76 protein-coding genes (2 of these 76 only partly in view) are annotated in these 115,343 nt (G+C 44.8%); 12 read left to right on the forward strand and 64 right to left on the reverse strand.

The annotated features are described in order from the left end of the window. The 10 genes from NYE72_RS22560 to NYE72_RS22605 all read right to left on the reverse strand — a co-directional run. Window positions 1-30 carry the 5' end (the start) of an MATE family efflux transporter gene (locus tag NYE72_RS22560; protein ID WP_076100504.1) on the reverse strand. 1,353 nt of this gene lie to the left of the window's left edge, so only the first 30 of its 1,383 coding nucleotides appear in the window; its start codon is at window positions 28-30; its stop codon lies off the left edge, out of view. An 18-nt stretch (window positions 31-48) separates the two neighbouring features. Beyond that, window positions 49-480, reverse strand: a complete 432-nt coding sequence (locus NYE72_RS22565) for a MarR family transcriptional regulator (protein WP_076142261.1) — start codon at window positions 478-480, stop codon at window positions 49-51. A gap of 155 nt (window positions 481-635) precedes the next feature. Next, window positions 636-3,566, reverse strand: a complete 2,931-nt coding sequence (locus NYE72_RS22570; RefSeq protein ID WP_339210433.1) for an insulinase family protein — start codon at window positions 3,564-3,566, stop codon at window positions 636-638. 71 nt (window positions 3,567-3,637) lie between these two features. Further along, window positions 3,638-5,779: an S-layer homology domain-containing protein gene (locus NYE72_RS22575; protein WP_339210435.1), complete on the reverse strand. Its 2,142-nt coding sequence runs from the start codon at window positions 5,777-5,779 to the stop codon at window positions 3,638-3,640. 167 nt (window positions 5,780-5,946) lie between these two features. Next, on the reverse strand, window positions 5,947-7,752 hold the full coding sequence (locus tag NYE72_RS22580; RefSeq protein ID WP_038572671.1) for a glycoside hydrolase family 20 zincin-like fold domain-containing protein: 1,806 nt from the start codon (window positions 7,750-7,752) through the stop codon (window positions 5,947-5,949). Continuing rightward, window positions 7,740-8,939: an amidohydrolase family protein gene (locus NYE72_RS22585; RefSeq protein ID WP_038572673.1), complete on the reverse strand. Its 1,200-nt coding sequence runs from the start codon at window positions 8,937-8,939 to the stop codon at window positions 7,740-7,742. Before NYE72_RS22585 ends, NYE72_RS22580 begins: the two co-directional genes overlap by 13 nt. Then, window positions 8,936-9,712 carry a glucosamine-6-phosphate deaminase gene (locus tag NYE72_RS22590; protein WP_076272194.1) on the reverse strand — a complete coding sequence of 259 codons (777 nt, stop codon included), beginning with the start codon at window positions 9,710-9,712 and terminating at the stop codon, window positions 8,936-8,938. The genes NYE72_RS22585 and NYE72_RS22590 overlap by 4 nt, the downstream gene beginning before the upstream one ends. Window positions 9,713-9,758: 46 nt before the next feature. After that, window positions 9,759-11,321, reverse strand: coding sequence for an extracellular solute-binding protein (locus tag NYE72_RS22595; RefSeq protein ID WP_339210436.1), 1,563 nt, complete (start codon window positions 11,319-11,321; stop codon window positions 9,759-9,761). Window positions 11,322-11,365: 44 nt separating this feature from the next. Then, window positions 11,366-12,235: a carbohydrate ABC transporter permease gene (locus NYE72_RS22600; RefSeq protein WP_036683160.1), complete on the reverse strand. Its 870-nt coding sequence runs from the start codon at window positions 12,233-12,235 to the stop codon at window positions 11,366-11,368. A gap of 15 nt (window positions 12,236-12,250) precedes the next feature. Next, the gene (locus NYE72_RS22605) at window positions 12,251-13,222 is read right to left on the reverse strand and encodes an ABC transporter permease subunit (protein ID WP_081382599.1); all 972 of its coding nucleotides are present in this window, start codon (window positions 13,220-13,222) and stop codon (window positions 12,251-12,253) included. Window positions 13,223-13,485: 263 nt separating this feature from the next. On the opposite strand from NYE72_RS22605, the gene NYE72_RS22610 reads away from it, so the two are divergent. Further along, window positions 13,486-15,774, forward strand: coding sequence for an AraC family transcriptional regulator (locus NYE72_RS22610; protein ID WP_076275124.1), 2,289 nt, complete (start codon window positions 13,486-13,488; stop codon window positions 15,772-15,774). A 75-nt stretch (window positions 15,775-15,849) separates the two neighbouring features. Here the strand turns inward: NYE72_RS22610 and NYE72_RS22615 are convergent, their stop codons facing one another. The 5 genes from NYE72_RS22615 to NYE72_RS22635 form a co-directional block, all read right to left on the reverse strand. Next, entirely contained in the window at window positions 15,850-17,853 is a 2,004-nt protein-coding gene (locus NYE72_RS22615; protein WP_339210438.1) for a beta-galactosidase, read from the reverse strand. A gap of 26 nt (window positions 17,854-17,879) precedes the next feature. Then, window positions 17,880-19,304: a family 43 glycosylhydrolase gene (locus NYE72_RS22620; RefSeq protein ID WP_076100982.1), complete on the reverse strand. Its 1,425-nt coding sequence runs from the start codon at window positions 19,302-19,304 to the stop codon at window positions 17,880-17,882. 86 nt (window positions 19,305-19,390) lie between these two features. Beyond that, complete coding sequence (locus tag NYE72_RS22625) at window positions 19,391-21,064, reverse strand: hypothetical protein (protein ID WP_076100980.1); 1,674 nt, start codon at window positions 21,062-21,064, stop codon at window positions 19,391-19,393. Window positions 21,065-21,105: 41 nt separating this feature from the next. Next, window positions 21,106-21,981, reverse strand: coding sequence for a carbohydrate ABC transporter permease (locus tag NYE72_RS22630; protein ID WP_036683169.1), 876 nt, complete (start codon window positions 21,979-21,981; stop codon window positions 21,106-21,108). 36 nt (window positions 21,982-22,017) lie between these two features. Next, a complete protein-coding gene (locus NYE72_RS22635) occupies window positions 22,018-22,902 on the reverse strand; it encodes an ABC transporter permease subunit (protein WP_036683235.1) in 885 nt (294 codons plus the stop codon). Between the two features lie 300 nt (window positions 22,903-23,202). Here NYE72_RS22635 and NYE72_RS22640 point away from each other — a divergent pair, with 300 nt between their 5' ends. From NYE72_RS22640 to NYE72_RS22650, 3 genes are all read left to right on the forward strand, one after another. Next, on the forward strand, window positions 23,203-24,933 hold the full coding sequence (locus tag NYE72_RS22640; protein ID WP_339210440.1) for a histidine kinase: 1,731 nt from the start codon (window positions 23,203-23,205) through the stop codon (window positions 24,931-24,933). Further along, the gene (locus NYE72_RS22645; RefSeq protein ID WP_339210442.1) at window positions 24,914-26,269 is read left to right on the forward strand and encodes a response regulator; all 1,356 of its coding nucleotides are present in this window, start codon (window positions 24,914-24,916) and stop codon (window positions 26,267-26,269) included. Before NYE72_RS22640 ends, NYE72_RS22645 begins: the two co-directional genes overlap by 20 nt. A 75-nt stretch (window positions 26,270-26,344) precedes the next feature. Further along, window positions 26,345-27,223, forward strand: a complete 879-nt coding sequence (locus NYE72_RS22650) for an AraC family transcriptional regulator (protein WP_339210444.1) — start codon at window positions 26,345-26,347, stop codon at window positions 27,221-27,223. 1,234 nt (window positions 27,224-28,457) lie between these two features. Here NYE72_RS22650 and NYE72_RS22655 read toward each other — a convergent pair. From NYE72_RS22655 to NYE72_RS22665, 3 genes are all read right to left on the reverse strand, one after another. Continuing rightward, window positions 28,458-30,016, reverse strand: a protein-coding gene (locus tag NYE72_RS22655) for an IS3 family transposase (RefSeq protein ID WP_094903917.1) whose coding sequence is annotated in 2 segments (ribosomal slippage) — window positions 28,458-29,383 and window positions 29,383-30,016 — 1,560 coding nt in all. Because the reading frame shifts where the segments join, the coding sequence is not laid out codon by codon here. A 91-nt stretch (window positions 30,017-30,107) separates the two neighbouring features. Beyond that, window positions 30,108-32,297, reverse strand: a complete 2,190-nt coding sequence (locus NYE72_RS22660) for an alpha-galactosidase (protein WP_038572691.1) — start codon at window positions 32,295-32,297, stop codon at window positions 30,108-30,110. Between the two features lie 235 nt (window positions 32,298-32,532). Next, window positions 32,533-34,998, reverse strand: coding sequence for a glycoside hydrolase family 2 protein (locus NYE72_RS22665; RefSeq protein ID WP_038572693.1), 2,466 nt, complete (start codon window positions 34,996-34,998; stop codon window positions 32,533-32,535). Window positions 34,999-35,132: 134 nt separating this feature from the next. Between NYE72_RS22665 and NYE72_RS22670 the strand changes: the two genes are divergently transcribed. Then, entirely contained in the window at window positions 35,133-35,984 is an 852-nt protein-coding gene (locus NYE72_RS22670) for a helix-turn-helix domain-containing protein (RefSeq protein ID WP_038572695.1), read from the forward strand. 69 nt (window positions 35,985-36,053) lie between these two features. Here the strand turns inward: NYE72_RS22670 and NYE72_RS22675 are convergent, their stop codons facing one another. From NYE72_RS22675 to NYE72_RS22685, 3 genes are all read right to left on the reverse strand, one after another. Beyond that, entirely contained in the window at window positions 36,054-37,667 is a 1,614-nt protein-coding gene (locus tag NYE72_RS22675) for an extracellular solute-binding protein (RefSeq protein WP_038574721.1), read from the reverse strand. A gap of 107 nt (window positions 37,668-37,774) precedes the next feature. After that, window positions 37,775-38,665 (reverse strand): carbohydrate ABC transporter permease, encoded by an 891-nt coding sequence (locus NYE72_RS22680; RefSeq protein ID WP_038572696.1) that lies wholly within the window; start codon window positions 38,663-38,665, stop codon window positions 37,775-37,777. A gap of 26 nt (window positions 38,666-38,691) precedes the next feature. Next, on the reverse strand, window positions 38,692-39,648 hold the full coding sequence (locus tag NYE72_RS22685) for an ABC transporter permease subunit (RefSeq protein ID WP_051491272.1): 957 nt from the start codon (window positions 39,646-39,648) through the stop codon (window positions 38,692-38,694). Window positions 39,649-39,906: 258 nt separating this feature from the next. Between NYE72_RS22685 and NYE72_RS22690 the strand changes: the two genes are divergently transcribed. Then, the gene (locus tag NYE72_RS22690) at window positions 39,907-41,631 is read left to right on the forward strand and encodes a sensor histidine kinase (RefSeq protein WP_339210446.1); all 1,725 of its coding nucleotides are present in this window, start codon (window positions 39,907-39,909) and stop codon (window positions 41,629-41,631) included. A 1,559-nt stretch (window positions 41,632-43,190) separates the two neighbouring features. Here the strand turns inward: NYE72_RS22690 and NYE72_RS22695 are convergent. The 4 genes from NYE72_RS22695 to NYE72_RS22710 all read right to left on the reverse strand — a co-directional run bounded on the left by NYE72_RS22695 (window position 43,191) and on the right by NYE72_RS22710 (window position 52,598). Then, a complete protein-coding gene (locus tag NYE72_RS22695; protein WP_339210447.1) occupies window positions 43,191-45,677 on the reverse strand; it encodes an S-layer homology domain-containing protein in 2,487 nt (828 codons plus the stop codon). A gap of 105 nt (window positions 45,678-45,782) precedes the next feature. Beyond that, window positions 45,783-48,110, reverse strand: a complete 2,328-nt coding sequence (locus tag NYE72_RS22700) for a carbohydrate-binding protein (RefSeq protein WP_339210449.1) — start codon at window positions 48,108-48,110, stop codon at window positions 45,783-45,785. Between the two features lie 382 nt (window positions 48,111-48,492). Continuing rightward, window positions 48,493-50,034 carry a response regulator gene (locus NYE72_RS22705; RefSeq protein WP_076297205.1) on the reverse strand — a complete coding sequence of 514 codons (1,542 nt, stop codon included), beginning with the start codon at window positions 50,032-50,034 and terminating at the stop codon, window positions 48,493-48,495. Between the two features lie 242 nt (window positions 50,035-50,276). Then, window positions 50,277-52,598 (reverse strand): glycoside hydrolase N-terminal domain-containing protein, encoded by a 2,322-nt coding sequence (locus NYE72_RS22710; RefSeq protein WP_076224922.1) that lies wholly within the window; start codon window positions 52,596-52,598, stop codon window positions 50,277-50,279. 211 nt (window positions 52,599-52,809) lie between these two features. On the opposite strand from NYE72_RS22710, the gene NYE72_RS22715 reads away from it, so the two are divergent. After that, window positions 52,810-53,679, forward strand: coding sequence for an AraC family transcriptional regulator (locus NYE72_RS22715; RefSeq protein ID WP_038572706.1), 870 nt, complete (start codon window positions 52,810-52,812; stop codon window positions 53,677-53,679). 53 nt (window positions 53,680-53,732) lie between these two features. Here NYE72_RS22715 and NYE72_RS22720 read toward each other — a convergent pair whose 3' ends face one another. From NYE72_RS22720 to NYE72_RS22760, 9 genes are all read right to left on the reverse strand, one after another. Beyond that, window positions 53,733-55,787, reverse strand: a complete 2,055-nt coding sequence (locus tag NYE72_RS22720; protein WP_339210451.1) for an alpha-galactosidase — start codon at window positions 55,785-55,787, stop codon at window positions 53,733-53,735. A 248-nt stretch (window positions 55,788-56,035) separates the two neighbouring features. Next, complete coding sequence (locus NYE72_RS22725; protein WP_076224925.1) at window positions 56,036-58,420, reverse strand: glycoside hydrolase family 95 protein; 2,385 nt, start codon at window positions 58,418-58,420, stop codon at window positions 56,036-56,038. A gap of 185 nt (window positions 58,421-58,605) precedes the next feature. Next, a complete protein-coding gene (locus NYE72_RS22730) occupies window positions 58,606-58,872 on the reverse strand; it encodes a hypothetical protein (RefSeq protein ID WP_036683261.1) in 267 nt (88 codons plus the stop codon). Between the two features lie 65 nt (window positions 58,873-58,937). Further along, window positions 58,938-60,071: an SGNH/GDSL hydrolase family protein gene (locus NYE72_RS22735; protein ID WP_339210453.1), complete on the reverse strand. Its 1,134-nt coding sequence runs from the start codon at window positions 60,069-60,071 to the stop codon at window positions 58,938-58,940. Window positions 60,072-60,168: 97 nt separating this feature from the next. After that, window positions 60,169-61,794: an extracellular solute-binding protein gene (locus NYE72_RS22740; RefSeq protein ID WP_052097525.1), complete on the reverse strand. Its 1,626-nt coding sequence runs from the start codon at window positions 61,792-61,794 to the stop codon at window positions 60,169-60,171. Between the two features lie 137 nt (window positions 61,795-61,931). After that, window positions 61,932-62,834 (reverse strand): carbohydrate ABC transporter permease, encoded by a 903-nt coding sequence (locus tag NYE72_RS22745; RefSeq protein WP_036683268.1) that lies wholly within the window; start codon window positions 62,832-62,834, stop codon window positions 61,932-61,934. Window positions 62,835-62,849: 15 nt separating this feature from the next. Then, the gene (locus tag NYE72_RS22750; protein WP_244886372.1) at window positions 62,850-63,782 is read right to left on the reverse strand and encodes an ABC transporter permease subunit; all 933 of its coding nucleotides are present in this window, start codon (window positions 63,780-63,782) and stop codon (window positions 62,850-62,852) included. A gap of 272 nt (window positions 63,783-64,054) precedes the next feature. Next, a complete protein-coding gene (locus NYE72_RS22755) occupies window positions 64,055-66,265 on the reverse strand; it encodes a helix-turn-helix domain-containing protein (RefSeq protein WP_339210455.1) in 2,211 nt (736 codons plus the stop codon). A 365-nt stretch (window positions 66,266-66,630) separates the two neighbouring features. Next, the gene (locus NYE72_RS22760; RefSeq protein WP_339212108.1) at window positions 66,631-70,575 is read right to left on the reverse strand and encodes a X2-like carbohydrate binding domain-containing protein; all 3,945 of its coding nucleotides are present in this window, start codon (window positions 70,573-70,575) and stop codon (window positions 66,631-66,633) included. A gap of 363 nt (window positions 70,576-70,938) precedes the next feature. On the opposite strand from NYE72_RS22760, the gene NYE72_RS22765 reads away from it, so the two are divergent. Then, window positions 70,939-71,781 carry a DNA-binding protein gene (locus tag NYE72_RS22765; RefSeq protein WP_141118619.1) on the forward strand — a complete coding sequence of 281 codons (843 nt, stop codon included), beginning with the start codon at window positions 70,939-70,941 and terminating at the stop codon, window positions 71,779-71,781. Between the two features lie 22 nt (window positions 71,782-71,803). Then, window positions 71,804-72,832 (forward strand): hypothetical protein, encoded by a 1,029-nt coding sequence (locus tag NYE72_RS22770; protein WP_339210456.1) that lies wholly within the window; start codon window positions 71,804-71,806, stop codon window positions 72,830-72,832. Between the two features lie 440 nt (window positions 72,833-73,272). Here the strand turns inward: NYE72_RS22770 and NYE72_RS22775 are convergent, their stop codons facing one another. Further along, a complete protein-coding gene (locus NYE72_RS22775) occupies window positions 73,273-74,883 on the reverse strand; it encodes a mannitol dehydrogenase family protein (RefSeq protein ID WP_076225241.1) in 1,611 nt (536 codons plus the stop codon). Continuing rightward, window positions 74,884-75,960 (reverse strand): mannonate dehydratase, encoded by a 1,077-nt coding sequence (uxuA, locus tag NYE72_RS22780; protein WP_038572722.1) that lies wholly within the window; start codon window positions 75,958-75,960, stop codon window positions 74,884-74,886. 219 nt (window positions 75,961-76,179) lie between these two features. Here uxuA and NYE72_RS22785 point away from each other — a divergent pair, with 219 nt between their 5' ends. Continuing rightward, on the forward strand, window positions 76,180-76,833 hold the full coding sequence (locus NYE72_RS22785) for a GntR family transcriptional regulator (RefSeq protein ID WP_036683283.1): 654 nt from the start codon (window positions 76,180-76,182) through the stop codon (window positions 76,831-76,833). Between the two features lie 158 nt (window positions 76,834-76,991). Here NYE72_RS22785 and ascB read toward each other — a convergent pair whose 3' ends face one another. The 10 genes from ascB to NYE72_RS22835 all read right to left on the reverse strand — a co-directional run bounded on the left by ascB (window position 76,992) and on the right by NYE72_RS22835 (window position 88,331). Further along, window positions 76,992-78,452: a 6-phospho-beta-glucosidase gene (gene ascB, locus NYE72_RS22790; protein ID WP_339210460.1), complete on the reverse strand. Its 1,461-nt coding sequence runs from the start codon at window positions 78,450-78,452 to the stop codon at window positions 76,992-76,994. Window positions 78,453-78,470: 18 nt separating this feature from the next. After that, window positions 78,471-79,769: a PTS transporter subunit EIIC gene (locus NYE72_RS22795; RefSeq protein ID WP_036683289.1), complete on the reverse strand. Its 1,299-nt coding sequence runs from the start codon at window positions 79,767-79,769 to the stop codon at window positions 78,471-78,473. A gap of 3 nt (window positions 79,770-79,772) precedes the next feature. Next, window positions 79,773-80,078: a PTS sugar transporter subunit IIB gene (locus NYE72_RS22800; protein ID WP_036683292.1), complete on the reverse strand. Its 306-nt coding sequence runs from the start codon at window positions 80,076-80,078 to the stop codon at window positions 79,773-79,775. A 1-nt stretch (window position 80,079) separates the two neighbouring features. After that, window positions 80,080-80,418, reverse strand: coding sequence for a PTS lactose/cellobiose transporter subunit IIA (locus NYE72_RS22805; protein WP_038572728.1), 339 nt, complete (start codon window positions 80,416-80,418; stop codon window positions 80,080-80,082). A gap of 29 nt (window positions 80,419-80,447) precedes the next feature. After that, window positions 80,448-82,370 carry a BglG family transcription antiterminator gene (locus tag NYE72_RS22810; RefSeq protein WP_339210463.1) on the reverse strand — a complete coding sequence of 641 codons (1,923 nt, stop codon included), beginning with the start codon at window positions 82,368-82,370 and terminating at the stop codon, window positions 80,448-80,450. A gap of 393 nt (window positions 82,371-82,763) precedes the next feature. Then, window positions 82,764-84,194, reverse strand: coding sequence for a YfcC family protein (locus tag NYE72_RS22815; RefSeq protein WP_339210465.1), 1,431 nt, complete (start codon window positions 84,192-84,194; stop codon window positions 82,764-82,766). A 2-nt stretch (window positions 84,195-84,196) separates the two neighbouring features. Further along, complete coding sequence (locus tag NYE72_RS22820; protein ID WP_339210468.1) at window positions 84,197-85,777, reverse strand: amidohydrolase family protein; 1,581 nt, start codon at window positions 85,775-85,777, stop codon at window positions 84,197-84,199. A 90-nt stretch (window positions 85,778-85,867) separates the two neighbouring features. Beyond that, window positions 85,868-86,581 (reverse strand): GntR family transcriptional regulator, encoded by a 714-nt coding sequence (locus tag NYE72_RS22825; RefSeq protein ID WP_339210471.1) that lies wholly within the window; start codon window positions 86,579-86,581, stop codon window positions 85,868-85,870. Between the two features lie 97 nt (window positions 86,582-86,678). Beyond that, the gene (locus NYE72_RS22830; protein ID WP_076272235.1) at window positions 86,679-87,491 is read right to left on the reverse strand and encodes a fructoselysine 6-kinase; all 813 of its coding nucleotides are present in this window, start codon (window positions 87,489-87,491) and stop codon (window positions 86,679-86,681) included. Between the two features lie 15 nt (window positions 87,492-87,506). After that, window positions 87,507-88,331, reverse strand: coding sequence for an SIS domain-containing protein (locus tag NYE72_RS22835; protein WP_339210474.1), 825 nt, complete (start codon window positions 88,329-88,331; stop codon window positions 87,507-87,509). 82 nt (window positions 88,332-88,413) lie between these two features. Here NYE72_RS22835 and NYE72_RS22840 point away from each other — a divergent pair, with 82 nt between their 5' ends. Beyond that, window positions 88,414-88,743: a hypothetical protein gene (locus NYE72_RS22840; RefSeq protein WP_339210476.1), complete on the forward strand. Its 330-nt coding sequence runs from the start codon at window positions 88,414-88,416 to the stop codon at window positions 88,741-88,743. 315 nt (window positions 88,744-89,058) lie between these two features. Here the strand turns inward: NYE72_RS22840 and NYE72_RS22845 are convergent, their stop codons facing one another. From NYE72_RS22845 to NYE72_RS22905, 13 genes are all read right to left on the reverse strand, one after another. After that, window positions 89,059-89,805, reverse strand: a complete 747-nt coding sequence (locus NYE72_RS22845; RefSeq protein WP_339210478.1) for a phospholipase D-like domain-containing protein — start codon at window positions 89,803-89,805, stop codon at window positions 89,059-89,061. Between the two features lie 265 nt (window positions 89,806-90,070). Next, on the reverse strand, window positions 90,071-91,825 hold the full coding sequence (locus NYE72_RS22850; RefSeq protein WP_339210480.1) for an ATP-dependent helicase: 1,755 nt from the start codon (window positions 91,823-91,825) through the stop codon (window positions 90,071-90,073). After that, the gene (locus NYE72_RS22855) at window positions 91,822-93,930 is read right to left on the reverse strand and encodes an AAA family ATPase (protein WP_339210482.1); all 2,109 of its coding nucleotides are present in this window, start codon (window positions 93,928-93,930) and stop codon (window positions 91,822-91,824) included. The genes NYE72_RS22850 and NYE72_RS22855 overlap by 4 nt, the downstream gene beginning before the upstream one ends. Window positions 93,931-94,134: 204 nt before the next feature. Continuing rightward, complete coding sequence (locus NYE72_RS22860; RefSeq protein ID WP_339210484.1) at window positions 94,135-94,977, reverse strand: hypothetical protein; 843 nt, start codon at window positions 94,975-94,977, stop codon at window positions 94,135-94,137. A gap of 56 nt (window positions 94,978-95,033) precedes the next feature. Next, window positions 95,034-95,198: a hypothetical protein gene (locus tag NYE72_RS22865; RefSeq protein WP_339210486.1), complete on the reverse strand. Its 165-nt coding sequence runs from the start codon at window positions 95,196-95,198 to the stop codon at window positions 95,034-95,036. Window positions 95,199-95,262: 64 nt separating this feature from the next. Further along, window positions 95,263-95,424 (reverse strand): hypothetical protein, encoded by a 162-nt coding sequence (locus tag NYE72_RS22870; RefSeq protein WP_339210488.1) that lies wholly within the window; start codon window positions 95,422-95,424, stop codon window positions 95,263-95,265. A 276-nt stretch (window positions 95,425-95,700) separates the two neighbouring features. Next, a complete protein-coding gene (locus tag NYE72_RS22875) occupies window positions 95,701-96,261 on the reverse strand; it encodes a hypothetical protein (protein WP_339210490.1) in 561 nt (186 codons plus the stop codon). Window positions 96,262-96,343: 82 nt separating this feature from the next. Continuing rightward, window positions 96,344-97,219, reverse strand: a complete 876-nt coding sequence (locus tag NYE72_RS22880; protein ID WP_339210492.1) for an ATP-binding protein — start codon at window positions 97,217-97,219, stop codon at window positions 96,344-96,346. Window positions 97,220-97,319: 100 nt separating this feature from the next. Continuing rightward, on the reverse strand, window positions 97,320-98,402 hold the full coding sequence (locus NYE72_RS22885; RefSeq protein WP_339210494.1) for a hypothetical protein: 1,083 nt from the start codon (window positions 98,400-98,402) through the stop codon (window positions 97,320-97,322). Between the two features lie 820 nt (window positions 98,403-99,222). Further along, complete coding sequence (locus NYE72_RS22890) at window positions 99,223-99,465, reverse strand: hypothetical protein (RefSeq protein WP_339210496.1); 243 nt, start codon at window positions 99,463-99,465, stop codon at window positions 99,223-99,225. A 115-nt stretch (window positions 99,466-99,580) separates the two neighbouring features. Next, complete coding sequence (locus tag NYE72_RS22895; RefSeq protein WP_339210498.1) at window positions 99,581-100,978, reverse strand: glycosyl hydrolase; 1,398 nt, start codon at window positions 100,976-100,978, stop codon at window positions 99,581-99,583. A 161-nt stretch (window positions 100,979-101,139) separates the two neighbouring features. Continuing rightward, window positions 101,140-105,747 carry a glycosyl hydrolase gene (locus NYE72_RS22900; RefSeq protein ID WP_339210500.1) on the reverse strand — a complete coding sequence of 1,536 codons (4,608 nt, stop codon included), beginning with the start codon at window positions 105,745-105,747 and terminating at the stop codon, window positions 101,140-101,142. A gap of 599 nt (window positions 105,748-106,346) precedes the next feature. Further along, window positions 106,347-107,660, reverse strand: coding sequence for an extracellular solute-binding protein (locus NYE72_RS22905; RefSeq protein WP_339210501.1), 1,314 nt, complete (start codon window positions 107,658-107,660; stop codon window positions 106,347-106,349). Window positions 107,661-108,241: 581 nt separating this feature from the next. Here NYE72_RS22905 and NYE72_RS22910 point away from each other — a divergent pair. After that, the gene (locus tag NYE72_RS22910; protein ID WP_339210504.1) at window positions 108,242-109,489 is read left to right on the forward strand and encodes a prolyl oligopeptidase family serine peptidase; all 1,248 of its coding nucleotides are present in this window, start codon (window positions 108,242-108,244) and stop codon (window positions 109,487-109,489) included. Window positions 109,490-110,355: 866 nt separating this feature from the next. Here the strand turns inward: NYE72_RS22910 and NYE72_RS22915 are convergent. From NYE72_RS22915 to NYE72_RS22935, 5 genes are all read right to left on the reverse strand, one after another. Continuing rightward, window positions 110,356-111,639 (reverse strand): hypothetical protein, encoded by a 1,284-nt coding sequence (locus tag NYE72_RS22915; protein ID WP_339210505.1) that lies wholly within the window; start codon window positions 111,637-111,639, stop codon window positions 110,356-110,358. 123 nt (window positions 111,640-111,762) lie between these two features. Beyond that, window positions 111,763-112,935 (reverse strand): glycosidase, encoded by a 1,173-nt coding sequence (locus NYE72_RS22920; RefSeq protein ID WP_339210507.1) that lies wholly within the window; start codon window positions 112,933-112,935, stop codon window positions 111,763-111,765. After that, the gene (locus NYE72_RS22925) at window positions 112,922-114,127 is read right to left on the reverse strand and encodes an AGE family epimerase/isomerase (protein WP_339210509.1); all 1,206 of its coding nucleotides are present in this window, start codon (window positions 114,125-114,127) and stop codon (window positions 112,922-112,924) included. The genes NYE72_RS22920 and NYE72_RS22925 overlap by 14 nt, the downstream gene beginning before the upstream one ends. A gap of 19 nt (window positions 114,128-114,146) precedes the next feature. Next, complete coding sequence (locus NYE72_RS22930; protein WP_339210511.1) at window positions 114,147-114,980, reverse strand: carbohydrate ABC transporter permease; 834 nt, start codon at window positions 114,978-114,980, stop codon at window positions 114,147-114,149. Then, a protein-coding gene (locus NYE72_RS22935) for a sugar ABC transporter permease (protein WP_339210513.1) crosses the window boundary here: on the reverse strand, window positions 114,977-115,343 show its end. Its footprint extends 542 nt past the window's final position; 367 of the gene's 909 nt are visible here — the last part of the coding sequence; its start codon lies off the right edge, out of view; it ends in the stop codon at window positions 114,977-114,979. Before NYE72_RS22935 ends, NYE72_RS22930 begins: the two co-directional genes overlap by 4 nt.

Raw genomic sequence — 115,343 nt, forward strand, 5'->3', positions numbered from 1 at the left:
ATAATATTGATTTGAGAACTCATTTGTCATAAGTGAACCTCCGAACGTTTATAAACTTGAACTAACTTTTTGAAGTAAAGACTTTAGGGTTGCAGTTTCTTCCGGACTAAGCGTCTTAGTAATGCTTGCTTCTACCTCAGAGAAAATCTCATTGAACTCTTCCACTAAAAGAGCACCTTTTTCCAATACAAAAATACTCTTTTGACGTTCATCATTTTCAGGAGTGACACGCTGGATATACCCTTTCTTCTCCAACCCCTGAAGCATACTGGTGATGCTCGCCCCCTTCCTGTTAAAGACCTCCGCTAAATCCTTCTGAATAACCCCTTCTGCTTGATTCTCAAAAATATAGCCGATCATGCGGCCTTGTTGTGAATTCAGACCTAACTCATTTAACCTGGTGTCAGCTGTACCTTTTATTTTCATCCCAATCTCTCGTATTAAATTAGAAAATGGTGTGTCTACAACGGGTTTGTTCATTGTTATTTCCTCCTCTTTTGAATTAGTTAGAACTCTAAGTAACATCATTATCATAATAGATAGAACTCTAACTGTCAAGGTTCTAACTAAATACAAAAAACTCCTCTCCAGCACTTGTCGGCAGACAGGTACTGAAGAGGAGTTTATAGAGAGAATTACATCACAAGTTCTTCTAGGTTTCCGAATAAGCCTTTTGTTGATTTCAGCTTGGATTCATTGCCGACAACAGTGAAATAATTTTGTTCCGTCACAGCCTTAAGCAAATCGGTGTACTGTCTGATGTCTTCCGGTGTGGTCGACAAGATTTCATCCCGTTCCTGCTGCAGCTCGGCCCCGGTTACCTGCTCAAAATAATGCCGGTCCGCCCGCCGTCCCTGAGCGCTTGGGCTCAGCGGCTGGTCCAGCATGGACAGGGTGCCGATAATTGCTTTGGTCATCTCGTCGGCATCCGCTTCATATCCTTCGGTGAATCGGTACGCCTGATCATAAACCTCCAGCGTCTCCTGCAAATTGGGATCACGGTAGGAAGTGAACATCAATATCCCATCTCTGCGCAGCATCAGGCTTCCGCCATAAGCTCCGCCCTTCACGCGCACGGCATTCCACAGATAGGTGAGGCTCATGATTTTTTTGAGCACCTGCATTTTGCCGGAATACGTAAATCCCAGCTTGTTGAAGTCGTAGCCTTTAACCACATATTGCACCTGGCTGGAAGACATAAAACCTTCATTATCCGCATGGCCCTGCGCTGTAATCTTAGGTTTATTCACCACTGGCCGATCCTGAATATCCAGCTTCGCTACATTAGCGGCGAATTCTTCATACAAATCAGGGGTACCCGTCACGCTGATGATCAAATTCTGTTTATTGAATAAAACCGTACAGATATCCTTCAGCGTGTCTGCCACCTCAGCTCCCTGCTGATCGATCTTCTCGGCAAGCTCACGGATAAAGCGGTAATAGGCCACGCCACCCTGTTGTTCCTGATACGCTCCCATGTCCGAAAAATAAGACATCAGGCGGCTGGCCGCGATTTCATTGCCTTTTTGGTTCAGAACCGATTCCATCTGCGAAGCTTCCCGGCGCACGATTTCCTGTAGCTTCGTCAGGTTATCGAGCGCGCTGGTATAGAGCAGCTCGCGCAGCAGATCCAGCGATTCGCCAATATGCCCCGCCATCACCTTAACCTGCGCAGTGAATTTAGGCTGATAACTGGCTCCAGTATCTTTTGCAGCGCCAAAGATCTCATTTTTGAAATGAATGCCTCCGGTTTTGATCCCAATTTCACTAGTGAGCTCTTCAATGCTGTAAGAAGCTGTCTCCATTTGGCCCAATACCTCTGCCAGCAGTACAAGATAAGGAATTTGCTCAGGAGCCACAACACTCGTATCCCAATAAAACTTGCAGTACGCAATCTTTTGAGTAGATACGTCATGGTGGATCAGCTTTAGACCCTCAAGGTTATATTCATGGGATGGCACCTGAGGTTCAGCACTGCGGTTAATGTCCTGTAGAGATAAACTCGGCAGCTTCTGCAAATCCTCGGCTGCATCTGCACGACCTTGCCGCGCCAGAAGATGCTGTGTACTCTGCACAAGCTGCTCCAGCTGGTCTGGTTGCTGTGATAATTTGTATTCACTTAATTGACGCTGGGTGCTCGCTTCCTTGTCGGCTGCAATCGTCTTGGACGGGTTCAGCACCACCAGACTGCAATGATCACTATTCAGTAAGTAGACCTCAATCAGCTTCTCAAAATAACGATCCGTTATTTTTTCCCGAATGGTAGTGAATACCTCTTCATAAAGCATATGAGTAGACGGCTGACCGTCATAGAGCCAGGACTTCATCACTTCGATATTGTAAGTAAGTCCCTTTGGATATCGGCTAAAGTCCGCTTCCCGCAGTTCAAATTCCTTGCTGTTGACCGCCGCCAGCACCAGCTTCTCATCCAGCCCGTTCTTAACCAAGCTGCTTAATGTGGTCTTCACCAGCTCCACGAAGGCATCTTTGGCGGAGGCGTTCGAATGTGTCAGGGTAATGCCAAGCAGCGGCTGAACCATACTGTCGGAATAAAAAGCAAAGGCATCTTTACCCAGACCGCTTTCCAGCAGGGCTTGCTTAAGCGGAGCTGCGTTGCTGTCCATCAGCATGCTTTTCAAAATATCAAAAGCCAGATTCAGTTCCCGATCCGTAGAGGTTCCAATTACATAGTTCAGACTCAAATAAGTTTTGTCGTCGGCCGTTTCTGCTTCCAGAATCGGATAATCCGCTACCAGCTCCGTCATTCCGGTAGGCTGTTGTAGGGGAATGGTGGTATCAAAGCTGTTCTTTTCATAACGGCTAAGGTATTCCTGGTCTATAAATTGCAGCTTCTCTTCAATAGAGACGTCTCCGTACAGATAAAAATAACTGTTGGACGGATGATAATAGTTGCTGTGCGCCTTAAGGAATTGCTCATACGTAAGCGCAGGAATCTCCTGCGGATCTCCACCTGAAGAATGGCGGTAAATCGTGTCTGGATACAACGACTTTTTGATCCTGTCCATCAGTACCGTAAACGGCGAGGAATAGGAACCCTTCATCTCGTTGTAAACCACGCCTTTATAGATCAACTCGTCTTCTGTTTGCTGAAGCTCGTAATGCCAGCCCTCTTGCTCAAAAATCTCCTTTTGCTTATAAATATTCGGCTGAAAGACACTATCCAGGTAGACCTCCATCAGATTGGAGAAATCCTGCTCATTCCGGCTCGCCACCGGATACATCGTCTTATCCCCAAACGTAAATGCGTTCAGGAATGTCTGCATCGAGCCCTTTAGCAATTCTACAAAAGGTTCCTTCACCGGATATTTCTCCGAACCACATAATACAGAATGCTCCAAAATATGAAAGACCCCTGTACTATCTTCAGGAGGGGTCCTGAAGCTCACGCTGAATACCTTGTTGTCATCCTGATTCTGCACGAAAAGCAGCCTGGCGCCGCTCTTCAGATGTTCCATCGTGAATACGGCGGAATCGATCTCCCGGATAAATTCCTCATTAACGACCTGAAATCCATAATATATGTTGCCTGTGATCAAGCGGCTCATAGATTTGCCTCCTCTGCACTGGATGTGATAACTCTATCTGAAGCTTATCATATCCCTGGACGTTTATTCCATTAATAGAAGGCTTCCGGGATTAATTTCTGCAGTCTGACTAAAATTGCCGCTGCCTGCTCACGCACCAGAATCTGCTTAGGATCGAAACGGCTCCCGCTGCCGGTCATTACTTCATGTTCATTCACGGCCTGAATCGCCTGGCGGCTCGCCTCTGACAAACTGGAAGTATCGGCAAACTTCACACGGTCCGGGCTGCCGTACGTAGACAACCGGGCAGCTTTGGTTACCATATCCGCCGCTTCTTCCCGCGTAATACCGCGGTCCGGTTCGAACTTGCCGGCTGAAGAGCTGATAATGCCCAGCTCCTCAGCCTTGGCGATGGTACCGCTGTACCATTTGTCCGCCGGAACATCCTTAAAGCTAGAAGTGGCCTTGGCATCGGGGAACTCATGCAATAGCCGCAACAGCAGGGTCAGAAATTCAGCCCGGGTCAGCTTCTGCTTAGGAGCCAGCACATTTCCGCTGGCACTCACGCCCTGAATATATCCGCTGCTGAGCGCTGTTGCGATATCCAAACGTGCCCAAGATGCGACTTTATTGGCATCCGTAAAGCTCGCCAATTCCGGTGAAGAGACATGCAGCGCAAACGTCCGTTTGGAAAGTGCTGGAGCGGCATCTTTACGGTATTTGGTGACTTGCACAGGATAGACACCGGGCTTCATGCCGGCAAAAGACACCTTTCCCGTGCTGTCAGCCACTACGCTTTTTCCTTGAAGTGTCACAGTAGCGCCGAAAGCCGGAAGACCGCCCAGCTGACCGTTTGACTTGGTGATATGGAGGGAAAACGGCATATTGGCGCTTGCGTATCCACCCATTTCCTGGCCGTTTTTATCTTTCCATTTTACTTCCATCCGGTCAAGCAGTTCTGTATCATCCGCGTAGTAAACAAGCAGCTGATCCCCATTGCCTATTGTCAGTCTGTACGGGCTATTCTCAGGATACATCCATGCACTGCCCCCGCTGAATACAGCAATCTTCCATTCTCCGCGTCCATTGTATCGCCCGTTCTGAATCCCTTCTATAGCTGTGAAGGCTGGTTTAGCTGCATCCGCATTCAGCTTATACGCCAGACCCTTCGCCTGTAAAAAAGCTGCCGCTGCCTTCACAGCATCTCCGCCAACAATATGCCCCCCGGCAAGGGTGCCACCGGGTCCTTCGACCTGAATCGTTGCCCGGTCAAGTCCAGCATGATGTAGTCCGCTATACAGCATGCCAGCCTGCTTGGACAGCAGCTTATAGGAAGTCAGGGCAAGGTAGGCTTGCACAGTAGCGGGACTATCGTTTCCTCCGCCTGCTGTCTGCGCAAAGCCGCCACCCGTAAGCTTCCGCGCCAGCAAATGGTCCAGCAACGAGGCTCCGCCTTCCTTGGTGAAATCTGCTGCATCAACTCCCTGCGAGGATAAAGCAACAATCACCTGCGCTGTCGTCGTAGTTTTACCATCGAATCCTCCGTCTAGCTGCTGCTTGCTCTTAAGCCACTGCAAAGCCTTCTCAATCGGCTGCGCAGTTTGTTCTGAACTCACTTCGGAAGCAAGTGCCGTCAGTACCCAGGCAGTAGCTACCAGATCTCCTTGCTTCTGCCCGGCCAGCGGCCAGCTGCCATCCGCTAGCTGCATATCAAGCAGCTGATAAAACAGCAAATCGGGGTAACGGTTTGTCCGCTCCAATGAATTTGAAATGGAGTTCTTCGAGGTAATATAGGCGGCTGCTACCGCTGCTGCCCCTTCCGAATCAATTCCGTCATGATTCATCAGGAATGGATAAAGATCAATACCCGCGATGTTGTTGATGTTGCCCCCCGCAGCACTGTAAGCCAGCGCTGTTCGAGTTAGCCCTGCCACCTTGGTGAACTTGCCCCGCTGTTCCAGAATCTTATCGGCAGTCTGCTCCAGATATCCCTTGGGCAGACTACGCCCATTCTTGAAGAAACCTACGGCTGCTTCGTCCGGGAATGGCTGTATCGTAAGCAGCACATTCTGCGCCCCTTCCAAGGTACTCTGCATCTCCGCTGTGAATACCGCGGTTGTCTTTTGTGCCGGAGACGGCTCCGCCATTACCCTGCCACTCAGCAATACAAGCAAAATACATAATGCGGTAAGTGTAACCTTCCTTATCGTCCTGTTTATGGGTGTTGCTCTCATATTCATTCTCCTCCAATGTAGTTTGCTAGAACTTTATAAGGTTAGACGCAGCGAAATGGGATTTTGTTCCTGACTATGTTTCAATATACATTTTTATCCAGATAAGAATAACAAAAGACCGCACAGCTACCCGCTTACACGGTAGCCGTACGATCTTTTCAAAACCTTTATTCAGCCTGGCCAAACCCCAGCTCACGGTATAATGTCTGCTCCAGATAATCGTGAAGATAGAACCGGGATTTCACAAAATGCTCCGCCATATCGGATGGCTGGTAACGCTCCAAAACCGCTTTCATGCGAGGCAAAACGTTCTCACGTCCACGGCGATTTCTCATGTAATTGTTCAGCAGCGAATGCCATTCCGCATCGTCTCCCGGATAGAGCTCCCAGCGGTAGACATATTTGTGGATCGCCCGCGAACGGTCCGTCGCCGCTTCAAAATCATGCATAATGGCAATCAGCTCTGCTTCATCCTTATGATCCTTCACCTTGTCCAGCAGCTTCCAGATAACATCATAATAATCTTCCAGCTGATAATTCCCGAGCTGAGCATGACCTGTTCTAGGATCAATGCCATGAAACCGCTCCATGAATCGATCGATAAATGTTGAGGCGTCCGCTTTGCGGTTCCAGGCCAAATCGGCGTGCAGCAGCATCGGATACCACGTCGTCTCGAAGATACCATAAGGAACGCCAAGGCTGAACGGCCCCGTCCAGTTCGTGGCGACGATGCAACCGAGGTCCAGCTTATCCGCTGTCTCCGCCCATTGGAGCAGATTATCCGTCCGGTTCAATAGTACCGGATAATTCTGATGTTCAGCCCAGTCAAAGCTGCGAACCGCCGGTGCTCCCATAACCTCGATACCTAGTGACCTGAATTTATCCGCAAGAGAGGAAACCTCAGCTTCGATATTACGTCCGTTGTATATCCAGATCATCGCCGCACTCCGCTTATCCAGCTTTGCCAGTTCTTCCGGCGGGCATTTGTCCAGCATGTCATGCCAGAAAATCGCTTTTTTACCACGGCTGGCTGTAAATTCAATCAAAGTGTTCAAAAAAGCGATAAATGCCCGCTCCCGTACCCCTCCGAACAACGTTTTACAGCGTTCGCATTCACATAAGCTGTACACCTCGTCGCAGCCGAGGTGAATATAACGGGAATCAGGATGGGTATCCATCATCCCCTGTAACAGATCGGTAATCAGCTCGAAGGATTCCGGATGCGACGGGCAGATCTCCCCGAGGGATAACTCCGTTTCGCGCAAGTGCCGCCAGGTGTCGTGGCGGAGCACATACTCCAGATGTCCAAAGCTCTGCTGCAGCGGAATGATCTCAATAAAATATTCATGGGCTGTGCGTTTCAGCTCCTCTAGCTGTGTGAGGCTTAATGAATGCTGTGGATGCACGAATTCCGGGTACTTCTGGAACGGGAATTTATCTTCGTATTCAATCAGAACCGCATTCGTTTTATACCGGGCAAAATCCGCCAAATACGATAGTAACAGCTCTGGCTTGGAAAATGTCTGGCGAAGATCAAAATTCATCGCCCGCAAAGTAGTGTCAGGCCAGTCCGTGATAGACACGGCAGGAACTTCCCCTGCTGACTTACGCAGCTGTAGTAACGTTTGCAGCCCGTAAAACAGCCCCGGCGCGTCCAGTGCTTGGATTACCATCCGGCACTCCGACACCTCCAGCCTGTACCCTTCCGCCCTACCGTTAAGCATTTCCAGATCCACTTCATCTGGCTGAGCTCCTTTCGTTTCTGGCAGCAAGGGACTCTGAAGAATAAGTGAATATCCTTTTCCCGAGATAACATGTGTACATTCCAGCTCCGGAAACGCCCGACGGCAATGAACCACCAGTCTCGGATCATGCTGCTCCATGTAGAGGCTCAGGCTTACATCCTCGCTGAACTGAAAAGCTTCTCCCTCTTTCACTTGGATCTGCTTCGGTTGCGGTATCAAGCTCTGCATCGTTCTCCTCCTAATCTTTGCTGTAATTCATTACTGCAAGCCCTGCTATGACCCTTTTTCCAGCATTCCAGCACGGTAAGTGTCCTGTCTTCATAGCAGAAGCTCACGAGATCGGCAGGCGCTCCAGCCCTAAGCCCTGCCGCCTGCTCCAGCCCCAGCAAAGTAGCCGGATGAACAGAAGCACAATCCCAGGCTTCATCCAGCCGGGCTAATCCAGCCTCCGCAAGATAGGCTACCTGATCTGGAAGCATCATGGCGGAGCCTGCCAGCAGCTGCGGATTACCGGCCAGATGCAGCCGTCCTTCTGCTGTTAATACAACCTCTCCACCGATGTGCAGGTGGTAAGTTCCCGGCAGCATTCCGCTCAGTGATACAGCATCGCTGACCAAGATGGTGCGGCTGCGCTTCATCCGCAGAATTACTTTCAACAGAGCAGGCGGCAAATGTTGGCCATCTGCAATCATACAGCCGTATAGTTCATCCGCCGCCAGCTGCTCCCACAAATAGTTGGGATGACGGGGCAGCGTCAGATGTGTGCCATTGCCGAGATGCGTAGACATCACCGCTCCTGCGGCAACCGCCTCCCTTATCTGTTCGGGAGAAGCTGCTGTATGCCCGATGGAAACAAGGATGCCTGATTCGCTGCACCGGGCGATAAATGCAGCGGCGTTTGGCCATTCCGGGGAGACGGTGAGGATACGGATAAGCCCTTCAGCCGCTTCCTGCCAGCGGCACAACATATCCCAATCCGGCGGGCCAATATGTTCCCTTGGATGGGCGCCGCGTGGACCCTCTTCTGCTGATAGAAAAGGACCTTCCAGATGAATTCCTACAATCCCCCCAGCATCTTCCGGATACAGCGAAGCGGCTTCCGCAATAGCGGAGACCGCTTGAGCCAGCGCTTCTTTGCCATTGGTAATCAGAGTTGGACAATAGCTGGTAACCCCGTTTCCTAGCAGAAGTCGGGACAGTTCCAATACCGTGGCAGGCTGCAAAGGCAGCGTGTTGAGATCCAGCCCCCAGCCCCCGTTCACTTGCAGATCCACCAACCCGGGTGCCAGCCAGGGCCAATCGGCCATGGCTGGACTCTCCGCAAGTTCGGTGACCGAAGTGATTCGCCCCTGCTCGACACTTATCTCAACCGGCAGCCCAGTCTTGTAGTGTTTTCCCTTAATTGACACGTTCATAGGCCGAAGGCAGCCCGATCCGTGAACATCGTGATCTCCGGATGGGTGCGCAGAATAGTAGCTGGACATGCCGTGCTGATCGAATCATGGAGCGCCGCCTGTAAAGCATTGCGTTTGGACACCCCAGGTACAATTCCGTACAGGTGACGGCCAGCCAGCAAGGCTGGTACCGTAAGCGTCAGCGCATGGGTTGGCACCTCGTCCAGCCCGGTAAAACAACCGTCATTCACCTGCTGGCGACGGCAGGCTTCCTCCAGTTCGACCGCTTTGACCAGCTGCGGGTCGGTAAAATTAGCAACTGGCGGATCATTAAACGCGATATGCCCGTTTTCCCCGATCCCGAGGCAAACGATATCAATAGGAGCCTCGCTCAACAGGGCCGAATATCTCTGGCATTCCTGCACCACATCAGCGAGACCATCCAGCAGTTCTACCCGGCCAGGGTTAACCCGACTATATAGCCGATCTGTCAAAAAACGGCCGAAACGCTGGGGAGCCGAAGCCGCAAGACCAATGTATTCATCCATATGAAAAGCATTGACCCGGGACCAATCAATCCCCTGCTCCCGCACCAGCCCCTCGTACAGTTCATTTTGCGAAGGTGCGGCAGCAAACACAATTCGGACCTGACGCGCAGAATCTTGAAGCAAAGCTCTAATTTTCTGCGCAACCTGCGATGCCGCCGCAGCGCCCATTAGGCTACGATCTTCATAAACCTGAACGGACATCTGCTCTACTCTGTGTGTCTCTAACGGTTTAATGATGTCATTCATCCCGTTCATCCTTTCCGGGCAACTATTGTCCTTGGCACCAGACAGATTAATTCCCGTTTAACTGAATGTTCTGAACACGCTCGTAAGCTTCCTTATAAGTGCTCAACAACTTATCCACGCCGAGATTGTTCATCTCCTCCACATATTTGTCCCAGTCGGCCAGCTTTCGGGAGCCGGTTACAAACTTGGCAAAGCTTTCATCGCGGTGTTTTTGGATCGCCTGGCCGGTAATCGCGATAATTTCATTCTCTTTCTCCGTAAATGCAGGACGCGGCTGCATCATGGACGGATCATATTTCGTTGCTTCTTCAAAGGCATACTTCAAATTGTCTGAGAACAACGACAGATGTGAGCCAAAGTCGATCCAGGTGTACGTTCCGCTAGTCTGAAGTCCTGTCTGCTTCCGCATTTCGATCACATCGTTGTACTCTGGTTTGAACTTGATCGTGTCGCCTTCCTTCACATACGTCTCGCCCTCTACGCCCCAGCTGCTGAGCGTACGTCCCTCTTCGGAATAGAAAAAGTCCATATAGCTCATCACATCATCGATGTTCTTTGAGGTTGATGCCACGGTTAGGCCACCTTCCATATAATGAAAATACGGGTTCAGTTGCTTGCCGCCGGCAATGCCCGCTGGAGGAGCCATGAACTGCATGTTGAACTCCGGATTTTCCTGCTGCATCGCATTGTTGAAAAAATCGATCCGGCTGATGTAATCAATGGTCACAAACGATTTGCCCGTGGACACCATGTCCTGCCATTGCTTAGTTTGCAGAGATAGAAAGTCGGGCGGAATCAGCCCTTCGTCATAAAATATTTTCCACATGCTAACCATTTCCTTGTAACTATCTTCCGTGGGTCCAAAAAGCCACTCTTTTTTATCAAAATCATAATAAGCCCCTTCACCCGTCCCGTAATTCACAGTCATATTGGCATTCATTTCATCGGGAATTTGTCCGTAGCGGATCGAAAGCGGATAGCTGTCCGGATATTTCGCCTTCAAGGTTTTTAGAGCTGTATGCAGCTCCTCATATGTGGCTGGTGCCTGGATTCCTTCTTTGTCAAAAATGTCTTTACGGTATAACCAGATCATGCGATTCGTCTCGCCAAAGCCCTGATTCGGGAACATATACATTTTGCCATCAGCAGACAGTGCAGCCTTCGCTTCCTCTGGATACTGCTTTACCCAGGCGGTCAGATTCGGCATTTTGTCCATATACTCCATCAAATCCACCAACGCACCCTGTTGCCCGAATTTATTCGATTCTTTGCGGTTAGGCATATACATCAGATCCGGCATTGCCTTCGAGGCAATCGCCAGGTTCAAGCTCTCTTCAAGCTTTCCGGAAGGGGTCTGCACCTCGAGTGTGACACCGGTTTTCTCCTTCAGCCAGCTCCAAATGGGCCAGCTTTTCGAATAAGGGAACGTAGCATTGTTGTCTAAGAGCGCAGTGAAGGTTTTTTCCGTTTTGGACGAGTCAGTAGGTGAAGCGGTACTACTGCCCTGAGTATTACTCTGCGGCGAGGTGTCATTGCCCCCTCCGCTGCAGCCAGTTACTACGGTTGCTGCAATTACCAGTGGCAGCAGTACAGATTTCCATTTGTTCATTACGATCTCTCCCTTATTCTGAATTTGTGACGGTTCCACCCGCCTCAGCCTTTAACCGCGCCAATCATGGCCCCCTTAACGAAATACTTCTGCACAAATGGATACACAATCAGAATCGGAAGCGTCGAGACCATAATCGTCGCGTACTTCAGCGATTCTTCTATCACCATGTTGTCACCTCCAATGCTAGTAACATCTCCCGAGCTAGCACTGCCAGCCAGCACCAGATTGCGCAGCAGCACTTGCAGCGGGAACAAATCCGGTGAGCGCAGGTAGAGCAGCGGGTAAATAAAGTTATTCCACATGCCAACCGCGTAAAAGAGTGCTATGGTGGCGAAGGAAGCCTTGGAAAGCGGAACAATAATACGGATAAATATGCCGATATCATTCAGGCCGTCGATGCGGCCTGACTCCTCCAGCTCTTTAGGAATGCCGGAGAAAAAGGTCCGCATCAGAATCAGATTCCAAGTGCTAACCGCCCCCGGCAGCACCATGCCCCATACGGTATCGACCAGATCCAGGGAGCGAACCACGAGGAACGTAGGAATCATCCCCCCGCTGAAAAACATCGTCACCACAATCAACAGGGTGAAGCTCTTGCGCAGCGCCATATCACTGCGTGAGAGTGCATAGGCACCCGTGGAGGTAACCACCAACGAGATAAAGGTGCCAAGCACGGTGTAAATGAGTGTATTTTTGTAAGCCACCCAGATTTGCGAATCTCCGAGTACAAGCTTATACATATTCAGGTTAAAACCCTTAGGCCAGAAAGAAACTGTATTCTTCATGACATGCACATCACTACTGAGAGAGACAGCGAGCATATGCAGGAACGGATAAAGCGTGACCACCACAACCACGAGAAGGATAAAAGTGCTCACGACATTAAACCAGGATAAACGGGGTGATCTCATCACCACACCTCTTTTCTACCATAAACTTGTCTCGCTTACACGACGGCTGATGTAATTTGCTGTATAGATGAAGATCAAGCTAATCACGCCCATGAAGAGATCAATAGAAGCGCCATAGCTGAAGTTCCCCTGCACCATACCCACCCTATAGACATAAGTACTGATAATATCCGCTGTGTCGTAGATCGCCGGGTTCTGCATCAGGAACACCTTCTCGAAGCCAATCTCGAGCACTTTACCGATATTAAGAATCAAGGTGATCACGATGGCGGGTGAAATGCCGGGCAAGGTGACATGCCATATTTTACGCATGCGGCTGGCTCCGTCCATATCAGCAGCTTCATACAGCTGCGGGTCGATAGCGGTCAACGCGGCCAAGTAGATAATGGTCTCCCAGCCGATATGCTGCCAGATCTCCGACAGGACATAAATACCGCGGAACAATCCAGGTTCGTTCATGAAATTGATCGGTCCAATCCCTATGGCACCAAGCAGATTATTAATCAGCCCTCCGGTTGGGGATAAAAACATGATCACCATACTGGCTACAATGACATTTGAGATAAAATGCGGAAGATAGCTGACGGTCTGCACAACACGTTTGAAAGCAGCCTTGCGCACCTCATTAAGCAGAATCGCCAGTAGAATTGGTGCCGGGAAGCCGAAAAACAGCTTATATAAACCAAGCAGAAAAGTATTTTTCATCAGCGGCCAAAAATCGGGATTCTCAATAAACATCCTGTAATATTTGAGTCCCACCCAATCGCTGGCCCAAATTCCTTTAAAAAGATTGTAATCCTTGAAAGTGATAACTAATCCAAACATCGGTGCATAGCGGAAGATCAAATAATACAACAGGCACGGCAGGAACAGCAGCCAGAGCGCCTTGTTTTTATTCCAAGTTCTAAGGATTCCCGTTTTGTGGCGTTGGGGTCGCCGGTGCACTTTCTTTCGCATTTTGTCCTGCACTACGCTAGCTTGAGCCATATGCATGTCTCCTCTTGTTAAAATGATCATAAATCATATAGATGTCAGATTACTTCCCCCTTTTTTCTGGGATTTGTCTCCGAATTATAGCTGCATTTCTTTGGAAAGCGCTATCTACATGTTATATAACATTTCGCCTTAACTGCGGATTTCCATAGAATAGCGTACAAATCAGCAAAATTGCATATTGTTGGTGTTAGCTTTTTGCCGCTATGATAGAATTAATCCAATTCATTTACGGGTGCATCCAAAGGGGGATACATATGAAGGGATCCGTTACAGGCAAATTTGCGCTGAATGCCCTGTTCGTTAAGCTGATGCTAAGCTTCCTCAGTGTCATCTTGATTTTGGCATCATTTAATCTGTTCTCCCATCTCTATTTAAGCGGCAAAATCTATAAGGAGATGATCCGTCAAAATGAGCTTGGACTCGCACAAACGGTCGAAGGCTACGAAAATCATTTCCGGTTGACCCAGAACATGATTCTTGCCCTCACCCAATCCGATTCATGGACTGCCAATCTGGGCATTTTAAGCCACCTCAAAGAGAACCGTCGATATGATATCCCGGCAGAAGTGACATCGGATCTCTCAACTTTGTATGCTAATCCTTTTCTGCATATCGAAAATTTCATTCTTTATTTTAAAAAGGAAGATTATGTACTGGAGAGGGAGGGCCTAAGCAGCGCCGCAGATATGTTCGGTAAATACTACTTCAGTGCAGAATACCCTCCGGAGTACTGGAGCCGGCAAACGATGGACAATCAATTTTTAAAAGTCATGCCCGCCGTAACCTTTACCGAGAAAACTATACATTCCACCCGTACGCTCGGAAGGTTAATGCCAGTGCTGGTCAAAGCGATTCCTTATGAGGAAGTGTATGGGATTGTCATGCTGAATCCGCAGCTGATGCAGGATACCTACGGTGATGCCGGCAATACCCCATTCTATATTCTGGATGCACAAGAAAATTTATTGTTCTCTACATCAGATGTTAAACTGCAAACAAGCCAGCTTCCGGAAAGTAGCAATGCCCATGAGCGGGTCGGAGATCAATATTACTTCTATGAAAAAGGTAAACAAACCGGATTCACCTATATCCGAGTGACCGAGGTAGCGGCTATTGCCGCAGAAATGCGTGGTATGCAGCTATTGCTGGCTGTGTTACTCTCTGCGGCAGTACTGATCAGTGTTCTCTCATCCCTGATCTTCAGCCATCGGCTTAACCAGCCGCTCCAGCGCCTGATTGCTGCCTTGGACCGTAAAGCGGGCAGCCGGCCAGAAAAATTGAGCAGTGTGAAGGAATTCGCCATTATCGGCGACCGCCTGAGCTCCATTTTGGAGAATAACCGATTCATCCAGACCGATCTTGATCATAAGAACTCACTGGTACGCCAATATGCCTACACTCATAAAGTGAAAAATATCCCGCTGAGTAAAAGTCTTGCGGAGCTTGAAGATGTCCGGCAATCCGAACTACCCTATGCCTCCATTCTGTTCAAGGTCAGCTTCAAAACCTTGCCGGACGAATTTGAGAAACACACACTGATGTTATGGAAACTAATCCAAACCTTGATCACCGGAGGTGAAAGCGACAGCGTCGCACTCCAGCCGGAGCAGGATCAGCTCTTGCTGCTCCTGTTCAACCCCGGACCGCAGAGCAGTTTTCTGCAGGCTCTTGATACACTGAAAGAACTGCTGGATTCGGAGACATCCTTATACCTGACTATTGCTGTAAGTCCGGTATATTCAGGCGAAACCTCATTTACCGATGCCTACAATAATCTATCGATGTTGTTAAATGAGCGTAGATTGAACGGGGAAACACAAATTATCGTAGAACCTAGAGCCTCGTCCGCCAAATCCTTTCATTTAAAGGTGACCCACGGAGAGGAGCTGCACAATCTGCTGCAGTCTGGCAATGAGGAGGCTGTATTCGCTTGGCTGGATCGTCAGCTGGAGCAGCTGCAGCACAAGGACGCGGCGGCGGCGGATTTTCGGGCATTTGCCTTGGGAGCAGCGGAACAGACGAGCAAAACGGTGACGAAGCTGAATCTGCCCCAAGCGGAAGCGGAGCGTCTCTTACCACCCCGACTAGAGCCATTTAACGCTTTCCACTCAATGGATCAATACAAGGAATGGCTGCGTGATCTGGTTCGTCCTGTGCTCGTGGTCATCAGTAACCGCTCGGAGTCGCGCGACCCTATTATCAGCTTTGTGCTGGATTACTTAGACAAACATTACGGCGAGGACATCAACCTCAACCTAGTAGCAGACAAGTTGAATTTAACTCCAGGTTACCTGTCCAGCATTTTTAAAGAGAAAACAAACATCAACTTCAGTGAATATCTGAACAATCTGCGGATTGAGCGGGCCAAAGAGCTGCTAATGAATCTGGAACTGCGGATTCAGGATATCGCGCTTCAGGTTGGTTATCAGAACGTAAATTCCTTCATCCGTATGTTCAAACGTTGTGCCGGAATAACTCCGGGGGAATACCGCAAGCGCTATTCCCGTGATGATTCACTCCCCTCCTCCGGCCTTGGCTTATAAAGGGGCTACATTGCAGAGGAGAGGACAAAAAAGGCCCCCATTGGCTAGGGGCCTTTTTGTTGTAAAGATTTGCAATCAGAATCCCGTTTTCGGAATCTCTATTGGCACAATATTATAGGGTGCTGTCCTCCCCGTCCGCACCTGATACATCTGGTCATGGGCCTTTTTCGCTGCTTGCACGAAAGGTTCATATGGACGGTTGCAGACATCCACTACGCCGATTTGATAGTTTTCTCCGTCATAGCGTCCAAGCACAGGCTGATCATTCCATTGAAAATAATGAACTCCGATCAGCTGCGGGATGGCTGCCCCCTGCTCTACATAATAACGGTAAGCTTCACCGCGCTCCTTCTGAGTTGCCACCGCACGGATCCCATAAGCCAACATGCCGCCTTCAGCCGCACCAAAATGATATTCCCCAATCATGACTGGTTTGTTCAGTCGTCCGCTGATCTGGGCGATCTGTTCCTTGTCAGGACTGAACTGATAGCAGTTCATAGAGAATACATCAAACCATTCGCAGCCCTCCAGCACCTCATCACTGCCAACCCAGGCATAACGCATTCCCAAATTCAGATGATTCGGATCCGTCTGCTTGCAAAGACAGGCTGGCACTTCTACATACCGCCGGATCATGATCCGGTTGAACTGGTTATAATCCACTTCTCGGGCAGAAGTGAGATTATCCCCGGTTACATTCACATTCGATACATCGTATAAATCCTCGAATTCTTCAAAAACACTATCCCACGCCATGTTTAATTGCTCCACTGTTTTGTACTTTTCTGCAAGCCAGCGAATGAATTCCTTCTTGCTGGCATAACGGACCGGAGATTTCAGCATCTGCCCGGTCAAATTCAACCCATCCACGAATGCCCAATGCGGCTCATTACGCATGAAATAGCCAACCATTCTCTGATCTTCCCTTAATGGAAGAAGCTGCTCCGCAAAGCTCCCGGCATTCCGCTCATACTCCGGGCTAAACACATCCGGGAAATCCCGGAAAATAGATTGCTCCGTCATAGGAAAGTCCACTAGAGGATAAACATACGGAAGCTGAGATTCCTTAATAAAAAGATCATTGGACCAGTTACCGATGGTGTTGAATCCCCATTGTTGTAAGCGGAAATCCGTCATAGCCACCCAGTTAGAGCGCCACTCCGCCCCAAAAGCAGTGATCAGATTAGCAATCTCGAAGCTGAATTCCTCGCCATCCTGTGACCAAGCTTCTTGATAGATTCCTTCCCGCTCCGGCAACGAGGGTATCAAGTGTTCCATACCAGTTACATGCATAGAACAAGCCGGACCCACACAGTCCATCCCCGTACTGAACAGAGCATAACCCTCTGGATCAACGAACCACCAGCGGCTGCCGTCAAATTCCGTGCGGAAATATCCAGTTGGCGCGAATCTCAGCGCCTTCCAACCCCCGTACCTGCTGAGGTCACCTCCACTGTGATCAACTTGTGCCGCAAGTTGCCGCTCTTCGCGCAGCCGATCCGTCAATGCTTCTGCATCAACCGTTTTCCCTGGCCAACCCCTTCCCTTTAATTGGCCCAGATCATCTATATATGGTTGCTGTTCATACTCAAAGACGGGCTCAGTTAGACTTAGAGCCAAGCCACTAATTTGCACGGCTCTACTTGTTGTTGAAGGGAGAGTAGCGATAGAGAATCGGGTGATATGCTTGCGATCGATGCCTGCATCTCCCCTCAGTACTGTCTGCATCACACCCGGATAACGGGGGAGGAACAACTTTTCTCCATTTAAATGAATCAAAGGTAAACAAATTTTCGTGCGCACACCAGGTAAAATTCCTACATGATAAGTAATGACGCGATGATCCCGATCATAAAAACTGAATAACAGCACCAGAACGTCATGGCTTTCATGGTAAACCTCAGCATTAACGAAACCATAATCGCACCAAGCGGCGGATTCCAGATGCCCTGGCTGAAGCTCAATTCCACCACCTTCTGGTGTAGTGATTAACTGAAAAGCCTCAGAGGAAGTCGCAGTAAGTTGTGTATGGGGGTCACTTTTAAACCATTCCATAGGGAAGGAGACAGATAAACTCATCGGTATACCTCTTTTCTCTAAACTGTTTACCTTACTGAAATCAGTTGAAAAAGCTGCGGGTCTGCACCTAGACGGGGATCATGGCAGCGTTTGGATTCAAGAAACACACAACCCCAGCCCCCACGCTGTTCTCCTGCTACGGTAAGAACTCTTCCGTCATTGCTCCCAATAGTCAGTGAACCTGCTTCTGTCTCTGTAAGCAACCATATAAACTGATCTTCGTTGTCACGAATAGGCTCCAGCAGCAAGGAATTCAACGGGCCAATAGATAAGGCCTTTTCACTGTTTCGAATTCTCGCCCTACCCTTCTCTCCGTATTCAACCGTCCATCTCTGCTGCTGATCTTCATACGAAAGCGTACGGACTTCGACGTTCAGGGTCTCCTCATGTTCAATAGATTGATTTCCCGCCGCCAGATAAAGCCCCATTCCTAAGCTTTTCAATCTGAACAGACCACTACCAGAGCCGCATTCCACAGCTACGATTCCCTTCCTAAGGTCAATCACGGTTCGCTCTGCCCAGTCAAGCTTCATTTCCCGGTCAGAAGGAAAGCTGAGAGGCAGAAATACATAGGAAGAGGCATAATAATCCGCAGGGTCCCAGCGATCCCCAACATACAGGTAAGAGCACTGGTCATTGTCTGTTCCTACAATAGGAACTATAAAAGCAGGCTGGCTGTCGTATGTAGTGATGTCGCCCAAAGGCAGCAAGGGTGACCAACGACCAAATAATTCCTCGGACCAGGCATAGGTTCCTTGGTTAGGCAACCAGCCCGTACAGGCGGACGAGATGAGGAAGTATACACCCTGACGTTTCATTAATGCAGGTGCTTCACGCGCTTGTCCGGGCCACAAGGTCTTGACCTGTTCTTCTATGCTGAGGTAATCAGGTGACAGACGATACATAATAAGATCAGCATTTTCCCTTGCCGCGGAGATAAAATAAGCCGTCCCATCGTCATCCTGGAACAAGGTGCAGTCACGAGACATGTTACCTATCGGATTAAAGCTGCCCCGGTAAACATAATCCCCATCTACCGTCCCGCAATCAGCGATCGCGCAGCGCGCATCAGAGTAGTCGCGTCCATTTTCCCAATGCATCCACATAACAAATCTCCCTGTAAGTTTGTTGTAGAGTACTTTTGGGCGCTCAATTACCGCACCCGTTGGGCGACCCTCCCTGTCCAAGGGTTCAAGCTCTAATGTGGTGCGGTGATAAATCGGCTGTACCGGTGAATCGAGTGTGAGCACATTATTGCGCCATTCCCAATTCACTAGATCCACAGATCGGTAGCAGTTCACTCTCCGCCGATCCATCCGGTTCTCACCAAACCAGTAATAATATCCATCCTTATAGAGCATATGTCCACCATGTGCATGTACAGGATTCCCGCTCATATCCAGAAGCGGAGCGCTATTTAATAGGGTGACTATATTCGCGTTTTCGTCCATGATTATCCTCCAGAGGATTAGATTTTTATACAAAAAAGCAGGTTCGGCCAAGGATGGCCTTAACTGAACCTGCTGTTCTTGCGAACTTATTTCAATCCCATCTGAGACATCACATCCACCTTGCTAGCATTGTTATACCATTCGTTGATTTCTTCGGAAATTTTCGTACCGCCTTTGTCATGCCATTGCTTCACGAAGTCATCGTACGCAGTTAGCGGCTCTTTACTGTAAATAATTTTGGTGAAGGTTTCCTTTTCCATCGTATTCAGTTGCTCCCAGGTTGTCTGCATGGTCTTGGTAGGCGGACCGTTAAATGCATTTGGAAGCAGCGACTCTCTATTCTCATAGGAAATCACATATCCCTCTTTGGCTGTTTCATCATTTGATGCCGATCTGATCAAGACCCCATTCTCTGCTTTTGCACCTTTGGAAAGATCATAAAAAGATTTACCTGGGCCATCAACACTTGGTGTATTTTTGGTAAAAGCCATTTTCCCTACACCTTGAGCGGCATCCAAAGGAGTGTTGAATTTTTTTGAATCGAATACCACTTCATCGCCTACGATGTCATAATCATATCCCTGAGCATAACCATATTTGAAATCTCCGGTACCAAATGCCGCATCGTAAAGCTTGTCATAATACAAGAAGAAAGCTTCCATATTGTTAAAGTCTTTATTAAACATAAAGACACCATCGTTCTGTTGACCGGATTGGTAGGTTCGATCCCCACTTACACCGTTGATTGTTGGGTAAGCTTTGATTTTAGCCCCTTTTACGTTAGTTTCCACATCTTTAACACTGCCGTACAGCCAAGGACGGCCAATAATAATCCCTGCTTTACCTTCAGTGAAATCCGCAAGTGCATCCCATGCACCCTGTGTAGCCAATTCCTTATTTAAATACCCTTTGGAGTACCAATCGCGAAGTTTAGCTAACGCATCTTTTGTCCCATCAGCGACAGAACCGTAAGTGAGTTTACCATTGTCGTTATACCATTGGCCGGGGAGACTCTTCCCTGTATAAGCACTAAAAATCATTACAGAGTCGCTTACCCAGCCCGTGTTGTAAGAATCTTTTCCCGAGAAATCAAATCCATAAGTATCATTTTTTCCGTTACCGTCCGGATCATCATTCGTAAAGGCAGCGATAACCTGTTCAAATTCATCTATATTTGTTGGCGCTTTTAAATTTAATTTATCTAACCAATCTTGACGGATAAGCATGACTTCACCTTCGGTGAGGTTGGGCGAAATCGCCATCCCATAAACCTTGCCATTCTGGATAACCGGGTTGAACGTTGTTGGATATTGTTTATATATTTCTTTCAGACGCTCAGGCATGTATTTGTTTATGTCTTCCGCAATATCTTTTACAAGTCCTGATTGAATCAAATCATTTTCTAGTGAGGTATCATACACTGGCAAAACATCCGGGAGCTTCTCGGAACCAGTGAGCGCTAAACGAAGTTTCGTATTATATTGGGAGGCATCACCGCCCAAAAGAGTAGTTTGGATGTTAATCCCTAGATTCTCTACACCCCAGCGGGTCAACACATTATCATTTAAGCTCTCCCCGTTGATATATTTACCGGCATTCTCATCTTGTTGCTTGGCGATATTAATAGTAATAGGAGGATCGTATTTGCCGTCTTTGAGAACCGCTTCTGCCGCATTAGATTCTTTACCGTTTGAGCCGCAGCCCGCTAGTAATCCCGCCATCAATACAGTAGTCGTAATTAAGGCCCCTGTTTTTTTCATTGATATGCTCCTTTAAATTTAAGTTTTATATGTTGGTCACGTTATTCTTTTACAGCACCCAGAACGATGCCTTTGACAAAATACTTCTGTAGAAATGGGTACACAAGGATAATGGGCAGTGTGCTAATAAAAATTTGCGCAGCTTTGATACTCTGTTCTGACAACGCGGCTGCTTCTGATTGACTAAGTGCCATACTCTGCGCTGAACCTTGTACAACTACAGTCTGTAAGAATGAAGCTAACGGATAGTCCGTTGTATTCGACATATACAAAATCCCATCAAACCATGCGTTCCAGCTCCCTACCATGATAAACAATCCGACGGTTGCCAGACCGGGAAGGGAAAGCGGAAGATAGATTTTCCGGAAAATGACGAAGAACGAAGCCCCATCGATAAATGCCGCCTCTTCAAGCGCCTTAGGGATTGTTTTAAAGAAATTCATAATCAGAATCAAATTGTAAGCTCCGAAGGCACCGGGAAGAACGAGCGACCAGATCGTATCCTTGAGCCCAAGTTTCGTAACCAATATATAAGAAGGAATCAATCCACCGGAAAACAACATCGTGAAAATAAAAATCCACATTAAAGCATTACGCCCACGGAAATCTTTGGACAAGGCATACCCTGCCGTTGTAATAATAAACATGCTAATTAACGTCCCCAGCACCGTCCGGACCACTGAGATTCTCATGGAGCCTGTAAAATTCGTGTTTTTAAAAGTTTTCACATAGGCTTCGATATTAAAGTCCACCGGCCAAAAGGATACCAAATTCCCATTTACCGCTGTCTTACTGCTAAATGATTGTGCTAGCAAATGAAGCATAGGCAATAAACACGATAAGGCTACTAGAATCAGGAGGATATGATTGAAAATCGAAAATATCCTATATCCCTTGGATTTATAATACACTCCCATTCCTCCTAACTGTTTTGAAGGCTTAACAACTTCGACTTAAAATATTTTGTAGTTAGCTACCTTGTAAGCAATTCGATAGGAAATTACGATTAAAATGAAGCTGATGCCAGATTTAAACAACCCAACAGCGGTACCAAAACCGTATTGGCCATTCAATAAGGATGACCGGTAAACATAAGTATCGATGATATCTCCCGTACTATATACGAGTGGATTGTATAAGTTAAAGATTTGGTCAAATCCTGCATCCAAAATATTTCCAAGGCTTAACGTCGCAATTACGATGATCATCGGCATCATACTCGGTAAGGTAACATGGCGTATTTGTTGGCGGCGTGACGCGCCGTCTATCTCGGCGGCCTCATAATAAGAAGGGTCGATCCCTGTGATCACCGCTAAGTAAACAATCATGCCAAATCCGAAGTTTTTCCATAAATCACTGATGATGATCGTCGGTCTGAACAGCGTAGGATCACCCAAAAAGAAAATGGGTTTTAGTCCGAGGAAATTCGTAAGAAAATGATTTATGCCCCCGTCAAGACCCAGGATATCAATCATGATTCCGGCAACGGTTACCCAAGAGAGGAAATGCGGTAAATAGACCAAGGTTTGAATACTCTTTTTAATCCCCATGTTTCTAATCTCGCTTAGCAGAATCGCCATAAAGATAGGAACGATAATTCCGACTATAATTTTGATTACAGCAATAATGAGGGTGTTGATAATAGATTGTGTCGCCTCTTTATATTGAAAGATTCTTGCGAAGTTATCCCAACCAATCCAAGTTGAACCTGTAATTCCAAGCCAGGGCTTGTAATCCTGAAAGGCCATCACTAATCCGACCATAGGACCGTAGGCAAAAATTAGAACGAATACCAAAGCTGGGATACATAAAACATACAATGGCCAATTTTTTTTAATTTCCTTTTTCCAAGGATTTTTCCTGTTTTTTTTAACGTTGGCTTTCTCACTCCATTTGAGCTGGGTATTCATTATCTGTGCTATTGTGCTTACCCCCTTTTACATTCTTGGCTGCTAATTTCTTTCTGATTTAATGTTAACAAAAGCGCTTTCATTCGAAAATGTCTCAAATTAAATATCATAACCACTCGCTAAACATCTTTATAAACGCTTTCATTTTGCGAGAGCTCTTCCCTTTTTCTTTTGGAATATATGGCTTATGATGAATTCACACGAGTCCTAGCGACAGGAGTAATGCTTATGATTAAAAAAGTAAATATGAAACGATTCATATATTTTTTCGTTTTTTTCCTTTTACTTACCTTAAGTTTGTTTTTCATAATGAACTCCCTAGGTTCCAAAACCATTCAAGAGAGCTTGGTTAACTCCTCCAAAAATCAGCTAGCTTATACGGAAAGCATACTGGATGGCATCATCTCTGAGGCAAGTTTGTATGGCATCCAATATACAGCCGACACCTCCGTACGTTTCTATCAAAGCAAAATACAAGAGATGAACAATTACGATGCCCAGATGAAAAAAAACGATATCTATGACCGCATATCAGCACCACTCCTCTCCAGTCAGGCCATTGAATCTATCGGTATCTACTGGAAAACGGACGGCACTTTTATTTTCACGGGTCATGATTCGCTTGCCAAACAGCCCTTTCAGAAGGTCACGCAGCGAGGCTGGCAGATTGTTAATAATAATTTGTATTATTTTTCAATCTACCCTTATATTCATGAGCCTAAGAATCCTGCCAATATTCAATACATTGTGGGCGTTAAGCTGAAAAAGGAGTATTTAACAAGTCTTTTAGAAAAAGCAGTGAGTGGCGGTGAGAGCTCCAATGCCTTTTTGCTTGTGAACAAGAGTTTGATGATTAGCAATAAAGCGGTGGATATTCGAATCGAGGAAAAAGCCAAGGAGACGATAACACCCAATGCACATGAAATTCTAAAGTTTGACTATCATATCAACGATGACGATTATTATGTTTTATCGAAGTATATTGATCCGATTGATACGTATCTAGTTACCTATACGCGAATGAGTGATTTTTTGAATCCGCTTAACCAGAATAAACAGGTGTTTTTTGTCAGCATCTTAATGATCTTGATCATTGGCCTTATCGTGATTTTTATGTTCTATCGAAACTATTATCGCAATGTATATCTGCTCGACAAGAAATTCTACCAAGTGGAACAAGGGAATTACAGCACCAGAATTAGTGAGAACCCGGACAATCAATTTTATAGTCTATTTAAAAGCTTTAACCACATGGTCGCCAAAATACAGGCTTTATTCGCTTCATTAAAAATAGAAACCGAGCTGCGCAGAAACGCGGAAGTGAAACAGCTGCAGGCTCAGATCAATCCACATTTTCTTTACAATAATCTGTTTTTCATTATGGCTGTGGCAAAAACTTCACCGGAAGCCGTAATGCAGATGAGCAAACATTTAGCAGAGTACTATCGTTATTTAACAAAAATGAATTCAGATAATGTTACGTTGGCTTCTGAATTGCAGCTTGCCGATCATTTTTTATCCATCATGTCACTTTCCAAAAAAATAAATTATGAAATCAACCTGCCCCCTGAACTGGGAGAGCATCTGATTATGCCACTGATTATCCAGCCTATGGTCGAGAACGCGATTCAGCATGGGATTGAAGAACAGCAAGGGGCTTATCGCGTTACTATAGATGTAAAAGCACTTGATACTGGAGCGTTAATTATTGTAGCCGATGATGGTAAGGGGCTTACTGCTGAGGAAATACACCAGCTAATGGCCAGGCTTGAGAATGAATCCCCTCCTGAAGGATCAAGAGGAATTGGTCTTTGGAACATTCATCATCGCCTCAAAAATGCGTATGGTGAATTAAGCGGACTGCGTTTCTTCATTAATGACTGGGGCGGTTTATCCGTGCTGGCATTCATAGATTTCTCGCTGGATGAAGGAGGTCAATATGCGACTACTGATAGTTGATGACGGGCATTACATCGTTGAATATTTAAAACACCTTCTGGATTGGAACAAATTTGGGATTGAGCATATTGAGACGACAACAAATTCGATTGAAGCCAAGGAGCTATTGAATCAGAATCATATAGATATTCTTATTACAGATATTCGTATGCCCGAGGTATCCGGCATTGATTTACTGCATCATGTTCATGAAAAAAAGCTCAAAACCAAGGTGATTTTTCTTTCCGGTTATTCTCAATTTGATTATGCACAGCAAGCCATCCGTCTGGGCGCTTTGGATTATTTACTCAAGCCGGTAGATAAAGAGGATATGGAAAAAGCCATGAGTCAAGTTATTAAGAGTATCGCTGAGAAACCCTCAAAAACCCCAGTGGCAGAGAAAAAGATAGATGGGCTAGGTTACCTGCTATCTGTTATTAGCGAATCTTCCCCAATACGTAATGATTACAGTACATTCGATTCTACCTTCCGGAATGAGCATTTTTGCTTTTTTCATGTCTCAGGGGCTAGTGGGAAAGATGAAATGATGTTAAAAGATCATAATGGTGGACGAGACTTTATTTGGACCACTCCATCAGCCATTACTGGAATTATTCCAGAATCAAATACCGAAACTGTGGCAAGCAGCGTCGATTCCATTTCTTTTTCCGAGCCGTTTGAATTTTCTCAAAAGCATGCTGTTCGGCATATTTTTTATCATTTCTTTTTTAATGAAAATATAGGTACCAGTGACTTTACTATGCTGCATGACTCTAGTGCTCTCCCTAAATTAGAGCTTGGAGAATGGGAGCAAACCAGAAAAAACATTTTAAAAAACTTTGCCAAGCTCACTGTCAAAAAACAAAAGCTCCTCTACCTGCTCGAATTCATTAATTTGCTGTATTCCACAACCGCTAAAATACAATCAGCTGAGGCCGCAGACTGGATTTTCAATCAATTATCAGAGCCAAATACGGCTCTTCAATCCATCTTGCAGAGCCTCACCCAATTAGATAGAAGCGCTAAATTTTCCAATCAAAATATTGTCCATACCATTCAAGCCTATATCTCCAATCATATTAGTGAATGCTTGAGCCTGGAGGACTTAGGGAAAATTGTTCACCTCCATCCTGTTTACCTGTCCAAATTTTATAAGCAGGAGACGGGCGAAAATTTATCGAGCTACATTTCTTCTAAACGCTTGGAAAAGGCCTCCAAGTTATTGATCGATTCCAACTTACATGTGCTCGATATTTCACATCTAGTCGGCTACAAAAAGCCACAATATTTCATTAAGCTATTCAAAGATCAGTATGGCATTACGCCTTATCAATATCGAAGACAGCAGATTAAATGAAACAAAAATTGAACAGATCAGCAAAAAAGTTTACACTTTGAATGAAGTAACGAACCATGGAAAGGAAACCTGCTAATGTTGCGCTCCTCCTATACCATTCGCTCGGAAGAACAAGCTTCTATGCTTCTGTTTGATTCAATTGGCTGGGAACAAGCCGAGACTCCGGCATATTCATTTAACGGCCAGAACCGGACGGAGAGAAGTTGTGTTATTTTTCAGTACACCTTATCTGGAGAGGGTAGAATTGAAATAGACGGGGTTGTTCACCCATTAACGAAGGGCAAAGCTTTCCTAGTGACTGTCCCCAGTTTACACAGATATTATTATCCGGAGGAAGGTACAGAGCCTTGGGAATTCATTTGGCTGAATGTACGAGGGCCTCTAGCTATTTCACTCTGGAACCAGCTGATCGCACATGGCGGTCCCATTATAGAACTCCCTCAGGAATCGGTTCCGATGGATTTATTGTGGAGTATGTTCAAGGATATCCAGGTTGATGAAGAAAGAGATTTGCATTTTCTAACGGGGAAAGCCTTTCAGTGGATATTGTCCATGGAGAAATACCTCAAGAAACCGAATTTGTTAACCACCTATATAAAAAATGACAAACTTCATGCTGCTATACAATTTATGAAAAATGATCTGCACAATAATAACCTTAGCTTAGACGATGTCGCCGCACATGTTGGAATTTCCAAACATCATCTTTGCAGGCTATTTCAAAAAAACATCAATCTCTCGCCTTTTGAGTATTTAAGAAGGAGACGGATCGAGCTGGCAGCATCTATGCTGAAAACAACAGATCAGACGATCTACCAGATCGCTGTGGACACCGGGTTTGACAATGCCAGCTATTTCGGCAAAGTCTTTCGTTCCTATTTTGGAGTCAGCCCCTCCACTTACCGCGAGCAGGATCTGGAGTTCCTGTCCAAACATGTGTTTTTTGAAAATTGATGTTGCTCGGCATAACCATTCGGCTTTGATAGAGCTGAGTGGCATGCGTGGCGTGCTAATTCGGGGCCGGTGGATGCAAGTAGTAACCATTCAGATTTGGTGGCGCCAACTCAAAACCATCCCCCGCCGCTTTCGGACCCAGATGACGCTATTTGCTAATTTTTCGCCTTTTGAGCACAGTTTCGGACTCCAGTGCAGCTATTCCTTCGAAAGAGGTACATATTAGGTACTTTTCGAGTCAATAGCGACTATGCGGTCCGATAAAACTCCAAATGTGTGAAAAGACTGCAGTTAGCGGCATCTGAGTCCGATAGTACTGTGTTGGTTGGGTAAGCAACTTGCATGGTGCACCAATTCGCGTACGCTAGCCCACGGCTAGGAAGCATCTTGTTAAACACCCTAATTCGCGTACGGCAGCACCGAGTCACAACCATCCCCCGACGCTTTCGGACCTCAATGACGCTATTTGCCAATTTTTCGTCTTTTGAGCACAGTTTCGGACTCCAGTGCAGCTATTCCTTCGAAAGAGGTGCATATTAGGTACTTTTCGGGCCAATAGCGACTATGCGGTCCGATAAAACACCAAATGTGTGAAAAGGCTGCGGTTAGCGGCATATGAGTCCGATAGCACTGTGTTGGACGGGTAAGCAACTTGCATGTCGTACTAGTTCGCGTGCAGCAGTCCCCGGCTAGGTAAGCATCTTGTTAAACACCCTAATTCGCGTCCGAAAGCACCGAGTCCCCCCTCCACCGCCACTTTCGGACCCCAATGACGCTATTTGCCAATTTCCCGCCTTTTGAGCATAGTTTCGGACTCCAGTGCAGCTATTCCTTCGAAAGTTGTGCATGTTAGGTACTTTTCGAGCCAATAGCGACTATGCGGTCCGATAAAACTCCAAATGTGTGGAAAGAGAGCGGTTAGCGGCATTTGAGTCCGATAGCACTGTGTTGGCTGGGTAAGCAACTTACATGGTCCACCAATTTGAGCCCGCCGGCTTCAGTATAAACAATCAGCTCCAGTGGCGCCAAGCTACTTGCAAGTAGCACTAATTCACGTCTGGTAGTCCCCGGCCAAGTAAGCATATCTCGCAAAGCGCCCCATCCAATAACAGCTTCGGGCGCGCAGCTAGTCACAAAAGAACTCAAAAAAGGAGAAAAAAAAGGAAGGTGCCCAGCATCCAATGGCTTTTGAACTGCACCCCGTCAAGTAGACAGCACAAAAAATAAAAGTAGTTTAAGCGGCCTTAGTCCTAAATTCAATGGGACTGAGGCCGTTTAGTTTTGCCTGTAACCGTTCGTTATTATAAAAGTGAATGTAGGTATCAATATCTGTTTGGAGTTCTTCAAAGGTCTGGTAGGTATGTAAGTAGTACTTCTCACATTTCAATGTTCCCCAGAAGGATTCCATCGGCGAATTGTCAATGCAGCAGCCTACTCGGGACATGCTTTGCTTCAGTTCTGCATCGTCCAGCATCTTCTTAAAATGCAGAGAGGTATACTGGAAACCACGGTCGCTATGGAGTAAGGTTCGGCTCTCCGGTGCTGCCTGCAAAGCTAATTCCAGTGTGTTAAAAACTAGCGAATTATTATTGGAATGACCCAGAACGTAAGCAACAATGGACTTGTCATACAGATCTTTTATTGCACTTAAATACGCCTTCTTGCCGTTGCCGTATTTGAATTCCGTTACATCCGTTACCCATTTTTGGTTTGGAGCTTCAGCCTCAAAATTACGGTTCAGCACATTCTCTGCAACCTGCTGAGGCGTGGAGCCTACATACTTCTTTCTCTTTCTGCGGATGACTGACTGGATACCTTGGCATCTCATCAGCCGGTACACTCGCTTTGCGTTAATAGATTTATCCATTTGTCTGCGCAAATGCAGGGTCAATTGGCGATACCCAAAGGTTCGTTCCACCTTCTCATACAAGAGGAGCATGGCCTCTGTCAGTTTCTCGTTGTCAGCCTCTCGAAAACTGGGTTTGCGATTCAACCATTTGTAATAACTTGACCGTGAAATCCCTGCGATGTCACACAAAAGCCGAATGGAGCAAGACTGTTCCTGCTGAACAGCCTGAATGGCCAGGTAGATATTCACCTGGCGAATGGTTCTTAACGCCTCCTCTTTTCGAGTTCCTCTAACTTTTTTAGAAAAGCATTCTCCGCACGCAGGCGTGCATTCTCGTATTCCAGCTTTTGCATCGCGAGTTTGTGGCGATCTGCTTCCGTAAGTTCTTCAGGCGCTTTGGTGCGTCCTCTACCGTCTCGTAATGCCTCTTCACCACCTGCTTCGTACTTCTTTACCCAGCTATATACTTGTTGGTAAGACACGTGAAAATGGCTTGCCGCCTTCGCATAGTCTTCTCCGTTCGAAAGGCAGTACAGCACGATATTTATCCGTTCCTGCCAAGTGGTTACGCGTCCTTTGGTCATAGCTTTAGTTCCTCCTGAATGAGCTGTTAAGCTGTTGCTATGACCATTATACTTCCTAATCCAGTTGGCGAGTTGGGTTGCACTTGCAATCTTATACTTGCAGATGATTTGGTTTTGCGACAATCCTCCCTCGAGATAATCCTTAACGGCATAGAGTTTAAGTTCTGCAGAATACGTACGATTGTAGCTTCGGACTTCCAGCCCTTCGTATCCATACAATTGATAACGTTGCCGCCACTTCACTATAGAGTTTTTGGATATTCCATACTTCCGGGCCGCAGCTTTCAAACCAATGTCGCCCCGTTCAATTTCTTGGAGAATCGTTAACTTTTCCAGTGCTGTATACTTCTTTTGTTCCATAAAAATGCTCCCCATACAGCGACAGGTTTTTATTATTTCACCTGTCTACTATATGGGGAGCATATCATTTCGGGGCACCCTCCTTTTTTGATTAAACTTCTCTAAGCACGAAAAGTAGGCTTCTGAAATCGCCCTCTAGCTGTGGAAGCGTGAGTCCGAAGTGCATCAGCTCATCCCCTCTGTATACTCCGCCGTTAAGCTCAAGCTTATACGATTTTGCAGGGTCGAGTCCTTTCAGACGTAATCTGCGCAACGGTGGATTAGGCCCGGCCAGAACTTGGAAGTAGGTGGCGAAGGCTTCTTTTTTATCAGCGGAAACAAACATCCATGCCGTCTCGTTTCCTTCAAAAGGACTAAGCAGTCGATAGAAATCACCGTACTGAATCAGCATTCTCAGTTCCTTGTACTCCGAAACCTGCTTGCGGATATCCTCGCGTTCAGCTTCAGTAAGCTTGGTCAAATCCAGCTCGTAGCCGAAATTACCCGACATCGCGACATGACCACGTGTCTCCAAAGGAGTAATACGATGCACCTGATGGTTAGGAACAGCCGACACATGGGCACCCATTGAACTCGCTGGATACACAATACTTGTTCCGTATTGGATCTTTAATCTTTCCACTGCATCCGTATCATCGCTAGTCCAGGTCTGTGGCATATAATACAGCATCCCCGGATCAAATCGTCCGCCACCACCAGAGCAGCTTTCGAACAAAATATGAGGGAAACGGGAAACGATACGTTCCAGCACATCATAAAGTCCAAGGATATAACGGTGTGCCGTTTCGCGTTGACGTTCGGCTGGAAGAAGCGCTGATCCAATCTCTGTCATATTCCGGTTCATATCCCATTTCACATAAGTAATCGGAGCAGATGACAATACCGAGCTAACTGACTCGACGATATAATCGCATACATCCTTGCGGGATAAATCCAGCACTAGCTGCTGGCGGGCTAACGAACTTTTATGCCCAGGTACATGGAGACACCAGTCTGGATGTTCACGGTAAAGATCACTTTCTGGCGATACCATTTCTGGCTCGAACCATAATCCGAATTCCATGCCCATTGCCGTGATATCTTCGCCTAGCTTTCCAAGACCTTCAGGAAGCTTGCGACGATCCTCTACCCAGTCTCCCAGGGAGCTGTCGTCGTTATCACGTTTGCCGAACCAGCCGTCATCCAGCACGAACAGCTCCAGGCCTAGCTCTTTGCCTGCTTTAGCAATTTCTTTGATTTTATCCGCATTAAAATTAAAATAAGTCGCTTCCCAGTTGTTGATCAGAATAGGACGCTTGCTATCGCGGAATTCACCTCTGCATAATCGGGTCCGATACAGACGGTGATAGGTTCTCGATAATCCACCAAGCCCTTCACTGGATCTTACCAATACGGCTTCTGGAGCCTGAAAGGATTCGCCCGGTTCAAGCAACCACTGAAAGTTAAAAGGTTGAATACCGATCCCTACTCTGGAAATTCCGTATTGATCCACTTCTGCTTGGGCAAGGAAACTTCCGCTATACACAAGGCTGAACCCGTAAACTTCGCCATGATCCTCTGTTGCATCTTTTGCAAGCAAGGCCATAAAAGGATTCTGCTGATGGCTGCTGGAGCCGCGTTTGCTGTCAATCCGCTGGATGCCAGGAACGAGTGGTCTTTTGTGAATATGGCGTTCTCTAGTCCAAGTACCGGATAATTGCAGCATGTCATAGTCAGAATCATGGAAGTCAACATTCGCGCTTAATACTCTTTTCAGAACCAGATTGTCCTTACCCAGATTCTCAATCCGCACGGAACGTGTTATAACATCCTGATTGTTAAATACGGTATAGCTCAAGGCAGCGATCAATCCTGTTTTATCATCTTGCAGTATAATTTCCAGGGTCTCTGCTTCTTCTTCACTTTCAACATAAGTAGCAGGCAGACCCTTGAGTGCAGGTTTTCCTTTATTAATGGTGTGGCTCTTATAACGGAAATCCGTTACGGTCGTGCCATCTACTAGGTGAACCTCAAGTGCCGGCTCGCGGAAATCACCGTTTCCATAAGAAGGGAATTCGCTTGGCAAGGTGTCGAGGGAGATATTTTTATCCTCCTGCAAATAAGTTGGACTAAAAGAGCAACGTTCCACCAAATTCAACGGATGTTGAAATTCTCTCCCTGCCAATTTTGGGCCCCAGTAGACATGCGCTGGAATAACACCTTTGATCATTTCAATAATATAGCTGGATTTCTCAGACTGTAAATGAAACACCTTGCGGTTGTCATCATAATAAATACCCATAATATGTTTGCACTCTCCTTAAGGTAGCTCAATAGAACGTTTATAGTTTGTAATTAATGCTTCTTCGAAGTCTATTTTAGAGTGAAATGGAAGGGTATACAATCTTAATATCTATACCTATTATAGTAAAATATTGATCTATCTATACACAGAGTCTAAACCACTAAAATATATATCATCAAACTGTCATTTGGAGATTGACAGCCTAGGATATAGTAGGAAAATAACCTTTTTCTTAAATATCAAAGACGGAACGTACAGTAAGCTGGGTACGCAGTTCCTCAGCCGTAGCTGGTTTATCGAGATCTTTTTTAGCAACCGTAACGGTTCTTGAAACGCCAGCTGATAGGTCGAAATAGTTATCACTGAAGATCGCATCTCTTTCCTTGAAATCAAGTCCGACGAAACAGGCATATGCTTTTGACTTCACAGTAATAACGAATTGTTCTGCTTCCTCAGTGAGTACGGCTTCAAGCTCAGGATCAACAAAGCTGAAATGTTTCGGCTTAACGAACAAGACGGTTCCCCCGCTTATCGTCTCCCCCTCTACCTCAAATACATATTCCAGATAAGCTTTACGTTTCTTCTCTTTTGTATCCAAGACATGACCAAAATCAAGCCGATCGAACTCGGCACTGCTTAAAGCCTCAATCTTCACCGACTTCGCACCTTCCATTAGAACCTCTGATGTCGGAGTAAGCAGTCTCCATCTTAATTCACCACTCACCTTCTCTCTGCTCTCATTAGAGACATGCAGGGAAACTACGGTTCCTTCGTCATGTGCAGAAGCAAGAACTGGAGCAAAAAAACGTCTAGCTGTATAATGCATTGCTTTCCACCGGCCATAATAATCGATGCTAGACCAGGAAGCAACCGGCCAACAATCGTTCAACTGCCAATACAATGCGCCCATGCAGCGCCCTCTATGTCTACGCCAATGCTCTACGCCACAGCGCATGCCTTCGGCTTGGATAAGCTGGGACGCATAGAGAATAGATTCAAAATCCTTCGGATATTTGTAGGTCTCGCCGATATAATAGAGAATTTTCTCATTTCCGGTATTGTTCTTCTGGTGGGACTCCATGACATAGGAGAAAATATTGCGATCCTCCGGCAACGTAAAGGATTCAATCGTCTTCAAGCTTGGGAAGGATTGCAGGCCAAACTCAGACATATAACGCGGATAGAGCTTCCGGTAATCGGTAAAAGGCTCCTTGCCATGCCAAACGCCCCAGTAATGCATGTCTCCATAGTTCTCGTCATTCGGTTTATCAAAGCTTCCTTTAGAGGAAGGAGAGGCACGCCAGTAGAAGGTATTGGGATCAACTTCCTTAGCGATAGCCGGCAGAAGCACTTCATATTGCTTGATATAGTCGGCCTTTAGCTGGAGCGAATAATGATTCTCCCAATCCCAATCGACCCAAGCCATCTCCTGTTCGTTGTTACCGCACCACAAGCCTAACGATGCGTGATGGCGTAAGCGCTTCATGTTGTCCATCGTCTCATGTGTGATATTGTCCTCAAAAGATTCTGTCAGTGCATAGATCCCGCAGGCATACAGATGATCCTGCCAGACGATAAGCCCATATTCATCGCATAGATCATAAAAATAATCGTCAGGATAATAACCGCCACCCCATACACGAATGGTATTAAAGTTAGCAGCCACGCAGCTTTGGAGCAAGCGATCCGTGCGCTCCTTAGTCACGCGAGGCAGAAGATTATCTTCCAGAATATAATCGGCACCTGTAGAAAAGATAAGTACGCCGTTGATTTCAAAAGCGAATGATTGTCCCCACTGGTCTTCTTCCTGCTTCACAGAAATCGTTCTTAATCCAATCCGCAGTTCTCGACGATCCAGCTCCTGTCCCTTCTGCAACAGTACAACCTCGACGTTATACAGGGGTTGTGCACCCAGATTATTCGGCCACCACAGCTCTGGCTCCATAATTTCCAGTGTAATATGATGATCTTCTCCCGCAGTTTCGGACACACGACGTTCAACGGCCACACCTGCTGGAGTGTGAACGCTGACTACGATTTCCCGTTCAACCTCCTGCCAACTCTCTGTTCTTACCCGAACATCCAGAGTAACCTTATCCGGCTCGTGAAATTGTGTAATATAAACATCGTCAACACGGGCACTGTCATACCCCTGAATGGAGAGACTTCTCCAGATTCCAAGATCGGGCAGCTTCGGACCCCAGTCCCAGCCGAACATGGAATGTGCTTTGCGCAGATGGGATATTCCCTCCACTGCATCAGCACAACTGCTAAGCGGCAGCTCCGCTTGCTTCCGCAGAGCAAATTCCACTGGGGAACGAAAAATCGCGTGAATGGTGTTATCGCCTTGCTTCAACACTGACTTAATGTCCACTTCATACGTCCGGTGCATATTATCACTGTTCAGAATGTTAGTTCCATTCACAAAAAGCTCGCATAACGTATCCAGCCCCTCACACAGCAGAAATACGCGGTCATGCTGTAACACTTCAGCTTCCACTTGAAAGCAACGCTGATATTCGTAATCGTAATTGGATAATTCCAGAACCTCATATTCCTGCTCACGATAGAACGGATCCGGCATTTCTCCGGCATTCAATAAATCGTGATAGACAGAACCTGGCACACTAGCCTCCAGCCAGTTCGGCTCATGCAGACGTCTCATTTTCCATTTGCCATTTAGATCTACAAGATGCATTTTCTCCCGCCTCCAAAATGTGCTATTTTGCCTTCTTATAGATCAAGTCTATCAATAATATCTTTATATTTCTTGTGTTGTGTTCTCGAGAATCATGTGCTATTTTAACATCATTAATACACTGGAGGACGAACATGTTCAAATACACCGAGGCAAGCCATATGAATCCTGAACTACTAGCAGACCCTTTCTGGGTGGAGTCCTTAAGTCAGGTATCTCCAGAACATACGCATGATTTCTATGAATTTTTCATTCTCACAGAAGGCAGATGTCAGCATATTGTTAACGGGACAGCGCAGCTGCTTCAGACTGGCTGCCTTGTCTTTATTCGGCCCAGTGATACCCACAGATATGAAGCAGATGGTGATAGCGATTGCCGTTTCCTGAACATTCCCTGCCGCAAAAGCCTCATTGAAGATGCTTTAACTTATCTGAATGAAGAGGAGTTTTTGCACGGATTGCTGAACACGCCTCTCCCCCGAATCGCCATGTTATCTCAGCTGGAAATGGCTAGTTTCGTCCGTTCTATGGAACGCATTCGCATCCTATCAACCCTAGACAAGGTTAAGTCCCGGATTTTTCTAAAAGGCCTGCTCGTCGATACACTCACCCAGCATTTTTTCTCCGCAGAGACAGTCGCTCAACCAGAATTCCCACTCTGGCTAGAGCATGCCATAACCAAAATGCATTTAAAGGATAATTTGCACCGTGGACTTCATGCCTTATACGAGCTGTCAGGGAGAAGCGCCGGCCATGTGAACCGCGCCTTCCGGCAATACTTGAACCAGACGCCTACGGAATATATCAACCAGCTAAAGCTCAATGTAGCCCGCAACCTACTGCTCACTACCGAGCTGCGTGTGGTCGATATCGCTTTGGAATCCGGCTTCGAGAATGTCAGTCATTTCTATCATCAATTCAAAAAATTCTATCATCAAGCCCCGCTTGATTTCCGCAGGAATGCACATGTTAATCGGCTGGTTTAGCTTTTTTATACAACAAAAAGCTTCCCTCTGCTGAAATGCAGAGAGGAAGCTTTTACATAGATAAATATATTATTTTGAGTTCCACAATTCCATACGTTCGCTATACTTCTGATTGAAGATTTCTTCTACTTTTTCATCCCCAGCTTTTTTCATATCCGCAAGCATCTTGTCGAATGTAGAATTGGCTTCGGCTTCAGAAGGAGCGATGATTACTCTCGTAATGCTTTGGTCCATAATATCTTTTACTTTTTGCGCTGTCAGCGCTTCAGGCGTTCCGCCGTCAGGGCCTAAGTTATCAAATTCTGCTGTATCCCATACGGAATCTCCAAGGCTCTTAATGGCCATTTCGTCAATTTCACTACGTTGGTATTTAACGGCCATATCGTATGGCTGTTCATTGGCATCCAGACCATTTTTAACAAACCACAACCATTTACGAACACCGCTCTTCTTCACAGCATCGTCCCAGTTATCCTTGAAGCTTTGCAGGAATGCAGGGTCTGGTTGTCTCTTTCCATCCACCATGGTGTACTGCTCGCCTTCCTTACCCCATAGCAGCAAATGTTGTCCTTCGTCACTCGCTAGGTAGTTGAACAGCTTGATAGTTTCTTCAGGGTGTTTGTTATTTTTCGTAATGGCAATAGCATCCCATCCAAGTGAGCTTCTTGGTCCGAATGTTGTTTGGGAGGTCTCAGTGCCTGGAGCTACAACCTTGTAGGGGAAGAACTGATTATCATCTCCGCCATCCTTCTTCAGAGTACCATTTGCATTACCTGGGTCCCAGTATGCGCCTGGTGTGGAGAACACTGCGCCGGTAGCCAGCTTTTGAATCCAGGTTTGTGTTTTGCTGATGGCAAACTCTTTTTCGATTAGACCTTCTCTATACAGACTGTTCACATAAAGCAGCATCTCGCGATACTTTGGATCCTTAACATCATATTGTAATGTTCCATTATTATCATAGTAGGTTCTCAGACCCCACATCCCTTTAAATGTACCGAGGTTGGCGCCCATATTCTCACCGTTCATCGTCATTGGAACAGTTTCTTTTCCATCAATTGTCTTGTTTTTCTCTTTAAAATTCTTTAAAAGTGCTTCAAACTCATCCGTTGTGAGTGGGGTGGAGCCATCTGCCTTATCTGGAGCTAGGTCCGCAACCAGATTTTTTCTCATCAGCATACCGAAAACAGGATCACTATCCAGGCCATACCAGTTAGCTAGATAATAGTTTTTCCCATCCTTATAACGTGTTTTGATCAATGTGTCGCCGTACATTTCTTTAATGTCTGGTCCACTTTTCTCAATTAACTCATCGAGCGCTATAAATGCGCCACTTGTAATGTATTTATCGAGGGAAGCATCGCCCCGGCTCATTACAACCACATCTGGATAGTCACCACTGGCAAGCATCAAGCTCAGCTTTTCCGTAGGATTACCCGTTGGCTGCTGGATTGAGATCGAAATGCCTGTTTTTTTGGTGATTTCCTGCGCAATAGCATCAGTGAAAGGTTCTCCCTTGGTATTTGAATCAAACCAGGTCAATGTAATCGGCTCTTGTTTTTTATCGTCTCCGGCCGTTTGGTTTGTATTGTTTTTTCCATCATTTGAAGCACAACCCGCTAATACACCAACGGCTAATGCGGCAGTAATACTCACGTTCAACCATTTATTTTTCTTTATCATAGACACCCTAATTCCTCCCATTAAGTAAGTTACTTCATAAGTCTATCAAGCAACCAAGCAAGTCTGCCCGTTCACCCCCCTTCAGGGCCGCTATTTATTTAATCATATTAACTCTTAACCGCTCCCAAAGTCATACCCTTAACAAAGTACTTTTGCAGGAATGGGTATACCAGTACGATAGGCAATGTTGCCACCATCGTCGCTGCCATCCGGATAGTATCACTTGAAACCGCATTCCGCTTAGCCGAGTTAGCTAGCATTTGCGATTGCGATACCATGCCTCCGGTCTGGAATTGGCTTAATATTTTCACGAGTACGGCTTGCAAGGTCTTTAAGTCAGAGCTATAGGTAAACGCATAGGAGTCAAACCACGAATTCCAATGTGAAATTGCCTGAAAAAGTCCTACAGTCGCAAGCACGGGTGTGGTCAACGGTAGAACAATCCGGAAGAAAATCGTCAGGTCATTCGCCCCGTCTACCTTCGCCGACTCCTCGATCTCACCAGGCAGCCCCTCCATAAAGGTACGGACAATAATCATATAGAAGACATTCATCAGCCCTGGCAAAATAAATACGGAAAACGTGTCAATCATATTCAGCGCTTTAAGCACCATGTAATAAGGAATCAGTCCGCCTCCAAAATACATTGTGAAGACAAAATATAGATTCCATCCTTTACGTCCCATCAAATTCCGGCGGCTTAGCGGATAAGCAAGCATCGTAATGACAAGGACAGATAGCGGCGCGCCAATTACGGTACGTTTGACAGTAACCCATAAGCCATTCAAAATCTCGCTATCTTTTAAGATTTGACTGTAGCTATCAAAGGTGAGGACTCTGGGCCACAAATAGACGCCACCACGTACGGTATCCTCAGCAGCATTTAATGAAAGAACGAGAATATTCCAAAAAGGGAGAAAGGTAACTAGCAACACAAGTATAAGAATGAGATAAACTATAAATTTAAAAATATGATCCCCGTATCTATTCGAAATCATCACAAGCGCTCCTCTCTTTTTCGGGTTTAGAACAACGCTTGGTCGTTCACTTTTCTAGAAATTCGATTCACAATTACAACAAGTATGAAGGCAATCACGGATTTAAATACCCCAACGGCCGCCCCGTAGGAGAACATGCTGTTTTGTAGCCCGTATTTATATGCATAAATATCGATAACCTCTGAATACTCAAGCACGGTATTATTTTGCAGCAGGTATTGTTGTTCAAAGCCCGCATTCAAAATGCCTCCGACGGCAAGAATCCCTAAAATAACAATGGTTGGACGCAAGGCTGGCAACGTAATATGCCACATTTGCCGGAAGCGACTGGCTCCATCCACTCTAGCTGCTTCGTAGAGCTCTGGATTAATAGCGGAAATTGCAGCAAGATACATAATGGCGCTGAAGCCCATTTCCTTCCACATGTTGGACAAAGCGATGATCCACCAGAATAGCGGTCCATTTTGTAGAAAAGCAACCGGTTCCTGAACAATGCCCAACGTCACCAGTAAATTGTTAAACATCCCATCGGAAGCCAGCAGTGTAATCACGATGTTTGCAGCGATAACCCATGAGATAAAATGCGGCAGATAAGAAACCGTCTGTACAAATCTTTTGAAAAATCCCTGTCTAGCTTCATTCAGTACAAGTGCGAGGATGATCGGTGCTGGAAATCCGAATAACAAGGTCAGCAAGCTTGTAGCGAGCGTATTACGCATTACACGGTAGAAGTCTCCGGTAGTAAAGAAATACTCAAACCACTTGAATCCTACAAACTCTGCATGGAAAAATTGTTGAAAAAATGTTCCTCCGCCCGGCTGATAATTCGTAAACGCCATATACATCCCAAACATAGGACCATAAGAAAATAGCAATGTCGCAATTAAGGCAGGCAGCATCAGCAAAAATAACCATTTCTGCTCTTTTAATCTGTACCACAGATTATTGCCTCTGACTGTTTTGATAGCGCTTGCTTTATGCATCAAATACCCTCCCTTTTTATTTAGTGCAGCATGTCGAGCCACATCTCGATTCAAACTTCTCTCCTATTCATCTTAAGTCCGCAACAGGTGGCTTTCTATACTTCAATCCTCCGAATGATAGCGCTTTTTAAAGGAGTTTCGGCAGATTCGAGCATTGGATTTCGATATTCAGTCTGCTATGATGAACATGGCAAACAGCGAATTTACAGTAAAGAAGGGACTTCTTCTATGCGCCATATATATAGGAAATATATTTATATGCCTTTTATCGATTTGAGCTTTCGCTCCAAGCTGTTCAGCGTATTTGTGCTAGTGACCATTGTTCCGATGATGCTTTTCGCCTACCTTTCCTACGAATTAACAAAATCAAAATTAACGGATCAGATTTACAGCAATATGATGAATTCAACAGCTCAGATTAATAAAAATTTGGAAAACAAGCTGGACAGCTATGAACATATTTCAGCTTCCATCTACCTGGATAACAGACTTGCCAGCTACCTCACGAGTGAATACCAGGATGATCCTTCTTATCTGGATGTCTATCAATACATAGGCAACCGCATGGACACGATAATGACTGCCTATCCTGATTTTGATAGCGTTTTCATTTATTCGGACAATGAATCACTGCCCAAAGATGATTACTATATCAAGCCGGTGACAGCTGAGGTTAAAGAGACCGAGCTGTTCAAGCAGCTTCAGCAGTCACATGGGAATATCATTCATCTATCCTCACCGCAGACCGAAGATAGTCCGGCCATGTTTACCTTAGCAAGATTTTTGAACAATAACCGCAATCAATATCCCTACGGTATTCTGGTCTTCAGAATCTCCGAATCGGTCATCTATTCTTTAATGGAGGAAGAAGCGGGCGGGAAAGATATTTTTATTATTAATGACAAAGGGCTTATTCTCTCAGCAGCTGACAAGCACTTATTAAATACGAGCCTGCCGGAATTGCTTGATCAGAAATTCGATGAGTCACCATCGGGCAGATTTGATACAACTTACAAAGGGGTAAAGGCATTCGCGGTCTACAACACGCTCAAAAATGGATGGAAAACTGTATCTATCTTCCCCTATGACAGCATCATTCAGGACGCTAAATCACTCTCAGATCTGATTATCAAAATCTCACTGGGCTTTATTGGTGTGGCCCTCCTGCTGATTTACATTACGGCGTCGCTGTTCAGCAAGCGTATCCGTACTTTAATCCGGATGATCCGCCGCCTGGAACGGGGCGATTTCAATCATAGTACAGAAGAACATTTGGGGAATGATGAGATTGGCCAGCTGCATTTTGCCTTCAAGCAAATGACCACCCGGCTCAAAAGTCTCATTACCGAGGTGTATCAGAAGGAGCTGCAGAGTAAGGAGGCCGAGCTTGACCTGCTGCAAGCGCAAATCAACCCTCATTTTCTGTACAACACGCTGGGCTCCATCTCGTCGCTTGCCCTAAAACATCAAGATACGCGTATACAAGATTTGGTGCTTCATCTAGCCAAGTTTTATCGAATCTCCTTGAATAAAGGGAAAAGTATATTGACCATCCACGAGGAATTAAAGCTGACCCAGAGCTACAACGCCATTCAGCTAATCCGCTTTAAAGGCCAACTGAACATTACCTACACAGTAGATGAAGTGATTCTGCCCTACTCTACAGTCAAGCTTGCCTTACAGCCTTTTGTGGAGAATGCAGTGCTGCATGCCGTGTGGAGCCAAGAAAGTCCGCTGAACATTCATATCAAAGGTGTCATGGAAGCAAACGATATTATCTTGTCGGTAATCGATGATGGCATGGGGATGAGCCGTGAGACCCTCAGCTCTTTGCTTGAGGATAAGCCTGGACGAGGGTATGGAATCACTAACGTTGATCGTCGCATCAAACTGAAATTTGGTGAGCACTACGGCGTTAAAGTGTTTAGCAGACTAGGAATAGGCACCACCGTGCAGATTCGTTTACCACAAAAAGAGGTGTAGGAGCGGTGACGAGGGGATTCTCCATTGTGAGAATCCTTTGGCTTGCTTCTCCTTGGATTTGATGGGATCGATGGGATCGTTTAGATCGAAGGGATCGTTGGGATCGTTCGGCACTATTTGCTCCCTCCTCATTCGTATCGGACCGAGGGGACCCTATTTCGATGAATCAGGGCATTTTGCTCGGCTATCGGACTCAGATGCAGCAATTGACTCGTTTGTACACTAATTCTGGACATTTTTATAGCAATAAGAGCTATACAGTCCGAAATCTTTGTAAAATGCCTCAAATACCCGAAATAGCTGCAATACGGTCCGATGTGTTCTACTTTTGCGCGGGATTCTAATTTGCTGAGGTGTGTTCGACTTTTGCACGGGATTCTACTTTGCTGGGGAATGTTCGACTTTTGCGCGGAATTCTACTTTGCTGGGGTGTGTTCTACTTATACTCCTTCCTCTTACGCATCGGACCGAGGAGACCTTATTTCGATGAGTCGGGGCATTTTGCTCGGCTATCGGACTCAGATGCAGCTATTGACTCATTTGCACAGTAATTCTGGACATTTTTATAGCAATAAGAGCTATACAGTCCGAAATCTTTGTAAAATGACTCAAATATCCAAAATAGCTGCAATACAGTCCGATGTGTTCTACTTCGCGCGGGATTCTACTTTGCTGGGGTGTGCTAGACTTTTGTGCGGGATTCTACTTTGCCAGAGTGTCTTAGTGTGTTCCAACTTATACTCCTTCCTCTTACGCATCGGACCGAGGAGACCTTATTTCGATGAGTCGGGGCATTTAGCTCGACTATCGGACTCAGATGCAGCTATTGACTCTTTTGCACACTAATTCTGGACCATTTTATAGCAATAAGAGCTATACAGTCCGAAATCTTTGTAAAAAGACTCAAATATCCGAAATAGCTGCAATACGGTCCGATGTGTTCTACTTTGCGCGAGAGATTCTACTTTGCTGGGGTGTGCTAGACTTTTGTGCGGGATTCTACTTTGCCAGAGTGTCTTAGTGTGTTCCAACTTATACTCCTTCCTCCTACGCATCGGACCGAGGAGACCTTATTTCGATGATTCAGGGCATTTTGCTCGGCTATCGAACTCAGATGCAGCTATTGACTCATTTACATACTAATTCTGGACAATTTTATAGCAATAAGAGCTATACAGTCCGAAGTCTTAGTAAAATGACTCATATATCCGAAATAGCTGCAATACGGTCCGATGTGTTCTAACTATGATCTATTTTGTCGGGGTGTGTTCTACTTTTGCGCGAGATTCTAATTTGCTGAGGCCGGAGTGTGTTCGACTTTTGCACGGGATTCTACTTTGCTGGGGTGTGCTCGACTTTTGCACGGGATTCTACTTCGCTGGAGTAAGATCCGATAGATAGTAAAGTGCGGTACTAATAACTGCCGAACAGTAATGTACCTAATAATAATGTAGTACCTATTAGTAAAGTTCGATAAAGTAGCTAATTTCATCAAGTGATCTATCAAAAAAAGCGACTCTCCGGTTAATGGAGAGTCGCTTTTTTGTAGTGATTTCAGCTTACTTCAAAATCAAATTATAGATCACTTGAGCCGCTTCTGCGCGCGAAGTGATTCCTTTTGGTGCAAACCGTTCATGACTTTGACCTTGAATCAGTCCCAGACTGGCCGCTTCATTAACAGAAGCAGTGGCCCAAGCAGACACCTGATTCATGTCGGTGAACGCTGCGGCAGTTGCACCGTTGGTTGTTGCGCCGTTAGCTGTTGCACCGTTGGTTGGTACGCCGTTAGTTATTACGCCATTGGCTGTTACGCCGTTGTTCAGCTCGTAAGCCTTCATTAGCATCACCGTGATTTCTTCACGGGTGATTTGTGCTCCCGGCTCAAACTTGGACGCACTTCTACCACTCACGATTCCCGCCTTGTAAGCGATTGAGATAGGCTCCGCATACCAGGCGGATGGAGCAACATCAGCAAAGCTTTCTTTTCCTGTCGCGGTCAGTCCAAGGGCATGAACAAGCATCGAAGTGAACTCGGCACGTGTAACTGCCCGGCTTGGTTCAAACTTTTCTTTGCTTGTGCCCTGCACATATAGCTTGGACGACAGCTCTTGGATTACTGGGTTAGCCCAGTGATTGGCCGGCACATCGACAAAGATGCGGTTCAACTCCAGCACAGCATATTTGCTGAAGTGGCTGACCTCAGCTTTTAATACACCGTTAGCATAATCAGCTTGAATATATTCCAGCCTGCCATTGTCCGCGATATAATAAACACCGCCTCGTTTAGCATTGAAGCCTTCTGCCACTGGCATGATGAGTGTTATTGGCTTATCAAATGTAGCGAGTGTGTCTGTAGTGCCTGACCTGGTGGTGATAGAGAGACTAAGTTCATAGATGTCTCCCTTGAGTACAACAGCCGCATTAGTAGAACTAGCCACTGTAGCAACCAACTCATCGGCCTTGCTGCTGAGGTTCACCATCTTCAGGGCAATCGTGCTATCTTCCCGCTGTCCCTCTGGCAGCTTGTTTTGTAGCTGGTGAATTAGCTCCGCTGGTACCTGCAAGGAGAGCTTACCCGCATTCAAAACTAGGGTGTGGTTCGCCAACTGTCGGACTACAGCAGAGGATAACTGAAATTGTTGGATGTCCCCTTTAATCTCAACCACTACCTGGCCAGTAGAACTGTCCAATTCCAGCATATCTGGCATGAGAATCAAAGTGCCCGCAGCATTCTCTTGACCCGAAGTACTGCCAGAGGTACTACCAGAGGTACCGCCATTGTTTCCTGGATTCCCAGGATTACTAGGCTCTCCCGGATTGCTCGGTTCTCCCGGACTGCTCGGTTCTCCTGGATTGCTAGGCTCTCCTGTAGAGTCCTCTTTGACCGTGATTTCTGCCGATGCTTTGAATCCACCGTCTACCGTTTCCACAGTAATGGTGGCCTTTCCAGCTTCTACAGCGGTTACTGTTCCGTAGACTACGGTAGCTACAGAGGTATCGCTCGAAGTCCAGAGGACTGCTTTATCCGTCGCATCTTCCGGCGATACCGTAGCCGTCAATTTGCCGGTTTCACCTGCGGTCAACGAAAGCTCTGTCTTATCCAGTGTTATACCGGTTACTTGCTTAGGTGCAGCCGTCAATTTTACCAATTTCGACTCTGTCGGCTGCAAGGACAATTTCATAGTTCCTGTGACAGAGGAAACTTCTCCTTTCCAGAGATCTTGCGTAGTATAAGTCTCTGCAGCATCCAGTCCAGCGCGGCCAAGTTCAACTTGCTTATCTGCCGAAGCAGATGCACTGTAATTGAATACGGCCAGATAATAATCATTGCCATCCTTCATAACAAAAGTATCGGCGGCATTAGCGTTTGTATTTCCTTCAAGTGGCTTGAACACTTTTCCTTTTAAAGCTAAATCGAGAACATCCTTGTTGTTGAACAAAGCGGTCATGTACTCCTGTGCTTCTGGATCGTTAACATTGTCAGAGCCAAGCAGTACTGTTCCAGCGATAACGCCAGAGTTCATACGGCTACGCGCTTCAGTCAAGCTGGTAGCACGGGCCAATGCCAAATGATCAGGATCGGTGTAGGTGTAGATCGTGCCATTTTGCCAAAAGCCATAGGTTAATGAATTCAGCATATATTCGGTTTCATTGATCTTGCCGTATGTGTCGCAGGAAATTCGTCGGCTATGCGCATATTGGCTCGGGAAAATAGGCGCAATTGATGCGCTAATGAACATTTTTCCATCCAGACGTTCTTTCACATAACGCATTCCTTCATTATAAGCTTGGATTCCTGTCGTTATAGTTGGATCGAAATGTTGCCCCTCAAGCGAACCATGCGTTAAAAAATCTAATTTGATGAAGGTGAAGCCCAGACCTTTAAATTTGTCCAAAAAATAGTTCATGCGCAATTGGGCACCAGGATGTGTTACATCCAAAGGAAAAGCCCCGTCCAGAGTCGGCAGCGGTTGACCCGCGGCATCCTTAAGGACAATATCGCCGTAAGTATATTTATTGTCAGTTCCCTCTACAATCTGGTCCATATTGTTGCCCCAGTATACAAACGGTGCCCAATAAATACCCGCATGCTGGCCATTCCCTTTAATAACCGATACGGCGTCAGCCAGCTGCTTATCATTCAGATTATCCTAATAAGAATCCATGTTAATAAATACATTGCCGTTATTATTGAAATTTTGCAGATTCTCTTTATAGTAATTGGAGACATCCACTACATCCTGATACGAAAGCGTACCCTCGTAAGCTCCCCAGCTATTAAAACCAACCGGTACGCCTTGTGGCAGCTCGGGGTTTAGCTCAAGTGCAGGTGTAATGATCGCATTAGCTTTACCATACTCCTCAAGCCCTGTACGGTAATCACTGAAAGCCCCTACCATGATCATAGGTGAGGATAAGTTTGTTCCACTTAAGCTGCCATGAGGCTGGGTATCGCGGGTGACATCACTAGCTGCACCGCCATATACGACCAGTTCATTCAGCCGATTGGCGGAACCTTTCCAGTCGATGCCTGTCTTCCAGGTATCATGAGTTACAGAGCCAAGCACAAGGCCGCTGCGTGTCGAGTTGTTAAACACAGTAGTCACCTCATAGCTGGTATCTGCACGGTTCATAGATTGAGATTTATAACGAATCCAAGCATCGTTGTCAAAAGGAACTGTAAGCACACGATTATCCGCACTAGCTCCGATATCCACACCACCTGTACGTTTTACGGTAATAGGTGACATATAGTTGGTCTTGACCGCTGTATCGCTGGCGACATCCAGACGGGTCAGAAAATACTTTTGATCGTCATAAAACTTGTAGACCTGCTTTAGCGTCGGTTTTCCTGTGGAAGTGTGGACAAAAGTTAGCTCCACTCCTTTGCCGAAACCATCCTGAATTTCTACCGGAGCACCAACAATTGTATGACTCTCATAGCTTGTAGTCTCAACGAGCGTATCGCCGATTTTGATACTGCTATAGATCCCATGCAGCTTCTGTCCGTCAGCCCAGTTATAGCTTGCATATCCAGACTTGGTATTATAGGACACTTCATATTGGCCATTTGATACAAGCAGTCCGTAAGTATATTCGGTAACTGTGATAGCTCCGTAGTTCTTCGAAGCGCCCGGTGTTCCTAAATCACCGTCTTCCTCCACTGGGGGATTAGGATCCACACCCATGGCTGGCTCAACTATAATTCGGTCCAGATCTGGCGCATACCAGTTGCCATCTGTAAATTTGATTGTATTCTCGCCTTCGTTCAGTGGCAGTGTAAGTTCATACATTCCAACCGTATCCCAGTCCGGTGTCTTGGGCAGCTCATAATACTGTTCTGCACCACCATTCGCACTAACGTAGAAGCTGCGTGGGTCACCTGAAATGTAGGCGACTGTGATTCGGTAATCACCAGTCATAGGGGCTGTAATCTTGTTGAAGGTTATGGAACTGCCGCTATTCAAGTACCCTACCTTCTGGCCACCCGAAGCATTCGGGCTTTCGGAAACTTGGGCCTCACCTGTCAAAACATTGAGCGGAGATTCTGCTTCATAGCTGAGGGTATAAGGAATAATTTCTATCCGGTCGAAATCTGGAGAATACCAATCATGATCTGAGAAGGTGATAGTATTCAAACCCTCTACCAAAGAGGCCTCCACATCATAGGTCCCCACGGTGCTCCAGCTTGCCGTCTTTGGCAGGTCGATCATTTCATCCATTCCATCGTTAACCTGCATATAGACAGGACGTTGATCGCCGGAAATATAGGAGATGCGGATTAAATACGTTCCCGCTGCTGGTACTGCAACATTTGTGAACTGTAAGGAACTGTTTTTGTTCAGATCCGTTACGATTTTACCGCCAGAGCCCACACTGCTGTCCGCCACTTTGGCGTTGCCTGTAAGCATATTCTCAGTAGCCTCGGCTTCCATGATCACACCATGCAGCTTCTCCTTCCAGTCACCTCCGGGTCCTTCACCTGGATCGCTGTCGTCTAGTCCACGGATTACGATCTTATCGATGTCTGGAGAATACCAGTTGTTGTCATCGATCAAGATGTTATTAGCACCCGCGTTCAGCGGAAGCGTCACATCATAAGTGCCTACCGTATCCCAGTCCACAGTCTTGGACGGTTCTTCAAATTGCTTGTCACCGCCATTGGCACTGATATTAAACGGGCGCGAATCGCCAGAAATATAATACACTGTAATTTTATAATTCCCTGGCTCGTTTACGGTCACATTATTGAACAACAAGGAGCTGCCTTGATACATGCCGCCAACTTTTTTCCCTCCGGAAGCCGCTGGGTGGTCAGAAATTGACGCATTACCCGTCAGAATATTCCCATCCGCTTCAGCTTCATAGCTATTTGTATCCTCGGCGTAAACCTTGCCGGCAAACTGACCACCGCTGCCTAACACTAAGCTGATCATAAGAAAGAACAAGAACCCTCTTTTCATTACACGTCCAAACATTTAATCCCTCCATTTAACTTTCTGATATAAGAAAAGCCTTCCGGTTGCAATTCATCAGTTGTTCCTCTTTCCAAATAACGTCTTCAGAACTCCTCTCCTTGTTGTAAGTAACGTCATGTAAGGAATGAACGGCCCGTACCGATTACTCTCTCAAGAATGCTGTATCCAACTATTGCCGTCTGGATTTCTTGAAAGCGCTATCGCAATTAGATTTGTAAAAAAGCTTCCTTTAATCGCAATAATGAATCAAGCCCCTCACATGTGCTGAGTTGTAATACATGCTTATTGTAAAAAGCAAAGGGGCATCTTTCCATATCGCAAGTTTACAATTCATAAAGGAAAGCGACTTTTCTTTCTATTCAGTAAGCAGAAGTGCGGAAGGTTAAATATTTTTCCTATACTCGTTAGGTGTGACCCCAAGGTTCTTCAGAAATAGAGAAATAAAATAAGACGTGCTTTCGTACCCCACTCTCTGGGCAATATCTTGAATCTTCAGTGACCCGTCTGCGAGCAGCTCCTTAGCCTTATCAAGCCGAATACGGGTTAAATAATCGTGGATCGTGATGCCTGTTTTATCCTTAAAAATAGATCTTAAGTAGTTCGGTGACAGATAAACCTGATCAGACAGACTATTAATCGTAATCGGCTGATCGTAATTTTGTTCAATCACGGTGCGAACCTTGTGGACCAGCTTTGTATTTTTATCCATAAGTCGCTCACCTAGCATGCTCACGGCATCACCCGCAGTGCCCAGGATTAAATCCTCGATCTCATGTAAAGTCAGCGCATTATAGATGGAATGATAGAGCTCCGCCCGCTTAAAGCCCTCGGGAACCGACTGATGCAGCTGCTCTAGCAGTTCATCAACAAGATCAATCGCCCAATTACAGATGATTTTTTTCTTGATTCTCAGCGTGGCCAATCCCACGAAATATTGATGCAGCTTTTGTGCGGCCTGCTCGAAGTCCAGCTGATTGATAGCTTCAAACCACTCTTTTCTCTCAAAAGGTGGCATATGTTCACTGTCGAACTGATTCGAAATAGCCGCGGCATGAATAATTAAGCCCGTGCCTTTATAAAAACGTTCATTTAAAATCACACGCGTCTGCTTATACAGATTATGGACCAGCGCTAATTCTGCTGCCTGCGCCCCGACTGCTGCCGTCACCGTAAAATCCAGTGCACTACGAATAGCCACTGCTAAATCCTCCCAAGTATAATAGCCAGGCTGTTGAGTCGCTTCCATAAACACACCTGTCTCGCCATCCTTGTAAGGAACAAAAACAACCTCTATATTTTTCGCCTTAAAAAAGTGATCCAGATAAGAGATCAGCCTACTCATACACTCTTCCAGACTCTGCTGCTCACCCTCCGCCTCCTTGGGATCGATGCTAAACAGTGCCATGGTATAACGATTACTCTCTGGGAGACGGGTCAGCCTATTGAAGTTATTTGCCAGCTCTGCGGCTTGCTCCGCATTTTTTTCAAAAGAAAGCTCCTTAAGAATTTTTGTTTTAGCAGCCTCCATAGAACGTTGTTTCATCTGAACCTCTTCGCAGCGTGCTTTAACCTTTTCGATAACGCTTTCAATTTCAGTCAAATCTAGCGGCTTCAGTAAATATCCGACAGCTCCTACATTAAGGGCTGATTTAACATAGTGGAATTCATCATGTCCGGTGAGGAACATAATTTGCATCTGGTCATAACATTCATGTATTTTTTTAGCCAACTCAATTCCATTCATTATCGGCATCTGAACATCTGTAAGAATAATATCCGGTTGAAAAGCCTCTATTTTCTCCAAAGCTTCTCTACCATTGCTCGCTGTTCCAACGACATAGATGCCCATCTCTTCCCAGCGGATATAATCTCTCATCATCTCAAGACCCATTTCTTCATCATCTACCAGAAAAATACTATACACCTGAGGTTTCCTCCTTCTTGTTGTCTGTATTTGCTCCTATTATATTCTTTTCCCCTTAGGCGATCATCGACCAAATTAATGTAAGTCATTTTCAGGCATGAATCGTTACTTTGTAAGATCTAATCCCAACGTGCTTGTAAAAAGGCTATCGGGTCCTAAGCAGACCAGATAGCTCTTCGATACCTACTCATCATTATTCGGACGCATAATGAAAACGGAGGCTCATCGCCCCCGCCGAATTATTATAACAGCTCCAATTGGCTGTTGAAATAGTAGCTTCCTCCTGTTTCTGCTTGGAAGGTATTTCTCTGATCTCCCCATCGAAGGGTCACCGTTCCCGGTGAGTAGGTGCGAAGCGTAGCTTCCGTCAACTGCCCCTTCTCCCAAACTATGTCTACCTCTACCTTTCCTTTGGCTCGTAATCCAGACACCGATCCTGTATTCCAGGCTTGCGGGAGCGCTGGCAACAGATGAATTTCATCCGCGTGGCTTTGCAGCAGCATCTCTGCAATGGTAGCCGTCCCGCCAAAGTTGCCATCCACGACAAAGATATTGCACTCTGCCCCACCAATCCCTGATTTGGAGAAACTGAACAGATTATCAAAGCACAGTCCGCTAATCAAATGAGAGATATGCTTATACGCCTTCTCCCCGTCATATAGTCTGGCAAAACTAAGGCCGAATAAGGCGGCGGTGAACTCTACATCCTCCAGTTCTTCCTGAGCCATCCGGTTCTCCAGCGTTACCCTTGCTGCCGCACTTAACTCCGGTGTTCTGTCCGGTGTAATCTGGTTGCTTGGATACAAAGCGAACAAATGAGCCAAGTGTCGATGCTCAGGTTGCGCTTCTTCATAATCTTCAAGCCACTCCTGCAGCTGACCTCTTTTGCCAATCTGTAGCGGGGGTAACTTAGCAATAGCTTCCTTTAGCTTCAGCTGAAGCTCCACATCTGTATCGAGCAACACCGCAGACTTCAGGCAGAACTCGAAAAGATCCTGTACGAGCACTTGATCCATGGTAGAGCCCATAGACAACTGCTGTGCACCCTCGCTGCTATCGGCGGGATAGAAGCTGTTCTCTGGCGAGTTCGAAGGACCCGTCACCAGCCAGCCATATTTCGGATGAATCGTCATATAGTCGAGGAAGAATTCTGCGGCTTCTTTTAGAACAGGATATGCCTGGCGCTCTAGAAATACACGATCCTGACTATATTCATAATGCTCCATCAGATGGGTTGCAATCCATAATCCGCCTGTGACATTGAGCCCCCATGAGGTTTCCCAGCCCGGAGCTGTAAAACCCCAGACGTTAGAGAATACATGCGCCACCCATCCTTTGCTGCCATATAAATCGCGTGCAGTTGATCTTCCCGCCTGAGATAAATCTTCAATATATCGCATCAATGGAAGGTGGCTGTCCCCAAGGTTCACGACTTCTGTCGGATAATAATTCATCTGTGTATTAATATCGAGATGATAGTCGCAGCTCCAGCCCATACGACAAGCCTCACCGTCATTCCAGATTCCCTGCAAGTGCAGTGGAAGAGGTGAATCTTCCCGTGATCCGGCAATGGTCAGGTAGCGGCCATACTGGAGGAACAATGCGAACAAATGAGGGTCCTCCACCTGATCCTGTGCCAGCAACCTAATCCGCTGATCGGTAGGCAGACTTTCTTTCCCGGAGCTTCCCAATTGAATATCCACCTTTTCATATTCCTGACGGTAATCTTGAATATGATCTTCTTTTAACTGTGCATAACCTTTGGTTAAAGCCTGCCGTAGGTTGCTGTAGCTCTCCGTCTCCCAATCCTGGTTGCTCCGGCGATAATCGGTACTGACCCCAAAATAAATCCGGGCCTCATTAGCTCCGGAAACTCTTAATCGGCCATCCCCCCTGTAGATCGTACCGCCGGATAGACTTACTTTGAGCTGCCCTTTTGCCCATACCCCGCATTTACCATTACTATGCACCTTTTCTGTAGCTTGCCCCTTGAATTCAATGGTGTCGCCATCCACAACCTCAGTCGTAAACGATTCTGTCCCACCTTCGATGGCAAGCGTAAAGGATACACCTCCAGGCTTATCGCTCCAAATTCTTGAAACTAACAGATCATCGGCATGTGAAGCGAAGACCTCTCGATGGATGGTTGTTTCGCCGCTCTCATAGACCGCCCCAGCCACTGCACTTGTCAATTCCAGCTCCCGCCGAAACACACCGCCTGATTTAACATCCGCATCCTGGGCAAAATCAATAACAACCTCGCATAATCCCAGGTTCGTACCGAAATTTTGTTTTTTAGGCTGTAAATACTGTTTGGCTAAACGATCACCGCTGTCATAATCGCCGGCAAAAAAGTGACTTCGCGCCTCTTCAAGCGCAGTTCTACCTCCGGCAGGAGCAGGGTCGGGATCCTTTTGCCCAGACCAATAGGTCACCTCGCTCATGCTCCAAACCTCACGATGCGGCGCCGCCATTATAACAGCACCTATTCTTCCGTTGCCCAATGGCAAACCTTGCAACCAGCTTGTTGCAGGGGTTGAATACCACAATTTAAAATCGCTCATTAGATCGTCTCCTGTCTGTAATAGACCTCAAAGTGTTGTTAATTAATTCGCTTATTTCTTTATTAGCATTGTCTATTTATCGCATTTATCGTAACATTGTCGGTATTAATAGTCTTTGTTGACTCGTTCATTCATTTGACAATTTATCCGTTATCCCAAACATTTAACTACAGGCCAGAATTAAGAAATGCTGCTAGAAAAGGGGTATAGTATGAACAAACTATCTGAAATCACACCGTATGTTGGAGCAATCATGCCTTATCTGTACGACGGCAGCAGCAATGAGCATCTGCGCGTCGGCAATGCCTACGCTTTTCATCTGTTTACCGATGGCCCCGGTGAGATGGAAATCGACGGAATTCGTTATCCGATTGAGCGTAGAACACTGGTGTTTCTCCGTCCCGGCCAGCCACATGCCTTTCATATTTCCCCTTCTCATCCACTCTCGTCCTACAATGTCTATTTTGATTTGTGGGACAAGCAGTCGCCTATGTCTACTAATCTTTCTTTTATCCATGCGCCTGAACCCTTAAGGCTTGAGAAAAAGGCCACCGAAGTCCCCTGCGCCGAGCTGAACGAATTGCCTTGCGTCTTCCCGCTAGCTAAATATCCACAGCTATACGATAGTCTTGTGATGATTGCCAAAATATACAATGAAGCGATATTCTACCGGAATGAAGCGGTCCATAGCTTGTTATACGGTTGGATATTAAGCTGGTATAATGCCCTCCATCAGCATCAGCCAAGCGATTATCGGATTGTCCGCCTGTTGGAGTATTTGAACACTCATCCCGAACGTGGTAAATCTATCGAAGACTGGGCACATCTCTGCGGACTCAAGCGAACCTATTTTCATGAGCTGTTTCTGCGAGAAACCGGGATGACGCCGCGCGCTTATCATCATAATCTCGTTATGCGACGGGCGGCAGGTCTGCTTCTGGAGAGCGAGCTAAGTGTTACTGCCATTGCTGAGAAATTAGGCTATCCTTCGATCCATCCCTTTTCCAGACATTTCAGTGCCTGTTACGGCATAAATCCCACACAATACCGCCTTAATCCGCTAAGCCGAATACAAATATAGGTTATAAAAAAAATACGCGCTATCCGCAAGAAGCAGAGGGCGCGTATTCTTTTTTATTTTGCTGTCAATTTGAAGATTTTAGATTCTGCGGGTTCAAGCGTAACTTCCAGCTCTCCTGAGGTTTCCCCTTCTACACCTTCCCATAGGTCCAGCAGCTGGTAAGCACCTTGAGCATTCAGCCCTGCACGTTCTAATGAGATAGATCTAGGAGCGGATTTCACGGCATCGTAATTGAAGACGGCTATATAAAAAGCATTTTCTTCTGCAGATTCGAGCACAAAAGTATCACAGGATTGCTTGCCGAGGTCCCCTTCTATCGGTCTGAAGGTTTTGCCAAGACGAGCAACATCCATAATGTCCTTATTGCTCAGCCAAGCTTTGGCCCGGGCGGCGGCTTCCTCTTTTCGGAAGTCATCCCCTAGCAGCAGCACCGTTCCCGCGATCACCGAAGCGGTTAGCCGGCTGCGACCTTCATGCCAGCCCGTGGCTTCCTGGTTATGGCTCTTGTACAGTACGGAATGGTCAGGATCATTGTAACGGTACAATGAATCGCTCATCCACCAGCCATGGGTTAAAGAGTTGAGCATGTATTCTGTATCCTGCAGCGTGCCAAAAACATCACAAGAGACACGCCGGCTATGTGCAAATGCATAAGGGAACAACGGTGCGATGGACAGATTAATAAAGAACGGTCGACCAATTACCTCTAGAGACAGCTTGTTCTGCAAGTAGGACATACCGTAGTGATACGCCGCAATGCCCGTCGTAATCTCCGGATTGTGATGCTGCCCTTCCAGTGCGCCATGTGCTAAGAAATCCAGCTTGATATACTCGAATCCTTCCGAGATGAATTTATTTGTATACCAATCCATTCTTTGCAGGTTCCCCGGATGTGTGGGGTCAATGGCTAGCCCTCCATCAACATCCGGCAGAATCTCTCCTTCGCTGTCCCGAAGCAGGATATCGCCATAGGTGTATTTACCGTTCGTACCCTCCACGACATCTCCGAACTGAGAAGGACTTCCCCAGAAAGCGAAAGGGGTCCAGTAGGTTCCCGGTCTATGACCATTCTTCCGCACTAGCTCAAGTGCATTTTTCATCTCTTCTGCTGTGAAATTATCCCAAAAAGCGTCAAAGTTGATGTACAGCGTATCCTCATTCTGGAATCCTAACGGCTGCACTTCTTTTTTCAAAAACTCACTGGTCGACGTATACAAATCATAATCGAGTTCAGTCATTGCTGCAGACCAGCTATTCCAGCCAACAGGAACGCCACCCTCCCAAGCCAGCGGAGCTTCAATCCATGTATTGGCCCGGCCGTAAGCTTCAAGACCTTCTCTGTAATCGTCATAAAAACCTACGAATACGAGCGGTGACTCCACTCTTTTGCCTTTTACATAACCGTGCGGCTGAAAGTCGCGGGTTAATTCACTCACAGCCCCACCGTAAAGATCCAGCTCCTCGATCTGGCCGCTTCGCTCGCTTTTGATACGGATACCCGTTTTCCACACCTTATGAGTTATGGAACCCATGATAATCCCTCGCCGGCTATCCGGCGCGAACACTGCTGTTACCTCGTAGCTCTCTGTATCCATAGGTGGCTTCACCACTGTATATCTGACCCATTTATCGTTGTCGTAAGGCACACGCAGGATGCTTGGTTCATCCGGTTGACCTGACTCGCCGCCGAGTGATACCGATTTGCTCTGAATGACCGCCATGCGGTTCGCTTTGATATCCTCATCGCTTGCGATCGCACTTTGCATCAGCACATATGAGGATGACTCATAAATATAAAAATGCTGCTCCAGCTGTGGCAGCAGGGATGTTTCATGCACAATCACTAGATGAACACCTTTGCCAAAACCTTCACGAACAACCTCTTCCTGCAACTTCAGCACGTGGCTCTGATAGTGCTCAGTATTATATTCCCGGCCCTGCCAGCGAAAGGCGCTGCGAATCCCCTTTACATGTGCAGAAGTCCCGCCGACAACGGATGACTCACCTGTTCCGAGATCAATCTCCAGATTCACCAGGCCATTGGTTACACGGATAAGAGACGTTGTGTCTGTATTCACGTTTACGGTTGTATTACTGTCAGTTAGCATAATTTGCCTCCTTGTTGCTGCATTTTGGACCTTGAAGGCGGTAGTCTCAGTAGCTGTATCCCCCAAGTATGACCTCATTATAAAGAGCGGATAAAGCGTTTTCTATACAACGATCTTCCGATCCATACCGCGATCTAACACATCTTACCTAAACACTGCTGGTCCTGAAGATTCATGCAGCAATACAAAAAACAGCAGCAGGACCAAACGTTCAGGTCCTACTGCTGTTCATACGCTTATTAAACGGATTATTGCTGGTCATCAATGATAAGCTTGTAGGATTGTCCCGCGGTTGTAGCGAAGCTTACCCTTCCTTCGGCAGAATGTTCACACTGTAAATCGTGGCTGCCACAGGTTACCTTAAGTAGAGTATCCATGCGGATCACACATTCTGTGCCCAGCAGCGAAGTGATCTGCGCTTCCACTAGCTTGCCGTTGTCCCACTGAATGCTGACTTCAAAGCCACCGCGGGCACGTAAACCTGCAACGCTTCCCTCCTGCCATTCATTTGGCAATGCAGGCAGTAGTTCGAGATAGCCGCGGTGAGATTGCAGCAGCATTTCGGCAATCCCGGCGGAGGCTGCGAAGTTGCCATCAATCTGGAACGGCGGATGCGCGCCGAGCAGATTGGCATAAACTCCGCCGTGATTATACTGCTCCGACTCCCCGTCCTTCACCAGCCGCAGCATGTTGGAGAGCAGACGCAGGGAACGGTTTCCATCCCGGAAGCGGCTCCATAAAGCGACTCTCCAGCCCAGACTCCAGCCTGTGCTTTCATCCCCGCGCCGCTCCAGCGAGGTTCTTGCCGCAGCAAATAGCTCAGGGGTCTCTTCTTCTGACAACTGGCGGCCCGGATAAATACCAACCAGATGCGAGGTATGTCTGTGATACATGTCCTCATCCTCAAAATCAGAGGACCATTCCTGCAGTTGCCCGTACTTGCCAACCTGCAGTGGCAATAGACGCTCACGGGTACTTTTCAGCTCTTCACGCAAAGCTTCATCCGTTCCAAGAATCACAGATGCCTCGATACAGTTCGTGAACAACTCCCAGATCAGCGATATATCCATTGTGGCACCCGGGCTGACCGCAGCCACACCTTCCGCTGTCCGGAATTTATGCTCTGGTGAAGTGGACGGGGAGGTCACAAGATTGCCTTTGCCATCGTCAATTAGCCAATCCAATGCGAACAGAGCCGCCTCTTTCATGACAGGATAAGCCGAAGCCCGCAAGTATTCAGTGTCTCCGCCAAAAGCATAATGTTCCCAAAGATGCTGAGTCAGCCAGATACCCCCCATTGGCCAATAAGCCCAGCTTGGATCTCCATCGCCATAATCACCTACCGGTGCAGTGTGTGCCCAAAGATCCGAGTTATGATGAGCTACCCAGCCCCGGGTGCCATAGTTGGTCCGAGCGGTATCCGCCCCTCTCTTCGCCAGATTGCCGACGAAATCCAAAAGTGGCTCATGACATTCTGCCAGATTGCAAATCTCAGCGGGCCAATAGTTCATTTCTGTATTGATATTCAGTGTATAATTACTGCTCCAAGGCGGACGAGTAGAGGCATTCCATATTCCCTGAAGATTGGCAGCCTGCGTTCCGGGGCGCGAGCTTGCGATCAGCAAATAACGTCCGAAATGGAACAGCAGCTCAACTAGACCCGGATCTTGCGCGGAGTAAGTCGTAATCCGCTGCTCGGTTGACATTCCTTCCGGCGCCAGCGGCTTGCCCAGCCGAAGCTTCACCCGATCGAAAAGTGCCCGGTAATCAGTGATATGGGCTTGAAGCAGGCTGGTGTAAGACTTGCCTTGAGCACTTGCCAAGAAAGAAGCTGCAATGGTGGAGGCATCTTTTCCTTCAATTCCCGGGATTAGGTCATACCCTTTAAAACTTGTAGCCGCACTGAAATAAAAGGTTGCCGCTGTCGCACCCAGCAAATGAATCCCACTGCCATCAACCGTTACTTGGCCGTCATCCGCCGTCACGGAGAGTTGTCCTTCGAAAGCCATTCCCTTGCTGCTGCCTGATTCACCGTATCGGATGGGATTGTCGCTCCCGAAATAGCTTGGATCTACATGCTCCGGTGCCGTTCCCGATAGTACAAAGCTGTCGCCTTGCGAATAAAGGTTGTGCCGGAGCGGACTTTCCAGCGTAGCATGCACATTCAATGCGCCTGGCACACTTGCGGTCAAACGAAGTACAAGCAACTGATCAGGATGAGAAGCGAACATCTCACGGGTATAAGTAACATTGCCAATCTGATATTCAATGCGATGCAGCGCATTTTCCACATCCAGTGTACGCTGATAAGAATGATAGACGTTGCCATGCTCAAAACGAAGCAATAGATCACCAAAAGGTAAATAAGATTGAGTATACGGCCCCATCATTTCTCTAGTCAGCGTGTCCGCCTCAACATAGCGGCCTTCTTGAATCAGCTGTCGCACCTTTGGCAGAACGTTTTTAGCACCGGGATTGTTACCCTCTTTTGGGTATCCTGACCAAAGCGTATCCTCGTTCAGACTAATTTTCTCCTGTTCCACACCACCGAAGATCATACCGCCCAGACGTCCATTCCCAATTGGAAGACCTTCCGTCCATACATATGCTGGCTTGTCATATTGAAGTTTCATACGCGCTCTCCTCACCATCTGTCATTTAATAAATTATCAGCAATTTCAACCTCACTGCAGCATTTAATTCAATCGCATCATCAAGATTCGAAAGACTCGCCTCACCACTGCCTGCCGGAATTCCATTGCACTTAAAGACCAGTCCGCAGGTGCTCTTGGTACTAAGGGCCAACGCATCAATACTCTCAAACTTGGATTAGTGACATCCCGGTTCTCTTCCTCGCTGGCAGTATTCGAGATAAAATAAGGTTTCCGGATGGCCTCGTCCGGATAGAAATGATAGCAGCCCTTCGGCAATCCAGTAGTCCCGGGCCGGGAATTTCAGCGACAGCCTGAATAGCCCGAACCATGGCTGGCTGCGCGTCTAAACCAGAATCCGGCAGTACTCCATAATCCGTCAGGCGGATTACAGTAGGAGTAGTTAAGGCATTATTCTCGGCAGAAGTGATCATCGGCACCGCCTTTCTTTTTTGTAAACGCTTAATATTTGGCAGTATAATATCTCCGCTTTAAATAATCAATTGTGCAGCAGTTTCAGAATACGCAGGCTGGTACCTTTACTCTGTTCGTCCTTCAGCCCCGTAATGCGTACTGTAACCCGCAGTTCTTGACGTTGTTCCCGGATCGGAAACATGGCGATAATAGGCCGAAAGGCAAGCGGACACCATTCATCGAATAAGTTCACAGCTTTATAAGAACTGTCATTAAGCGAATATTCAAAAATCCCGCTGTCCGGTCCGTAGAGCAGCATCAAGCCTGCGCTTTGCCCGGTTACGGTAAAAGAAAACATAGCCTCCTTGCTATGGGTATACAGATGCTCTGTTCCAAAACGCCAGTTCATCAGCGGATCTCCTGCAGACAGTTCGCGAAGTTCGTAACCGTTCACATGATCAGCCGCGCGGAAATCAAGCAGACTGCCATATTCATAATTTTGCACCGCCAAGGGTGGAATATCTAAAGAGCTTTCGCTGCTCAAATTCGTCTTGCCAGGAACAAGCGCTGTCTCCAGATACTCTCGCAAAAAAGAAGCATACAGCGCATGACCGTCATCATTGGGATGATATCCATCCGGTGCCAGCTTAGTCCACTCCATTTGTCCCGCCTCTAGCTGCGCATAGACTCTAGCTGCAAAATTAACAGAGGGAAGCTTATAATGCTCAGCTACTTCTTCATGGACAGCGATATTAAAGGGATTGCTCCCGGAGAGATTCTTCTCTGCTGCCGTATACAAAAAGCAAATATCAGTGCCCGGTGACAACCGTCTGCATTGGCGGACAATGCCCTCCATCCCTCTAATGGATTCTTCCCGGTCACTGCCGTCATTGACGCTAAATTCAACGAATAACAAATCAATTGTGCCCTGCTGCAGGACATGCTCCTGTAATCGATGAGCACCTAAAGTTGAGTTCGTTCCTCCCACTCCTGCGTTGATGAAGCGGAACTCCTGATCCGCAAACCGTTCCTGAAGATACTTACCGGTGAGCGCTCTCCAGCTATATGTGTCTGCTTCGGAAGCACCTGCCCCCTCCGTAATTGAGCCGCCTAAAAAGGCAACGGTCACAGTCCCTTTTTCCGTAAGCCTGCCGTTAATTTGAGGTAGTCCACGGCGCGGAACTACAAATGAATGATTGCAATGTTTCTCGTCTGTCATAACTCAACCTCCATCCATAAAAAACCATATTTTCTCCTTGAAATCAAGAAATCAGATGCGGGGTCTATCATACAGCACCTGATTCTGATTTCAATATTTATTTTTTTGAAGTATCATAAGCCTTTTGTAAAATTTCGAGATAACGGTCAAGCTTCAAGTTCTGCAATCCCTTTACATAAGCGTCCCAGTCCTTGTTCAGATCCTTGTTGCCTGTGATGAATTGCAGCTCATTTTGTTCGATGTAATTTTTCAAATTTGTCTGCAGCAAGCTGGCTTCATCAATCTCACTTGGATCAATCCAGATCGACCAGATAGGGAACAACTCTTTAGGTTCATGACCTTCGTATAGCAGAGTCGCATCATACAATCTACGTTCGTAACCATCAGAAGCAAAGATGTCGGTACCTTGAACGTAAGTATCACGGTATTCTTTAGGCTCATAGAAGTGAGCCATACCACTCCAGCCCGCATTACGTGGTGCTGCGCCTTCTTCACCTGGAATTAATTTGATCATCGGTTTAACATCTTTACCCAACGCCACATCGCCTTCAACCGGATCGGTCCAATCGGTTCCCTTCAGGCCAGCTGCGCCATTCGTTTGGCCTTCTGGTGTGAACATATAATCCACCATCTTGATCAGTGTAATTTGCGCTTCTTCACTTGCTTTGTTTGTGATCACGAATTTTGCACCCGGGACTACGCCGCCTCCATCATGAGTCGCATAAGAAATTCCTGAAGGTCCCGAAATCGGAGGAAGCGGGTTGTAATGTGCTGAGCGGGTATTCCCCGGGTCGATGTTTACGAAGATCGCTGGGTGCATACCTGCACCGACACCTAGAATTTCTGCATCAGCATTTTCACCGATTTTCTTAAAAGCTTCCGCGTTTTGTGTAAAGGCACCCGGATCAATTAACCCTTCGTCAAACAGGGATTTAATATAGGTCAATCCTTCTTTCCACTCCGGAGTAATGGCAGCAGATTGCACCTTTCCATCCTTCATGTTCAGGTAATTACGATCATCATCATAAACAAATGCGTTCATCAAAAAAGGAACGATCCGTACGCCGAACTCCTCGATGGAACCGCTTAGCGGCACTTCATCCGCTTTGCCGTTGCCGTTCGGGTCTTGCGTTTTAAAGGCTTTCAATACATTTTTGAATTCCTCAGTGGTCTTCGGCATCTCCAAGTTAAGCTTTTTCATCCACTCAGTATTCAGCCACATTTTGCTAGGATAGGAACAGTGGAAGCATTCTGTATAAGCTACAAGTCCGTAAATGTTGCCATCAGGTGCAGTATTAAACGTTCTTAGGTCAGAGTTCTTTTCCATGGCTGCTTTAATATTCGGAGCATATTTATCAATCAGATCATTTAGCGGAATGAGTACACCTTGCTTGCCGTATTTCAGTAGATCGGCCTGTGAGAATTGATCAATATAGTGAGTAAGCAGGTAGGCATCTGGATAGTCGCCACTCGCCAGTGAGATCTGGCGTTTTTCCTGAGCACCATCCGATGGATTGATCTGCCAGTTGAATTTGAAATTAAATTTCTCTTCTACATGTTTTGTGAATTTATTGGTAGAAAGGTCGATGCCGGATTCCTGAACTGAGAACACGCTGATCTCAACCGGCTTGCCAGACGAACCCGAACCAGAGCCCTGCTGCGTGCTGGATGCGTTACCTGTATTTTTATTTGCACATCCGCTAATTACAACCGTAAATGCCATGACCAGAATTAGTAAAGTTATCAAGCTTTGCTTCTTCAAATATTATCACTCCCTTTTGTAATTTAGCAGGTGATACGATGATACCTTAAGTGTGTACTCCGGGCATACCTCCTTTCCAAAAAAAGAGATTCCTAAGATCAACCCTTGACGGAACCAACAAGCATCCCCTGTACAAAATAACGCTGTACGAAAGGATAGATAACAAGTACCGGCAAGGTGGCAATCACAATTAAGGAATACTTCAGCAGCTCGGAAAGCTGTTGTTTCTCGACCAGTTTCCCCACGTCCATAGCCCCACCAGCGCTGTTGTTCTGAATGATGATGCTTCGCAGGACAAGCTGTAAGGGGAACAAATCTGCTGATTTCAGATAAATCAACGCATCGAAATAGGCATTCCATTGACCTACCGCGTACATAAGCACCAACACTGCGAGAATCGGTTTGGATAACGGGAGTACCACGCTCCAGATGAATCTCATATCACTACAGCCGTCGATTTCACTAGCTTCCAAAAGCTCCTCCGGAATCGAGGATTGAAAGAAGGAGCGGGCAATAATGACCTGCCAGACCCAAATGGCGTTCGGAATCAACAGCGCCCACCGAGTGTCGATCAGATGCATCTCCTTCACTACCAAATAGGTGGGAATTAGCCCCCCACTGAAGATCATGGTGAAGGTAATGATCATCATCAGTGTATTTCGTCCAAAAAAACCTTTTCGAGACAGTGGATAAGCAATCATAACCGTTAAAGTTATACTAATCAGCGTTCCCGCTGCGGTGTAGAAAATTGAGTTTCCATAACCAGTGATAATCTCAGGCGTATTCAGCAATACTTTAAAACCTTTGAAGGATATATCTACAGGCCAGAGCCAGACACGACCAGAGGTCACGGCTGCCGGACTACTGATTGAGCTGCTGATGATAAAAATAAGCGGATAAAGTACAGCGATTACCACAAGAGTGAGCACAATATAGATTGTGATCAGGAACGCTTTGTCGCCGACGGATTCTTTAATCTTTTTTTGAACTGCTGCTGCCATAGATAAGCTCCTTTCCTACCAGATGCTGTTCTTCGTGATTCTTTTCGCCAGACCGTTTACTGTAAATAAGAGAACCAGGTTGATGATGGAGTTGAACAGGCCCACCGCAGTTGCAAAGCTGTAATTGGCATTCAACAGACCGACCCGGTAGACATAAGTGGCAATGATCTCAGAATTAACGAGGTTAAGCGGGTTCTGTAGCAGGTAGACTTTTTCAAAGCCGATCGCCATTACATTCCCTACATTCAGAATCAAAATGATAACAATAGTTGGCACAATCCCTGGCAAATCGACGTGACGGATTTTTTGAAACCGCGAGGCTCCATCAACTTTGGCAGCTTCATAAAGTGTTGGATCTATCCCTGCAAGCGCTGCCAAATATACGACTGCACTGTAGCCCGCTGTCTGCCAAATATCAGACCACACATAAATCGAACGGAACATGCCGGGTTCACCTAGGAAGTTAATAGAATCCAGTCCGAAGAAGTTGAGTGCAATGTTGGCAAAACCGAGCCGTGGGGCCAGAAATAGCATAACGATTGACACCATGACAACCGTCGAGATGAAATAAGGAGCAAACGATACAAGCTGAACGAATTTCTTAAACCTTCCTCCCCGTACCTCATTAATCATGAGCGCAAGAATAATCGGGATTGGAAAACCCGCCAGCAACTGATAGCCACTAAGCATAATAGTATTCTTGAGCAGCGTCCAAAACTGCGGATTCTCAAAGAAGAGCTGGAAGTTTTTAAATCCGACCCATGGACTTCCCCATATCCCTTTTATGACGTTATAGTCCTTAAAGGCTAGGACAGTGTTCAGCATCGGATAATACTTGAAGATGATAAAAAACAGCAAAGGCGGAATCACAAGCAGATGTAACTGCCAGTGCTTTTTTATGCTTTTGCGAGCATTTTGTAAGAATGCGGGGCCTTTGCTTTTCGGCAACGACTTGCGATGTAATACTATTTCTTTCTCCAGAACAATTCCCCCTAAGCAGATGTCTGTGATTTTTGATAGCGCTTTCTACGGATTGATCATAGATGACTTTTATCTCCAAAAGAAAGGTACACTTGGGGACTTCAGCGTACAAATCGCCTTATCTGAGGAGCACAAAATAGCAGTAGAACGGCCATTTTTCCGAATTGCAGGGTTGAAATCAGAAAAAAGACTGCATCGTCCAAAGTGGACAGTGCAGCCGTATGTTATGGCATATTTTTTTATTCATCCACAGATTGTCTATAGGTACTCGGGGAGACACCCATCAACCTTTTAAATGCGCGTCTGAAGGAATGTGAACTGTTGTAGCCCACCCGCACGGCAATCTCATCCACCGTTAATCCATTCTCTTTGAGCAGGATAATGGCTTGATCCATTCTGACTTTTATCAAATGGTCGGAGAAGTTGACACCCGTTACCTCTTTAAACAGCTGGGAAATGTATTTTTCCGGCCGCTCCACCTGTTCCGCCACCCGGTAGAGGGTCAGTTCCGTATCCGAATAGTTTTTTGCTGTGTAGTCCTTAATCTGCTTGATGATCTGAATATGAATATCTTTCTTTTTATTCGCAATGAGTCCGCACAGCTCTTCCATAATGTCAAAAAATTCGTTCTGGATCGTCTCAAGCGACTCTGATGAGCCAATGTCTATGACCCGCCGTTTGACACTCTCGATCTCTGAATATTCGGTAAATGCCTTTTGATCCAATAGCTTGAGAAAAGTCCCCTTCATTTCCCCGACAAGCTGGTGCTTCATTTCGATGGATAATTCTCGCTGCTCCATATTCTGGGCGATAATCGCACGCACAATCCGTTCGGCTTCTTCTAGCTCTCCGGCTCGAATCGTGCTGATTAACCGTTGCTCCGAATCCAGCGGATAATAATAAGTTGTATTCTCGATCTGAGCTTCACTACTCCAGATAATTCCTTTCTTATTCATGTAAACTGCATATTCCAGCGCCTGCTTCGCTTGATCATATGAAAGGCTAACCTCCGTTACCTCTGTGAATAGATCCCCGAAGCCCGCCAGAATGGTAATGCGGTACTCATCAAAGACATTTTGAGCGAGCTCCTCCATCGTCTGGGTGATATTCGCTGCTTCCTGTTCCTTGTCAGCTCCTTTTTCCCTAGAAAAGAACAGCGTTACAACTTTATCAGAGCCCATATCCGTCATCAAGACATCCACGCCAAGATCAGCCAAGGTCTGTTTCAGCAGCAGCCGGGAAGCGCTCAGCTCGTTCAGAATTTCAACACTGTCCATACCCGCATAACCGTTAATTTGAACAATTCCTACGTAGCCAGTATCCTGATTCATGCTGATATCCGCCTGCTTGGCTGCAGAGATAATTTCATCCCGCGTCTTGAATTCACCGGCAATCAGCCGTTTCAGGAAGGCATCTCGGACCAGAGGAAGCTGGCGGTTAAGCTCGGACTCGAGCAGCTTATTTTTGGTAATCATATCGGCAATATTTCCGCTCAAAAAGTCAAATTCATTCCTCTCCGAGGCTTCTTCTTTACCGAATTGCTCCTTCATGACACTGAGCATACGATTGATTGGCGCGCTGTTACGGTAAGCTAATACCAGTCCGGCAATCAAACCGATAATTAGAGTGCCTCCCGTAATTTGTATGGAGATTCTTTTGATCTTGTTAGCATTCTCCATCAAAATATCTTGAGGAATCCCGGTCTGATAAACCCAGCCATTGGAATCGGAACGGGTAGTAACCACCAGATCATCCTTGTAGAACTGACTGACCTTATTCTTATCAAAAGCTGGATCGTCGAGCATTTTGGCCATTTTCTGCTCATCGCTTCCTTGCAAAACAATCGTATTCCCTTTAGCATCACTAATATGCACCCAACCCCCATATCGCTCGGTCAGGCCTGAAAGCAAGCTGGAAATATTTTTTTCATCAATAATCACTACTGCGACAGCCGGCGAGGAATCATTAAAGCTATCCAAGGGGAGTGACTGCATATAGGTAATAACCGAGGTTTGCATCCCCCTGCTGACAAAATCACTAAGTGGCTTGATCTCGCTGCGGTGGGTTGTCTCAAGCACTTCTTTTCTCCAATCCTGTAACGAAAGATCCTTATAGTTGAAATTAGAGTAGTAATGCTCCGGACGATAGGTCGAACCTGGGGTTAGGATAAGATTATAGTTGGCGAGGTAAATATAATAGTTTTGCAAAAAATCATTAGTCTGGCCGAAAGTCAAAACATTCCGCATCGTTTTCCAAATCCCATACACATTCGTCTCATTTTCACTTTCATTCATAAGAACATTTAGCTCCTGGTTGACCGCCAATTGCCTGGTAAAGCCTTCAACCTCCGCCATACGGCGCTCCAATATCTCCTGACTTTTCTGAAGCTGAGTGACTCCATTCTCAATCGAGATGGACTGTGTCACGGAGATTGAGGTTAGATAGGACATGTACCCGCCAATGCTGGGTATGACCAAAATGACCACATAAGAGATTAGAAATTTACGAAAGATATTGGAATATTTCAGCGTAGTTAGCCTCCCTCAATATGACATTTCGATAGCGCTATCATTACCATAGATTAAAACATTTTACTTCATAGTCAAGGGTTCGAACTCACTTCACCCTCCTGCACCTCTTCAGAAATGGAAAAAAAACAGCGATCTACGCCGTTATCACTGCCTTTTATCGGCAATTCCGATATTTTATCTATAGTGTGTCAGCTGTTTCGATGTGTGACCCTTACATGGCCCTCCTGTCATTTAGAAAAAAGGGGCCAGTAACGGCCCCCTTCATCATTGCTTTGGCTAGACAATCAGTTCTTCTTCTGATCTCTGGCCTCTAATCCAGATGTAAAGACATGATCCGTCGAAGCTTCTTCAATGTCGCCGAAGGCCCAATGTGTTGCCGGAACATCTGCCCACTGTGGATTCGTTACATTGATTAGGGGACCTCTGCCTAAAGCTCTATTCATAGCCACAACAGCTTCGGCACGAGTAAGCTTGGCATTAGGACGGAAAGTCCCGTCATTATAACCAGTGAAAATGCCAGTACCTTGGGCTTGCAAAATCGCCGCCTGTGCCCAATGTCCATTGATGTCAGAGAAACCGGAACCCTTCTGCGTCGAATCCGTTCTAAGCAGGGTCACCAGAGTGGCCATTTCTGCACGCGTCAACGTTTGATTAGGTTTAAAGGTGCCATCGCTGTAACCCTTTATTAGTCCCATCTTCGCTACTTTAGTTATGGCATCAGCACCCCAGTAACCAGAAGGCACATCACTGAACACGACACCTGCTCCAGTAGCCCCCTTCTCAGAAACATTGGCAAGAATCGTTGCCATCTCAGCACGCGTAATTTCGTGCTCCGGCTGGAAGAACCCACCCGGATAACCTTTGATATATGCGGTATGACGGAGCGTATTAGACTCGCCATTCCCTGCAGATCCATCCTCGTTTCCAGTTGCCGGAGTTGGCGTCGGAGTCAAGGCAGGTGTGGAAGAAGGCTGAGCTGGAATGTACGAGCCACCCGAATCCGTTGATGTTAGTGTTGATGTTGGTGTCGGACTTGGCGTTGGTGTCGGTGTCGGACTTGGCGTTGGTGTCGGTGTCGGACTTGGCGTTGGTGTTGGAGATACAGCAGGACTCGTTGAAACTGTGAATTTCAATTGATCCGTCAGCATGAAATCACCAGATTTCTTCACAGCTTTAAGCGTGTGTATCCCGCCTTCCAATCCCGAAATACTATAAATTTCCTGACGGCTCACGCGGCTCTGACTATACGCATTCACGGTTTGGACCCGTTGTCCATCCACATAAATATCCATATCACCTTGCTCTGGACCAATAGGTGTAATCAGGCTGATTCCGGTACCCTTGAAGGTATATTCAAAGGAATCACCGTCCACTGATGTAGAGTGAACATCATTAAGATAATCTCCCCCTACAGTAAACTTAAGGTTCAGCGTGCCCACTGGCTGTGCAGCAAGATAAGATTTATTCAGTGTAACACGGTTACCTGCTACTGAATAATCAGTCCCCAGAACCAAATCATATGATCCGTTAGTAATGCCGGCAAAGCTTTCCGCTTGCTGCAATAATGTCACCTCAATATCTTCCTGAGCGGAAGCAGCTTTATCAAAGCTGGCAGCGATCGGATTAATCATATTCGGAATTTCTACCTTGAGCATATCAAGAAGCATAAATCTGCCTGATTTCTTCACAACCTTGAGCGTGTGCATACCATCCGGTAAGCCAGAAATGCTGTAAAGGTTCTGAAGTGACATTTGTCCATGATGATAGGCACTGACTGTTTCCTTAAATTGATCGTCAACATAAATATCCATATCACCCTGTGACTCATCTACCTCTGTGAACAGCTGAATCCCCGTTCCTCTGAAGGTATATTCAAAAGAATCACCATTCTGCTCCGTATATTGCACATCGTCTTTATAGTCGCCCAATCCTCTGCCACTGCTGCGGTTCCAAGTGCCATTGTACTTAACTGTCGAATCATCGTTATTAATCATCACATAACGAATGCCTGTAGAATCGCTAATTTGTATCGACAGGGTCTGTGGATCACCAGCGTTAAAAATGAAAATCAAGTCGGTTGTGCCTGCCGGCTGCTGCGCAAGGTATTGCTTATGGATGGTCAACTTGTCATTCGTCACCGTAAAATCGTCTTCCGAAAGTGCCTCGCCATTATTTTCAATACTGCTCAGTGTATTACCATTCAAATTCAGGGTGACAGTAACATCCTCTTGTTGTTCTGTTGCTTGGTCGAATCTAGCAGATGTCGGAGTAATGGTACTATTCTGTCCTCCTGCTGGAGTTTCTGTAGTCACCTTAAATGCGTCAAGCAGCATAAAATCACCTGAGCTTTTGGCCACTTTAAGCGTGTGAGAGCCGTTAGCCAGTCCCGAGACACTGTACAGATTTTGCTGTACCTCTCTTGATCCCGTTTTATAAGCACTAACGGTCTGTGCAGCCTCATGGTCCAGCGTAATAATCATATCTCCCTGAGATTCATGCTTTTCGGTCAGCAGGTCAATGCCAGTGCCCGTAAAGGTGTACTCAAAGGAATCACCGTTCTTCTCGGCATAATGCACATCGTCTTTATAATCACCCAATCCTCTAGATGAGCTTACCTGCCATGCGCCATTATATTTAATGCCGCTGTCATTATCATTAATGTATACTACATTAGTGACCGTTGCCTTGTTCGCAGCAGACGAATTCTCAGACGGGTCAGTCCCATAGTTCGTAACATCCGATTGTGAAGCCATCGACGGAGCAGACGAGGAATCCTTGATCGTAATGCTCAAATCTTGCTTTCCTTCTAGCAGCTCTTTGCCACCATTTCGCTTCCAATCCCCGCTGTAGCGCATACCTGTATCATCATCATTGACTGTAGAGGTGCCACCTAATGCTGTAACTTTAAGCATCCTCGACGCATGAGGTTCAAGTATCCCTCCGCTAAATTCCTTCTCAAAGTCTCCCAGCTCAGTGTGACTCCATAAATCGCGAACGGAAGCCGGGCCCTCAAGGCCGAGATCACTCCATTTGACTTTCACCTCCGCACTCCGACTGCCCAAATTGAACAGAGCTACGCTGTAAGTGCCATCTCCATTATTGGCATACCAAACCTGCTGCTGGGTATCCATAGATACCGGATGGCCTGGACGTCCTGCCTGATTTACGGCAATTACCTCATCATTGGTAAGCAGTTCTAGACCATAGCTGTCCAGCCTAGTCATGTCATTACCTGTATACAATGGCACGGAAGAGATTGACCAGAATGTCATCGCGGATTTCCGCTCGTCTTTGGTCAGACCATCCATTGATCCGTTGCCAACGTTCAGGGAATCAAAGTCATTCCAGCCACCAGGACCTGCATCCCTCCACCAAAGTGCTGCTTTGGGGAACAAGCGGGAAATACTCGGCCAGGCTGTCAGCCCACTGCCGTCGTAAGCTTCCACATCCCAGTCAATACGCCAACCGTTGGCATACTTTTTCCAGAAATCCACGTAATTGTGATCGAGCGCCCAGGACAGCTCAAACCAGATGTTATTTCTGTCAAAAGCCTTAGACCATGCCTCTACATCGCCGCGCGCATCACGGCTTAAGTTGTCAATCCCCGAGCCAGGAGTCACGCTGTCAAATTTGACGAAATCAATGCCCCACTCGCCAATCATATCCGCAATGGAATCCACATACTTCTGGGCACATGGATTTGTGAAATCAATTTTATAAGTGTAAGAATTCCAATAATCCATAATGTTAAGCGGTTTGGCTGTAATGTCCTGTATACGGCATTGGCCACCCGTTCCGTAAATCTCTAGATTCTGATTATAGGCATCGATGGATACCCCCGGAATCATATAGATTCCAATTTTCTGTCCATTATTATGAACATAGTCGATGACCTCTTGAAATCCGTTAGGATATAAGGTCTCACTTGGAATCGGTCTGCCGTATTCATCCATGCTGCCATTCCAGCCCGCATCAATATTGATGTATTCATACCCATGGGCTTGCAACTTCTCATGCATAACATCCGATTGTTTTTTGATGCTTTCGGCCGAGGTCCAGTTACCTGCACCGTCATACACCTGCATGCTGTAACTGCTCCAGCCCATATAGGGCTTTTGCGCCATACTCTTCTCAGCTGCTAGTGCCACATTGCCCTGTGTTCCTGTGAAACCGAACTGCGCTGCTGCAATTATAAATACCAACAGACTCATTCCCAGCTTTTTTCCCATTCGCTTCAAATCATCCTTCCCCCTCATAAAATGTGGTTAAAATTTCTTTGATAGCGCTTTCTTTACGGGATGATCATAAAGGAAGAACGAGTTCCACGATAGGTACATTTCCGCATTTTACGTACAAATAACCCAAAAACAAGGGGACAAATGAACAACAGAACAAACATTATTCCTCCAACAATAGAAACTTAAGGAAGATAATATGGGCTGGATCTATTTTGAAAATATTAATAAAGACCCTTTTGACCTTATGTAACGTGATGGAAATCACATGATTTAATGTAAAATAAATGAATAATTTAGAAATGAAATACAATTATCTAAATCGATGCATGATATGCTCTAGAAAGGGAGATAGGATTGAAGTTGGATTTGGAAGGGTTGAATGTGGATTCCTTGATTCAGATGCTTAAGGCATCATTTTCATTTGAGAATTGGGATGCCATGATTGAAATTGCAGACAAGCTACATGAACAAATTTCCGTCATATATGAAAACAATAGTAACCTCATAAGAGGTCCTAAACTGAAACGGAGTATCCCCTATTATTTTGGATATAGCTCATGCGCAAAAGGTATAGCACTACAAAAATCCGGTAAGTTTGACGAGGCAAAAATATGTATTCAGAAGTATGCTGACCTAGGCTGGATAGTAGGTTTAGATGAAGAGGGTATTAATGAAGTCGAATATTACCGCAATATAGCAAAAGCCAATTCATACGTTATCGATCTGCTGGAAGGCAAAATGGGAGTCCTACATAAATACGTTGAGTTTATTAGAAAAAGTGATGATGAAGAATTATTGCCGGGACTCATTACAATCTTAGAATCTTCGATAATACATGATTATTCCGTTGATTGGATTCTGAAGGAATTCAAAATCAATGTTGATGACATAGGAGAACATGAGACTATTGTGAATATCAGATACCATGAGGATTACATTTATCTGCTGGCGATGTATTACTATAAACAAGAGAATATGTACGATACAATCAACACTATTCTAGAAATCTTATTATTAAGCATCAAGCTAGACGATGATACAGGCTTCAAAAAATCAGCAGCGCTCTTTGAACTCCTTAGAGACCACGCCGATCAATCACAACTCAAAGTACATCACAATATCATGAAAACAATAATCGAAAAAGAGTTTACTAGGTCCTTCAGCTCGCGAATCGAGTTCAGCAATTTACACAGTTAACGATCACGGGGGTCGTCGTTGATTGGATTATAAAGTTGGCTATAAAAAAGGAGTGGTTCTCCGGTTAATGGGCGGAATCACTCCTTTAAGGTGTATTGATCCGGACCGGTCCGCTCGATCAGCTGCATTCTGCGGGATTTATCCCGTTCATTTCGCCACATTCGCTCGATCCGGTACATTCTGCGGGATTTATACCGCTCATTTCCCCGTATTCGCTCGATCCGGTACATTCTGCGGGATTTATACCGTTCATTTCCCCGTATTCGCCCGATCGACTGCATTCTGCGGGATTTATGCCGCTCATTTCTCCGCATCCGCTCGATCCGCTGCATTCTGCGGGATTTATACCGTAGATTTCACCGTATTCGCTCGATCCGATATATTCTGCGGGATTTATCCCGTTCATTTCGCCACATTCGCTCGATCCGGTACATTCTGCGGGATTTATGCCGCTCATTTCTCCGCATTCGCCCGATCGACTGCATTCTGCGGGATTTATACCGCTCATTTCTCCGCATCCGCCCGATCCGCTGCATTCTACGGGATTTATACCGTAGATTTCACCGTATTCGCTCGATCCGGTACATTCTGCGGGATTTATACCGTTCTTTTCGCCACATCCGCTCGATCGACTGCATTCTGCGGGATTTATACCGCTCATTTCTCCGCATCCGCCCGATCCGCTGCATTCTGCGGGATTTATACCGTAGAATTCTCCGTATATGCTCGATCCGGTACATTCTGCGGGATTTATACCGTAGATTTCACCGTATTCGCTCGATCCGGTACATTCTGCGGGATTTATCCCGTTCATTTCCCCGTATTCGCCCGATCCGGTACATTCTGCGGGATTTATACCGCTCATTTCACCGTATTCGCTCGATCAGCTGCTTTCTACGGGATTTATACCGTTCATTTCACCGTATTCGCCCGATCAGCCGCATTCTGCGGGATTTATCCCGTTCATTTCACCGTATTCGCTCGATCCGGTACATTCTGCGGGATTTATCCCGTAGAATTCTCCGTATATGCTCGATCCGGTACATTCTAAAGCAATTATCCCGTAGATTTCTCCGTATTCGCCCGATCAGCTGCATTCTACGGGATTTATCCCGTTCCTTTCGCCACATCCGCTCGATCCGCAACATTTTAGGGCATTAATGCCTCTATTGTCTCCGCAACCACTCCATCCGCCTCATTCTACGGTATAAATCCCGCTTCCTTTTCGCCGCTTCTACTCCAGCCGGCCTTTCTGCCCGCTCCACAACATGGTGTTGAACCCCCTCAAAATTCGTCGCTCAGTTGACGAACACCGGTTATTCGCCATGTTTTTAGTTTAACTTTCGTTCTTCTCATTTTACATAAGATTCTTTTCACACTTTGTTTGGATTTTTTAAAATCATACAAAAAAAGCCCCGATTGATTGCCTCGGGACTTTTTTTTGCTTTATTTTCTCCTATATTAAATCAAATCTACTTAACTGCCTAGCTTTCACTTCAAATAGTTCTCTAATGTTCTCCGTACCGCTCCTGGGCCTGCCATCATTTCCTGGAACATAACCTCAATCTTATCGCCTAGACCAATTGCGTACAACGGAACCCCAAAAAGTCGCTCATCTTCAAGAATGGGGCGCACACTTGCGGTTTGGTCTCCAAGCGAAACTCCTTGAAGGTAACCTTGCAGTGTTTCTAGTAACGGATCTGAACTCAATGTGAAGACCTCTCCAGCATCATTCACTCCAAGTAAGTAACGACACCACACCGCGATAGCCAGTGGAATCGCTGTTAGCTGCGCTGGATCGAGCTCCTCCCGTCGAATATAGGATTTAATAGTTTCACCGAACCGTATACCCACCTTCTGCGAAGTGTCTGTAGCAATCCGCTGTGGAGTATCGGGGATAAATGGATTGGCAAAACGCTCCGTAAGGACTTCGTCCAGGAACTGCTTTGGACTGAGAATCCCCGGGTCCACTACGACGGGCAGACCTTCTTTGTAACCGATTATCTCCACAAACCTCCGCAAAGTATCGTCCTTCATCTCATCCGCGATCAAGGTGTAGCCAAGCAGACAACCGGAAACAGCAAGCGCCGTATGCAGCGGATTAAGGCAGGTCGTTACTTTCATCGTCTCCACCTTGTTGACTGTCTCCCGGTCCGTAAAAATAATTCCGGCTTCCTCTAGTGGTGGACGTCCGTTCGTAAAGTTGTCCTCCACTACAAGGTATTCGCTAATCTCGGCATTTACGAAAGGAGCGGTATATGTGTTTTTGGAGGTAATGATTACATCCATATCACCAATTCCCTGTTCCAGAAGCGCGGCCTGTACACTCTCCGAAGGACGTGGTGTGATTTTATCGATCATGGACAATGGAAAGGTTATTAATCGTTCATCTTCCAGATAGCGCACAAAGTCTTCCACAACAAGTCCTCTTTGGGCCCATTCCTTAGCGATGGACACAATACCGTTCTTCAACTTGTCGCCATTGTGTGAGCAGTTGTCCATGCTGACAAAGGTCATCGGATATTGGCCTTTCAGATATCTTCGATAAGCAAGCGAAGCTACAATGCTCATGACATGAACAGGATGCTCCGGTCCGCTCTCGATATCCTTTTTCACAATGCCAAGATATTTATCATGCGGATCCGTCAACGAGTATCCCTTCTCCGTGATGGTGAAGCTGGCCATTTGCAGGCTCGGATTCTCGAACACCTCGATCAATCGGCGGTACTCCGCTTCACGGTTTTTGTCCGCTGCGATTCCCTCCACAATACTGCTGACTACTCTTTTCTGAAAATCACCACGAGCATTCATCAGCACTAAAAGGGTCAGATTGTCGTAGGGCTTGTAAACTTTATCAATCATTTCGAAATCAAAGGTTTCCACCGCAATAATACCTGTATCCGACTTCCTGCTATCCAGCAGCTTCTGATGAGCATTTGCCACGAATCCCCTGAAAATATTACCTGCACCGAAATGAATCCATTCCGGTTTAAGCTGTGTATTGTTTGCTACCTGCTCATAGTCGAACTGTGGAAGCTCCACTCCAGCAGCTTTCCAAGCTGCTTTTTCCCCTTGGATACTGCTTCTGGTCAGATGCAGCATTTATTTTGCCTCCTTGACGTTGTCCAAGCTATCCCAGACACCAAGCAAATACATGATGCCCATAGCTCTATCATACAAGCCATAACCCGGGCGGCAGTTCTTCTCTTCCCCCCACAGATGACGCCCGTGATCCGGACGTACATAACCAATGTATCCGTTCTCATGATAGGCTTTGACCACCTCGGCCACATCAACGCTTCCGTCACGCCCACGGTGCGACACCTCAATGAAATCACCGTTCTCAAATACCTTCACATTGCGGATATGTGCAAAATGAATACGGTCATGGAACTCGCGGATCATCGCTGGCAGATCGTTATCCGGATTCGTGCCGAGTGACCCTGTGCAGAACGTCAAACCGTTGTACGGGCTGTCCACCAAATCCAGAAAGCGGCGGATCATATCCCGATTGCGGATAATACGCGGCAGTCCAAAGATCGGCCAAGCCGGATCATCCGGATGAATAGCCATCTTGATGTCCACTTCCTCGCATACTGGAATAATGCGTTCCAGGAAATACTGGAGGTTGTCGAACAGTTTATCTTCCGTCACATCCGCATAAGCCGCAAACAGCTCATCTAGCTTCGCCAGCCGCTCCGGCTCCCAGCCCGGCATCGTGAACTGTCCAGCTCCCTTCAAAATCCGGTCCACCATCTCACGCGGATTATCGGTAATGGCAGCCTTTTCATAAAAGAGGGCATTCGAGCCATCAGGCAACTCTTTATACAGCTCTGTGCGGGTCCAATCGAAAACAGGCATAAAATTATAGCAGATCACCTTAACGCCAACCTTGGCGAGTTTACGAATGGTGTCGATATAAATATCGATATATTTATCACGGGTCGGCAAGCCGATTTTGATATCATCATGAACGTTGACGCTTTCTACTACAGCCGTGCTGAAACCCTTACTGGTGATTTGATCCGCCACTTCTTGGATCCGTTCCATTTCCCACACTTCTCCAGCTACTTTCTCGTGCAAAGACCAGACAATCCCCATTACACCCGGAATCTGCCGAATATGATCCAGCGTGATATTGTCATTGCCCTCGCCGTACCATCTCCACGTCATGTTCATTGATAAACCCTCCTGTGAATTCGTTTTCATCTATCTTGTATACAAGATTTACTTGATCATAGAATAAGAACAATTCTTTGTCAATCACAAATTCATCAGGAATTTTATCATAAAAACAAGGGATTTCCACCCTATTTTCATCTCGATAATTTTAATGAATGAACTTATCATGTATACTAGTACTGTATCTGTCATCAATAATTGAAAGCAGGAACAGAAATGTCAATCAAAGCTGAAATTCTAAACACATTGAAGCAAGAAATCCTCACGCTGGCGTTAAAGCCAGGTACCATTCTAAGTGAAACAGCCTTGTCTGAGCGGTTTCAGATTTCACGTACGCCGTTGCGTGATGTTCTCAAGCAGCTTGCACTGGAATCTTATACCGATATCTACCCGAAAAAAGGTAATATTGTGTCCTTTATTGATCTTGAATCTGTTGAACAAATCACATACTTGCGTTGCACACTGGAAAAGGAGATCCTCAAGGATCTTTCTGCACAGCTTTTACTACCCGGGGTGCACGAACTGAAGGAGATTCTTAAGAAACAAAAAGAGGTCATCGGGCAGGAGAATGCTGTAGATTCTTTCCTTAATTTAGACGACGAGTTTCACCGGGCCTTGTACAGGCTTGCTGGACGTGAGTATCTGTGGACTCTGATCCAGCAGTCGAATGTACATTATCTCAGGTACCGCAGACTGCACATGCTCAAGACCGACAAGCTGGAAGAAATCTGGAGCGAACACCAATCCATTCTTGAGCTTATGGTGCAAAAGGAAACCACCAATATCGGTCCGCTAATCCACCACCATCTTCGGGAAGATATTCATTCACTGGACTTTCAGGAGAACTTCTCGGAATACCTAAAAAAATAGTCGGCCAAAAAGCGGCTTGCCCATAAGTTAAGTGCCTTCCCGGATAAAACTTCGTTATAAGAAGAAACTCACAAGCTTCCTATTCCTTATTAAAAAAACAAAAAAACCTTGATTTCTCAAGGTTTTCGTAAAAAATGAACAAGGACTATAACGCCGCACTAATAGCTTAAATTTGCTCCGTTAGAGGTTATGACCTTTTTGTACCAGTAAAAGCTGTCCTTACGCAGACGCAGCAGCGTTCCATTGCCTGCATCATCCTGATCAACATAAATGAAGCCGTACCGCTTGCGCATCTCCGAGGTGGAAGCCGAGATCAGATCAATACAGCCCCAGCTGGTGTAGCCCATTAGCTCCACGCCATCGGCAATGGCTTCCGCCATCTGCTCAATATGCTGTGCCAGATACTCTATCCGGTATGGATCACGGATGGTGCCATCCAGTTCGAGTACATCTGCAGCACCCAGACCATTCTCTACTACAAACAAAGGAAGCAGGTAGCGGTCATGCATCTCCTTGAGCACAAACCGCAGCCCCTTTGGATCGATCTGCCAGCCCCAGTCGGAAGTTTTCAGGAAGGGATTCTTCAGCCCTGAGGACAGGTTACCTTCCGTGGTGGCCGTGATGCTCTCATCCACACTGACTACTGAGGACATGTAGTAACTAAAGGAAAGAAAATCTACAAGATTGTCCCGCAGCAAAGCTTCGTCCCCCGGCAACATGGTTATTGTCACTCCATGCTGCTCCAAATGCCGGCGGATATAAGAAGGATAATAGCCTCTAACCTGAACATCGGAGCAGAACATTGCCATTTGGTTCTCCGCTTGCGCTTTCAGTACATCACCGGGATGACAGGAATATGGGTAGAGCAGCTTGCGGGCCAGCATGCAGCCGATCTGGAACTGCGGATTGATCTCCCGGCCCCGCTTAATCGCAAGCGCACTGGCTACGAACTGGTGATGCAAAGCCTGAAAAGCAACCTGCTTCTCATTTGACTTGCCATCCAGAATAATCCCTGCGCCCAGAAACGGCGCTTTGAGCGTACAGTTGATTTCGTTGAAAGTCAGCCAATACTTCACCTTATCCCGGTAACGGGTGAACACAGTTTCCGCATAACGGACGAACAGTTCAACCAGTTCTCTGGATTCCCAGCCGTTGTATTTGGTGACTAGGTGCACAGGCATTTCATAATGGGAAATGGTGACCAGCGGCTCGATATTATATTTACGCAACTCATCAAAAACATCGTCGTAGAAACGCAGTCCCGCCTCGTTGGGTACCTGCTCATCGCCATTCGGATAAATACGTGGCCAGGAGATGGACATACGGAATACCTTAAAACCCATCTCAGCGAACAAGGCGATATCTTCTTTGTAGCGGTGGTAGAAATCAATCCCTCTGCGTTTGGGGTAATTTCCCTGATTATCATCCTGTATGGCCTCTTCTAGCTGTGGACCGGACATGGACAATAGCTGCTCCAGGCTCTGCCGTTCCTTAGGAGGACAATATTTGACTACATCAGCAGTGGACAAACCCTTGCCGCCCTCATTATATGCGCCTTCGACCTGATTGGCGGCTACCGCACCGCCCCACAGGAAGTTTTCCGGAAATGGATAAGTCATCGGTTGAGCCTCCTTTTATTAATTGGTGGCAGCGGTTGCTGCCGCTTTAGCTTCAGCCTGCTGCTCTTGCTCCAGCGCTTCGGCATCGGCTTTTTTAAAGAATGGATAGTAGATCATGAAGCTTGCACCAATCATAACCAGCTGGAACGCACTTACGCGCCAGCCCCCGTTCATCCAGCCATTAACCAGCACCGGAATGCCCAGCGGCACCTGAATCCCGTGCAGCACAGGAAGGATACCCAGCGTCGTCAGAAGAATCGCCAGACCACTACTCACCAGCGGAGTCAGGATAAACGGAATCATAAACCGAACATTCAGCACCAATGGCATCCCGAAAATCACCGGCTCATTGACACCGATCAGACTTGGGATAATTGCCAGTTTACCAAGTGTCTTATAACGTGTAGATTTGGCGAACAACATCGCAATAATGAGACCTAACGTTGCCCCCGCACCACCGATCAGTACATAAACCGGGAAGAACGGTGAACCAATGATATGCGTACCTTCCACACCTCTTTGGTAAGCGTCCAGATTCTCAAGTCCCAAAGCCACCCAAATCGGGCCGACAACGGAATAGACTACCAAGGTGCCGTGAACTCCAAAGAACCACAGCAGGTGAATTACGAAGATGCAGATCAGCATCGCCCACCAGGTACCCCCCAGACTAGTCAGTGGCAGCTGGATAATCGAGAAGACAAACTCGTGCATATTGCCATATTTCGTTGCGGCGAAAATCGCCGTCAGCACTAGCATCAGAACCGCTACGATAAAACCAGGCGTAAGCGCGGCAAAAGATTTCTCGACCGTGGGCGGAACACCCTTCGGCATTTTGATATAGAATTTCTTTTCCAATACAAAGGTATAGATCTTACCTACCAGCAGTGCCAGGATGATTGCCACAAACAATCCCTTGGCGCCCAACCAAGAGTAACCAAATGCTTTGGTCACACCGTCATCCAGCAGACCTTTTGGTGTAACTAGCAAGAAACTCATCAGCGCCAAAATCCCTGCCGAGAAGCCTTGCTGCTTATGTTGGGTAGCGAAATTATAAGCGATGGAGAACACCGCGTAGAGTGCGATCAAATCAGTGGTTACGGTTGCCGGAATCGAAGTATAAGTTTTGAGTCCAGTGCTTTCCAGGAAATTCTGATAAGGATCAAGCTTGAGTGCATTAATCAGGGAAAAAATAGCGCCCAGAATCAATATTGGCATCAAGGCCATCAGACCGTTGGAAATAGCGCTGATATAGGTGTTTTTTTGGATTTTCGTGCTGACTTTCTGGATCTTGGCTCTCCATTCTGCGCCGCCTGCCATGACTTAAGCCCCCTTCTCCATCAGTTCAAGTGCTGTAGCCAGCACCTTGTCCCCATCCATCATGCCATAGTCCATCATATCGATCGTAGTTACTGGAATGTTCGGATATTCTGCGGCCAGATCGCCTTCGGCGTGTCCCATTTGTGGTCCAAGCATAATGATGTCAAAAGGCTTTTGATCGGCGATATCACTCTCCGCTACTGCATCAATAACCACTTCAACCCCTTGTGTCCGTGCCGATTCTTTCATCCGTTCCACCAGCATACTTGTCGAGAATCCGCCTGCACAGGCGAGCAATATTTTTTTCATCTTAGTTGACCGATCCTTTCAATTCTAGTTCGAGTGCTTTGCGTTCTTTGATTTCTTCGATCAATTCCACAGCCAGTTCTCTAACCGTCAGGGCATTCATCAAATGATCCTGCGCGTGAATCATCAGCAGCGTAATTTCTGTCTTTTCGCCCCGGCCTTCAGCCTGGATCAGCCCCGTTTGCACTTTGTGTGCTTTGGTCAGGCTGGTCTTGGCGTTCTTAATCATCTCGCCCGCTTCTTCCAGGTTTCCGGCGCGCGCGGTTCTTACCGCTTTTAGGCTAAGGCTTCTAGCCTCTCCGCTGCTGGCAATAATCTGCATAATCGTTTGTTCATAATCCATGGGTTCTCCACTCCGTATCGTCATTTTATTTATAGTAGGTTCTCTATCTCATTCATAAATTGCTCATAACTATTCGTGTTTAGCAGCCGGTTACGGCTGTCTTCCTTCTCCATTAGAACCAGTAGCAGCTTGCTGATCTCTTTGTGCAGGAACAACTGCCCCGGACCCAGATTGATCAGAAAAATCAACTGGACCGGCTTACCCTCATAGATCAGCGGTTTCTTCAACACGGTTACACTGATACAGTCGCGGATCGCGCTCATCCGCATCGGATGCGGGCCGGCCACCCCATTTTTGTAAATGGTGGTGAATTTCTGCTCTCTGAGCAGCACTTGTTCAGGGAAATCGTCAGCTGCATAATGATTGCCCACGATCTCCCGGCAGCGCTGCTTTAACAGCTCCATGTAATCTTCGTCCGAACCAGACAGATGGAACAGCTCCCTGCGGAACAAATCCTTGAAATCCATCAGCTTGTAGGACGGTTCTGTACGATTAATCTGCAAAGACAATATTTCTTTGATCCGCTGAATCTCTTGATCATCCAGCAGCTGTTTGATATGGATCACCGGTTTTTCCTTAATCTCTGTTGCCAGCGGTACAGTAGAGAGAATCAGATCCACAGGCTTGCTGCTGATCTCCTCCACCTCCGTAATGGAGGCTGTGATCACCGACGCTTTGGGGAATACCGCTTCCAGCTTTAGCCGGATTAACTGGGCACTGCCCCCTCCCGTCGAGCAGATCACGGCAATCCGCTTGAACTTCTCCAGATTGCGCTGCTGCATCCGTTCCAGATGGGTGGCAAAATGCAACGCGACATACCCTGCCTCATCGCGCGACATCCGAAACCCGTACTGCTCCTCTACAATCTCAGCGAAGCGGAAGGAAATGACGAACACATTGGCATACTGGCTGTAAACATCCTCCACCAATGGGTTGCCGAGCTGAAGATTGTAATACAACCGGTTCAGCAGCGGGAACATATGCAATAGAAGCGCTTCGCGCAGCTCGTGATCTTGAGTGAATCCAGTGAGGAACTCGCGGTCCAAGCGCTCCAGAATAGCCGTAATTCCCTCCCGCAGATGCGATTTGGTCTCTTCCGACATCCGCTCCATAATGGTCTTACCAGAAATGTGCAGCGCCAAATAATCAATCTCATCCGCCGGAAGCTTAATCCGGTAGTGAGAGGAGATAAAATCTGCGATGCTCCTAGCAATATCCTGATACAGCGGCTCAGGTGTTCCCTGCAAGGCTTGACCAGCCACAATGAAATTGTGCTTGGAAACCCGGTATAGAAGAATGAACAGATGGGTCAAGATATTATCCAGAAACACATCTGAGATCTTCAGTTCTTTTTCCTTGAGGATTTGCAGTAGAAATCCCTTAAGCTGCTCAGCATCAAAGTCCTGACTGAAGGCATGAAAATCCTCCGTATGCTGCAGTGTATGACCCGATTGCAAGATAAAGTAAGAAAAGGCTTTGCGGAAGTCTTGCTCTTCCCCCTCGATTTTCATGCCATAATGAGCCCGACGTTTCAAGCTAAGCCGGAAAGCGGCCAGTCGCTGCTCTACTTCCTTCAGATCGGAAATAATGGTAGAACGGCTGACGCCGATTTCTTCCGCCATGTTATCCATAGACTGATAGCCATCGTTCTGCAAGAGATAAAATAGCAAATACTGCTGGCGTGACTGCTTATTATCGAGATCCACCTGATCCAGCTGCAGCATGCCTTTTTCTTGGTAGCTACTGAATTTGGCTTCATCACCAATCTCCAGCAGATAACCCTGGCCGCGGATCATACGGATACCGAAACCATTCGCCTCTCCTGTTTTGTCGAGTCCACGGATCACGTCACGGAGAGTCCGTTCGGACAACCCCACTTCGGCAATCAGCTCACTCATGCGCACAGGACTCTTGCGGGTATATAAAATATTAACAATCGTATATTCTCTCACCTTAAATTCCCTCATTTGTGATACTAGTATCGGATGAAGCACTCAGCTGGTTATGAATACATCATACGTGGAAGCGTTATCTTCTGAACAGTTTGTATTCTGCTGTTTGGAACGGCAGAAACTGACGGATAGGTAAATAACGGATTAAATTCTTAGCATACATTATTTGTGGCCACAAATCAGGAGGAAATATACAACAAAGGGGAGAGTGCCGATTAATTGTTAAAATAAACAAAAATAAATTAGTTAGGAGGACGATTCATTTTCTACAGATGGGATGTGAGGGGAATAGGATTAATATATAGAGTCAAAAATCCCAAGGTCAGTATGACCTTGGGATTTTGATTATCTTCTGCGGGGAATCCCGCATGGCTTTGCAATATTTTTTATCCACTACATGCCTACAGCTGAGGAAACTGCGGCAAAGATTGCCGCCACCAGCCAAAGAATTGGAAACAGCTTGAGAATTACCTTTAACCATTGTCCAAAATTGATCCGGGCGATGGCCAAACCTGCCAGCAGCACACCGCCTGTTGGCGAAATGAGATTCGTTAATCCATTTCCAAATTGGTATGCGGTTACTACTGCTTCGCGGTTAACACCCACAAGATCGCCTAATGGTGCAAGCACAGGCATCGTCAAGGCCGCCTCTCCTGATGAAGAAGGAACCAAGAACGTAATAATATTATGCACGACCAGCATGATGGTGGTGAACAAGTAATTCGGCAAGCCCTCAAGCATAGTAGCCAGCCCATTCAAAATGGTATCGATAATCATCCCGTTCTCTGCAACGACGAGGATCCCCCGGGCCAAACCGATAATCACGGCAGCGTAGATAAATTCTCCGCAACCTTTAACAAAATTCTCGGCAATTTCCTTCTGACTCATCCGGGTGACAATCCCCGAAAAAATCCCAAGTGCAAAGAAAAGCGCTCCGATCTCGGTCATATACCAGCCTTTGCTCAGTATTCCCCAGACAATTAGCCCCAAGGTAAAGATGAAGCCTCCAATAATTAATTTATCCCGGTTCGAGAAACTTACATCTATCCCATCGTTCTCCTTGATGAAGTGTTGGCGGTTTAGAATATCATTTTGGAATACCGCTGATTTCTCCGGATTCTTCTTCACCCGCTGCGCATACCACATCGTAAAACCAATCGATATCGCAGTAAAAACAACCCATTCAATAAATCTGAGCCATAGCTGTGGATTTCCCTGCACCCCTGCTACGCCTTGCGCAATCAATACAGAGAAAGGATTAACGGTTGATCCGACATAGCCGATCTGTGTTCCGAGAAATAGAATGAGAATCGCCGTCATGGAGTCAAAGCCCAAGGCAAACATTAACGGTATAAAAATGGCATAAAGCGGAATGATTTCTTCACTCATTCCAAAGGTTGAACCCCCCAGGCTGAAAATCACCATGGCTATCGGAATCAGTAATATCCCTTTACTTTTGAGTCTTCCGGCTAGAGCCATCAGTGCCCGGTCAATCGCCCCAGTCTGCAGAATAATTCCAAAAGCTCCCCCTACAATCAGGACGAAGGCGACGACATCAGCAGCATTGATGATTCCTTCTAACGGCGCACTGACAATTTGGGCAAGTCCTTGTCTCAAATCCCCTTGCTCACTGATTTTGGGAACGGTATGATAGGTTCCCGGGATAATGGCTGTTCTGGAGGAACCATCCACCAGCACTTCCTGACGGTCAAATTGGCCGCTCGGGACAATCCAGGTTAATCCGGCAATAGCCACGATAATCAGAAAAATCAATGTATAACTATGAGGAAGGGACCATTTTATTTTACGTTTAACCGTTTCCATTTCTACCCCTCGTTCCTGGCAGCATCATAGGTGATTTGACCGGCGGTAATTGTCAAAATCACACGTGCATCTCTAATCTCGGTTGCAGCTGTATCCAGAAGATTACGGTCAAATACAGCGATATCAGCAGCTTTTCCAACTTCCAAGGTTCCTGTACTTTCCATACCGCAATGTCTGGCCCCGTTAATCGTCCAGGCCTTTAGGACTTCTGATGCCGGCATCCCCTGCTCGGAATTCCAGCCTCCCGGAGGGGATCCATCAGGGAACAACCGAAAAGAAGCCGCATACAGCGAATCAGGAACACTGGTGAGGAAAAGCGGCAAATCTGTACCTATCGTAATCGGTACATTGGCCTCAAGCATGGACTTGTAATTATAAAACCGGCTTTCATTCTCTTTTCCGGCCACAGCAGCCATATAAGCATCCTCATAAGAAGAATTTAAGAGCAAGATCTGGGCATATACCTCGGCAAAAATCCCGTTCTCCCCCATCCTCTGAATGTCTTCGGGATGTGGATATTCTAAATCGCTGATTGAATGCCTAATCCGCTGTTCTCCCCGGTTACGATTGCAATCTTCGATCATGTCTACTGCCTTACGAATTGCTGCATCCCCCTCAGCCGTTAGACAGCATTTAATTCCATGGCTATCTGCTGCCCGAAATGCCTCTTCTAACCCTTCGTAGTCAACTGACTGCAAGTTTGTAACACCTGGCATATCCGCATAAGGCTCCAGCATATCTCCCGTATGATCAGCTACCACACCATCCAACATCAGCTTATATCCCTGAAACCGAAGAAATTCTCCTTGATAACGCTCTTTGTACTGCAAACCCGTGGAAATATCAAGCGGCTGCAATACAGGTTCAAGCGCAAAATGGACCCGCAACGGCAGCTCTCTCGCTGCTTCCAGCTCTTCAAGGACCGGCAGCAAACCGCTATGCCTGTCAAAGCCTATATCTTTTATCGAAGTGACACCCCGTTTAGCAAGCACTCGGGCAAAGTCCAAAAACTCTTGTCTGACTAATTCCTGATCCTGCATCATGTCATAAAGGAGGAGGGCGCGTGATTCCGCGCTGCATTGGTCAGGGAGAAACTGATACTTATCCTGAGCAAGCTTGTTCATCCAACAATAGCTTTTCGTCAGATTAATGGCGATTACAGCCCTTTCAGTAAAAGCTTCGTCTAATAAGCTTTGCCCCGGAAGCTCGCCCCAACACTCTTCACTCCACCCGTAAGCGTATACATTTTGCTTTGAGGGTATTTTTTCTGCTTCTTGTTTAAGCAACTCTAAAGCCTCTTGAATTGTAGCGACATTCGTCAGATCCACTCCACGGTGCATGGACATATAACCGGTAAAAAAAACATGGTTATCATGTATACCAGGCATAATGAACGCATCCTTCAGATGATGAACAAATGTTGCCGGTCCTATCCATTCCTCTGCTTCTGCCGGGATTCCAACCGCGACGATTCGCTCCCCTTGCAGGGCAATAAATGCCGGTGAAGCGCCATCTTCTATTCCTGTAAATACTGCATTAGACAACAGTACCCGATCTGCAAAACCATGTTTAACTGCTTCCATGATTTCAACGCCTTTCTGCCGATTAATAATACGACTTATAACGTTATATCGAAGCTTCTGCTTCCCGCTTACCGCAAGAAGCAGAATGAATTATAAAGTAAATTGATAACGGTCACCGATAATGTACTGCTTGCCTACATGAACCGGCTGACTGTCCTGATCATAAATAATAGTGTTCATATAGAACAAAGGATCACCAATGGGAATCTCCAGTAATTTTGCTTGCTGTTCATCAGCCAAGGTGATTTGCAACACCGTTTCTCCCGGCTGATTGGGATCAATATGATAACGTTTCCGCAGCAGCTCATATACCGATCCTTCAAGCTTTTCATCCATTAAGAAAGAAAAACGGTCATACGGATAATAGTTATTTTCCAGCATTAGGGGTCTTTCGCCAGCATATCTTTTACGTTGAATATATAACACCGGTTCACCCTGCTGTATTTGCAGCCGCTCCGCGGTTTCCTGATCGGCTTTAAGCTTAGTTCTCTCCGTAACGACGCTGTGTGATGAAACACCATTGGCTTTGCAGGCCGCCGTAAAACTGATGACATGCTCAATCTTGCGGCCGATCTTTTGTGCGTTGACAAAAGTGCCCTTGCCCTGGCGTTTCGTCAGATATCCCTCATTCACCAATTCCTCTATAGCTTTCCTAACAGTAATTCGGCTGACATTATATGTTTCACTAAGCTCAATTTCAGTAGGAATTTTATCTCCTGAATTAAAGGTACCGTTCGCAATGGCGGATTGGACCGCTTTTTTCAATTGAATATATAATGGCTCTGCCTGCTCTGAATTTAACATGATTTACCCTCACTTGTTATATAACGTTATATTACTCTATTGTTAGAGTAACAAACGATCCTCTTTTTCACAAGCAAAGATAAGTACACATCCGTTGTTAATAAGAAGCCCCGAATCCAAAGGAACCTTCCACCATACAGCTCTTGGCAGCTAATCTGGAGCCTTCCCGCATAGCAGCTTGAATATCACCATCCTTAATCATACTCATTAAAAAGGCAGTAATATAAGAGTCGCCTGCTCCCATCGTATCAACAGCCTCAATAAGCTCAGGGGTCTGATAATAAAAGCTTGCTCCATCATAGGCAATGGATCTGTCTCCCCCGCGTGTTGCCACCAATACTTGGCCTTCTCTTCTGCGTTTAGTCTCAATAAAATTCTGCGTCTCTTCATCCGTCATATGGCTGCAGGAAAAGAAAGCAAAATCCGCATTGCCAATATACCGTTCTACCTGCGCATCCTCGAAGTCATCGGAGAAATCAAAAGAGAGGGGAATTCCCAGTGCATTCAGCTCCGCAAGCAAATGTCCGGTGTGACTATAAAGCCCTGTATGGATGATATCAAACCCGCGGATATATTCTCTGTCGGCTTCACTCAACGCTATTAGATTCAGTCTGGTAACCCCGCCTTCGTTGCTGCCCAGAAATACTCGTTCCCCATTCTCTAAGGTTACCCGTGCACATCCATTCTCTCCGCTATGATGTCTGCAATGTGAGATATCGATTTCCAGCTGCTGCAGCGTATTTTCCACAAGACGTGCCTCGTCATCATCGCCGAAAACACCGAGGAAAGCCGCGTCAGCTCCTTCACCTTTGGCGAAAACACTAAAGTTGAGCGCATTGCCGCCGGGATACATCGTACGCTGATGAACATACTTGTCTACCACATTATCGCCAATACCTAGAACTTTCATGGTTTATCCTCCCGATTAGTAGGCTACTTTCCCCATATAACGGCGGGTTTCTAGCGGATGATTTCTCACCTCGGCAAGAGCCTCGCGATAGACACAAATGATACTGTAGAATAATACCGGATTAAAGAATTCCACAACTTCATCAGCAATTGTACCAATTCCCAGCTCTTTAGCATCAATCACTTCGACTTTCTCTGCATACTGATTCAGGAAAGTCCGTGCCCGTTCATCCAGCTCACGGGTGCGCCCTTCATTAATCATTAGGATGAATGGGGTTTCTTTATCCGTCACTTCAAAAGGACCATGGAAGAATTCACCGGAGTGAATCGCCGCAGCATGCAGCCATTGCATTTCCATCAAAGAACAGATTGCAAATCCATAAGCATGTCCGTACGAAGCTCCACTTGTCAAGATATAATAAAGCTCCTCATTACGGTATTTGTTGGCAAACACACGGGCACGTGGAGCGACCTGCTTTTTACCCTGGTTAATAATGCCATCGATGGCTTCCAATCCTTTTTGAAAAGCTTCAACATGCGCATACCCTTCAGCCGCATCTAACAATTGAGTAGCGAGATCCAGAATGATAGCCATCGGGTTATTTTTCACATTGCTATCATCTCCCCATTCATACAAGAAAGAATAATCAGAGTAATTCAGCAGCGCAGCTTCCTTGTTATGGGTTAGGCCAATGGTGTGCGCTCCATGCTGTTTGGCTACTTGCGCCGCAGCTACCGATTCCGGTGTATTTCCGCCATGGGAACAAACGATTACTACCGATTGTGTGCCCAGACGTTTAGGCAATGCATGAACAAACTCATTCGCCGTATAGAGCCCCATGAAGCGTCCTGGAAAAATTCGAAAATATTCTCTTTGGATGTTAGTCTGCCTAAGAGTTGCTGTCGCAGGTAGTGATCGACGCGTGGGAACTACGATAACAGCAATGAATTTGGTATGTTGGATTAATGCGCATGGTGGCTCTGCTTGCTATGTAGAGGCTAATTCAAACAATCATTTGGCTCAGGTTGTTCACTTATTTGAACCCAATAAGACAGGGAATGCTTACAGGTTGGAAGGCAATGATATGTATATAACTGAAGAATTGAACCAGAAATACAATGTTATTGTAAAGGATTGTGGAGTTCTCGGCGAACGTATTCAGGAGAGTTTTTCAGCAGCAGACATTCGGCTTTTGTGCGGATCTGCAATGCCTTATGATTTGGCACAATTTTATCGAGCTATTGAAAGATGAAAGAAATCTAGTTACACAGTCATTTGGATTGTTTGTTCCATATGATTTAAAACCGTACATGCTTGAAACAATTGATCCTTTCATTTTGTTTGGAGAACCTTCACACCTTTTATTTGATTTTTATTCCAACGAAGCTTTACATCAAAAGTTGCTTGAAGCTTATATCATAGCATTATAATGAGTTCTTTATTCTTTAAGGTACTCCAATAAAAAAGTTGGGCAGTGATTATCTGCCCAACTTACGTTCATATCCAACTTTCAACACCCCTAACTAATAACTGTGGCTATTATAAGTTAAGAAGCTAGCATTTAACATTAATTTTTATTTTCTACATATAATCTCATAAATTCATCTGCAAATTTCCTAACAAAATCCCGATCCAACGCAGTAGCTAAGGTCTCATCGTTTTCCCTTGCATTTTTGCTCCAATTATAAGATCCATGCATAACAAATTCAAAATCAATAATACAAAATTTATCATGAAGTCTGTTCTTACCCGTTAAGGGAACTTTAATTGTTTCAAAATTTGTTACTAATTTAGTTATTAAAAATCTATTACTTTCTTCATCTGATGTAATAATTCTAATTTGAACACCAGCATTTTTCCTTAATAGTAATTCGTCAAAGATCTCTTTGTCAGTAAACCATGCTACAGCAGCCCAAATTGTATATTTGGCATTTCGAATTCCTTGAATAATCGTGTCCTTTATTTCATCGAAGATAGCATCATGTTCTTTAATTGGTTCTTCATCAGCTAATTCCACTGGTTTCGGCTTAATGAATAATCCCCATAGAGAATATTCTTCTGTATCAATGTATACAATCCCAGCCAATTTATCAAATTCAGCTTTTAATTCATTTGCAGTTTTTAGTAATGGCACTGGTACACGTAGATCTATGTACTCTTTACGTTGGTTAGGAACTCTTGTATAATCACTAGTTTTCCGATAAGCGATCATAGAGTGTCTTAAAATACCAAGCAATTTATCTCTGTTACTTTTATAAAGATCATCATACTTTACCATTTCAATCATTGTTTTCAAAAAAATATGTTCCTCCATAGCGCTCCTCCAACGTTAATTTTTACTTATTTTCTTTTCATTTTACCATATAAAATATTAAACAACTAAGCCATCCGAATAGTCCAAAACACCAACTTTAGTTAGCAAAAAACAAGACCTTTGCTCATTCTGAACTTTGGTCTTGTTTCAAGCAGCTGCTTTTGTATCCTTTTAGCCTAACTTTAGATTCTTTATTACTAAATTATATTCATAAAATTTGTTATCGTCTATTAGCAATATCCAGATTTTTGGATGCTCCACATCTTTATCTAAATACTTGTACTAAGTGACGATTTGCATTATAAGGTGTTCCTCTGTTTGTATTTCTTCCTGTTTCGGCTATTAATATTAAATTATTTCTAGCCCTCGATGATAAAACATAAAGTAATTTCTTGGAAATTTCATTTTCATCAATTTCACGGGTGAATATATTATTCCAATGAGGAAGGTAGCCCCATAAAAGACAAAATCCTATTACTGTATCATACTCAAGCCCTTTACATTTGTGTGAGGTAATAAAAGTTACACCTCCTGATTTAGCAAACCCATTTCTATATACTGATATCGAATCTCCTAGTCCAATCCTTCTTTGCTTAGTTAAACATTTTTTTTCAAATTCATTTAGTTCCAACAGTAAAACTTGAAACATATTAATATCTACATTCAACCTACTAAAAAAATATAAAAATGCTTCCTTTAAATAATCCACTCCAAGTACAGTAACAGATGTGAATGAATTACATATTTTCAATATTTTCTGTGGAGTAAATTCAATATTAACCATTTCGGGAATTTTCGCTACAAATAACTCCCAAAATTGTTTAGCCCATTTTATGCGTTTTATAACTTTGTCTGGTGCAGGAGTGGATAAGAATAACTTAGAAAGATGAAAAAAAAGATTATTATCATCTCTACATAAGGGAGACAAGCCAACAGCATCTAAAGGAATTTCAGGAGCTATTTGTTTAATTGCTCTTGCCATATTAATTAGTGGTATCCATTGAGGAGCGATCACAGCTATCTCTTTAAATGGAATACCTTTGTTATCATGTAGGTCATATATTATTTCTTTAATAAAAGTTGCTAGATCACCAACGGATACAACACTATTGTAAGTTATTAACGAAATATTATTTTTGTTTTCTCCCTTTGCTTCAATTCTCTCTCCATAGATTTGAAAATTTCTATAAATATCAATAATTTGTTGTGTTGACCTATAGTTACCCATTAGGTTTTTTTCCTGAATATTATAGCCACCAATACATGCTTCTATTTCTTGTTTGGTTTTTGAGACTCCTCCAAGTGTTTGATAAATACCTTGATTCGGATCACCAACAAATAATAACTTAGATCGATTTCCACTAGCCTTTATTATTTCACCTATGATTAAATACTGTAATTCTTGCGTATCTTGATATTCATCTATAAGTAACCATTTAAAAATAGTAGACAAATTTTTTGCTACCGAAGTATTGTCTCTTAATACTCTATATGAATAATACAGAATTAGATCAAAGTCAACGAGACGCTCAGCCTTCAATCTGCGATCGTACTCTCTAAGTAACAAATCATTATCACTATTTAGATTAGCTAATTCACCATTTGCATTACGGCGTGTACTATAATTTATGTTGCCTAACTGCATAGTGTTCTTAATACTATCAATAATTTCTTCTGAATGTTCTTCATCAATAAAGGAGTAACCATACCTTAATTCCTCAACCAAATACGAAAACGGCTTCAAAACCCACTGTATACAAAAAGAATGAATTGTACCTCCCCAGTAAAATTGATCTTCAATGCAATTAGACTCTAATCTATGCTCAATCTCTTCAGCCGCTAGGTTTGTATACGTAATAGCTGCAATTTTTTGATTTTTCTTCAGCTTAGCTCCTTCATAAATCAACTTTGCAACAAGTGTCCGTGTTTTCCCACTACCTGGACATGCAGCAACTAACATATGATCATTATATTCTACAACCTCTTTCTGTTCAGCATTTAGCAAATTAAGGAGATTCAATAATATTGCCCCCTTAACATTATGAATTTTGTAATAATGCTATCTTGATTCAGTTGGCAGAAGGAGTCAACAATATTAGCAACAGAAGGGTTTGCTCCATATAAAAATTCCACATGATTTACCAAGCTTTCGTAACCAGCATTTCCTAAATGGTACTGAATTATTGAGAGTATATGTCTTGTATCTATTGAGGCAGCAAAGGCTATTGCATTCAGTAAATAATCGGGAATGACAGTACTCTCATCTAGACGTGCTGCAATAGCGAGAGCCAGCCAGCCTTTACCCTCCATTTTGGCTAAGCGTAATATCTCTTTTCCGTAGATGCTGATATCTCGATCTCTAATTTTTGCAACGGCATTATTTTGATCTCCTACCCGCTGATATATATCATTTCGAATTACATTCTCAATAATTTCCTTGTTCCCTACTTTTATTAACTCGACTTCAAAAGTATTTGGGGCATAAAAGACCGAAAGATATTCATTACCCACACAAAAATCATCCAACTTTTGTTTTCGAAGTTCTCCAGCTGATTGAGAATCTCCGCACTTTTTTTGAAAGTCTTTATCTGCGTAATTAACATCATTTAATGGAACTATTGAGAGATCATTGTCAGTAACGATAGCACATTTTCTTTTAATTCTTTCTTCAGAGAATAGGCGTGCTATGTTTGTAAATTGAGTACTACCAACATTAATGATACTAACTCCAATCTCATCCAATGTTATACCGAATACCTTCTTCACCATTTCTGGAATAAGTATAAGTTCTGCATCGCCCTCTACAAGTATCACTGATTTTGCAAATAACAGTGTTGATCTCGTAGCATCAAGATAACGCTCTATCTTTCTTACTTCATTAACATCTAGTCCTGTACTAGGTTGGGATACTTCACAGCAGTTATTTTGAAGGTAAACGATGTTTACAGAATTTAAAGAACTGGATGAAGAGATATGGCTTGAATGAGTGGTTAATATTATCTGGGTATTTTCATGATAATGATATTTTTGAAACAAAGTCTTTTGAATATGGTTATGCAAATGCGCTTCGGGCTCTTCAATTAACAGAAAGTGCGCTGCTTTATTTTGATCATGGTCAAGCTTACTGTACTCCTCAAGTTTTAATGCTAAATAGAGTAAATTGGCACCACCAAGACTCATCTCGTTTAAATCACCAATATAGTCCTCATCCATAAGTTCACCCGCTCGAATATTTAACGCCTTTAATGTTTGCTTAAAATCATCTGACAAATTAGAATTAATCTCTATTCGAGGTGCATATGTATGTCCTACAGTTCTGTGTAGTGACTGGGATACTCCAACCGCCAATTCTTTAATTTCACGTAAATTTGTTATGTGTAGGTTCAAATCTCTAATAGTACTACTGACTGCTTCCGTACTTGACTCATCAATATTAAGATTGCTTAATAATCTGAGTAATGGTGAAGTTCTTGGATTTTTCAAATCCCCAATAACATCTCTGAGTGCTTTCGCATAAGTACAAGCAAAATCATTTTTGAAGATAAATTGGTTTGCTGGTGTTCCGAGTAAAACGCTATCTTCTTCATCAGGATTTGGAAAACTAAAATTAGTAAAATCCCCAACTAGTGTTTTATAAGTCTCATCATCACAAAAGTCAGCTGATCCCCTACCAAACAAAACCGACTCATAGTTATTAATCTTTAATGAAGAAAGATAGTTTAGAAATTCCGCATCATCTGCCCATTCCTCCGTCATGTCGTATAGCTTCTTCCGTACTTCATACTTCGGTCTGAAGTATAAATTTAATGATCCACTATTTTCAAGAGTGTGGGTACCTTGAAAAATTAGAGCCTGTGAAGAATCTTCGTCAGAAAGATTTTCAAAATGAAGACTAATAACGATCCAGTGCCCACGCCAACTTACGAGGGAGCGATTGAAATCTGTATCAAGAAGATTTGTTGAAGATCTCGGTAGATTTTCATCAATTATAAGTCTTAACGCATACAAGGCATTTGTTTTACCAGATCCATTAGCTCCTATTATTGTATTTACTCCATCTTTGAAAACAAAGCATGCCTTTTTAAAGTTCCGAAAGTTCCTAATTTTCAAGCTTGATATATGCATAATAAACCTCCAATTTGCTGATTAACGTTGAATTTTCAAACCTCTTCTTTTCAAAATTCTACCATAGATTTCAGCTACGATATAGGTTTAAGTCATCTGAATTTAACGTTAAACAGAGCAGTGCTTATTATTGAACAAAAAAAAGAAACCCAATAAATATTCCGGGTTTCCCAATTATCATAATCATCTTAATATTGGTTTTTATTATTGTTTCAGTTTCGTTGATTGTTCAATAAAGCTCATTGTATTCACTTGTTGTTTCTCAATGAAGTCATATACATACCCAGTTGAGTATAACAATGAGAAGCCACAAAACAAAATCACTGCAAATAACATATGGTATGGCTTGCTTGTAAACTTAACAGTACGCCTTATGAAAAATGCCGTTATTCTATCATTAAATGCACGGTTCAAATTCACAGAAAGCATGTGGATTAATAGAATAAAAAGGAGGATATTTGGCAGAAGACTTAACAAATATCCGACACCAATTATTCCAAATCTAGCAATTCGGTCTATCCCAGCTGAACTAATGAAATCCGAGAAACTAATTGTAGAAATTATTGAAACATCCTGTTTCGACATTACAAAAAGTTGGATGCAATCAAAGACTAATATTCCAAATAGCTGTATTGTCCATAAACGATTTAGTTGGTCATAACAATTGTTTCTATACAATTTAACAGCAACGGTCAAAGTACCAACAATACCAATAATTATTAAGCTAGCCATAAAGTTCATTAGTTCCGAGTGATACTTTACATATAAATATGATAATACAACCCCAACTATGGCAATTACTCCAAAAATAGAATTATCATCGTCTGATGTGTTTCGATTGTTATATCTTCTTCTAGGTTGTTTTGGAGAGGCTGTAACAACTGTCTGAGTTATGTAATGTATACTCTCTCGTACAGTGGTATGATTGTTAATGCCATCATTCTGACTTTTTTGGGTCAAAATTAAACCTGATATTAAGCCAATTAGCACATCTTTAATCATATCTATCCAATTATGTTGAAGATAATTTATTAACCATTCAGCCAATATAGTCCCTCCAAAATTAAGTTAAGGAGTGGAGTTTTATCCACTCCAGTAATAAGCTAATCTTCCTTTCGCACGCCCTTGAAAGCTCCACCCGAAGTTTTTTGATCCACAAAACGACCTGTTGATGTATCTCTTTTCACAAAGTTCCCATTAGGAGCTTGGAACTGAGAACGTTTTGATACAGCGCCTTTACGGAAACCACTACCAGAATTTTTAGCCAATCTACTCACCCACCTTTTATATTTCAAGTAATGTACTTCTACCTAAAAAAACACTATTAAAGTCTTATTTATTATCCTTTTCATCTTTGTTTTTTTGTTTATCAAGATAAGCCTGATGCTTTTCTTCAGAGACTTCGAAACAAATTGCTTCAAGGCCTAATTGACTTGCATAAACTCGAGTACCGTCTTTACGAGTAATAAACTTACGGCAAATCAGCAAAATCATCTTTCCCTTCATAATATGATGTATTGTTGAAAAATCATCATCGTGATATTATGAAATCACCTCTAATTCCATAAATAAGCACGTCGGTATTACTATCCATTAAATCGTAGGTTCTCGACAAACGAACCTGCGATTTTTTGTTTTATCCATCACTGATTCCTCCACAGCTTCGATTTCAATTTCGATTTTGAACTCTGATCTAATTATAACTCTCTTTTGCAGAGAGTTCAAATACAATTTTGAAGTCGATTGTTTTAAAAATGGAGTATTCCTCCATTAATAAAACAAACTGCGATAAACATATTGTCTACCGCCTTCTTCAAGCTGGACTTCATAGCGCTTCAACAACCGCATTTCATTTAATTTATTTAGCTGTGTACTGGTTAAATTTAGTCTCTTATCCAATCGATCAGTAATATCCCGTGCAGTTACCTCACCAAGTTCATTTGCAATTATAAGAATTTCTTTAAGCGAATCTCCTATATTCCCCATGATAGCAACTTCATCTTCTTGCTTGCCAACCACTGTCACTTCTTCTTCTTTGAGGGTTAAATCAATATTATAGATATGGTCATGTTCTTTACTCAGGTTCATTAAAACAAGATACTTATCATCAGTTTTGTAATGCTTCATAAACTCTCGAATAGGTTTTACAATAAGTTCATCTGCTCCTGAGCCATTAATACCCTCCACCTGATTCATATCATAATAAAAAACAGTTCCTGAAGAAGCCATTTTCATTTGTTCCATTAATCGTTCCCTAATTGGAATTAACTTTGGTCTAAACAGTAAGTTAACCGTCTCATGCCCTTCACTCAATAAGTTTAAATATATCATACATATCCACCATTCTATTTGATTTCAAAATAAAATTTGAAATCTACTTGATAAATAATATATCAATTTTAATCGTTTCAAGTCAAGGGTTTACTACAATATAATAATACGTACCATTGAAGTAATTCCCCTTACCAAGAGGTACAACTCTATCATTAAAGACTTGATAAGCACTTTTATGAGTTCGTAAATAGAATTCGGCATTATTTAACATCAACGCAACATTTCGAACATCTGGTAAACCTTTTCCTCTTCCCTCGCCTCGTGAAGACGCATTCGTAAAAATCGCTTGTCTTACTACATCATCGTCATCAAAAGAATCAATATGAGACTCCAAACTTTCTACAATCCCTATTCCATTGTCACAAATAGCAATCCCCATTTTCCCCCCTCTATAAGACTGTACGCAATAAAAGCATGAAACCACATCATTATATTTGCCGTGTTCAACTGAATTTAACCCTAGTTCTGTCACAATACGACTGATATTAGATACCTGGTTTGCTGCTATCCCCTTATTTCTTAAAATTCGTTTTAAGGAACTATCAAACTTTTCTACATCCGTATCAGAACTGCATAAGGTAATTTCGTTTAAAGAATCCTCCTTATTATAACGTTTTCGATTATACAAAGTCCCCATATCTAATTCGTATTCAAAAGCCAACCTTACGTCATTCGGGCATAGCTGAAAAAAATTCATCCTTTCCATATAACTAACAACATTCGTATCTTCTATTCGTTGAATACGTGGTACCAACGTGTCCAAATAAAAATATTTATCTAGAAAACATAAGCTGGATAGTAACGCGGTGCATCCCAAAGGTGTTACAAAATTTAGGAGCGATAAATCAACTGTTATTGTATCCCTCATTTTCATTTGATGATAACTTAGTGCACAAGAATTTAGCCACTCATGAATTTGGTTAATATCCCTTAATTCCCCAGCAACTTTCAACAAGCTTCTTCACCTCTCTATGTGATGACTGTAATCAGCAAAAAGCGAGGAATCTCCTCGCTTTTAATAAATATTATTTTTCACATAATAATCTATATTTTTATTAGGTAAGGATGTCTTCGTATTTCCATATTTCACCACACTTAACGCCATAATACTCAGGCTCTCCAACGTCGGGAAATATTTTCAGGGAGCAACTCAAACATTCTGCAGCAATAGACTTGACCCATATACTTAAAGGAGCCCCTTCTTCGTCAGTATCAAAGTCAGTTTCCGTGTTAACAAGAAGCGTTTCTTTATCGCAAACAAAACATGTAGCAACATCCATATCGTGAATAGCATTCACAATTGCTTGAGCTCTTTCTTCGATTTGATCAAAATTAAATTTCCAGGGGGGTATTGTGTAGCAGGCAAGTCCATATGCTTTAAAAAAAGCAATACGCTTATAATCTATTTTATCTATACCTGATCTTATTATTTCAGCTATTGGATCTAATGGAGCTTTTCTATATTTCCAATAAGATTCCAAACCACTGTAGTCACTGCTAGTTATACATCTCATCACTAAAGGTAGTATATTTTGAGAAATAAACTGATCCAATTCGTTAATTCGTAGGACGTACAAGCCTTTATGCCAAACACTATTTCTTAATTGGTTTAAATCTACTAGTGTTTGCTTATTTTCACTAACAACCTTTGATATTATTGGAATAGTACCATCATTGAGTTTCATTAGGCTTATTACTCGATTTAATGATGTCATGAATTCTGCAGTATTATCTTTTGTTAAGTCTCTTGAGTTCTTGTTTAAGAGTATATCGAGAATTAAAGCAGAGTTGTCACCGTCGAGCTTTACCTTATAGGCTAGTTTTGGATGCACGCTTGCCAGAACATCTTTCAGTAAAAGTTCAAAAAAGTGATGGAAGTGGAATATACATTGTAGATAAACTTCTTGATAATCTGTATTGTCACAGAATAAATCAATTTGCTCCATAGAAAACTCGTAGAAGGCATCGTCTTCCTCAACATACATATTCCTAACTATGTCTTTCTCTGAGGCTACCTGGTAAGTCTTAAAATATGATTTAATCGCTATTCTCAACGAGGCAAGCGCTGATTTCGTAACGTTTTCTTTGTTTTTAATCTTTCCAATCATACGTCCATGTTGCTTATTCAGTTTAAACAATTGACTTTCCCCCCTTTATTAAAAGGTTAATTCCTCCTACAGCATTGTTATTAGGACCTATACTAACACAGCCTGACTAATTTGAACTATGCAAATGCATCAAATTATTGAAAAATGAATGTATCTGTTCTCCGTGAAAACAGCGCATAACCTTTCTTATGCGCTGTTTTGTTTGGCAGATCCCGATTTAAAAAAGTGCGGTTGCTTGCTCCTGCAACGGTCACGGCTTTGCATGCACTGTTTGCTGCCCTGTATGCAAAAAACGTATACCTGAAAGGAAGATGTCGTACTGGTATCCAGCTTCTAAAACTATACCCACAGCATTTGAAAAGGGCTTTTTACCTGCTACGATTCGCCCTGAGTTCCACTTACGAATAATGACCATGAACGTTATATTCGTCAAGCGAAAACAAAATACCGGCGAACGAAGGGACGCCGCAGTTGGAACGAACAAACTCTTCGCTGTGGTGAGTTTTTCGTCCCATTGATGATTCTTTAAACTAACAGAATCTCTTGCCAAGGTTGCAACTAGTTTCTTGTGATGCCTTTAACCAAGAACGTTGTCGGTGAACGAATCTACGAAACGCAGACGCTTCCCTCGTGACCCGTTAGCCTACCAAAAACAGATTGAAAATAAACTTTGATAGTTTTTTTCTGCTAACCATCTCTAACTCCTACTAAAAAAGTTTTGGCTTGTAACTTCCACTTTCATTATGGAAAACACAGATTTACAATCCATGACCTTTTCATTTCATGGTGTTGGCGTGAAGCCGCCCAGTTCGCAATATTCAGGACAGTAAAGATACTGAATTTGCTGACACTAAACTTCAGCCCCAGCTGATTCGCCGATACTGGACGTTTCCGGCTGCAGCAGCACCTTCTCGTCGTCGCTGTGCTCGACATAGATTGCCAGATTGACTAGGAAAGCCTGCTTGGCTGATTCATCTGCCGGAATTACATTACCCGGCAGCGGGAGAATCAGGTCTACCGGATGATTCACAGCGGTCTTAATAATATCCGGACGGCCTAAAGCTTTGACCTCTCCGGTATACTGGAGTATCAAATTTAATAAAGCAAATTAGTTTAGGAAATAAAACCATCAAGAAAACAGCAGTCATTCCACTCAGATATGGAAAATGACTGCTTATAAGTTACCATTTCAGTTTATCACGTTCCAATTAATTAATTGTTACTGCAGCAATTTGTGGGCTCCATGCTTGACCTGAAGTATTATTCCAACGGACTTTTACATAATTAACATTGGATAAGCCACTAAGAGTGTAAACATAACTCTGCCATGTTCCGCTACCACCTGTAATAGCAGGTGAAGCCTGACTCCAGCTCGTTCCGTTACTCGAAGTATAAAAACTAAAATGGGATATTGCCTCAGAATTCCAGTAGTATCCATACAATTTAAACGAACTCATACTATTTTGATTCCAAACGATCTCCTCGTTGGTTGCTGAACTACGTATCACTCGAGTAGGCCAGCTTTCGAAATAATTTGAATTTTGTGAATCAAACGTAATATTCGCTGTATGAGATGTGATTTGATTCCACAAAACTTTGTAAAACGGTGTAGTTCCCTGAGAGATGACTTTGGTACTGTTATAAAGAGATTGAATTGAGGAATTTGAGTTATACCCTGTGAGGTACTCTGTCCATTCCATAAAATAGGCCCATTTCGGTTGGGAACTGAGTATTGCTGATGTGGGTAATTGTCCAACTTCTCCGAGGGCAATCGGTTTACTCCCGGCCAGTGAAACCATCGTATTGTAATACGAACTATTAAAATCATTATCATAAATGTCCATGCTCAGAATATCTACGTAGTTACTTCCCGGGTAATAGCTTGCTGGAGCGCCATTGGACGGGCGATCAACATTCCAGACCCATATCAAATTATTTAATCCATGTGTATTACTATAGCGATCATACATAATTTGGTATAGTTTTTTGGAATATGTTGTGTTACCTCCCCACCAGAACCAGTTTCCGTTCATTTCATGAAATGGCCGCCATAAAACTGGTACATCAGCATCACGAAGTTGCTTCAGATATGGAACTGCTTCGTCAATTCGAGTAATAAACTGGTTGTATAGAGTTGTGCCAGGAGTAACGATCTGTGACCATTCATTATTTGTTAGAGGATGCCCTTTTACACTACCTTCAAAAGTATTGGGAGAGTTATCTTGAGGGCGTATCATATGCCAGGTTAACGTGACCAAGGAACCTGAAGCCCACTTGTTTTTTGCTTCATTTACAACTCCTTGGCGGTTGTTCATTGTATCCAGCCCTGATGAAGCAAACCCCAAATCACTTCCCCATAAACCAGGATACTTGCCCGTAATGTTCTTGACATTATTGAATGTTGAAGAAACGTCCCCCGGTTTATCATGCTGACCCGACAATGTGTAATTACCAGATAAACTGTATATATAGTTTATTACATCCTTGGCCTTTCTGGTGGCGTTTCCATTTACAGGCGTGGCGGCTTCAACTACATTGCTAGGAAATAATGCTAAGCCAGTCAGTGTAATTAAAACCGTGAAAAAACAAAGAATTAGCTTTTTCATTAGTATAACCTCCTAATAATAATTAATAACTTAAATAAGCCAGTGATACCGCTTACAATTTGCTTGATTTTCTTCATCTTCCTCCTTCATTAAGTATTAAAAAAAGCAGACTATATAAATTGATATTATATAATCTGCTCTCTTGATAAAAATGATTGTGACTATTGATTTAATATTCTTTGAATAAATACCGCCGCTTCTGCTCTTGATAAATGATTGGAAGGGGCAAAGCTTCCATCTGCATAACCTTTAATCAAGCCACTCTCCATAAGAGCATGCACAGATGATACCGCCCACACGGGTAAAGTACCTTCATCTTTAAAGAAATTTATTTTGCCGGTACTAACCAAGCTTAAGTTCATAGCACGGCCTGCTATAACTGCCATTTCCGCACGACTGATTGGAGTATCAGGATGGACGCTTCCTTTCCCGTCGCCTAGAACCCAACCTGCCTTATAAGCGGAAACCATCGCCTCCGCATACCAATCCGATGCCTTCACATCTATAAATTCATTTACATACGGTGTCGTAGAGAGTTTAAGGGAATGGGCGAGCATACTTATAAATTCAGCTCTTGTGACATCGTTATTAGGTGCAAAAGAAGTTTTACTCACCCCTTGGATGATCGATTTCGCCGCCAGAACCTGAATGGCGCGTGCAGCCCAATGGTTAGTTGAAACATCATTGAAAACTTTGTTGTACTGAAGGACAGCATATTTACTTAGGTGAGCTAATGGACTGGTAATTTGACCTGCAGCAAGGAGCTCACCGCCTACATATTCCCAGGAATTTGTAGCTTCATTTTTATAATAAATTCCTATTAACTCTGCATCTGTCCCTTTCGGTTCATAATCTAAAGTAAGCTCAAGACCCTTGAAAGGTCCGGTAAGGATATGCTGTTTGCCATCCTTCTCGATAACGCTTATTTGAATTTCATATTCACGGCCGACCTGCATCAGCCCTGCCGGTGCAGAACCCGCTGCAAGTGGTTCAGCCTTTACATTTAATATTGCGTTGTTTAAGAAAGAACTCTCCGACTTCAGCTGCTGTAGAAGCGAAGCTGAAAGAAGCAATTGAACGCTTCCGATTTCTACATTCAAAGGGATGTTCTCCAATTGTGAAATATCAACCGCTACCGAAGTCTGATTGTCGGAAGCTTTGGCAACTGTCACTCCATTGTCTAGAGAAACTGTTGTCAGCAAGATCTCATTAGCAGTGTTTGAACTAGGCGTTGATTGTACAGGCAACGAACCATCATTCGCTGAAATTGTCTTCGCCACTACCTCAAGATCGGTGCTGCTTGCAAGTCCATGGGCATCCACAGCTCGTATCTTGTACAAGTATTCCGTTCCAGCGGATAGTCCGGTGACGTTATAAGTAGTAGAATCATCTATGATCTTAGCGATGAATTGATTATCCTGATATACTACATAAGTAACTCCCGAATTGTCATCTATCGCAGTCGGCCAGCTCAAAGATAAGCTATTCTGAGTGAGATTCGTAACATTAATTACACTTCCTGCCACCCAATACGGCGGAATATTCTTCGCTGGACCCTGTTCACCAGCAAGTGTCTTTATGGAAGCAAGCAGGCTGACAGCACTCCATTTCCCATCCAGATTCCGCGCTTTAACTTCAAAGGAATAAGCTGTGTTTTCTTGAAGGTCTTTTACCGTAAAGAATGTTGTGTCTGCCCCCAGTTCTGCCACAAGCCGGTCTCCCATATATACCCCGTAAGCGTCTATTCCTTTGTAATCCTCAGCCTTAGGCCAGTGTAGTGTAACTTCATTGCGGGTGAGTCCACTTGTTGCGAGGGCACTATCAGCCGGCCATTCAGGCAAGGCGCTGAGTAAATGCAGATTGTCTATATAAAGATTGCTGTCCGTTACTTTTGCTCCGTTAACCGCATTCACATAAAGGGCAAAAGAAGCAACAGAAGCAGGATTAAATGTCCCTCCCGATTTGGGAAGAAAGGAATCAAAAGGAATTTCAAGAGATTGTGGCTCTAAAGAGTCTGAATTAAATCCTTGCAGATTATTCAGATGTGCCTCAAACGAATATCCTCCAGAGCTGATTTGAAGAAGGATGTCTTGACCAAGTCCATCCCCCTGAAAATCCAAACCTACTGCTCTGCTCTCACTCCAATCAGCATTGACCGTTTTGGATATGCCCGTATATCCGGAAGATTCCAAGTTATACTTGAAATTCATGGCATAGCCTTGATCGGTACCAAAGAAATCAGGAACTAGCTTGATATTATTGATATCTCCATTGCTGTTCCTTAGCCACTCTTCGCGGAGCAGAGCAGTGTCTCCATTGTAAGTTTCAAAGTCGTCAATAATTGAAGGTTTACGGCCCTCTACATCTGTTGCATTTTGTACGGTGACGACTGAGCTATCTACCAGTTCTCCCGTATTAAGCCTAATTATAGCTTTTACAGTCACAAGACCGTCTGTTATCTTGGTGGTATCCCAATTCACGGAATAATAACCATCATTATCAAGAATAGCGTGCAAAGGAGCAGAGTTATCCACCGTCAATGATACATCCTCGACAATAGAATCATAATTCAGGACTTTTACCTTGAGTGTATACAGTCCTTTAACCTTTTCTCTCATTCCAGGCGCCATGATATAAGCAGACGGAGCCTTGTTCTCAACATCGACTTTTAAATTGTATTGTCCTTGCACCCGGTCAGCGAACAGAACACTATCAGTATTATAATACTCAACAAAATTATAGAGCATCTCATGATTTCCGTACTGGGAATCACCTTTGAAGGGTACCCAGAAATGGCTTGGGGCTCCACCATTTTTAGCTTGATTTCTCCAAGTCATCATATAAGCGATGTTTTGGGCCACGGGATCATCTGTCAACGTCTGATGAAGCAAATTGTACCAGTCCGGCATTGTATTTCCCGTTAAGGCAAGTCCGTTGCTTCCATCCCACCGCGGCCCAGTTTCTGTTAGGGCTGATACCTTATCTCTGGCTGCTGCCAGTCCTGCGACGATTCGCGCATCCTTCAGAGTTGCCTCCATCCAACCGCTGTCGTATTGCGGATTGTCATTATACATATCAAATCCAAGAATATCGACGTAATCATCACCTGGGTAACGGCTCAAATAATCCATATCGTCTGTGAAATGTCCATTAGGTGAATAGGCGTACAGAAAGTTATTTACACCTTTAACATCTCTTAAATACTCAACAGTATATCTCCAAAGACGGATAAATTCGCTCTTCGTGCTGTTAGATGCTCCCCACCAGAACCATATGCCTGAATTTTCATGAAATGGCCGATAAATGATCGGAATTAGGTTTCCGTTATCATCGACAGACTTCTTCGCCAGTTCTGCTGTCGCATCCAGACGAGCAAGAAACTTGGCATTGTCCTTTCCGCCAGGTAAAATATGGGCAATAGTAGGTGTTAAATCGCTGTATGACCCTCCAGATGTGAAATTCGGCATGTGATCGCTTAAAGTAATAGTGCCATTATGCTCATAAGCAGCTTTTATTACGGATACAGTGTCAGTTATACCAGATCTCATAACATCTCCCATATCCATACCAAACACCGCAGGGTACGCATTTACATTATTGTAAGTATCCGAGATTACGCCTGCTTGATCGGAGACACGCTCCGTTGTATCATTCTGATGTCCGAACATCACGTAATTGCCCGAAATATTTTTAAGATAGGCAAATAATGAGGCTGTTTCACCAGTAGCATGACTGTCTACCAGATTTACTGGAGATACATCGAATCCTGAAGTTTCAATAGCGGTTCTATTATTTATAGGTTCTACCGGTTCAGCCGGCTTTACAGTAGACTTGGCTAGCAGAAAATCATCAAAATACGCGTCAGCATTAGTATCAGATAGATAGATTACAACACCTGAGTTGCTTCCACTCGAGAATGATATCGTGTAGGGCGTCCAAGCCGCATCAGTATTCGAAGTGCTTCCTTCAGCCAGTATTGATGACCAATCTGATGTCATTATTTTATAATACGTATTGCCGGGTCCTTTACCGTTGAAAGTCAATGTATAATTAGTATTAGTACTGATAGGAACGCTCTGATAGAGACTGTCTGCCCAGCCCTGATTATTACTTGTAATTTTCAAACTATAATCTCCAGAATGGTAGACGGCATCAGTAACACTAAACTTATTATTAGTACCGAGTACACTCCAGCCGGATAAATCACCGGTTTCAAAATCACCATTAGCCGGAATTGTAGGATTCTTAGTCAGAGAAAAATCATCAAAGTAAGCGTTACCAACTGAATCCGATAAATAGATGATTACATTCGAATATGATTTGCTGTTAAAAGACAGAGAATACAATGTCCACTGTTCGCTGACATTAACGGTAGTCCCTTCTTTTAATGACTCAGAAAATCCGGAATCCAGAGCTTTAAAAATAACATTTCCTTGTCCTTTGCCATAGAATTGAAGAGTATACTCTGAATTAGGGACAACATCGACTGCTACGGATGAAAAACTGTCCCAGTCTTGACTTGCACTTGTCAGCTTTAATGAATAACTTCCGCCATGTGCTTCTTCATTACTAATACTGAATTTCCCACTTGATCCAGCGTTCCATCCTTCCAGCCCATCCTCAAACCCCGGATTATCAATCAAATTTGCAGCAGCCGCTTGCGCCTTTGGTACCTTAAGGTTAAACCCAGCTATACCAAACAAAGTGGTAAATAAGAGAATGCAGGTAAGGGTTAAAGATATGCCTTTCTTTATAGCCTTATTTTTCATTTTCGCTCCCCTTTTCGTGATTGTTTTGCATATTCCCTACAATTTAAACCTATCCCTTCGCCGCCCTATGGTAGCCCAGTAAATATATAGCTTTGCAGCAAAAGATAAAGAACTACGGTAGGAATTATAATGGTAAGGATAGTGGACGAAATATAACTCCATTGCGCCTTGTTATAAATGCTAAATCATTTTTAAAATTACTAACGTCACCGTAGCTGGACTCAGGAGCGGAAATAGATTAGGCCAGTAGATCCGAACCAAGCTTACTTCATCAATCTTTCTTCAAGGTCTTCAGGATTTTTAATGAACTGCAGATATAATGTTCTTTGTAAAGTATCTGCTCCGATGATAAGATAACCACTTATATTGTAATGGCAGAATAATGATGGAAAACTAAAACAGGCTTTTGCCCTTAAACTGAATTTGTGCCATGACGTAAGACACCGATTTTCAAAATAGGTTATTCCCGATAAGAGAAACAGCTATAACGAGGAAGGTAGTGTAAGGTGGAAATAGAAGACTCTGACCTGATTTGAAAACGGGGCAAAACATCCGGCTCTTGGCAATCCGACGTTTTGCCCCACTTCAGCAGTTAATAATTATTGCAGTACCGCTTTTTTCGCTTTCGCCCACAACGAGTTGTATTTATCAAACACGTCTTGAGGATTTTCGTTCAGAATAAATTCTTGAACAATGGCTTCTTTCGTAATTTGTGCCTTGTTGGTGATGGAAACCGCATCTACACTATCTGACATTCCTTCAATGTAAGTAGGGTTATAGGACTCGAACTCTTTAATTTGAGCCAATTCAGGCTCTTTATCCTTCAAAATAGGAAATACGTTCTTGTCATCCCCAGATTCTTCAATCATCCATTTTACAAATGCTTTGGCTGTAGCGATATGAGCGCTATTTTTGTTCACACCGTAAGAATTGGAACCAGGCTGAAGCAAAACATTATTGGTTGAAAGATCGTTGTCGTAAGGGAATGGAAAGAATCCTACATCATCCGAAGGCATACCCGTGCCCGTAATAAGCTGGTCAATAATCCATTCACCTAAATAGTACATTCCAACTTTGCCATCGGCGATATCCTTTTTCGACTGTTCCCAGTTGGACGAGTTCACATCCGGTTCCAGGTATCCCTTCTCATACATGGTACGGATGATCGACATAGATTGGCCGAATGGTCCATCCATCGTATACGGTGTATCAGTATTCACACGATCATTATAAAAGTTCGCGTTTCCAGAGATAGCAACAGGTGTCTCTTGAGCAAATGGATAGAGAGGCCATTGATCTTTAAAGTTAGAAGCCAGCGCAACTATCCCCTTGTCCTTCAATTTCTCAGCAGCAGCATAAAATTCATCTAATGTTTTTGGCACTTCTGTAATACCCGCTGCCTTAAAGGTCTTTTTACTATATACAATACCCACTGCGTCTACAGAAGAAGGAATCCCATAAACTTTACCTTCGAAAGATTTATGTTCTTTAAAACGAATTCGGTCATTAAGGCCAAGATCATCTAATGGTGCGTAAAAATTCGCTAACTCCGTATTTGAGATTGTAGGAATGTTCATAACATCAGGGTATTCTCCAGAAGACAGGCGAACCTTTGCGGTTTTGTCATAATCCGTTATCGCTTCAAACTCTACATGAGCATTTGGGTACTTTTCATTAAATCGTTTAGCATATTCGTCATATGTGTTACCAATGAGGTCAGTGCGGTTGCTTAAGTAAGTAATCGTTCCACTAATATCTTCCGGTGCATCAGATGGGGTAGTAGTACTTACAGCCTCACCATTAGTCTCAGAAGGCGTAGTAGTGTTACCATTGTTGTTATTATTGCCCCCACATCCTGTTAAACTGGCAGTCATCATGGCTAGCAAAGCCACTGTTGTAATTGTTTTTTTCATTTTTATCCCCCTTTATGATATTGATATCGCTTACAAATAAATATTAACATATGAATATGATTAATTCAACTATTTTATTCTGTTTCATTAAACATATAATACAACGAATTTTATCCACCGAATTACTTTCAAAAGATACATATCCCTTTCCAAGATGATGATGCGATTCATCATTTGTTAGATTAACTTTATAAATTTATATATCTAAAAAGAATATTGCAATTCGCGTACCACTTCTAAGCTAACCAATTCTGTGGCAAAGAAAATTTGCTCGAACACGTTTCCCAGTTATGATACGTTCTAGGCTAACGATAAATAATTAAATTCAATAATATGGTTTAAATCCCATTATACAAATATAAAGCCGTCCATTGATTTCAGGACGGCTCATAATTCTAGCGTTTTGTCCAAATTTTACATCAGACAACTTTTCAGCTTAAAAATTCATTTCTTAAATGTGTACTTCATAACTCTAACGTCATTAAACAAATAAGTTTATTAAACTATATAATTATTTTTATAATTTTGCTATCATTTATATTGTTAACTTTACTATCACTTGTTAATGGAGGTTATTTTGAATGATTAAAGACACAAGTACGCTTCAACACACATTAACTTACCGATCAATCATGAGCGTCACTGATTGGGGAGCCACGGTCAGCAAATTAATAATTTGCTTAGGCCAGTCAGTTACAGCAGAGAATATTGATCAAGATACTTTTATCATCTCCTCGGTTAGAAATGATACACTAACCGGCGCCGCTCTAACAAATGAAACATGCACAGTTACACATGCTCATGTTTCAGATGAAACCGGGAAACCGCAATATTGTGATAATTACATTACGCTTCATTTAGAAATTGATCCATCTATAACTGCTAACTTCCCCTTCATCTATGATCCCATCTCCAAACTAAACCACTGGGTAAATATTGAATTCACTATTTCACAACACAAAAGTTTCGCTACAAAATCCGGAATGATTTCCGGGCTCACAATTACTCAAAGCATGGGTAACAGAATAGAAAATACAGAGAAATTTTCAATTTCTAGCTATACACATTCATCAGATAATATAACTCTGAAATATGCGAGTTACACTCCCACTAAAGATAACCAACAAAAGCCACTAATTATCTGGCTGCACGGCAAGGGTGAAGGAGGAAGAGACGGTTTACTTCAAGTATCAGCAAACAAATCATGTAATTTCGCCTCCCCTGAAATTCAATCCATTTTTAATGGTGTCTATGTTTTAGTACCACAGTGCCCAGATGGTTGGGGAATAATCGATAATGAGAGTCCACTTAATGGAACTAGTATATATGAAGACTCTCTAATGGCACTAATAAAAAACTTCATCTCTATGAATACTGATATTGATATAAAAAGAATATATATAGGAGGTTATTCTCTCGGAGGATATATGACAATGCTATTGGCTCGAGACTTCAGTAATTACTTCGCAGCAGCATTCCCAACCTGCGAAGGACTAAAAGATAGTTACATAAAAGATTCTGATTTGCATAATTTGAAAAACATCCCAATTTGGTTTACGTGTGGTGAAACAGATCCAATTTTTCCTCCTGCTCATTACAGTGTGGCCACTTATAATCGCCTGGTGAGAGCAGGTCATGATAATGTTCATCTCTCTAATTTTAGCAGTGTAATTGACACAACCGGTCAATACAAACATACAGATGGGAGTGCCTATGATTTTGGAGGGCATTCATCATGGATCTACGTCTATAATAATCAGTGCAATAACATAATAAATGGGAATAAAATATCTCTCATGGAATGGCTTTCCAAGCAACGGCTTCAATAATGCAATACACCTTAATTAATCCATTCAGAATTAAGTATATTTCACTAACAACTTTACTTAGGCCTTTAGATTTTATATTCACGAGAATGCCCAATACTCCAATTATTAATATTCTTCGTATGCCTGTTATTAAAACAACCAAAAGGAACCGTCTTTAACTGGACTAGTTCCTTTTTTTACTCTAAATTTTCATAAGTGAACATTTTTCCCTTTTCGCTATATATGCGTGGAATTATCGATGCTTATTCTATTCGAAGAGACGGGCACGAGAAGCTGGTTATAATCAAGTAGGTCTTATGCCTCGCAGCTTTTGCGAGTACTCATTGCCCACAGAGGCTTAATGTCAAATCTCTATTCCTCTTTCATATACACCCTTAACCAAGTAGCTTACCGAATAGTCACATTCGTCCAATATATGAAAATTAAAAGTTTTCATCTTCTTAAAACACTATAAAAAAACAGGAGCACAACCCTCCAGACGGATTGGTCGAGAGTTTCGAGTGCTACAGTAATGGATTTTGTAGGATTGTTTGCGTGTTACGGTACGCCTTATCTCTCAAGAACTAATAATGCTCACGAGCGTTCTTGTCAAACTAAGACCCGCCACCGCAGAATGACGGGGAGACGGAGCTGGGACCGCTATATTTACGTGGCGGCGAGTTTGTAGTTTGGGTAGATAATGCCTTGAAGCAACGGATCTGCTAAACCGGCTCAGCTGTGTAAATATGAGATTACCTCCATGAACGCAAAAGATGGGTAGCCCGGCTGCTAGAAGGCACACACCGCCTTCGCTTTCGTCGAGATCCCCATCTTTATTTAAGCCAGCTTGAAAAACGCATTTGTTCGTTAATTGGGCAGACGTAGTTTTAAAAAGCTTCAGACTCCACAGGATCCGAATATGGCCCTTCCCCGCCGTTTGTACTTATTGCCTTCATGCGGTAATAGGCTTTAAGCGTCTTGACCCTCAGCGGATCCTTCCAGCCTCCGTCATAATAGGACGGTCTTCTCTCAATCAGCGTTGTCCATGGACCTTCCGGGCCTTCTATTGATTTTTCCAGGGTATAAAATGCCCCGCCGGCTACACCCCTGAAAGAAATCCTGCCTTCGGCCGCACTCAGCAGGAGCGGTGCGTCTGTAATCTTCTCCTCTGGAATCGCCTCTCCTCTAATCCGGTACGCATGGCCGCGCAGCGCTTGAATACGGTTCAGATGGTCCTGATTTAGGCCACTTCCCGGGTAATGTACGGAAAAGCCGTCATAATGCTGGACATATCCGCCGTGATCATCATGACTAAATAGCGACCAGAAACATGTCCCCGATACGTCTTCATTCCGCTCCGCCTCCTTCACAAAATCGTGAAGCTCACCCGAGGACCAGCCGTACTCACCCGCAATATATACTTTGTCCGCTTCGCTCACCACTTTGACATCTGCTGACAGCTCCTTGGCATCTGCTGGATAGTAATGCACATCCATAATATCCAACTGTGCAATATCCAGCTTGTCTGCGTCAACCTCAAACTGCTTGCCGTGACTTACCAAGTGGTTCTGGTCAATACCTTTGATGTAGCCGCAGATATCCTCCACCCAGGCGGCAGGTGCATGATTCAACTCATTCCCCAGCTCCCAGGCCATAATGGACGGATCATCCTTGTATTTCACACCGCTGATCGTGTTAGTCCGGTTCAGAACCTGTTCGATGTACCATTTGAAATCCGCGATCACCACAGCATCCGTGTAAAAATCGTTTTCGTCCTCCAGGCCGCGCCAGCCGGTAAAGGTGGACTTACCACCGTGATAATATCTCCAGTTGCAGACAAACGGGATAATTACCCGCAAGCCACGCTTAGCAATTTCGTTAAGCGCAAAATCAACCTTCACAAAGGCCTCTTCGTTTAATTCCTTCAGCCGCGGCATTAGTGACTTCGGGTGACCTACAGATACGCCGAGCGTGTGCGATCTAAGGGCATTGGCCCCCATCATAACTGCCGTATCCAGAGCATTGATGACCCGGAACGGAGTGGGCCAGTCAATTCCGCCTACATTCTCGTCTAGACCCAGCCAATAAATATTCGGGCCAGCAAAGCGGTATGGCTCTTCTCCAACAAAAAGCCTGCTTCCCTTCCTTCTGATAAAACCCTGTTCTCCCATCGCATCTCATTCCTTATCCCTAGATAGTTAAATTTGTTGTAAATTTGTTTGATTAAATGTTGATATATAAAAAATAAGCCGGAACCCCTTATTCAGAAGTTCCGGCCATCATACCAATGACCACTAACCCAGATTGCGTCTAATCAGCTCTGAACGCTGCTGCACAGAAGCATAAGAACGCATCGCGTCTTCTGGAGTATTTTTGACGTAATCCATCAGTCTGTCGACAGTGGTAACCGCAACATGGCAACGGGTATCCGAAGAAGCGTAATAGAGGAACAGTTCTCCGCTCTCTGTAGCGATCATGCCGTTACTGAAGACAACATTGGACACATCCCCAATACGTTCCTCCCCATCAGGAGCAAGCAGATGCCCGCCGGGGCGGTAGGTTTGAACCCATGGCTTGTCCAGATCCGTCATAAATGCATAGAGGACATAACGTAGTCCGGCAGCCGTGTTGCGCACGCCATGGGCGACATGCAGCCAGCCATCCGGAGTTTTGATCGGTGCTGGGCCCTGGCCATTCTTCACTTCCTTAATGGTGTGATAAGCCCGCTCGTCAATAATAATCTCGTCACCCACAACTGCCGGATTCATCGACTCTGATAATCCCCAGCCGATCCCCCCACCGGACCCGGTGTCAATGAATCCGTCCTGCGGACGGGTATAGAAGGCATATTTGCCGTCTACGAATTCCGGGTGCAGGACTACATTGCGCTGCTGTGCCGACTTGGTCTGCAGATCAGGCAGCCGCTCCCAAGTTTTCAAATCTGTTGTGCGCACAATACCGCACTGTGCAACCGCACTCGATAGATCGCCTGCCGGAGCAGCGGGGTCTTTGCGTTCCGTGCAGAAGAGCCCATATATAAATCCGTCTTCATGCTTAACCAAACGCATATCATAGACATTGACATCCGGATTCTCAGTCTCCGGCAGCACCACCGGATAATCCCAGAATGCGAATCCGTCGACACCGTTATCGCTTTCGGCAATGGCAAAAAATGATTTCCGGTCCACCCCTTCCACTCGGGCAACAAGATAGAACTTCCCGTTCAACTGGATAGCACCCGGATTAAACACACAATTTACTCCCAGTCGTTCCATGAAATACGGGTTGGTCTCCTGATTAAGGTCGTATCTCCAAGACAGCGGGATATGGCGGTTCGTCAATACGGGATGTTCATAGCGTTCGTAAATGCCGTTCTCAGAGAACAACGGTTCGTTCTTCCGTCCGATAACCTCCTCATAGCGTGCTTTTACCTGTTCATACCGTTCCTGAAAATTAGATGTGTTCACTATACTCTTCCCCTTCCAGTCGTTCCAATATTTCAAAGCATGCTCTTCCGTTGTGATACGGGCATTTCCACTCATTGACCTTCGGCTCGTGATAAGGCGTACCAGACTCACTTACTTTCCAGAACCATTCACCATGCTCCTGGTCGAGCATAAAGTTCTCGATGAAATTCCAGCTTGCTTCCGCAGCAGCATAATACTTGGATTCGCCGGTAAGCTGCCATGCATTAATAAAGCCTACAGCGGCCTCAGCCTGCGGCCACCAGTCCTTGTCCCTGTCGATGATGCCTTCCGGACCAGCCTCGTTCCACAAACCTCCGTCCTGATCAATGCCTTCTGCCAGCACAACATCTGCCATTGCCAGTACAACAGGCCTGATTCTCTCTACAATTTCCGGGTCGCCCAGCACCTGAGCCGCCTCATACAGCAGCCAGCTTCCTTCAATATCATGACCACAAGAAATACGTTCCGACTTCAGTGTCCAATCCTCATCAAAAAACAGCCGAAAATGCCCGGTCACCGGATCGACAATCCGCTCCACGGTCAGCAGGATCAGATTGCGCAGCCGCAGCCGGAGAATATCCGCCGGCCAGACACGGTATGCATTTGTATAAGCCTCAAGAATATGCAGATGGGTATTCATTGATTTCTTCTCGTTGAGATCGTGGCTGCCGAGGCGCAGATCCTGTTCCAACTGCCACTCCCGGGTGTACGCCTCATAATATCCGTTATAAATCGGGTCATAGCTACGTTCCACAAGATCGATAATATACTGAAGGCGCGGCAGCAGCTCCCGTTTCCCGGTTGCAAGCATATACTCAGACAAAGCGTACAGGACAAAGGCCTGGCCGTAGATCTGCTTTTTAGTGTGCAGCGGCTGCCCTGTACTGTCCAGCATCCAATAATAACCGCCATATTGCTCGTCCAAAAACTGCTCTTCCAGCACATTCAGCGCTCGTTCGGCCAGACGCAGCCACTTTTCATCCCCGTCATGCCTGTAGGCTCTAGAGAAGGTCCATAGCAGCCTCGCGTTCAGCACAAGTCCCTTAGGTGCACCTTCAATAACCCGAGAATGGTTGTCGAGCGCTCCGTAGAAGCCCCCATGCACTTCGTCCACCGTTTTACTGCCCCAATAAGACAGAACACGCCCTAATTCCAGCCGGACTTGTCCGGTTAACTGCCGACTTCCCATCATTGTCCGCTCCTTTCTTCATCTATCCTTTAACAGCCCCGTTGGTTACCCCGGCAAAAATGTAGCGCTGCAGGAACAGATACAGCAATACCGTCGGCACCATGATGATCAGAATCGTCGCACAGATATAACTCCACTGGGCCTGATTGTTACTGGCAAACCGCATGATCGAGGTTGATACCATCACCAGCTTCTGCTTAGGCATATAAAGGAAAGGAATATATAGCTCGTTATAGATATTGATCGTTTTCAGGATGACCAGCGTTACGGTTGCCGGACTCAACAGCGGGAAAATAATCGAGCGGTAGATCCGGAACAGGCTAGCTCCATCAATCATTGCACTCTCGTCGAGCTCCTCCGGAATATTGCGGATAAACTGCAGGTAGATCGTGATCTGCAGCACGTCCGCTCCGACAAACAGCAAAATCGGTGCAAACAGTGTGTTAAACACACCCAGCGATTGAATCAGCGAGAAGATAACCACCTGTGTCGTAATCGTCGGAATAATGCTGGCAAATAGGAACAAACCGAGAATAAGTCCTTTTCCTTTAAAAGCAATACGGGCCAGCGCATAAGAAACCATCGTGCCAAACACGATATTTCCTAACAAAGAGACAGCAATGACCAGGAATGTGTTGCCGAACGCCTGCAGAATATTAGCCTTGTCCACCACAATTCGGAAATTTTCGAAGTTTAGAAAACTGGCAGGAAGAGCGAACGGGCTGGAGCTCTCATCTGGCCCCTTGAATGCGTTCAGCACAACAACATACGGCGGGAACAATACAATCAGGCTGGCGATGCCAAGCAGCACGTATTTGAGCCACTGCACAGGATCGTTTTTTTTATTTGTCTTCATCTGCTATCCCCCTTGCGTTTCAGCGCGACATTCTGTACCAGTAGGATGACCACCGTCAGAATAAGCAGCACTATGCTCATGGCGGAAGCCAGGCCATAGTTATTGAAGGTAAAGGCCGTCTCCGTCGTTTTCAGCAGGAAGGTCTCACTGGAGCCGACAGGTCCACCTTTTGTGAGTACAAACGGCAGGTCGAAGACCGCTAGCGCCCCGCTCAGGGTAAGGAACATATTCAGCTGGATTACCTGAGTTAAGCTCGGAAGCGTCAGATACCACAGGGACTGAAAACGGTTCGCGCCATCGATGGTAGCGGCTTCATACATATCACCTGGAATCGACTGCAAGGCGCCCAGGTAAATGATCATC

It is taken from the genome of Paenibacillus sp. FSL L8-0333, from assembly GCF_037965665.1.
Taxonomy (GTDB): domain Bacteria; phylum Bacillota; class Bacilli; order Paenibacillales; family Paenibacillaceae; genus Paenibacillus_AQ; species Paenibacillus_AQ odorifer.

What these genes read in the sequence shown, in the direction of transcription:
- NYE72_RS22905 (WP_339210501.1), bottom strand. Translation starts at nt 107,660, where the DNA reads ATGAAAAAAACAATTACAACAGTGGCTTTGCTAGCCATGATGACTGCC.
- NYE72_RS22720 (WP_339210451.1), bottom strand. Translation starts at nt 55,787, where the DNA reads ATGCTAACTGACAGTAATACAACCGTAAACGTGAATACAGACACAACG.
- NYE72_RS22805 (WP_038572728.1), bottom strand. Translation starts at nt 80,418, where the DNA reads ATGGATTATGAACAAACGATTATGCAGATTATTGCCAGCAGCGGAGAG.
- NYE72_RS22900 (WP_339210500.1), bottom strand. Translation starts at nt 105,747, where the DNA reads ATGAAAAATAAGGCTATAAAGAAAGGCATATCTTTAACCCTTACCTGC.
- NYE72_RS22685 (WP_051491272.1), bottom strand. Translation starts at nt 39,648, where the DNA reads ATGCATAAAGCAAGCGCTATCAAAACAGTCAGAGGCAATAATCTGTGG.
- NYE72_RS22630 (WP_036683169.1), bottom strand. Translation starts at nt 21,981, where the DNA reads ATGGGAGTGTATTATAAATCCAAGGGATATAGGATATTTTCGATTTTC.
- NYE72_RS22575 (WP_339210435.1), bottom strand. Translation starts at nt 5,779, where the DNA reads ATGAGAGCAACACCCATAAACAGGACGATAAGGAAGGTTACACTTACC.
- NYE72_RS22730 (WP_036683261.1), bottom strand. Translation starts at nt 58,872, where the DNA reads ATGATCACTTCTGCCGAGAATAATGCCTTAACTACTCCTACTGTAATC.
- NYE72_RS22930 (WP_339210511.1), bottom strand. Translation starts at nt 114,980, where the DNA reads ATGAAGACAAATAAAAAAAACGATCCTGTGCAGTGGCTCAAATACGTG.
- NYE72_RS22915 (WP_339210505.1), bottom strand. Translation starts at nt 111,639, where the DNA reads ATGGGAGAACAGGGTTTTATCAGAAGGAAGGGAAGCAGGCTTTTTGTT.
- NYE72_RS22725 (WP_076224925.1), bottom strand. Translation starts at nt 58,420, where the DNA reads ATGAAACTTCAATATGACAAGCCAGCATATGTATGGACGGAAGGTCTT.
- NYE72_RS22775 (WP_076225241.1), bottom strand. Translation starts at nt 74,883, where the DNA reads ATGCTGCATCTGACCAGAAGCAGTATCCAAGGGGAAAAAGCAGCTTGG.
- NYE72_RS22620 (WP_076100982.1), bottom strand. Translation starts at nt 19,304, where the DNA reads ATGGACGAAAACGCGAATATAGTCACCCTATTAAATAGCGCTCCGCTT.
- NYE72_RS22785 (WP_036683283.1), top strand. Translation starts at nt 76,180, where the DNA reads ATGTCAATCAAAGCTGAAATTCTAAACACATTGAAGCAAGAAATCCTC.
- NYE72_RS22625 (WP_076100980.1), bottom strand. Translation starts at nt 21,064, where the DNA reads ATGAAAAAAACAGGGGCCTTAATTACGACTACTGTATTGATGGCGGGA.
- NYE72_RS22690 (WP_339210446.1), top strand. Translation starts at nt 39,907, where the DNA reads ATGCCTTTTATCGATTTGAGCTTTCGCTCCAAGCTGTTCAGCGTATTT.
- NYE72_RS22855 (WP_339210482.1), bottom strand. Translation starts at nt 93,930, where the DNA reads ATGCATATATCAAGCTTGAAAATTAGGAACTTTCGGAACTTTAAAAAG.
- NYE72_RS22925 (WP_339210509.1), bottom strand. Translation starts at nt 114,127, where the DNA reads ATGATGGGAAGTCGGCAGTTAACCGGACAAGTCCGGCTGGAATTAGGG.
- NYE72_RS22645 (WP_339210442.1), top strand. Translation starts at nt 24,914, where the DNA reads ATGCGACTACTGATAGTTGATGACGGGCATTACATCGTTGAATATTTA.
- NYE72_RS22670 (WP_038572695.1), top strand. Translation starts at nt 35,133, where the DNA reads ATGTTCAAATACACCGAGGCAAGCCATATGAATCCTGAACTACTAGCA.
- NYE72_RS22875 (WP_339210490.1), bottom strand. Translation starts at nt 96,261, where the DNA reads ATGATATATTTAAACTTATTGAGTGAAGGGCATGAGACGGTTAACTTA.
- NYE72_RS22870 (WP_339210488.1), bottom strand. Translation starts at nt 95,424, where the DNA reads ATGATTTTGCTGATTTGCCGTAAGTTTATTACTCGTAAAGACGGTACT.
- NYE72_RS22615 (WP_339210438.1), bottom strand. Translation starts at nt 17,853, where the DNA reads ATGAGTTTATCTGTCTCCTTCCCTATGGAATGGTTTAAAAGTGACCCC.
- NYE72_RS22735 (WP_339210453.1), bottom strand. Translation starts at nt 60,071, where the DNA reads ATGACAGACGAGAAACATTGCAATCATTCATTTGTAGTTCCGCGCCGT.
- NYE72_RS22570 (WP_339210433.1), bottom strand. Translation starts at nt 3,566, where the DNA reads ATGAGCCGCTTGATCACAGGCAACATATATTATGGATTTCAGGTCGTT.
- NYE72_RS22740 (WP_052097525.1), bottom strand. Translation starts at nt 61,794, where the DNA reads ATGGCATTTACGGTTGTAATTAGCGGATGTGCAAATAAAAATACAGGT.
- NYE72_RS22595 (WP_339210436.1), bottom strand. Translation starts at nt 11,321, where the DNA reads ATGAACAAATGGAAATCTGTACTGCTGCCACTGGTAATTGCAGCAACC.
- ascB (WP_339210460.1), bottom strand. Translation starts at nt 78,452, where the DNA reads ATGACTTATCCATTTCCGGAAAACTTCCTGTGGGGCGGTGCGGTAGCC.
- NYE72_RS22665 (WP_038572693.1), bottom strand. Translation starts at nt 34,998, where the DNA reads ATGCATCTTGTAGATCTAAATGGCAAATGGAAAATGAGACGTCTGCAT.
- NYE72_RS22830 (WP_076272235.1), bottom strand. Translation starts at nt 87,491, where the DNA reads ATGAAAGTTCTAGGTATTGGCGATAATGTGGTAGACAAGTATGTTCAT.
- NYE72_RS22835 (WP_339210474.1), bottom strand. Translation starts at nt 88,331, where the DNA reads ATGGGGCTCTATACGGCGAATGAGTTTGTTCATGCATTGCCTAAACGT.
- NYE72_RS22800 (WP_036683292.1), bottom strand. Translation starts at nt 80,078, where the DNA reads ATGAAAAAAATATTGCTCGCCTGTGCAGGCGGATTCTCGACAAGTATG.
- NYE72_RS22700 (WP_339210449.1), bottom strand. Translation starts at nt 48,110, where the DNA reads ATGTTTGGACGTGTAATGAAAAGAGGGTTCTTGTTCTTTCTTATGATC.
- NYE72_RS22755 (WP_339210455.1), bottom strand. Translation starts at nt 66,265, where the DNA reads ATGTCCTATCTAACCTCAATCTCCGTGACACAGTCCATCTCGATTGAG.
- NYE72_RS22605 (WP_081382599.1), bottom strand. Translation starts at nt 13,222, where the DNA reads ATGGCTCAAGCTAGCGTAGTGCAGGACAAAATGCGAAAGAAAGTGCAC.
- NYE72_RS22580 (WP_038572671.1), bottom strand. Translation starts at nt 7,752, where the DNA reads ATGCAGAGCTTGATACCGCAACCGAAGCAGATCCAAGTGAAAGAGGGA.
- NYE72_RS22590 (WP_076272194.1), bottom strand. Translation starts at nt 9,712, where the DNA reads ATGAATGACATCATTAAACCGTTAGAGACACACAGAGTAGAGCAGATG.
- NYE72_RS22585 (WP_038572673.1), bottom strand. Translation starts at nt 8,939, where the DNA reads ATGAACGTGTCAATTAAGGGAAAACACTACAAGACTGGGCTGCCGGTT.
- NYE72_RS22565 (WP_076142261.1), bottom strand. Translation starts at nt 480, where the DNA reads ATGAACAAACCCGTTGTAGACACACCATTTTCTAATTTAATACGAGAG.
- NYE72_RS22680 (WP_038572696.1), bottom strand. Translation starts at nt 38,665, where the DNA reads ATGATTTCGAATAGATACGGGGATCATATTTTTAAATTTATAGTTTAT.
- NYE72_RS22815 (WP_339210465.1), bottom strand. Translation starts at nt 84,194, where the DNA reads ATGGAAACGGTTAAACGTAAAATAAAATGGTCCCTTCCTCATAGTTAT.
- NYE72_RS22715 (WP_038572706.1), top strand. Translation starts at nt 52,810, where the DNA reads ATGAACAAACTATCTGAAATCACACCGTATGTTGGAGCAATCATGCCT.
- NYE72_RS22600 (WP_036683160.1), bottom strand. Translation starts at nt 12,235, where the DNA reads ATGAGATCACCCCGTTTATCCTGGTTTAATGTCGTGAGCACTTTTATC.
- NYE72_RS22910 (WP_339210504.1), top strand. Translation starts at nt 108,242, where the DNA reads ATGATTAAAGACACAAGTACGCTTCAACACACATTAACTTACCGATCA.
- NYE72_RS22845 (WP_339210478.1), bottom strand. Translation starts at nt 89,805, where the DNA reads ATGGAGGAACATATTTTTTTGAAAACAATGATTGAAATGGTAAAGTAT.
- NYE72_RS22650 (WP_339210444.1), top strand. Translation starts at nt 26,345, where the DNA reads ATGTTGCGCTCCTCCTATACCATTCGCTCGGAAGAACAAGCTTCTATG.
- NYE72_RS22675 (WP_038574721.1), bottom strand. Translation starts at nt 37,667, where the DNA reads ATGATAAAGAAAAATAAATGGTTGAACGTGAGTATTACTGCCGCATTA.
- NYE72_RS22820 (WP_339210468.1), bottom strand. Translation starts at nt 85,777, where the DNA reads ATGGAAGCAGTTAAACATGGTTTTGCAGATCGGGTACTGTTGTCTAAT.
- NYE72_RS22745 (WP_036683268.1), bottom strand. Translation starts at nt 62,834, where the DNA reads ATGGCAGCAGCAGTTCAAAAAAAGATTAAAGAATCCGTCGGCGACAAA.
- NYE72_RS22895 (WP_339210498.1), bottom strand. Translation starts at nt 100,978, where the DNA reads ATGAAAAAGCTAATTCTTTGTTTTTTCACGGTTTTAATTACACTGACT.
- NYE72_RS22710 (WP_076224922.1), bottom strand. Translation starts at nt 52,598, where the DNA reads ATGAGCGATTTTAAATTGTGGTATTCAACCCCTGCAACAAGCTGGTTG.
- NYE72_RS22695 (WP_339210447.1), bottom strand. Translation starts at nt 45,677, where the DNA reads ATGGACCAGATTGTAGAGGGAACTGACAATAAATATACTTACGGCGAT.
- NYE72_RS22640 (WP_339210440.1), top strand. Translation starts at nt 23,203, where the DNA reads ATGATTAAAAAAGTAAATATGAAACGATTCATATATTTTTTCGTTTTT.
- uxuA (WP_038572722.1), bottom strand. Translation starts at nt 75,960, where the DNA reads ATGAACATGACGTGGAGATGGTACGGCGAGGGCAATGACAATATCACG.
- NYE72_RS22660 (WP_038572691.1), bottom strand. Translation starts at nt 32,297, where the DNA reads ATGGGTATTTATTATGATGACAACCGCAAGGTGTTTCATTTACAGTCT.
- NYE72_RS22760 (WP_339212108.1), bottom strand. Translation starts at nt 70,575, where the DNA reads ATGGGAAAAAAGCTGGGAATGAGTCTGTTGGTATTTATAATTGCAGCA.
- NYE72_RS22825 (WP_339210471.1), bottom strand. Translation starts at nt 86,581, where the DNA reads ATGTTAAATTCAGAGCAGGCAGAGCCATTATATATTCAATTGAAAAAA.
- NYE72_RS22610 (WP_076275124.1), top strand. Translation starts at nt 13,486, where the DNA reads ATGAAGGGATCCGTTACAGGCAAATTTGCGCTGAATGCCCTGTTCGTT.
- NYE72_RS22795 (WP_036683289.1), bottom strand. Translation starts at nt 79,769, where the DNA reads ATGGCAGGCGGCGCAGAATGGAGAGCCAAGATCCAGAAAGTCAGCACG.